Annotated in this window: 101 protein-coding genes (1 of these 101 running past the window's edge); 20 read left to right on the top strand and 81 right to left on the bottom strand. The window is 29.2% G+C overall.

What is annotated here, in order from left to right:
* Positions 1-703 carry the 3' portion of a DMT family transporter gene (locus MC378_RS05635; RefSeq protein ID WP_242177766.1) on the top strand. The gene continues 155 nt to the left of window position 1, outside the view, so 703 of the gene's 858 nt are visible here — the last part of the coding sequence; its start codon lies off the left edge, out of view; the stop codon is at positions 701-703.
* 37 nt (positions 704-740) lie between these two features.
* Here MC378_RS05635 and MC378_RS05630 read toward each other — a convergent pair whose 3' ends face one another.
* Both MC378_RS05630 and dprA read right to left on the bottom strand, forming a co-directional pair.
* The gene (locus tag MC378_RS05630; protein ID WP_242177765.1) at positions 741-1799 is read right to left on the bottom strand and encodes a hypothetical protein; all 1059 of its coding nucleotides are present in this window, start codon (positions 1797-1799) and stop codon (positions 741-743) included.
* 20 nt (positions 1800-1819) lie between these two features.
* Positions 1820-2920: a DNA-processing protein DprA gene (gene dprA, locus MC378_RS05625; RefSeq protein WP_242177764.1), complete on the bottom strand. Its 1101-nt coding sequence runs from the start codon at positions 2918-2920 to the stop codon at positions 1820-1822.
* Between the two features lie 95 nt (positions 2921-3015).
* Between dprA and MC378_RS05620 the strand changes: the two genes are divergently transcribed.
* The 3 genes from MC378_RS05620 to MC378_RS05610 all read left to right on the top strand — a co-directional run bounded on the left by MC378_RS05620 (position 3016) and on the right by MC378_RS05610 (position 5025).
* Entirely contained in the window at positions 3016-3921 is a 906-nt protein-coding gene (locus MC378_RS05620) for an HU domain-containing protein (RefSeq protein WP_242177763.1), read from the top strand.
* Between the two features lie 74 nt (positions 3922-3995).
* The gene (locus MC378_RS05615; protein WP_242177761.1) at positions 3996-4505 is read left to right on the top strand and encodes an acyl-CoA thioesterase; all 510 of its coding nucleotides are present in this window, start codon (positions 3996-3998) and stop codon (positions 4503-4505) included.
* Between the two features lie 10 nt (positions 4506-4515).
* The gene (locus MC378_RS05610; RefSeq protein WP_242177759.1) at positions 4516-5025 is read left to right on the top strand and encodes a mechanosensitive ion channel family protein; all 510 of its coding nucleotides are present in this window, start codon (positions 4516-4518) and stop codon (positions 5023-5025) included.
* Positions 5026-5031: 6 nt separating this feature from the next.
* Here MC378_RS05610 and MC378_RS05605 read toward each other — a convergent pair whose 3' ends face one another.
* Genes MC378_RS05605 through MC378_RS05590 form a run of 4 tightly spaced genes read right to left on the bottom strand, consistent with a single transcriptional unit; the run spans position 5032 to position 9028 of the window.
* Positions 5032-6255, bottom strand: a complete 1224-nt coding sequence (locus MC378_RS05605) for a murein hydrolase activator EnvC family protein (RefSeq protein WP_242177758.1) — start codon at positions 6253-6255, stop codon at positions 5032-5034.
* On the bottom strand, positions 6255-7025 hold the full coding sequence (gene lolB1, locus MC378_RS05600; protein WP_242177757.1) for a lipoprotein insertase outer membrane protein LolB1: 771 nt from the start codon (positions 7023-7025) through the stop codon (positions 6255-6257). The genes MC378_RS05605 and lolB1 overlap by 1 nt, the downstream gene beginning before the upstream one ends.
* A gap of 2 nt (positions 7026-7027) precedes the next feature.
* Positions 7028-8011, bottom strand: coding sequence for a tetratricopeptide repeat protein (locus MC378_RS05595; protein WP_242177756.1), 984 nt, complete (start codon positions 8009-8011; stop codon positions 7028-7030).
* Positions 8012-9028: a sugar phosphate nucleotidyltransferase gene (locus MC378_RS05590; RefSeq protein ID WP_242177755.1), complete on the bottom strand. Its 1017-nt coding sequence runs from the start codon at positions 9026-9028 to the stop codon at positions 8012-8014.
* Between the two features lie 307 nt (positions 9029-9335).
* Here MC378_RS05590 and MC378_RS05585 point away from each other — a divergent pair, with 307 nt between their 5' ends.
* Complete coding sequence (locus MC378_RS05585; protein ID WP_242177754.1) at positions 9336-11195, top strand: ABC-F family ATP-binding cassette domain-containing protein; 1860 nt, start codon at positions 9336-9338, stop codon at positions 11193-11195.
* Here the strand turns inward: MC378_RS05585 and MC378_RS05580 are convergent.
* Together MC378_RS05580 and MC378_RS05575 are read right to left on the bottom strand one after the other, a co-directional pair.
* Entirely contained in the window at positions 11192-11911 is a 720-nt protein-coding gene (locus tag MC378_RS05580; RefSeq protein ID WP_242177753.1) for a 3'-5' exonuclease, read from the bottom strand. The genes MC378_RS05585 and MC378_RS05580 overlap by 4 nt on opposite strands.
* 108 nt (positions 11912-12019) lie before the next feature.
* Positions 12020-13966 (bottom strand): T9SS type A sorting domain-containing protein, encoded by a 1947-nt coding sequence (locus tag MC378_RS05575; RefSeq protein ID WP_242177751.1) that lies wholly within the window; start codon positions 13964-13966, stop codon positions 12020-12022.
* 231 nt (positions 13967-14197) lie between these two features.
* On the opposite strand from MC378_RS05575, the gene MC378_RS05570 reads away from it, so the two are divergent.
* Both MC378_RS05570 and MC378_RS05565 read left to right on the top strand, forming a co-directional pair.
* Positions 14198-14893, top strand: a complete 696-nt coding sequence (locus tag MC378_RS05570; RefSeq protein ID WP_242177750.1) for a response regulator transcription factor — start codon at positions 14198-14200, stop codon at positions 14891-14893.
* Positions 14894-14960: 67 nt separating this feature from the next.
* Complete coding sequence (locus MC378_RS05565; RefSeq protein ID WP_242177749.1) at positions 14961-16001, top strand: sensor histidine kinase; 1041 nt, start codon at positions 14961-14963, stop codon at positions 15999-16001.
* Here MC378_RS05565 and MC378_RS05560 read toward each other — a convergent pair.
* The 19 genes from MC378_RS05560 to rnpA form a co-directional block, all read right to left on the bottom strand.
* Positions 15966-17015 (bottom strand): glycosyltransferase, encoded by a 1050-nt coding sequence (locus MC378_RS05560; protein WP_242177747.1) that lies wholly within the window; start codon positions 17013-17015, stop codon positions 15966-15968. The two genes, MC378_RS05565 and MC378_RS05560, sit on opposite strands and share 36 nt — an antisense overlap.
* A gap of 1 nt (position 17016) precedes the next feature.
* Entirely contained in the window at positions 17017-18291 is a 1275-nt protein-coding gene (gene purD, locus MC378_RS05555) for a phosphoribosylamine--glycine ligase (RefSeq protein WP_242177746.1), read from the bottom strand.
* A gap of 90 nt (positions 18292-18381) precedes the next feature.
* On the bottom strand, positions 18382-19152 hold the full coding sequence (locus MC378_RS05550) for a glycosyltransferase (protein WP_242177745.1): 771 nt from the start codon (positions 19150-19152) through the stop codon (positions 18382-18384).
* Positions 19153-20505 carry an exopolysaccharide biosynthesis polyprenyl glycosylphosphotransferase gene (locus MC378_RS05545; RefSeq protein WP_242177744.1) on the bottom strand — a complete coding sequence of 451 codons (1353 nt, stop codon included), beginning with the start codon at positions 20503-20505 and terminating at the stop codon, positions 19153-19155. It abuts the gene before it with no gap.
* Positions 20502-21746, bottom strand: a complete 1245-nt coding sequence (locus MC378_RS05540) for an O-antigen ligase family protein (RefSeq protein WP_242177743.1) — start codon at positions 21744-21746, stop codon at positions 20502-20504. The genes MC378_RS05545 and MC378_RS05540 overlap by 4 nt, the downstream gene beginning before the upstream one ends.
* The gene (locus tag MC378_RS05535) at positions 21700-22797 is read right to left on the bottom strand and encodes a DUF1972 domain-containing protein (RefSeq protein ID WP_242177742.1); all 1098 of its coding nucleotides are present in this window, start codon (positions 22795-22797) and stop codon (positions 21700-21702) included. Before MC378_RS05535 ends, MC378_RS05540 begins: the two co-directional genes overlap by 47 nt.
* Positions 22797-24038 (bottom strand): hypothetical protein, encoded by a 1242-nt coding sequence (locus tag MC378_RS05530; RefSeq protein WP_242177741.1) that lies wholly within the window; start codon positions 24036-24038, stop codon positions 22797-22799. Before MC378_RS05530 ends, MC378_RS05535 begins: the two co-directional genes overlap by 1 nt.
* Positions 24039-24106: 68 nt before the next feature.
* Positions 24107-25237, bottom strand: a complete 1131-nt coding sequence (locus MC378_RS05525) for a glycosyltransferase (RefSeq protein ID WP_242177739.1) — start codon at positions 25235-25237, stop codon at positions 24107-24109.
* Positions 25203-26009, bottom strand: coding sequence for a glycosyltransferase family 2 protein (locus MC378_RS05520; protein ID WP_242177738.1), 807 nt, complete (start codon positions 26007-26009; stop codon positions 25203-25205). The genes MC378_RS05525 and MC378_RS05520 overlap by 35 nt, the downstream gene beginning before the upstream one ends.
* Before the next feature lie 78 nt (positions 26010-26087).
* Positions 26088-26948, bottom strand: coding sequence for a DUF4422 domain-containing protein (locus MC378_RS05515; RefSeq protein WP_242177736.1), 861 nt, complete (start codon positions 26946-26948; stop codon positions 26088-26090).
* On the bottom strand, positions 26949-28043 hold the full coding sequence (gene glf, locus MC378_RS05510) for a UDP-galactopyranose mutase (RefSeq protein ID WP_242177735.1): 1095 nt from the start codon (positions 28041-28043) through the stop codon (positions 26949-26951).
* A complete protein-coding gene (locus MC378_RS05505; protein ID WP_242177733.1) occupies positions 28040-29473 on the bottom strand; it encodes an oligosaccharide flippase family protein in 1434 nt (477 codons plus the stop codon). Before MC378_RS05505 ends, glf begins: the two co-directional genes overlap by 4 nt.
* Entirely contained in the window at positions 29474-30022 is a 549-nt protein-coding gene (rfbC, locus tag MC378_RS05500) for a dTDP-4-dehydrorhamnose 3,5-epimerase (RefSeq protein WP_242177732.1), read from the bottom strand.
* Positions 30022-30876 carry a glucose-1-phosphate thymidylyltransferase RfbA gene (gene rfbA, locus MC378_RS05495; RefSeq protein ID WP_242177731.1) on the bottom strand — a complete coding sequence of 285 codons (855 nt, stop codon included), beginning with the start codon at positions 30874-30876 and terminating at the stop codon, positions 30022-30024. Before rfbA ends, rfbC begins: the two co-directional genes overlap by 1 nt.
* Positions 30873-31886: a dTDP-glucose 4,6-dehydratase gene (gene rfbB, locus MC378_RS05490; RefSeq protein WP_242177730.1), complete on the bottom strand. Its 1014-nt coding sequence runs from the start codon at positions 31884-31886 to the stop codon at positions 30873-30875. The genes rfbA and rfbB overlap by 4 nt, the downstream gene beginning before the upstream one ends.
* A gap of 3 nt (positions 31887-31889) precedes the next feature.
* On the bottom strand, positions 31890-32927 hold the full coding sequence (locus MC378_RS05485; protein WP_242177729.1) for a hypothetical protein: 1038 nt from the start codon (positions 32925-32927) through the stop codon (positions 31890-31892).
* Between the two features lie 33 nt (positions 32928-32960).
* A complete protein-coding gene (locus MC378_RS05480; protein WP_242177728.1) occupies positions 32961-34640 on the bottom strand; it encodes a DUF6909 family protein in 1680 nt (559 codons plus the stop codon).
* 42 nt (positions 34641-34682) lie between these two features.
* Complete coding sequence (locus MC378_RS05475; RefSeq protein ID WP_242177727.1) at positions 34683-36311, bottom strand: S41 family peptidase; 1629 nt, start codon at positions 36309-36311, stop codon at positions 34683-34685.
* On the bottom strand, positions 36298-36693 hold the full coding sequence (rnpA, locus tag MC378_RS05470) for a ribonuclease P protein component (RefSeq protein ID WP_242177726.1): 396 nt from the start codon (positions 36691-36693) through the stop codon (positions 36298-36300). Before rnpA ends, MC378_RS05475 begins: the two co-directional genes overlap by 14 nt.
* Before the next feature lie 163 nt (positions 36694-36856).
* Between rnpA and MC378_RS05465 the strand changes: the two genes are divergently transcribed.
* Together MC378_RS05465 and MC378_RS05460 are read left to right on the top strand one after the other, a co-directional pair.
* Entirely contained in the window at positions 36857-38035 is a 1179-nt protein-coding gene (locus MC378_RS05465) for an acyl-CoA dehydrogenase family protein (protein WP_242177725.1), read from the top strand.
* Positions 38036-38385: 350 nt separating this feature from the next.
* Positions 38386-40923 carry an outer membrane beta-barrel protein gene (locus MC378_RS05460; protein ID WP_242177724.1) on the top strand — a complete coding sequence of 846 codons (2538 nt, stop codon included), beginning with the start codon at positions 38386-38388 and terminating at the stop codon, positions 40921-40923.
* Positions 40924-41197: 274 nt separating this feature from the next.
* Here the strand turns inward: MC378_RS05460 and MC378_RS05455 are convergent, their stop codons facing one another.
* The 9 genes from MC378_RS05455 to MC378_RS05415 all read right to left on the bottom strand — a co-directional run bounded on the left by MC378_RS05455 (position 41198) and on the right by MC378_RS05415 (position 54706).
* Positions 41198-41746 carry a hypothetical protein gene (locus MC378_RS05455; protein ID WP_242177723.1) on the bottom strand — a complete coding sequence of 183 codons (549 nt, stop codon included), beginning with the start codon at positions 41744-41746 and terminating at the stop codon, positions 41198-41200.
* A gap of 78 nt (positions 41747-41824) precedes the next feature.
* Positions 41825-44362 carry a T9SS type A sorting domain-containing protein gene (locus MC378_RS05450; RefSeq protein WP_242177722.1) on the bottom strand — a complete coding sequence of 846 codons (2538 nt, stop codon included), beginning with the start codon at positions 44360-44362 and terminating at the stop codon, positions 41825-41827.
* A 104-nt stretch (positions 44363-44466) separates the two neighbouring features.
* The gene (locus MC378_RS05445; RefSeq protein ID WP_242177721.1) at positions 44467-45219 is read right to left on the bottom strand and encodes a LytR/AlgR family response regulator transcription factor; all 753 of its coding nucleotides are present in this window, start codon (positions 45217-45219) and stop codon (positions 44467-44469) included.
* 7 nt (positions 45220-45226) lie between these two features.
* Positions 45227-48043: a sensor histidine kinase gene (locus tag MC378_RS05440; protein WP_242177720.1), complete on the bottom strand. Its 2817-nt coding sequence runs from the start codon at positions 48041-48043 to the stop codon at positions 45227-45229.
* Between the two features lie 177 nt (positions 48044-48220).
* Positions 48221-48406: a YgaP family membrane protein gene (locus MC378_RS05435; protein WP_242177719.1), complete on the bottom strand. Its 186-nt coding sequence runs from the start codon at positions 48404-48406 to the stop codon at positions 48221-48223.
* Between the two features lie 18 nt (positions 48407-48424).
* A complete protein-coding gene (locus tag MC378_RS05430; protein ID WP_242177718.1) occupies positions 48425-48730 on the bottom strand; it encodes a hypothetical protein in 306 nt (101 codons plus the stop codon).
* Between the two features lie 93 nt (positions 48731-48823).
* A complete protein-coding gene (locus MC378_RS05425; RefSeq protein WP_242177717.1) occupies positions 48824-52018 on the bottom strand; it encodes an efflux RND transporter permease subunit in 3195 nt (1064 codons plus the stop codon).
* A 245-nt stretch (positions 52019-52263) separates the two neighbouring features.
* Positions 52264-53346: an efflux RND transporter periplasmic adaptor subunit gene (locus tag MC378_RS05420; RefSeq protein WP_242177716.1), complete on the bottom strand. Its 1083-nt coding sequence runs from the start codon at positions 53344-53346 to the stop codon at positions 52264-52266.
* A 55-nt stretch (positions 53347-53401) separates the two neighbouring features.
* Entirely contained in the window at positions 53402-54706 is a 1305-nt protein-coding gene (locus MC378_RS05415; protein ID WP_242177960.1) for a TolC family protein, read from the bottom strand.
* Between the two features lie 134 nt (positions 54707-54840).
* Between MC378_RS05415 and MC378_RS05410 the strand changes: the two genes are divergently transcribed.
* Together MC378_RS05410 and MC378_RS05405 are read left to right on the top strand one after the other, a co-directional pair.
* Positions 54841-55215 (top strand): hypothetical protein, encoded by a 375-nt coding sequence (locus tag MC378_RS05410; RefSeq protein ID WP_242177714.1) that lies wholly within the window; start codon positions 54841-54843, stop codon positions 55213-55215.
* Positions 55216-55287: 72 nt separating this feature from the next.
* Positions 55288-57372 (top strand): TonB-dependent receptor domain-containing protein, encoded by a 2085-nt coding sequence (locus MC378_RS05405; protein WP_242177713.1) that lies wholly within the window; start codon positions 55288-55290, stop codon positions 57370-57372.
* 72 nt (positions 57373-57444) lie between these two features.
* Here the strand turns inward: MC378_RS05405 and MC378_RS05400 are convergent, their stop codons facing one another.
* From MC378_RS05400 to MC378_RS05320, 17 genes are all read right to left on the bottom strand, one after another.
* The gene (locus tag MC378_RS05400; RefSeq protein ID WP_242177712.1) at positions 57445-57582 is read right to left on the bottom strand and encodes a hypothetical protein; all 138 of its coding nucleotides are present in this window, start codon (positions 57580-57582) and stop codon (positions 57445-57447) included.
* A gap of 138 nt (positions 57583-57720) precedes the next feature.
* Entirely contained in the window at positions 57721-59178 is a 1458-nt protein-coding gene (locus MC378_RS05395) for an NAD(P)/FAD-dependent oxidoreductase (protein ID WP_242177711.1), read from the bottom strand.
* Between the two features lie 152 nt (positions 59179-59330).
* Positions 59331-60452 carry an ABC transporter permease gene (locus tag MC378_RS05390; RefSeq protein WP_242177710.1) on the bottom strand — a complete coding sequence of 374 codons (1122 nt, stop codon included), beginning with the start codon at positions 60450-60452 and terminating at the stop codon, positions 59331-59333.
* A 147-nt stretch (positions 60453-60599) separates the two neighbouring features.
* Complete coding sequence (locus tag MC378_RS05385) at positions 60600-61706, bottom strand: ABC transporter permease (protein ID WP_242177709.1); 1107 nt, start codon at positions 61704-61706, stop codon at positions 60600-60602.
* Between the two features lie 89 nt (positions 61707-61795).
* On the bottom strand, positions 61796-62524 hold the full coding sequence (locus tag MC378_RS05380) for an ABC transporter ATP-binding protein (RefSeq protein WP_242177708.1): 729 nt from the start codon (positions 62522-62524) through the stop codon (positions 61796-61798).
* Between the two features lie 71 nt (positions 62525-62595).
* On the bottom strand, positions 62596-63498 hold the full coding sequence (locus tag MC378_RS05375) for an ABC transporter ATP-binding protein (protein ID WP_242177707.1): 903 nt from the start codon (positions 63496-63498) through the stop codon (positions 62596-62598).
* Positions 63499-64392: an HlyD family secretion protein gene (locus tag MC378_RS05370; protein WP_242177706.1), complete on the bottom strand. Its 894-nt coding sequence runs from the start codon at positions 64390-64392 to the stop codon at positions 63499-63501.
* 11 nt (positions 64393-64403) lie between these two features.
* On the bottom strand, positions 64404-65657 hold the full coding sequence (locus tag MC378_RS05365) for a TolC family protein (RefSeq protein WP_242177705.1): 1254 nt from the start codon (positions 65655-65657) through the stop codon (positions 64404-64406).
* Position 65658: 1 nt separating this feature from the next.
* A complete protein-coding gene (locus MC378_RS05360; RefSeq protein ID WP_242177704.1) occupies positions 65659-66270 on the bottom strand; it encodes a TetR/AcrR family transcriptional regulator in 612 nt (203 codons plus the stop codon).
* A gap of 82 nt (positions 66271-66352) precedes the next feature.
* Complete coding sequence (locus tag MC378_RS05355) at positions 66353-66649, bottom strand: hypothetical protein (protein WP_242177703.1); 297 nt, start codon at positions 66647-66649, stop codon at positions 66353-66355.
* A 20-nt stretch (positions 66650-66669) separates the two neighbouring features.
* The gene (cydB, locus tag MC378_RS05350; RefSeq protein WP_242177702.1) at positions 66670-67746 is read right to left on the bottom strand and encodes a cytochrome d ubiquinol oxidase subunit II; all 1077 of its coding nucleotides are present in this window, start codon (positions 67744-67746) and stop codon (positions 66670-66672) included.
* 3 nt (positions 67747-67749) lie between these two features.
* Positions 67750-69084, bottom strand: a complete 1335-nt coding sequence (locus MC378_RS05345; protein ID WP_242177701.1) for a cytochrome ubiquinol oxidase subunit I — start codon at positions 69082-69084, stop codon at positions 67750-67752.
* A 108-nt stretch (positions 69085-69192) separates the two neighbouring features.
* Complete coding sequence (locus tag MC378_RS05340) at positions 69193-69912, bottom strand: peroxiredoxin (RefSeq protein WP_242177700.1); 720 nt, start codon at positions 69910-69912, stop codon at positions 69193-69195.
* Positions 69913-70048: 136 nt separating this feature from the next.
* Complete coding sequence (locus MC378_RS05335; protein WP_242177699.1) at positions 70049-70633, bottom strand: TPMT family class I SAM-dependent methyltransferase; 585 nt, start codon at positions 70631-70633, stop codon at positions 70049-70051.
* Positions 70634-70709: 76 nt separating this feature from the next.
* The gene (gene trxA / locus MC378_RS05330) at positions 70710-71003 is read right to left on the bottom strand and encodes a thioredoxin (protein WP_242177698.1); all 294 of its coding nucleotides are present in this window, start codon (positions 71001-71003) and stop codon (positions 70710-70712) included.
* A gap of 13 nt (positions 71004-71016) precedes the next feature.
* Positions 71017-71973: a Tll0287-like domain-containing protein gene (locus tag MC378_RS05325; RefSeq protein WP_242177697.1), complete on the bottom strand. Its 957-nt coding sequence runs from the start codon at positions 71971-71973 to the stop codon at positions 71017-71019.
* Positions 71974-72026: 53 nt separating this feature from the next.
* Positions 72027-72659 (bottom strand): Crp/Fnr family transcriptional regulator, encoded by a 633-nt coding sequence (locus tag MC378_RS05320; RefSeq protein WP_242177696.1) that lies wholly within the window; start codon positions 72657-72659, stop codon positions 72027-72029.
* 187 nt (positions 72660-72846) lie between these two features.
* On the opposite strand from MC378_RS05320, the gene MC378_RS05315 reads away from it, so the two are divergent.
* The gene (locus MC378_RS05315) at positions 72847-75588 is read left to right on the top strand and encodes an outer membrane beta-barrel protein (RefSeq protein WP_242177695.1); all 2742 of its coding nucleotides are present in this window, start codon (positions 72847-72849) and stop codon (positions 75586-75588) included.
* 59 nt (positions 75589-75647) lie between these two features.
* On the opposite strand, the gene MC378_RS15380 is transcribed toward MC378_RS05315, so the two are convergent.
* The 4 genes from MC378_RS15380 to MC378_RS05300 form a co-directional block, all read right to left on the bottom strand.
* On the bottom strand, positions 75648-75782 hold the full coding sequence (locus MC378_RS15380) for a hypothetical protein (protein WP_274704105.1): 135 nt from the start codon (positions 75780-75782) through the stop codon (positions 75648-75650).
* Between the two features lie 66 nt (positions 75783-75848).
* Entirely contained in the window at positions 75849-77168 is a 1320-nt protein-coding gene (locus MC378_RS05310) for a TolC family protein (RefSeq protein WP_242177694.1), read from the bottom strand.
* Positions 77155-80355 (bottom strand): efflux RND transporter permease subunit, encoded by a 3201-nt coding sequence (locus tag MC378_RS05305; RefSeq protein WP_242177693.1) that lies wholly within the window; start codon positions 80353-80355, stop codon positions 77155-77157. The genes MC378_RS05310 and MC378_RS05305 overlap by 14 nt, the downstream gene beginning before the upstream one ends.
* On the bottom strand, positions 80356-81462 hold the full coding sequence (locus MC378_RS05300) for an efflux RND transporter periplasmic adaptor subunit (RefSeq protein WP_242177692.1): 1107 nt from the start codon (positions 81460-81462) through the stop codon (positions 80356-80358). It abuts the gene before it with no gap.
* Between the two features lie 365 nt (positions 81463-81827).
* Here MC378_RS05300 and MC378_RS05295 point away from each other — a divergent pair, with 365 nt between their 5' ends.
* From MC378_RS05295 to MC378_RS05285, 3 genes are read left to right on the top strand one after another with little or no spacing between them, the layout of a single operon-like run.
* Positions 81828-83018, top strand: coding sequence for a peptidogalycan biosysnthesis protein (locus tag MC378_RS05295; RefSeq protein WP_242177691.1), 1191 nt, complete (start codon positions 81828-81830; stop codon positions 83016-83018).
* Entirely contained in the window at positions 83005-83871 is an 867-nt protein-coding gene (locus MC378_RS05290) for an acyl-CoA thioesterase (protein WP_242177690.1), read from the top strand. Before MC378_RS05295 ends, MC378_RS05290 begins: the two co-directional genes overlap by 14 nt.
* A 4-nt stretch (positions 83872-83875) precedes the next feature.
* Complete coding sequence (locus MC378_RS05285; protein ID WP_242177689.1) at positions 83876-84220, top strand: SdpI family protein; 345 nt, start codon at positions 83876-83878, stop codon at positions 84218-84220.
* A gap of 2 nt (positions 84221-84222) precedes the next feature.
* Here the strand turns inward: MC378_RS05285 and recO are convergent, their stop codons facing one another.
* Positions 84223-84945, bottom strand: a complete 723-nt coding sequence (recO, locus tag MC378_RS05280; protein WP_242177688.1) for a DNA repair protein RecO — start codon at positions 84943-84945, stop codon at positions 84223-84225.
* The gene (gene porZ, locus MC378_RS05275; RefSeq protein ID WP_242177687.1) at positions 84945-87269 is read right to left on the bottom strand and encodes a type IX secretion system anionic LPS delivery protein PorZ; all 2325 of its coding nucleotides are present in this window, start codon (positions 87267-87269) and stop codon (positions 84945-84947) included. Before porZ ends, recO begins: the two co-directional genes overlap by 1 nt.
* 86 nt (positions 87270-87355) lie before the next feature.
* Between porZ and MC378_RS05270 the strand changes: the two genes are divergently transcribed.
* Positions 87356-87829 (top strand): CYTH domain-containing protein, encoded by a 474-nt coding sequence (locus tag MC378_RS05270; RefSeq protein WP_242177686.1) that lies wholly within the window; start codon positions 87356-87358, stop codon positions 87827-87829.
* Between the two features lie 10 nt (positions 87830-87839).
* Here the strand turns inward: MC378_RS05270 and trhA are convergent, their stop codons facing one another.
* Together trhA and MC378_RS05260 are read right to left on the bottom strand one after the other, a co-directional pair.
* Complete coding sequence (trhA, locus tag MC378_RS05265; protein ID WP_242177685.1) at positions 87840-88478, bottom strand: PAQR family membrane homeostasis protein TrhA; 639 nt, start codon at positions 88476-88478, stop codon at positions 87840-87842.
* Entirely contained in the window at positions 88471-89241 is a 771-nt protein-coding gene (locus tag MC378_RS05260; protein ID WP_242177684.1) for a lysophospholipid acyltransferase family protein, read from the bottom strand. The genes trhA and MC378_RS05260 overlap by 8 nt, the downstream gene beginning before the upstream one ends.
* A 197-nt stretch (positions 89242-89438) precedes the next feature.
* On the opposite strand from MC378_RS05260, the gene trpS reads away from it, so the two are divergent.
* Positions 89439-90407 carry a tryptophan--tRNA ligase gene (gene trpS / locus MC378_RS05255; RefSeq protein ID WP_242177683.1) on the top strand — a complete coding sequence of 323 codons (969 nt, stop codon included), beginning with the start codon at positions 89439-89441 and terminating at the stop codon, positions 90405-90407.
* Positions 90408-90468: 61 nt separating this feature from the next.
* On the opposite strand, the gene MC378_RS05250 is transcribed toward trpS, so the two are convergent.
* The 15 genes from MC378_RS05250 to trhO form a co-directional block, all read right to left on the bottom strand.
* Positions 90469-90969 (bottom strand): DUF1761 domain-containing protein, encoded by a 501-nt coding sequence (locus MC378_RS05250; protein ID WP_242177682.1) that lies wholly within the window; start codon positions 90967-90969, stop codon positions 90469-90471.
* Positions 90970-91082: 113 nt separating this feature from the next.
* A complete protein-coding gene (locus MC378_RS05245; RefSeq protein WP_242177681.1) occupies positions 91083-92066 on the bottom strand; it encodes a DUF4837 family protein in 984 nt (327 codons plus the stop codon).
* Between the two features lie 156 nt (positions 92067-92222).
* Positions 92223-93530, bottom strand: a complete 1308-nt coding sequence (locus tag MC378_RS05240) for a lytic transglycosylase domain-containing protein (RefSeq protein WP_242177680.1) — start codon at positions 93528-93530, stop codon at positions 92223-92225.
* 6 nt (positions 93531-93536) lie between these two features.
* Positions 93537-94298, bottom strand: a complete 762-nt coding sequence (locus MC378_RS05235) for an exodeoxyribonuclease III (protein ID WP_242177679.1) — start codon at positions 94296-94298, stop codon at positions 93537-93539.
* A gap of 45 nt (positions 94299-94343) precedes the next feature.
* Complete coding sequence (locus tag MC378_RS05230) at positions 94344-94574, bottom strand: hypothetical protein (protein WP_242177678.1); 231 nt, start codon at positions 94572-94574, stop codon at positions 94344-94346.
* Between the two features lies 1 nt (position 94575).
* A complete protein-coding gene (locus MC378_RS05225; protein ID WP_242177677.1) occupies positions 94576-95229 on the bottom strand; it encodes a 3-oxoacid CoA-transferase subunit B in 654 nt (217 codons plus the stop codon).
* 2 nt (positions 95230-95231) lie between these two features.
* Positions 95232-95933 (bottom strand): CoA transferase subunit A, encoded by a 702-nt coding sequence (locus tag MC378_RS05220; protein WP_242177676.1) that lies wholly within the window; start codon positions 95931-95933, stop codon positions 95232-95234.
* Between the two features lie 60 nt (positions 95934-95993).
* A complete protein-coding gene (locus tag MC378_RS05215; protein ID WP_242177675.1) occupies positions 95994-98273 on the bottom strand; it encodes a transglycosylase domain-containing protein in 2280 nt (759 codons plus the stop codon).
* On the bottom strand, positions 98273-98776 hold the full coding sequence (locus MC378_RS05210; protein WP_242177674.1) for a gliding motility lipoprotein GldH: 504 nt from the start codon (positions 98774-98776) through the stop codon (positions 98273-98275). Before MC378_RS05210 ends, MC378_RS05215 begins: the two co-directional genes overlap by 1 nt.
* The gene (locus tag MC378_RS05205) at positions 98754-100229 is read right to left on the bottom strand and encodes a PSP1 domain-containing protein (RefSeq protein ID WP_242177673.1); all 1476 of its coding nucleotides are present in this window, start codon (positions 100227-100229) and stop codon (positions 98754-98756) included. Before MC378_RS05205 ends, MC378_RS05210 begins: the two co-directional genes overlap by 23 nt.
* 382 nt (positions 100230-100611) lie before the next feature.
* Positions 100612-101040 carry a LytR/AlgR family response regulator transcription factor gene (locus MC378_RS15410; protein ID WP_242177672.1) on the bottom strand — a complete coding sequence of 143 codons (429 nt, stop codon included), beginning with the start codon at positions 101038-101040 and terminating at the stop codon, positions 100612-100614.
* A gap of 4 nt (positions 101041-101044) precedes the next feature.
* Entirely contained in the window at positions 101045-102040 is a 996-nt protein-coding gene (locus MC378_RS05195; RefSeq protein WP_242177671.1) for a hypothetical protein, read from the bottom strand.
* 295 nt (positions 102041-102335) lie between these two features.
* A complete protein-coding gene (locus MC378_RS05190) occupies positions 102336-102566 on the bottom strand; it encodes a ferredoxin (RefSeq protein WP_242177670.1) in 231 nt (76 codons plus the stop codon).
* Positions 102566-103813 (bottom strand): peptidase U32 family protein, encoded by a 1248-nt coding sequence (locus tag MC378_RS05185; protein WP_242177669.1) that lies wholly within the window; start codon positions 103811-103813, stop codon positions 102566-102568. Before MC378_RS05185 ends, MC378_RS05190 begins: the two co-directional genes overlap by 1 nt.
* 4 nt (positions 103814-103817) lie before the next feature.
* Complete coding sequence (gene trhO / locus MC378_RS05180) at positions 103818-104849, bottom strand: oxygen-dependent tRNA uridine(34) hydroxylase TrhO (RefSeq protein ID WP_242177668.1); 1032 nt, start codon at positions 104847-104849, stop codon at positions 103818-103820.
* 206 nt (positions 104850-105055) lie between these two features.
* Here trhO and MC378_RS05175 point away from each other — a divergent pair, with 206 nt between their 5' ends.
* The 3 genes from MC378_RS05175 to MC378_RS05165 are packed head-to-tail and all read left to right on the top strand — an operon-like array spanning position 105056 to position 107788.
* Entirely contained in the window at positions 105056-106045 is a 990-nt protein-coding gene (locus MC378_RS05175; RefSeq protein WP_242177667.1) for an aspartate-semialdehyde dehydrogenase, read from the top strand.
* Between the two features lie 10 nt (positions 106046-106055).
* A complete protein-coding gene (locus MC378_RS05170; protein ID WP_242177666.1) occupies positions 106056-107102 on the top strand; it encodes a ferredoxin--NADP reductase in 1047 nt (348 codons plus the stop codon).
* Between the two features lie 20 nt (positions 107103-107122).
* On the top strand, positions 107123-107788 hold the full coding sequence (locus MC378_RS05165) for a LysE family translocator (protein ID WP_242177665.1): 666 nt from the start codon (positions 107123-107125) through the stop codon (positions 107786-107788).
* A 68-nt stretch (positions 107789-107856) separates the two neighbouring features.
* Here MC378_RS05165 and MC378_RS05160 read toward each other — a convergent pair whose 3' ends face one another.
* The 5 genes from MC378_RS05160 to pbpC form a co-directional block, all read right to left on the bottom strand.
* A complete protein-coding gene (locus tag MC378_RS05160) occupies positions 107857-109698 on the bottom strand; it encodes a M1 family metallopeptidase (RefSeq protein WP_242177664.1) in 1842 nt (613 codons plus the stop codon).
* 26 nt (positions 109699-109724) lie between these two features.
* Positions 109725-111440: a S8 family serine peptidase gene (locus tag MC378_RS05155; RefSeq protein WP_242177663.1), complete on the bottom strand. Its 1716-nt coding sequence runs from the start codon at positions 111438-111440 to the stop codon at positions 109725-109727.
* A 1-nt stretch (position 111441) separates the two neighbouring features.
* Positions 111442-112287 carry an MBL fold metallo-hydrolase gene (locus tag MC378_RS05150; protein ID WP_242177662.1) on the bottom strand — a complete coding sequence of 282 codons (846 nt, stop codon included), beginning with the start codon at positions 112285-112287 and terminating at the stop codon, positions 111442-111444.
* Positions 112288-112428: 141 nt separating this feature from the next.
* Positions 112429-112608 carry a hypothetical protein gene (locus tag MC378_RS05145; protein ID WP_242177661.1) on the bottom strand — a complete coding sequence of 60 codons (180 nt, stop codon included), beginning with the start codon at positions 112606-112608 and terminating at the stop codon, positions 112429-112431.
* Between the two features lie 119 nt (positions 112609-112727).
* Positions 112728-115076 carry a penicillin-binding protein 1C gene (gene pbpC, locus MC378_RS05140; RefSeq protein ID WP_242177660.1) on the bottom strand — a complete coding sequence of 783 codons (2349 nt, stop codon included), beginning with the start codon at positions 115074-115076 and terminating at the stop codon, positions 112728-112730.
* Positions 115077-115343: the final 267 nt, after the last annotated feature.

Below are 115343 nucleotides of genomic sequence, written 5' to 3'. Positions count from 1 at the left end.
TAAATACAAAAAAATAAGTTTAACAATAAAATCGTCTAAAGATTACAAACCTTTTCTAATTAGTGGTGTTTTAATGGCTGCACATTGGATTACTTATTTTTATGCTTTAAAGCTTTCTAATGTGGCTTTAGGTATTTTGTCTTTATATACATTCCCTATCATTATTGCCTTGTTAGAGCCTTTATTTTTAAAAGTAAAATTCAATCCTATTTACATCCTTTTAGGATTAATGGTTTTGACAGGATTATACATTTTAACACCAGAGTTTAACATTGAAAGTTCACAAGTAAAAGGAATTCTTTTTGGTGTTTTTTCTGCATTTTGTTATGCCGTAAGAATCTTAATCTTAAAACAACATGTTACCAATTACAATGGCACAATGCTTATGTTTTATCAAACTGCAATTGTTACAATTTTGTTGTTACCAACATTGTTTTTTATGGATTTGTCTGGTTTAAAAAATCAGTTTCCATATTTAGTTTTATTAGCTTTTTTAACAACTGCTGTGGGACATAGTTTAATGCTACATTCTTTAAAATTCTTCTCTGCATCAACAGCTAGCATTATTAGTAGTTTACAACCTGTTTTTGGAATTATTTTAGCATTTTTTTTCTTAAAAGAAATCCCTACAATAAACACATTTCTTGGAGGAAGTTTGATTTTGTTAACTGTTGTTGTAGAAAGTATTAGAAGTAGAAAATAGTTTTATTTCATTTAAAAGAAGGCATCAACTATTATAACTATTTTGTACTCACATCTAAATAATTACGTTTTACAAACTCTAAGATTGTTTCTAAGATTTCTCCCATATTTTTACATTCTTTAAATTTAACATCTCCAACATATTTTATCAAATGCTTTTTTAACAAGGTTACATTTTCTGGATAAGAAATGGTATCATTTTTCATACATTTTATTAAATGAGAAGTTCTTCTAGGTGCAGTAATCATACGTTTTGCCATAAAAGAACGCTCTTCTATTTTGTATTGTTCTATAGAGCTGTTTTGTAATTTTTTACTTACCATTTCTACCATTTTAAAGTTTTCCTTCATAAATTGTAGGTTGTAAACTTTTAAATTTCCTTCAAAGGATTGTTGGTCAAAATCTATGGCTCTAATTTTATAAATAATATGAAAAAAATCATGTGTTGGTGTTACTACATAATTATATGAACGCATATCCCCTAACAGACGAACTAAACAACGTTCTTTAAACTTTACAAATTCTTTAGCTATTTGAGATTTTTCTGATTCAGAACATTTTGGTAAAAAATTTTTTATAAAATCGTCTCCCGGAATTCCTACAATATGTTCTTCTATTAAAGTGTCTTTATAAACTAAAAAATTGATATTATGAGGAGATAATATTTGTTCCAATTCTAAACCATAAACACGAGAAGCATCTGCTTTTTTTACATAAAAATAAGTAAAGTTATCATTTAAAATATTTCTAACTTTAACTCGAAATGGTTTTGAATTACCAAACGTACAATAATCTATTGCATCAACATTTAAAAACGGAATGGTTTCTTCGCTACCATCCGAAAGCAGCATTGTGTATATTTTTTTTAAACTATTATCTATTTCTATTCTATCAAATTCAGAATAATAAGTACGTATCCAAAGTGTATCTTCATCATTTTTATCATAAACAGTGATTGATCCTTGAAAACGCAATAGATCATCATAAAAAATAGGTATTTTTATATTTCTGCTATACTTTTTTAAATACTCATTTAACATACCATTAATAGGGAATAATGGTTTCTTCTTAGACATTAATTTTCTTTCTAACTTCATACTCTCAAAAATAAGTATAATTAAACAAGCGCAAACATCTTTCCTGGTAAAGGTTTTAAAACTCCCTTTAATTCCATTTGCAATAATATAGATGATAATTGAAAAATAGGAATATTACATTCTAAAGAAATTACATCTACTAAAAGCTGCCCTTTTTCACGCAACAAATCATACACTTTTTGTTCATTTTCATTCAAATCATGAAACAATTGTTTTTGCACAGGTATTGCTTTTTTTTGCAAGTCCCAATTTAACATTCTTATAATATCTTTAGGAGACGATAATAAGTAAGCTTTATTATTTTTAATTAAGTTGTTACATCCTTTACTATATACATCTGTTATTCTTCCTGGAACTGCAAATACATCTCTATCATAAGAATTCGCAATATCCGCAGTTACTAGTGAACCACCTTTTTCTGCAGATTCTATGATAATTGTTGCATTAGAAATACCTGCAACAATTCTATTTCTTTTTAAGAAATTTTCTCTTAAAGGAGCTTCATCATGCCAAAACTCGGTTAAAAACCCACCGTTTTCATTTAGTTGATGAATATATTTTTTGTGAACTTTTGGATAAATTTGATCAAATCCATGAGCCAACACAGCAATTGTTTGTAGTTTGTTTTTTACAGCAGCTTTGTGCGCGCAAATATCAACACCATAAGCAAAACCACTTACAATTAGCGGGTTGTATACTGCTAACTCATCAATTAAGCTCTTACAAAAATCTCGCCCGTAAGAACTCATATTTCTGGTTCCTACAATTGAAATTATTTTTTTGTTTGAAAAATTAATATTTCCATCTTTAAAAAATAAAATAGGTGCATCTATACAGTGCTGTAAATTAATAGGGTAGTCGTCGTCTAAAAAATAAGAATACGCAATATTATTTTCTTTAATATAAGATAGTTCTTGAGTAGCCAATTCTATGTTTTTAACATCAAAAAGATGACTTAAAGCATGACTTCCGATACCATTTATTTTTTGTAAAATCGCAGGTTTCTCTTTAAAAACCTGTTCTACATCGCCTACATTAACAATAAGTTTTTTTGCTAAAATATCACCAATTGCTTTACATCTCTGCAATCTTAAAACGGCAAGTAATTTTTCTTCTTTCAAAAGTTAAGGATTTGAACACCAATATATAAAATATTTGTTGATAAATTTTACAAGCAATATGCTAATTAATACTCAAATTTTCTATATTTGTTATAATGATTTTAGCTAACTACATAAACGATTTATTATACAGATACGATTGCGTAATTGTACCAGATTTTGGAGGATTTGTAACCAATAAAATTGGTTCTCAATTAGATAAAAATACACATGTTTTTTATCCACCAACAAAACAAATTACATTTAACAATCACTTAAAGCACAATGATGGTTTGTTAGCCAATTATATTGCTTCATCAGAAAATATTTCTTTTGAAAAAGCTTCTACAGCTATTTCTTTGTCAGTTATTAAATGGCAAAATGAGTTACAATCTAAATCTGTAGAAATAAAAAACTTGGGTGTTTTATCTTTAAATGAAGAAAAACAAATTGTTTTTGAACCTAATAATGTAGCTAATTATTTAACAGAATCTTTTGGGTTTTCGAGTCTAGAATCTTCTATAATTAAAAGACATAAAGAACAAGTAAAACCTTTGATTCCTGTTGTAAAAGATGAACAGAAAAAAGGGATTCCTGCATTTATAAAATACGCGGCAACTGCAGCAATTTTATTAACATTAGGTTTTGCAGGATATAATGGTTATCAACAAAATCATCAAAAAGAGGTTCTTGCTAATCAAGAAAAAGCATTAGAAAAAAAGATTCAATCTGCAACTTTTGTAATTTCAAACCCTTTACCAACAATCAACTTAAAAGTTGTTAAAGAAGTACAAAAACCATATCATATTATTGCTGGTGCATTTCAATTTCCTGAAAATGCAGAAAAAAAAGTAAAAGAATTAAAAAGAAAAGGTTTTAATGCTCAAATTATAGGAGTAAATAAGTGGGGATTGACACAGGTTTCTTATAATAGTTTTACAAACAAAAACAAAGCAATTAACAATCTTTACAAAATTCAAGACACTGTTTCTAAAGATGCTTGGTTACTAATTTTAAAATAAACAGAACTCATTATTCTTTCTAATATTTCTGATCATTTTTAAATAAGTGATGATTATCTTTGCAAAAAAAATCAATGGAAGCAAAGACCCCTAAAGATTCTTTAACAATACTTACCGATTTAGTTTTACCTGGTGAAACTAATTATTTAGACAACCTTTTTGGAGGAGAACTGTTAGCAAGAATGGACAGAGCTTGTAGTATTGCTGCAAGAAGACACTCTAGAAGAATTGTAGTTACAGCCTCTGTAAATCATGTTGCTTTTAACAAATCTGTTCCTGTTGGAAGTGTTCTTACGGTAGAAGCAAAAGTTTCTAGAGCTTTTAAATCTTCTATGGAGATTTATGTAGATGTTTGGATTGAAGATCGTCAATCTGGACAAAGAACTAAAGTAAACGAAGGTATTTACACCTTTGTTGCGGTAGATGAAACAGGAAAACCAGTTCAAATTCCTCAAATAATTCCAGAAACCGATTTAGAAAAAGAACGTTTTGACGGCGCTTTAAGGCGTAAGCAATTAAGTTTGGTTTTGGCTGGGAAATTAAAAGCAAATGAAGCTACTGCATTAAAAGCTTTATTTAATTAAATATAAAAAAATGGAAATCTTAAATCATTTTAAAATAATAGAATCTGCTATTGTTATTATTTTGGCTTTTTTTATTCGTCTATTAACTACAAAATCATTACGCAAAATTCAGTTAAAATTTGGCTTTCATAAAACTAGAATTTTAGTAACTAATAAAATAATTACAGTACTTATTTATATAACCGTAATTGTAGTTATCTCATTTATTTGGGGGGTAGATGAAAAACAATTATTAATTTATGTTTCTTCTTTTTTAACCATTTTAGGAATTGCTTTTTTTGCACAATGGTCTCTTCTTTCTAACATTACAGCTGGTATTATTTTATATATAAATTACCCTGTAAAAATTGGAGATTCAATTACTGTTTTAGAAAAAGATAATAATATTACAGGAGAAATCAAGGACATTGGTGCTTTTTTTATTACCTTAAAAACACCAGAAAAAGAATTGATTACACTACCTAATTCTATTATTCTTCAAAAGAATATAAAGTATTATCCACAACCACCAACCAAATAAAATAAATTATCTTTTTAAAATCCAAGAAGAAGGATTTAAACGTTTTGTATTTTTAAACAAAACAAAAATTAAGGTGGTTTTACCTGAAACTTTATCTGTAAATATCTTACCAATTTTTTGACCTACAATAACTGTATCCCCTACTTTAACTAAAGTATTTTCTAGATTATTGTATGCCGTAATATAATTACCATGTTGCACCAATACATTTTTTCGTCCCTCGGAAGTTAACTGAATTGCTAAGACTTTACCATCAAAAACACTTTCGGCATAACTTCCTTTATTTGTTGCAAAATGTAATCCAGTACTGTTAATTGTAATTCCGCCAATGGTTGGATGTGGTTGCACACCAAACCTCCTCGTTATGATACTTTCTTTCACTGGCCATGGTAATCGGCCTTTATTTAATTCGAACTTAGCTGCAAGAGCTTTTGCAGCAGGACTTAAAATAAATTCATTTTTCTTAGTAGATTTTGGTTTATTTTTTACCTTTTTATTTGCTTTAACAATGGCATCTCTAATTAACTTATCGATTTTTGCAGCAACTTTTTTCTCTTGCTTAATTTTATTTAGCAAGTCTCTTTTGTATTTACTTTCTTTCTTTTTGATAGTAGAAATTAGCCTCTCTTGACTCTTCTTATCTATTTCAATTTTTGATTTTTCGTCCTTCTCAGATAAAATTAAGGTATCTTTTATTCGTTTTTGAAACAATAAAGAATCATTTAATTTTTGAACAACTTTGGTTTGAATAACAATTTCTTCTCCTTGTTTCTTTCTAAAAGAAGTATATTGTTTCATATACTCTAATCGTTTGTAGGCTTGATAAAAGTTTTGAGAAGACAATAAAAACATTGTTCTACTTTGTTGAGATTTGCTCTTATACGATTTAAAAATCATCTCTGCATAATCTGTTTTTAAAGCAAGTAATTTTTTATTTAATTCTTTTAACTGCTTTTCATTATTTTGGATCTCTTTGGTTAAAATTGCAGCTTCTTTATTTATTGTAGAAATTAATTTATTTCTGATTTTAATTTTCTGGTCAATGTCATTTAAATCTTCTAGCGCATTTTTCTCTTTTTTCTTAACATCCAGAATTAATCTATTAAATTTTACAATTTCTGATTTTAATTTTTTACGTTCATTTTCTAGTTGTTTTCTAGTTTGTGATACACCAGAAAAACAACTAATAAAAAATAAAAATAGCGTTATGTAAAAAGTAGCTTTTGCCATTAAAATTCTAATTTTTTATAATTATTTGGTATTGAAAAAGACATTTTTACATCAGAATTAAACTCTACTGATTTAAAAGTCAAATCAATGTCAGTAAATTTTAGGGCTTCTTTTGCCTTAATATTTATTTTAGACGGAAAAACAACGTCATCTACTAAATTATAAGATGGATACAAAATATCTAATCGTTGGTTTTTTAATGGATTTACAATTGATTGCCTGTCTAATTTGAAATGAGACGGATTGATAGCAAAGAAAATATCGTATAGATTTGATTGCTTTTCTGGAGATAAAACATAAGAATTATCTTGAATAATAACCTCTTGTTTTTCTTCTTTTACATTCTGTAAAGATTGCCCTAAAAATAGATTTTGTAATTGTTCAAAATTAATATCTACCCCTAATAATTTTTTAATCATAGAAAAATCTCCTTCAAAATAATTTCTTGCAAAAGGCGAATAATAACTCACTTTTGTTGGTGTAATTTTTGCTTTAAAAACAGTAATAAATTTTGTTCCTTTTATATAAATTACTTCATCTTTTTTAATCTTCAAACTTACAGATAAGCTTTGTTTTGTTTTTCCATTATTAAAATTTACTTTTAATTTTGCGTCTATCGTTTTTTTATCGAAGCTTGCTGCCATGTGTTTTCTTGCCACTTTTTTGGCCGACATTTCTTTAGCAACAACATTAGCATCAATCATGTTTTTTTTTGTTTTACAAGAAGCGAAAAACAATGCAAAAATTAATAGATATTTTAAAAACTTCATTCTTAATTTTTTAATTTATTTGCTTTTTGAATGTATTTTTTTTCTTCATTTAAGTTCCCTAAACCTTTATAAGCTTTTGCCATTTCTAAATAGAAATTAGCTTCCATACGATCTTCTATAACAAAATCAATACCATTTTGTAAAGTACTTAACGCCTTTTTATAACTTTTCTGATAATTTAATGCTTTTCCTTTCATTAAATACACATAAGATTGTGCTGGAAAAAGAGTAATTCCTTCTTCGCTATACTTTAATAAAACCTCAAAATCATTATTTGATTTTTGTAAAATCTGCTTAAGAATCTTGTACGATTTATCGGTTTTAAATTGATTGATTAATGAAGTAATATCATTTGATTTTTCTTCTTCTACAACCATTTTATCTTCACTTTTTTCTAACCCTCCTTTTAAGCGCTTTAAATTAGCAGGCAACGCATTGTCTGTCTCCAAGTCGTTCATTAAAGAAACCGCTTTCTGATACTCTTTATTGTACACATAAAGCTTTACCAATAAAACTCTTTCTTTTGGATTAAGAGCAACCACTCTTTTTTGCATATTAATAGCTTCTGTAAAATTTTTATCTTTTACATATATTTTTACCAAATGCTCTAACATCCATATATTATTAGGCTCTTTTGTTAAAGCTCTATTGATATATTCTTTTGCCAATAAAGAGTTGTTTAAATAGAAATAGTTCTTAGAAAATTCAAAAAAAACAGCCACATCATTTGATAGAATTTGATTACAACTTTCTAAATTTTCTATTGCTTTTTGATAGTTACCAATAGACTTTTCTGACAAAGATTTAAAAAAGAACTGCTGAAATTTCAATTCTTTTTCTTCCGATAAATCTACAGCAGCAGGGATACTATCCTGAGAAAAACTTTTGAAAGACAAAAGACAAAAGACAAAAGACAAAAGAGACAACTTTAAATAATGTAATTGTCTCTCTTTTCTTTTGTCTTGTATCTTATATATAGACTTCATCTAAATCAATTCGGTATAATCTCCTATACTTACAGAAGTGTATTTTCCATTATATTTAGCATGATTTCCAATCATTGCATTATCTAAATCGGCATTTTTAATTTCTACATTAGATTGAATTAAAGAATTTACAATAGTTGAATTTTCTACCATACTATTGGCTCCAATAGAAACATAAGGTCCTATTTTAGTGTTTTTTAACACCACATTTTCACCAACAAAACAAGGTTGAATAATTTCTGAATTTTCTAAAACAACATCTTTAGAAACTAAGTTGTTTCCTGCTTCTTTTTCAAAACCAAGCACTTGTTTATTTGTATCAACTGTTGGATCTTTTTTACCACAATCCATCCAAGCATCTACCGTTCCTGGAATAAATTTAGCACCTTGTTGTTTTAATGATTCTAAAACATTTGTTAATTGATATTCATTATTCTCTCTTAAATCATTATCAATTAAATATTGTATTTCTTCTTTTACTTTGTCTCCATCTTTAAAATAATAGATTCCAATAATTGCTAAATCAGAAACAAAATCTTTTGGTTTTTCTACAAAATCTGTTATAAAACCATCTTTTAATTTTACAACCCCAAAAGCACTTGGGTCTGCAACTTTTTTTACCCAAATAGCACCATCTGCGTTAGCATCTAAAGTAAAATCTGCCTTAAACAATGTATCTGCGAAAGCAATAACACAAGGCCCACTTAAAGATTCTTTAGCACAATAAATTGCATGTGCCGTTCCAAGTGCTTCTTCTTGCACATACACAGATCCTTTTGCACCAAGCTCTTTTGCTATTTTTAATAATTCTTTTTTTGTGTTTGCCGGAAATCCTTTTGCCGCAGGACCAATAATAAAAGCTATTTCTTCTATTTTCTGATTAACAACCGAAGTAATATCTTCTACTAGGCGTTGTACAATTGGTTTTCCTGCTATAACAGTTAAAGGTTTAGGAATTGTTAAAGTGTGAGGTCTTAAACGAGACCCAATTCCTGCCATTGGTACTATAATTTTCATATTTTTTCTTTTCTCAAAATTGTTCTGCAATATAAGGTTAATATAAGAAATACTAAAAATTGTTTAAGGATAGAAAGAAAAATCATTTATCTGCATTATCACCATTTATGGTGATAATCTCACCAAAAATGGTGATGCAAAAATTTCACCATTTTTGGTGATTAACAACTAAGTTTATTTAAACTAATTTTACATTGTTATAAATTATTTAATTTTTACTCCCCCAAAATCCCCTAAAAAAATTAAATGATTACAAAAACCCAAGTTAACCCTTGGGTTTTTTGTTTCTTTGCAAAAAACAAAACTTGTGAATTATTTATCTGTAGAAAACATCTCTAAAGCTTACGGAGAACGCATCTTATTTGAAGACATTTCTTTTGGTATTAGCAAAGACCAAAAAGTAGCTTTTATAGCTAAAAATGGAAGTGGAAAAACTTCTATCTTAAATATTATTGCGGGTTTAGATGTCCCAGACACAGGACAAGTTGTAAGTAGAAAAGGAATTTCTATAGCCTATTTAGCACAAAAAGATGACATCAATCCAAATTTAACGATTGAAGAAACCATTTTTGCTACAGATAACAAAATACTTTCTATTGTAAATCAATATGAAAAAGCTTTAAAAAACCTTGATGATACAGATGCTTATCAAGTTGCTTTTGAACAAATGGAACAATACAATGCATGGGATTTTGAAACACAATACAGACAAATCTTATCGAAATTAAAATTAGACGATTTAACGCTTAAAGTTGGTGCTCTTTCTGGTGGACAAAGAAAACGTCTTTCTTTAGCTATTGTCTTAATTAACAAACCCGATTTATTAATTCTAGACGAACCTACAAATCACTTAGATTTAGAAATGATAGAGTGGCTAGAAGCTTTCTTTGCCAAAGAAAAAATCACTTTGTTTATGGTTACTCACGATCGTTATTTTTTAGAACGTGTTTGTAATGAAATTTTAGAGTTAGACGAAGGTAAAATTTATAAATATAAAGGAAACTACTCTTACTATTTGCAAAATAAAGAAGAGCGTTTGGCTTTAGAGGCAACAAATTTAGGAAAAGCAAAAAGTCTCTTTAAAAAAGAATTAGAATGGATGCGAAAGCAACCCAAAGCAAGAACTACAAAATCGAAATCTAGAACCGATGATTTTTATCAAATAAAAGAAAAAGCACATCAACGTAGAAAAGATCATCAAGTTCAGCTTGAGATAAATATGGAACGTTTGGGTAGTAAAATTCTTGAGCTACATAAAGTATATAAATCTTTTGGTGATAAAAAGATTTTAGATGGTTTTGATTATATTTTTAAACGAGGAGAACGTATTGGAATTATTGGTAAAAATGGAACCGGAAAGTCTTCTTTTTTAAATATTATTACCGAAAAATCTGCTCTTGATGGAGGTAAAGTTGTTTTAGGAGAAACCGTAAAATATGGTTATTACACCCAAGCGGGAATTAACATAAAAGAAGGTCAAAAAGTAATTGACGTTGTAAAAGAATTCGGAGAGTTTATTCCTTTATCTAAAGGAAGAAAAATTTCTGCATCACAACTTTTAGAACGCTTTTTATTTGACAAAAAGAAACAATATGACTTTGTAGAAAAACTTTCTGGTGGAGAACAAAAACGTTTGTACTTATGTGCTGTTTTAATTCAAAATCCTAATTTTTTAATACTTGATGAACCAACAAACGACCTAGATGTTGTAACACTTAATGTATTAGAAAACTTTTTATTAGATTATCCAGGAAACTTAATTGTGGTTTCTCACGATCGATATTTTATGGATAAAATTGTAGATGCCCTTTTTGTTTTTAGAGGTAATGGTGTTGTAGAAAATTTTCCTGGAAATTATTCAGATTTTAGAACTTATGATAGTTCTTCTACCAAAGAAGTAAAAGAAGAAAAACTTCCTGAAAAAAAAGCAAAAAAGAAAGAAACTAAAACCGCTTTAAGTTTTAATGAAAAACGCGAATTTGGTAGTTTAGAAGCTGAAATTGAAAGGCTTCAAAAAAAGAAAGCAGTTATAGAAAATCAATTTTTAAATGTAGAAATTGAACCCGATGATATTGCCAAAAAATCTGAAGAATTACAAGAATTTATTACAGCCTTAGAACAAAAAGAAGAACGCTGGTTAGAACTTTCTATGAAGTTAGAAGATTAATTTACACTTACAATATCTTCTTTTTCTAATAGTTTTTGATTGTTAAATCGCAATAAAATTTGTGCTACTGCAATAGTATCTTTTTCGCAATAGCTTACAATTCTTTGTATGTTTTTCTCTTTGTAATACACAGCAGCCACTTCGCTACCATCTATGTCGTCTTTTGGAGATGGCACTCCTAAAATAGAAGTTAATAGTTTTAGCGAAGTATAGTGTTTGTAATCTCCAAACTTCCATAATTCTAAAGTATCTAAATGTGGAACTTCCCATGGTTTTTTACCAAATAAATTTAATTTTTTAGGTAATGCTATTTGATGAATAATCATTCTTCTAGCTATAAAAGGAAAATCGAATTCTTTGCCATTATGCGCGCACAACACATTATTTTTCTTTACAAAATGCTTATCTAATAACACTTTAAAGTCTGATAACAGTTTGTGCTCGTCATCCCCAAAGAAAGAAGTTAAACGCAACTGCTTTTTATTTTCAACATCTACAAAATAACCTACAGAAATACAAATGATTTTTCCAAACTCAGCCCAAACTCCTGCCCTATCATAAAACTCTTCTGATGTAAATTCATCTTTACGTTGGTACTGTGTTTTCTTACTAAAAAGCTCTTGTGTTTCTTTAGAAAGTAACTTCCAACTCTCTTCTTGAGGAACCGTTTCTATATCTAGAAACAAAATATCGTTTAATTTAACTGTAAGATTCATAACCTTTTGTTTTCTTTTTCAGTACTAAAATAAAAAAAATAAAAAAAGCTCCAAAAATTAATTTTTGGAGCTTTTAAAATAAGAAAACCTTAATAAACGAAAGTATTTTTATCTTATTACTAATTTTTTAGTAGCTGTTTTACCATTTTCTGTAACTTTTAAAATATAAATTCCAGAATTAATAGTAGAAACATCTAAATCTTTCTTTAAACCTGTAAAGGTTGCAGAAAATACTTTTTTACCTAATACATTAAATATTACAACTTCTTTTTTATCTGAAGTACTTGTAGCTACTGTAAATGTATGATTTGTAATTGGATTTGGGTAGGTTGTAAAACCTTCAATATCATTTCTACCTATAGAAAGTGTAAAACTATTAGCAGCTCCAGGAGTTCCTAAATCTCCTCCAGAAGTAATTTCTGCCGTAGCTTCTCCCCAATTAGACCCAAAGTCATTATCAGTAGCATTGTATTTACTAGCTGCTAATTCCATACTTTTCCCTTTAGGATCTGGAAAAGTTGCTCCGTTATCATAAGTAACTTCATCTATTACACTAGCACCACAAGATAAAGTTATAGTAGCAGTACCATTTCCTAAAAACAAACTACTGTTATATTGATAATCTACATTTACACTTCCGTTAGTACTAAAATCTGCATTCTCTCCAAAAACAACATAACCATTTGCAGGAACCACAACAGAGCTTGCAATAACATCAGTTGCAGGCGCTCCAGTTGAAGCTGTTCCAATAACCCAACCTTGCATATCAATTGGTGCACCTGTAGTGTTATAAACTTCAAAATACTCTCCGTTATCATCAGTTACAGAAAATGGGTTTTGCATTATTTCCGTAATTATAATTGCTCCTTCACCAGGGCAAGCTGCCGTTGGCACACATGTTGGACTATATAAAGTTCTTAAAAGATTACAAGAACTTGTAGCATCACCAACTATGGTGATATCTGTATCAACACCTTCTGTCATACCTGTAAAAGTTATTGTACCAGAAGCAACACTACTTGGGTCATCACCACCAACGGTAACTCCTCCAGGAGCTGTAACTGTATATGTATAACCATTAGCACCACCTGTAAACGCAATAGAACCACTATAAGTATCTACACCTGATGTTGTTGCATCACATGTTGTATCAATAGCTCCTAATTGTAAATCACATGGTAAGTCTACAGAAAAAGAAATAGTAGTTTCTACTTTTGGAGATAAAGAAGTTCCTGCATTATCTACCAATTCTACTGTAAGGTTGTATGATTTTCCTGGATCTACATTTATTGCTTCTGGAGTTGTTGTAAATATATTTTTAGAGCCTGGAGCTTCACCAACTTCTTCTAATGTACCTAAAATGTACCCATCACCAGTACTATCAGACATTTCTGAACCATTATCTCCAGAAAGCGTAAAGTTTGCAATAGATAATTGCACTTGCACTTCTGTAGTTGTTGAAGGGAAAACAGTATTATCTGAAGGTGATAAAATAGAAATGACTGGATCTGTACCAACTACATTGTGCATAAATGATAAATCATCCCAATAAACTACAGCAGAACCATAAACTCTTAGTTCAAAATAAAACTGTGTTGCTCCCGCTGGAGCTGTTATAGTGGTTTCATATTTTGTCCAAATATTTCCATTATTATCTAAATAATCATTATTTGGTCCTCTTATGGCATCTTCTGAATCATTATCATTATTATCAATATTACTATTTGAAGCATCTCTCCAATAAGACCATATTCGTGCATCAGTATCATCACCGCTTTCTACTTTATACCAAAGAGTAATTGTATAAGAATCTCCTGCAACTATTCCTGAAATTGTTTGAGCTAAGTCACTTGTACCACCAACTATTTTAGCAGAAAAATCTCCTGTTCTTTTTTCTGTAGATTCCTTAGTTGTATTTTCTACTTTACTCCAATCTGTAGGAGTTGTATTATTATCCCAATTTTCAAACCCTCCGTTTAATAACATTTCTTGCCCTAAAGAAATTGTACTAAAACAAAGTGTTAATAATAAAGTAAATAAGTAATTTTTTTTCATGTGTATTAGTTTAATAAATTTGAAGTGTAAATATAAGATTTTTTAGGAATATTTATATAAAATAATTGTTAACATTCATGTTATCAATACGCATATTATATAATGACATGACTTTTTACCTTTAAGTTAACTCTATGTTATGTAACCTTATTTAAAATTAAATGATTGTTAAGGAAGTCTATTGCTTAAAGAATTATAGTTATTTTTGATAACTTATATAATTTATCAATTATGAATAAAAGTGATGTTAAGATTTTGTTGGTTGATGATGAACCAGATATTATAGAAATTGTAGGTTACAATTTAAAAAATGAAGGTTATCAAGTTTTTACAGCCACTAATGGACAAGAAGCTATAAAAGTAGCAAAGAAAAACACGCCACATTTAATTTTATTAGATATTATGATGCCAGAAATGGATGGCATTGAGGCTTGTGAAAAAATTAGAAAAATAAAATCTTTAGAAAATGTAATTATTGCCTTTTTAACTGCTAGAGGCGAAGATTACTCTCAAGTAGCTGGTTTTGATGCTGGTGCAGATGATTATATTACCAAACCTATAAAACCAAAGGTTTTAGTTAGTAAAATAAGATCTCTTTTAAGAAGACTTAAAACCGAAAAAGAAAGTGAAAAAACTTTTAAAATTGGAGATATCGTTATAGATAGAGATGAATATGTGGTTTTTAAAGCAGGTAAAAAAATTACGCTTCCAAGAAAAGAATTTGAATTGTTTTCTTTACTAACCTCTAAACCTAGTAAAGTATTTAAACGAGAAGTTATTTTAGATACTGTTTGGGGTAATGAAGTTGTTGTTGGCGGTAGAACTATAGATGTACATATTAGAAAGCTTCGTGAGAAAATTGGAGATCATCATTTTAAAACCGTTAAAGGGGTGGGATATAAATTTGTTTTAGAAGATACCGATTAAAGCATCACTTACATAAACCAATTATCATATAAATAATTAATGTATACTTATTTATAATTCTACCATTTTGAAATTTAAAAAAACCTACTCTTACGCTCTTTGGTCTTCAATTTACCTAACACTTTTATCAGTAATTATTGCTGCTATTGCTTATTTTTTTATCAGTAAGCATTTAGGAGTCAATACGGTTATCATTTCTATTATAGCACTTTTTGTAATTTCTTTTTTTATTATTCAATATAGAACAGAACACTTTATTTATAGAAGATTGATAAAAATTTACGAAGAAGTTTCTATTTTAGACATCAAAGATTTAAGTAGAGATTCTGCTACTACAGATATTGATAAACTTTCTAAAAGAATGGAAAAGTTTGTTGAAGGAAAACGTTTAGAAATTAAAAATCTAACCGAAAGAGATTCTTTTAGAAGAGATTTTTTAGGAAATGTGGCTCACGAACTTAAAACCCCTCTTTTTACCGTACAAGGATATATCTTAACTTTAATTGAAGGAGCTGTAAACGACAAGCAAATACGCACAAAATACCTAGAAAGAGCTAACAAAGGTGTAGAGAGGCTTGTTGCTGTGATTAAAGATTTAGATATGATTGCCAAATTAGAAACCGATGGCATGAAACTAAATATTAAAACTTTTAATATTTTAGAATTGGTTCAAAATGTTTTCGATTTATTTGAAATGAAAGCAAAAAAAAGAAATATTATTTTAAAGTTTGACAAGGTTTACGAATTTCCTGTTTACGTAAGAGGAGATATCGAAAAAGTAGAACAAGTACTTATAAATTTAATTGTAAATTCTATTAAATACGGAAAACCAAACGGTACCACAATTGTTGCTGTAGATTCATACAACGACAATAAATTTATTGTTAAAATAATAGATAATGGAGAAGGAATTAAGCAACAACATCTCTCTCGTTTGTTTGAACGCTTTTATAGAGTTGACCAAAGTAGATCTAGAGAACAGGGTGGTTCTGGCTTAGGCCTCTCTATTGTAAAACATATTATAGAAGCTCATAACGAAACCATTTTACTAAAAAGTACTTTTGGAGAAGGTTCAGAGTTTTCGTTTACACTTGAAAAGGCCAAGTAAACTTGTGTTCAGTTGGGTTTCTTCCGAACTTAAACCTTTGTACTTTTCTATTTCTAATAGTTTTTTTAATGTAAAATCTTCTTCAGCACAAAAAGGAGCTACTTTTTTTTGCTGAAAATAAGTAGCCAAATATTCTTGTTCAGATTGATTTTTAGTAGGTATAAAAAACACTTTTTTATGTAAAACAGCTAAATCTATAATTGATGAGTATCCACTTCTACAAACAACCATTTTAGATTGATGAATTCGTTTTTGTAATTCGTTAGAAAGTAAAAAATTATAAATTGTAATCTTGTTTTCTTTTGTTTTCCTTTGTTTTTCTTCAACTTTTCCTTGAACTAAAACAATTTTATTGTCAGAATTTAAAAACTCTTTTTTAAGCTTTGACTCCAACAACGTTCTATTGGGTTCGGGGCCAGAAAGTAATATTAAAACATCAATAGTCTCTTCTAAATTTTCTTTTTTAAATCGACTTAAAACACCTATAAATTTCAGATTCAAGCTATTTTTAGTTGATGATAACTTTCCTGAAAATTCAGATTTATCATTATCAGGAATCCAACACTCATCAAATTTTATAATGATTTTTTGATGAATCTTGCTTGTTAATAAAGAAGTAAAACCAGAGAAAACATTTACTTGATGAGTGATATAAACCGATGGAACTTTACCACTTCTAACACCAAACCGATTATCAGAAATTACCCCAACAACGTTGCTGTTTTCATCAATAAACTCTTCAATAATTTTCTGTTCTTTTCTAATTGCTTTCCAAATTTTTGGAGATTGTAAAAACAAACTAAATTTTAAATTACTTCCGTATTTTATGTGGTAACTAGGAAGCAGCAGATGTTTTAAATTTGGAAATTCTTTTTGTAAAAAAACAAGAGCATTACCATCTGAAGCAATTACTGGAGTATAATTATTTTCTATAAGGAAATGAATAATTGGCACACATCTGGCGGTATGACCCAAACCCCAGTTTAAAGGTGCAACAATTATTTTTTTATCCATTTTAAATTAAATCAAAACCAATATCTTTTCTATAATTCATTTTTTCAAAAGAAATATTATTTATAGACTTATACGATTTTTCTAAAGCCTCTTCAATGGAGTTTCCAAGGGAAGTGATGGCCATAACCCTACCTCCATTTGTTAAAACTTTATCGTTTTCTATTTTAGTTCCTGCATGAAAAACCAAAGAATCTTTTACAGCATCGAAACCTGTAATTACTTTGTTCTTTTCGTACGCTTCTGGATATCCACCAGAAACCAACATTACCGTTGTTGCCGTTTTATCTGTTACAGAAAAAGATTTTTCATGTAACGTTTGATTTGCAACACCTTCAAACAAATCAAATAAATCAGATTCTATTCTTGGTAATACAACTTCAGTCTCAGGATCACCCATTCTTACGTTGTACTCAACTACAGAAGGATTTCCATTATCATTCATCAATCCAATAAAAATAAAACCTCTGTAATCGATTCCGTCTTTTTGCAAACCAGTAATTGTAGGTTTTACCACCAACTCTTCAACTTTATCTAAGAAAGATTTATCTGCAAATGGCACAGGAGAAATTGCTCCCATTCCACCCGTATTTAAACCTACATCACCCTCACCAATTCTTTTATAATCTTTGGCAGATGGTAAAATTTTATAATTTTTTCCGTCTGTTAAAACAAAAACGGATAATTCTATACCTTGTAAAAACTCTTCAATAACAACTGTTGATGAGGCATCTCCAAACTTTTGATTAGAAACCATTTCCTTTAATTCCTCTTTAGCTTCTTTTAAAGAATTTAAAATTAAAACCCCTTTTCCTGCGGCCAAACCATCTGCTTTTAAAACAAAAGGCGGTTCTAAAGTTTCTAAAAAAGCAAAACCTTCTTCTAAATTATCTTTTGTAAAAGATTGATAACGGGCTGTAGGAACTCCATGTTTTTGCATAAATTGTTTCGAAAAATCTTTAGACCCTTCCAATAATGCTCCGTCTTTTTTGGGCCCAATTACAGGAATGTTTTTCAGTTCGTCATCCGCTAAAAAGAAATCATGAACTCCATCAACTAAAGGAGCTTCTGGACCAACCACCACCATTTTAATCTGATTTTCTAAAACAATATTTTTTACCGCAAGAAAATCAGTAGGATTTATATGAATGTTTATTGCTATTTTATCCGTTCCTGCATTTCCAGGAGCTACAAAAAGTTGATTGATTTTTTTACTTTCTAATAATTTTATAGCAAAAGCATGTTCTCTACCTCCAGAACCTAAAATAAGTACATTCATTATTGTTGTGTTGTTGTTACTGCAAATATATTTTAAAAATATTGGATTCTCCTTCTTGTTAGAAAGACATTTTTAACAAGCTTTGTAATACTATAAACCCCACTTTAAAAAATATTTAAATGCAGAAGAAGTATGTCTGAAAAACAATTTTATGTCTTTAGATGAACCTTGTTTTAACACATGAACAATTTCTTCTTTAGGGTAATATAATTTCTTTTTTCCTATCTCATCAATTTTTTTACAAATGTCAACATCTTCCATATATAAAAAGTAGCGCTCATCAAAACCTTTCAATTGTAAAAGGTTTTCTGTTTTATATAATTGAAAACATCCTGTAATATATTCTGCAAAAAAAGGTGAATTTAGGTCTCGTTCTCTATATTCTCCTTTTAAAATAATAGATTTAAACATTGGTTTTAAAAAAGTAAATCTTCTTGCCAAAAGTTCTGAAACAGATGGATACCTTCTACAAGAATATTGATGTCTACCATCTGGAAACAGCACTTTAGGTGCAACCATTGCTATGTTACGGTCCTTTTCTAATTCTTTAATTAGAGGAGAAATAATACTGGGTTTAAATGATACGTCTGGATTTAAAACTAAATGAAAATTCGAGGTATTTTTTAGTTTATTAAGTATTTTATTATGAGCTGACCCAAAACCAATATTTTCTTCAATAGCAATATATTCAATCTGTTTATCAACAAAAACATACTCGAAAAACCTTGATGGTGTATTATCTATTAAATAAAGTTTCTTTTTAAAAGGAATATTTAAAAAGCACTCTATAGCTTTATGTAAATCAGTTAAATTTTCATCAAATAAAACTATGGAACCTGTTATTGTGATCTCTTCATTCATTTAATATGCTTTTTCTTCTTTAATGAAAAAATTAAAACAAGTTTGTGATATTATTTTTATGTCTAAAAAAAACGACCAATTTTCTATATAAAAAATGTCTAATCTTACTCGATTTTCTATATCCGATTTTTTAATAATTTCACCTCTATACCCACTAATTTGTGCCAAACCAGTTATACCAGGCTTTACAGAGTTTCTAACTAAATAGTTATCAACTTCATTTATATATTTTTTTGTTTGAACATTAATATGAGGCCTTGGTCCAACAATACTCATATCTCCAAATAAAACATTAAAAAACTGAGGCAATTCATCCAAACTTGTTTTTCTTAAAAAGGCTCCAATTTTTGTAATCCTTTTGTCATCTTTTGTAGCAGAAATGATATCTGCATCCTTATTAATTTCCATAGACCTTATTTTATAACAAACAAATTGGTTTCCATTAATTCCATCTCTTTGTTGTTTAAAGAAAAAAGGGCCTTTAGAGGTTAATTTTACAGAAAACCAAAGAATAGGTAATAACCATGAGAGTAAAAAAACAATTACAATTAATGAAAAAAAGATATCGAAAGTTCTTTTAATAACATGTGTTTCTATTCTTTCAAAAGGGAGTTTTTTGGGTTTTAAAATAGGAATTGTTCCATAATATTCTAAGATAAAATCTTTACTATATATTGCTTTATTTTCTGGCAATAATCTTAATTCAAGGTTATTTTGATTCACAAATTTTCTGATCTTAATTAAGAGGCTTTGACTTATTTCTGTAGGATCACAATAAACCTCATCAATATTATTTTCTTCAATGTATTTAAAACCATTTTTTGTAGGCCCTAAAAAAAATTTTGACTTATAAGTTTTATCAGAAAAAAAACCATAAAAACGATATCCTAAATCGCTTTTATTTTGAAATAGTTTTTCAAGTTTCTTGGCTGAATTCATCCCTCCAAAAAAAACAATATTCCGATAGTTCATTCCTCCTGACCGGTATTTTTTAAGAAGAAAAAAAACGAAAAATTTAATAAAAGAAATAGAACAAAAAATTAAAGCAAAAACAAAAAATTGATTATTAATAATTTGTCCCTCTTTAAAAAGACTGAAATAACTTAAATACGCAAGTGAAAAAACAAAAAATTGCGACAATAAAAGTGTGATTAATCTACTAACATGAGTGTACCTATATACATTATAAAATTTAGTGTAATAAGAAATAAATAACCAAAATATAGATACATAAAACAGAAAAGGAAAATTTAAATATTCCTTATCAGAAATAAAATAGACAATAGCATTTATTAATACTAAATCAATTACAATTACTAAAGGTCTTATGAATATGGATTTTTTCTGTTTCAAATACTAAACTTTTTTCTTTGACTAAATAATAATGAAATTGTAATAAAAAACACCATTCCTCTTTGTCTCCATAGAAATGATTCTGTAATACAAACTACTAATATTAGAATTATAAAGGATAATAAAAAATAATCTTTATAAATAATTGCATCTTTTATTATTAAAAAGAAAATTAATAATAAAACACCCAAACCAATGACACCTAATTCTGAGAAAACCTGTAAATACTGATTGTGATAATTATAATTTAAAAAACCAGGATACAAATTATACTCTTTGTATTTAGTGTTTAACGTTTTTTGAGAATTGTTAAGGCCAAAACCTAAAAATATATTTTTTTCTTCCTTTAAAATTTCAAAGAAAGCTTTTATCTGAAAAACACGCAATCCTGCACCCGTCCATAAATATACATGTCCAAATTCTTTTTTATTTAAAACTTCTGTGATTTTAGTTTTTTCAAATTCTACTTTTACTCTTTTAAATAAGTTTGTTGATGCAACAAGAAAAAAGAGAGAAATTACAGGGATTATAAGTAGATATTTAACCTTTATTTTTGTGTATTTCCTTTTCTTAAAAAGCAAAAAAATAAAAGTTAAAAACGTTATTAAAATTATAATTTTAGATGAAAGTAAAATTAGGAACAGACTCAAAAAAGCCAAACAAAACATTTCAAATTTTGATTTCTCTTTTTTATTTAAAAAAAAACTAATTCCGAAACTCACAAATACTGATAAATAAATTGCATTTAAATTGCTTAGATTATTACTTAATTTATGATAAAATAAATAACTTATATCTGAATTTACAATTGAATTTATACTGCCCAAAAAAATGCAATATCCAGCATAAAACACAAGTGATTTTGAAAAAAGTTCTATTATTTTTTCTTTATGAAACTTTTTATTAGAGAAAAAAACAAAACTCAAAGGCAACACTAAATAAGATAAAAAACGACTTAAACCAGCCTTGGTAATATTAATATCATCTGTCCATAACAATGAGGCAAAACATACTATATAGAAAATGATGAATAGAAGCGCAATTTTATGAAATCTAATTTTTTCCTTATTTACAAAGTAATTAAATATAGCCGATAATAAGAATAAGACTATTGCAATACTGTTAATTGCGTAACCACCTAGAGGAAGTGAAACTAAAATTAATATAAGTAACGCTTCTGAAAGATTCGTTTCTTTAATTTTTTGAAAGACATTCATGAAAATAGGAAAGATAACTGCCATTTATTTTATTAATATCATACTCGTTTTTAATTTTTTCTATATTGTTCTGTATTTTGTCGCTTTCGCTTTTTTTGCTTTTCGTTTTTATGTAAAAACTTACATCTTCAGCATTATAAAAGTAATATGCATTTTCTTTAAGAACTGCTTTATTAAAGATATTATTGTGTGCAATTATTAAGTTACTAGAGCCCATAGCTTCTAATAGTGATGGATTTGTACCCCCCACTGAATGTCCATGAAAATAAAGATCGCAAAAATATCGCAAAGAATTTAACTCACTATTATTATAAATACTTCCAATAAAAATAATTTGTTTATTATCTTTAAATTTATCTTTTATTCTTTTTCCAAAACTATTATTATTATAATCTCCAATAACTAAAAAAGGTGTTTTACTTTCACTTAAAACAACACCATCTAAAATAGTTTCAACATTATTTTCTGGTTCTATTCTAGCAATTAGCATATGGTATTTTAGCTTTTCTACATGAAATTTATTTAAAACCTCTTCATCAACAGAAGAAACTATTTTACTACCATAAGCTATGAATTTAGAATCTTTTTGATACTTATCATCAATATATTTTTTAATTCCTTCAGAATCAGAAACAAGAAAATCACTATGTTTAACACCTAATCTTTCTGCAAATTTCAAAAACTGCCTCACAAAAAAAGTATACTTACTTCTTTTCCATTCTAAACCATCCATATTTGTAATGATTAATGGTTTTTTGGGAAAAAGAAATGACCAAATAGAACTGCTTGTATATCCTAATTGTAAAATCACATCTAAGTTTTTTTTTCTAGTATCTAAAATGCAGTTTAAATCATATATAAATTGCCCTATCGTTCCCATTTTATTTTCCGGATCACTACAATGTACTATATGTACCCCTTTAAACAAAGGCTCTTTATAAGGGTGATTAGATGAGTTATAAACATATACTTCGCAATTTTTTTCAACCAAAAAAACAGCTAAATGTTCTGCAAACTGCTCAAAACCACCATAATGATTTGGAATGCCTCTGGTTCCTATAATTCCTATTCTCATTAATTCAATATTTTTTTTTCTTTTCCACTACTAAAATATAAAAGAATCCCTAACACAAAAACGTAAGGTTCCATTTTATTATACATTCCTGTTACTATTAAAGTTGTAAAGAGATAATGCAATGATAATCCTGCTATTAAATTTATTGCCATTTTTTTATGAGAATTTTCTTCTTTTTTATAACAATACAGGTATAAAGTTAAAAGCAATAATAGGTATAGAAGTAATCCTAAAACTCCCGATTTAAATATTAAATTAACATAGCCATTGTGCAACATTGGTATATACCTCATATAGGTGTCTCCTAGGGGAGCTTTAAATTTTAAATCTACTAAAGAGCCAAAACCCTTGCCTATAAAAAAGCTTAAATTTGTGTCCATTTGATTTAACGCCATCATTGCTTCATATGCTCGCCAATGATCCCATAAATAAGCATGGTTTTTTGTGTTTATATTTTCTGAAGCGATAAATATTTCAGCAGGAGCTATTTTCATTTTATATAAAAACGATTCAATTCCTGGTTTTCCTCTTTCAAACTCTCTACTATATAAATAAGCATAAAACAAACCAAAAATAGTGATAACAAGTACCCCATATTTTATTGATTTTTTTGTTATTTTCAAATATCCAAAAGAAGCTAAATATAGTATTGTAAATGTAGCAATCATTGTTCTTGATAAATAAAGAAAAAAAGAGATTGCAAAAATTAATAAAACTATTTTTTTATACAGTTTATTAGGTACAATTTCTATACCCATAAGTTTTTTTGAGGTTAATAATATCACAATTGCAAGAACCTCTATTTCATTAGATATACCTCCAACATACCTAATGTCACTAACAGAAGCCGTACTAAAATCGACTAAAAATAAAATTTTTAGGATATGAGTTACTGCAAAAAATAAAGAAACAAATACAATAAATTTTATAACTGCACCAAAATCATTAATTTTTTTAGAAATTAAATACCCTGCAAGAATAGCTAAAATAGGTCTTGAAAAATAACTAATATCTTTTATCCAACTATACAGCAAATGTTCATTAAAAAAGGAGGAAATGACAGCAATAAAAATGATGACAACAAAAAAAGAAATAATGTTTAGTAACTCTTTTGAGATCTTAGAATAGAAAAATAATATTGTAATTAAATATAAAACATAGTGTACTTCAAAAGCATTAATAAATATTAATAAAAATAAAATTAAAGCAAAATAAGTTTTATTGATATTTATTGGTAACAAGCTTGTGAAAGTTTTATTTTGATTCGAATAACTAAGCTATTAGATAGCTAATATACATTTCTATTCTTTTATAATGTATTATTTTTTATGATATCTGTAATAATATCAGATGATTTTTTCCAATTATAGTGTAACTGAATATAATTCTGAACCTGATCTAAATGATGAGCATCCTTTTTTTCTAAAATTATATTTAACCTATTTTTAAAAACATCAAAATTATGAATATCAATTAAATTTGGCGCTAGAAATTGAAAATCTTTCATAGCTGTTTTATTTGAGGAGAGAACAGGTATTTTTAATGCTGCAGCTTCTAATGGCGGAATTCCAAAGCCTTCTGCTAAAGTTGGGTACACAAACGCTTTTGCCCCTTTGTAGAAAAACAATAAATCTTCATCCGAAATATCTTGTAAAATATGTATTTTAGAGCTTTGTTCTGCTGTTAATTCTTTTAATTGTTCATCAAATTGTTTATTGTCTAATGATTTTACTCCAATAAAAACCAATTGAATTTCTTTATTCTCTAGCTCTAAAAAAACTTTTAGTAATGCTTGTTGGTTTTTTCTTGGCTCAATTCTACTTACATAGAGTAAGTAATTTTTAATGGAAAATTTTTTAGAGATATAATCAATCGCTTCTTGCTTATTATACTCTTTAAAATATTCACTATTAACACCGTTTGGGGTAATAAAAATATCTTTGAACTGTAATTTATAGTATTCTTTAATCCTATCTTTAGAATACTTAGAAACCGTTAATAAAAAATCTGCTTTTTTAGCACTATATTTAAATAAGAGGTTTCTTTTTAACCTATAAGAAGAAGAAAAATATTGCTTAAAATCATTAAATAAAATATCGTGAATTGTAACAATATATTTACAAGATTTAGATTTAACAAAAGGGATTACATATTGGAAATGAGCATATTGAAACTGATAAGTAGAAATAATTTTTGGGATTTCAAAAAACATCCTTAAAATTCTACTAGACTGCTTAAAATAGATAAATTGTATGTTTTTAAAATCAGAGAATTCTTTTTCTACTTCTAAATCTTTAAAACAACCGATAAAAATTAATACATCTGAGTTTTCTTTTGCAAACTCTTTATACAATTCTCTTATATACGTTTTTGTACCTTGGTGTTCTTTATTTAGCAAATAGCCATCAACAAATATTTTTAACTCGTTTTTTGTAGACATAATTGATTTTCAAACAAATTTTGGCTAAAATACTATTTACAAAATTAAAATGTTTTGAACTGTATAAATTATACCCTTTAATTAATTTTATTTCTCTTGTTTTATTAAAACCAACAAAATGTATATATGATAATGTTGGTAAAAAAACCACAGAATAATTTAGTTTAGATACTTTTTTACAAAAGTCTACATCTTCTACATACATAAAATAGTCCTCATCTAAACCCTTTACTTGATTCCATATTTTTTTGGTTGTAAGTAAAAATGCGCCCGTAACCCAATCTACTAAATATCTTTCTTTTGAAAAATCTCCTATTAAAAACTCTTGTCTTTTATCTTCTAGCCAAGAAAATTTTAAAAGGCTTAATGCATTAGGAAACTTCCCAACTGATGTTAAATACTCTTTTTTTGCATTTAACATTTTTATACCAACAATACCTGTTTTTTTCTTTTTCAACTCTTTTACAGCTGGAGAAATATCCTGCAACAAAATAGTGTCATTATTTAATAATAAAATATTTTCTCCTAAAGATTTCTTGACTGCTAAATTGTTTCCTCCAGCAAAACCTAAATTATCTTTACTTTCTATTAAATTAATTTCTGGATATTGATTTTTTAAAAGTGCAACACTATTATCTGTTGATTTATTATCTACAATAACAATTTCAAAATCTATAGAACTACAATATTTATATATTGAATTTATACAATCTTCTAAATAGCTTTCTCCATTATAATTTACAATAACAATAGATAGTTCTTTTTGCTTCATAAATACTAAGTAAACAATTATTAATTAATTTTAGTTGATTAAAAAAATTCACACACCATCTTTTCCTTTTTTATTTTTTTAATTTCTTGACAAAAGATTCTTCATTTTATACTTTAATGTATTTGACAAAAAGAACAACAATGATTTATACTTATCTTCAACAAACTTAAAAAATTTTGAAGGTGTTTTATATTTAAAATCTTTATCTTTTATATATAAAATCGGCAAGTATTTTACATTAAATTTATGATGTACAAAATAAAGGTGCATCAATCTTTCTGACATAAAACCAAATACTCTTTTTTCATAATTATAGGGTGATATTTTTACTCTTTTTTCAACCTCAAAGAGCAAAGTGAATAACCATTCACAATAGTCGTTAATAATCTCTTTTGGGGCTATAAACATATTATAATGCACCAATTTATTATTTTGATAAGCAACTTTTTGCCAAGATTTAGAATATTCTGGATACAATTCGTGTAATGTTTCAGTTAATATATCGAAATCTATTATTGAATGACAATATCCGTAAATTTGCTCTATACTTAACTCATAAACCTTTGGTTTAGCCAATATAATATCATGTTTAGAAAGATATTTTGCTATTTTTTGTTTTGGAAATTTTTCTTTATCAAATTCTGATTGTGTGATAAATCTTATATCATTTATACGATCTGTTTTATTATCAATATCAAAATATCTTCTATAGTGACAAAGTCCAATAAAGTTTGAGTCATCATTTTTCCAAGCCCAATATAATGCTGTTAGCTCACAATAAAATGGATTCTTTTCAGAAATAGAATCGCCTGTATCATCTCCTAAAAAACCTAGATCTTCATGTAATGATTTACCAACATGAATTGGTTGAAAATACTCTTCTTTTGGTTCCTTAAATTGCTTATGAGTTGCTATGTAAATTTTTAAATCAAATTCCACTTATTCTTCTTTTACTTTTTTTAATGCAGAAGCAATTACTTGATGCATGTCATAATATTTATATTCTGCCAATCTACCACCAAAGATAACCTTATCTGTTTTTTCTGCAATTTGTTTATACTTTAAATAGATATTAGAGTTTTTTTCATCATTAACTGGATAATAAGGTTCATCACCTTTTTTCCATTCTTTAGGGTACTCTTTGGTTATCACTGTTTTCTTTTGCTTGCCATACTCAAAATGTTTGTGCTCTATAATTCTAGTATATGGAATATCTGCTTCCGTATAATTAACAACAGCATTTCCTTGATAATTTTCTGTGTTTAAAACTTCATGTTCAAATTGTAAACTTCGGTATTCTAATCTGCCAAATTTATAATCAAAATACTCATCAATCTTACCTGTAAATACAATTTTATCGGCTAGATTTTCTAAGGCTTCTTTCTCTTTAAAAAAATCTACACCTGTCTTTGTCTCAATTCCTTTTAATAAGCCTTCAATTAATTTATTATAACCTCCTATTGGAATTCCTTGATATTTATCATTAAAATAATTATTATCAAAATTAAAACGTACAGGTAATCTTTTTATAATAAAAGCTGGCAACTCTGTTGCTTTTCTACCCCATTGTTTTTCTGTATATCCTTTTATGAGTTTTTCATAAATGTCTATACCTACTAGAGACAATGCTTGTTCTTCTAGATTTTTAGGTTTTTTAACATAAACTTCACTAATCTGTTCTGCTATTTTAGCTTTTGCTTCTTTAGGTGTTTTTACTTTCCATAATTGATAAAAAGTATTCATATTAAAAGGAAGATTAAATAAGTCTCCTTTATAATTTGCTATTGGAGAGTTTGTATACCTATTAAATTCTACAAAAGAATTAACATAATCCCATATTTTTTTATCATTTGTATGAAAAATATGTGCTCCATATTTATGAATATTTATATCTTCCTTTTTCTCACAATATACATTACCTCCTAGGTGCTTTCTTTTATCTATAACGATACATTTTTTACCATTCTTGGTCATTTCATGAGCAAAAACAGCTCCAAATAAACCGGCACCAACTATTAAATAATCGTATTTCATTTTTTAAAGTTTAAAATGGGTTTCCATATATTTTCTATAAAGAATTTGTCTTTAATAATTAACAGGCCAGAAACATACATCAAAGCGCTAAATACAGAAGCAATAAGAAGATATGTAATTCCTGTTAAAAAAGTATGCAACAAATAACAAATTGGGATTATTAAGGTTGCCAACAAAGAATAATGAATGATACTTTTAAAAGGCAAATTAAATTTCATTTCTTGTCTAGCAAAATAAAAAGTAAGTATTGTTATAATAAGTTCTGTAATTATAATGGTGTACGCTGCACCTTTTGATTTTAATTCTGGAATTAAAACATAATTTAAAACCACACTAACAATAGCTCCTAGAGTTACTGCTAACATTAATTTTTTTTCTTTATTAGCAGGAACTAATATCTGCAAACCAAAAATATTGCTTAAACCAATTAAAAAAATGATAGGGGTTAATAAAGCAAGTAATGTAGCTGAATATGAAAACTCTTCACCAGCAAAAACAAAAATGATTTCATTTGACAAGCATATTAACAAAAAACTTATTGGTAATGTAATTATAAAAATAAAACGTAAAGATTTTGTAATTATTTTTTTAGATTCTTCTATTTTTCCTTCTTTAATATAACGCGATAATTTAGGTATTAAGACTGTACCCAAAGAGGTTACCACTATTAATATAATTTTAACTAGTTTGCTTGCAGGCGCATACAATCCAACTTCATATTCATTAGAAAAATAGTTCAAGAAAATAATATCTAAATTTACATAAATACCAATAGCTAACTGAGTACTAAACAGAATTAAAATTGGCTTTAAATGCCTTCTAAAATTAAGATTTGTAAATCTAACTTTAACAAAAGTAAACGCATAAAACAAGCTTATTATAGATCCTATAAGGGTGGTTGCTACAATAACGGAATAATAAACCCAATATTGATCTTGATTTTTCACCAGTATAAAAAGTAAAACAATCATTAAAAATTTAATCAAAAAATTTATAACTGTAATAAATTTATAGTTTTCTATACCTTGAAAAAACCAAGTAAACATACCAATGAGCCCAAATATATGCAGATAAGAAACATACTTAATTATTTGTTCATCATTAAATGTATCTGTAAAAAAGATCCAAAAAGAATATAAAATTAAAGTAAAAAACATCCAAAACACCTGAATGATAAGTAATTCTGAAAAAATTTTAGAAAGTTTTTCTTTATTATTTTTAACTTTAGCTATTTCTCTTATTCCATAAATAGGTATTCCTAATGAGCCTATTAAAGCAAAAACAGCAGTAAGTGATACTGCAAAACTAACAACACCAATTCCACTAGGTCCTAAAACTCTTGAAACGTAGGGAAATATCAGTATAGGAATTAATAAATTTGTAATGCCTAATACATTATTATAAATAAAATTTTTATGTATTAAGTTCACTTAGTTGTTTATAGCAATATTTACGTTTTGAAGTAATTTATCTTTTTCAGAAAGAATTATTTCACTCTCCTCTAATTTCCAATCTATTTTTAAAGTAGGGTCATTGTAAATAATCCCATATTCTGAATCTTTATGATAATAATTATCACATTTATAAGCAAAAATAGTATTGTCTTCTAAAGTAGCAAAACCATGTAAAAACCCTCTTGGAACTAATAATTGTTTATTATTATCACCAGAAAGTTCAATAGAAAAATGTTTACCAAACGTAGGTGAGTCTTTTCTTACATCTACCGCTACATCTAGTACTTTTCCTTGTATAACACGTACTAATTTTGCTTGAGCATATTCACCTTTTTGTAAATGAAGACCTCTTAAAACTCCTTTTTGAGAAGTAGATTGATTGTCTTGTACAAAATTAATTTTTAAACCTATTTTTTCTTCAAATACCTTTTGATTGAATACCTCAAAAAAACTCCCTCTTTTATCTCCAAAAACAGTAGGTTCTATGACAAAACAACCTTTTAAAAATGTTTCAGTAACTTTCATTAAATTTTTAATAAATTATGTGAGTAACCACTTTTTAATAAAGGCTTTGTTATTTCTATCATTTCTTTTTTTGTGATAAAACCAGATCTGTAAGCAGCTTCTTCTATTGATCCTACTTTTAAACCTTGTCTTTCTTCTATCACCTGAACAAATTGTCCCGCTTGCATTAAAGAATCGAAAGTACCCGTATCTAACCAAGCCGTTCCTCTATCTAAAATTTCTACAGCAAGCTTACCCTTTTTTAAATAAACGTTATTCACTTCTGTTATCTCTAACTCGCCTCTTTCACTAGGTTTGATATTTTTAGCTATTTCAACAACATCATTATCATAAAAGTAGATTCCTGGAACCGCATAATTGGATTTTGGTTTTAAAGGTTTTTCTTCAATAGATAAAACATTGTTTTTATCATCAAAATCTACCACGCCATATCTTTCTGGATCATTTACATGATATGCATATACAATGCCTCCAATGGGATTATTATTAGCTTTTAACAGATTTGACAATCCAGACCCATAAAAAATATTATCTCCTAATATTAAAGCTACTTTTTCTTTCCCAATAAACTTTTCTCCAATAATAAAAGCTTCTGCCAAACCATTAGGATTCTCTTGAACAGCATATTCAAAACTACATCCAATTTGATTTCCATTTCCTAACAACACTTGAAATAACGGTAAGTCTTTTGGTGTAGAAATAATTAATATTTCTCTTATCCCTGCCGAAATTAAAGTAGAAAGAGGATAGTAAATCATTGGTTTATCATACACTGGCATTAATTGTTTACTAACAGCTAATGTTAGTGGATGCAACCTTGTTCCAGACCCCCCAGCCAAAACTATTCCTTTCATCTTTTATTGTATTTTTCTATATACCATTGAATGGTCTTCTTAATTCCTGTCTCAAAATTTTCAATAGCTTTCCATCCTAATTCTTTTTCTATTTTGGATGCATCAATTGCATACCTAAAATCATGTCCTGCTCTATCTTCTACGAAACTAATTTGCTCTCTATATAATTTTTCTTTTGGTGAAATTTCATCTAAAATTGTACAAATTGTATTTGCGATGTATAGATTATTGCGCTCGTTCTTCCCTCCAATATTATACGTTTCTCCTAATTTTCCGTTTTTGTAAACCATCTCAATTCCAGAACAATGATCTTTTACAAACAACCAATCTCTTATATTTTGTCCATCACCATAAATTGGAATATTCTCTCCTAATAATGCTTTTCTTATGATTGTTGGTATTAACTTTTCATCATGCTGCTTTGGTCCATAATTATTAGAACAATTTGTAGTTACAACATTAAATCCGTAGGTATGAAAATAACTTCTTACCATAAAATCTGATGATGCTTTAGAAGCGCTATAAGGACTATTTGGTGCATAGGCTGTATTTTCTGTAAACAAACCCGTTGCTCCTAAAGTTCCAAAGACTTCATCTGTAGAAATATGATGAAATCTACAGTTTTCAAATCCTTCTTTATAGACGTTTGGAGATTTCATCCAATAATTTTTTGCAACATCTAATAGATTAAAAGTGCCAAAAACATTTGTTCTTACAAATGCATCAGGGTTTTTAATCGAATTATCTACATGAGATTCCGCAGCAAAATGAATTACACCCGTAAAATGATGTTCTTTAAAAAGTTTTTCTACTAAATCTCTATCACAGATATCTCCTTTTACAAAAGTATATCTTGGATTATTGATAACTTCTTTTAAATTAGATTCATCTCCTGCATAGGTTAATAAATCTAGATTTACTATGCTTATGTTAGCATTTTTTTCTAAAAAATAAGGAATAAAATTAGCTCCAATAAACCCAGAACCTCCGGTAACAAGAATTTTTTGCATTTATTAATTTTTATAATTCCCTAAAAACTTATTCAATTTTAATAAAAGCAAAAGTAGAATCATCAAACCAGCACCAGCAACACCTAATAAAAATACATAATTCTTTGTAATTCCTTTTAGTTTTGTTCCTATTGGTTGAAAGTTAGAAATAACATTAATTACTTCATATTTTGTTGCCTTTTCAGTAACAATATATTTTAAATCATTATTGATTTTTCTATTCGTATCAAACAATTCTAATTCTTTTGTACTTCTTTTTTCGCCACCTAAATCTATACTTGTTCCACTTGTTTGCTTTTTTGCCTCTTCAACCATAACCTCCATATAAACCTTTCTTAAAGAATCTATCTGTGTTAAATTTTGGCGATATAGAGAGTCTGTTCTGTTTAAATTTTTATTCGTTAATTCTTTTAATCGATTAAAATATTTATTTTGAACTACTGATGAAATTATTACATCTCCTAATTTATCAAAAACATCATTTTTTGTTGACGTAACAGTTACTTTATGAAACTTATAGTCATACATTGTAAAAGATTTTTTAAACTTTTCAAAAGTATAACTCTTTACTGTAGTGGTATCTACAGACAAAACAAAGCTATTGTAAGAACTAATAATATCATTTTCTGTTACAACAGGATCAATTTCAAATCCTAAAAGACTTACAGCTTCTTCTTTATCTAGTTTAAAAGTTTCTACCAAACTAGCTGTATCTTGTTGCTTTACAAGATTATTGTAATAATTTATATTATCATATAACTGTCTAGTACTTTTAAAATTAGGTTCTAGCAATAATTCAGACACAAAAGTATCTGTTTTTTTTATTTCAGGATAAATACCTAAAAGCCCTCCTAAAACAGCCGCAATTCCTATTTTTAAAAAATTCTTTTTTAAAAATATTAAACCTGAAATTATTAAATGAAAAAATCCTTTAAAGAAGTTTCTAATAAAATTAAAGAAATTAGAAAATCCTTTCCCTATAATTACAAATAAAGAACCTAAATCTACTTCTTCTTCGTTTTTATTTTGGTTTGTTGGCATAGTTGGTTTGGTTAAATCGTCAGTTTAAAACTGTTAAAAAATTTGTTCTAATATTCTTTGTGTTATAGCGTATGTTGGCGTTACACCTGTCATTCCTAAACCTCCAGAAGCCAATGTAGCTCCTGTTTCTAAAGGGTTATCTGACGCATAATAAGCATATCTCACTTGTACGTCTTTAGAAATATTTCCTCTAATCTTAGAGGCAGATTGTATTGCTTTTTGATAATGAGCTCCTTCCATTTCTAAACCAATTACATTCCAGGTAGAATCATGGAAAAATTTCAATAAATCTTTATTCTGTAATGATGTTCCTAAAACAGAAACCATAGTACCATCAAAAACTCTAACACCAAATCCTTCTAAATCTTCTTTAGAAAGTTGGTTTTTAAAAGGGTAATTATCTGCTGTACCTTCAAAAATATGGGCATTCGGAATCATGATATCTCCTTTACCACCTTCTAAAATTCCTGCTTTCCCCATAATTGAAACAGATTTCACATTTAAATGAGTGATTTCTTCAGGTGTTTTATAAGGTTTTAATAATTCGTCCATTGTTTCATAAGCTTGCTCTCCAAAAGCATAATCCATAACAATAATTACGGGGCTTTGATTTAAAGAGTTTTCTTTTTGAAACGGTGAAACATCAAAGTTTATTTTATCTGTATCTATTATTTGTACATTAATATTGGTTCCTGAAGTATCTTTGATATAAATCAACCCATTTTTAGATGCATAATCCTTTACCTTTTTCTGTAAAGGCTTGCTATCTGAATTACTTAATAACTGATACAATTCAAAACCATCATGTTCTTTTGCTTCTTTTGGCAAAGCTCCTTTAGCATAAATAGAATTTAAAACACTATGCATATTAGCACTAATAATGTGAATTGGTCTTTGCAAAAGACTGTGCTTTTTAAGAGTGCTTTTTATATCATTTGCCCAAACTTCTCCATAAATATGGTGCCCAATTTCTTCTATAAGTACAGAGCTAAAGTTTACAGAGCGTTTTTTTCCATGATCCACTTCGTTTATAGCCAATTTGCCTAACCAATAAATTAACTGTAAAAATCTATCAGGATTTTCTTCAGTTGCAAATATTTTGTGAGTTGATAATACTTCGTCAAAAGTTCGTCCAAGAATATTTCCTAAATGAACCATAATAACTTCTCTTTCTTTTTCTGTAATTTCTCTATTGTGAAGAACAACATCTTCTAAATGTTTCCATTCTCTAACAAAATCTTCTCCTTCATTTAAAGACACTTTTGCTTGGATTTTATGAGACTCTATAAACAAAAATGTTAAATGCGTTAAAATATCATAGATTTCAGATCTCCCTCTGGTTATCTCAATATTCATTTGATCTTTGTCTATTCTATAGCAATTTCTTCTTCTTTTTGGAGGAATAATTGTTTTAAAATGAGAGTTTCGATAACCTTCATCTGCCGTTAAATTGATAAACTGACATTCTTCTATTCCTTCTGGCAATCTTTCAATTATATAAACCAATCCATTTAATTCTACACGTTCTTCCGCAATAGAACCATAAATTTCTGGGCGTAATAACAACAAAGATTTTCTTAATGTTTCTCCAGAAATTCCCATTGGTTTATAAAAACCTCTACTAAATAAATGACGCATAGAAATGTATAATTTTTCTATCGCATTTGTTGACTCTTGAGCTCTAGTTCGCTCTATATTTTTTTTGTGTGACATTTTCTTTTTTAAGGCGCAAAGATAAGGATTTGCCTTTAGTTTTTAGTTAGACAAAATTTGTTTGTATTTATTTTCGTTCTTCATTAACTTAACAGCTTCTGCTATTACTTTATCGTTTTTTATATTATGATTATAAACACCCTCTTTATAATAATATCTTTGTAAAATTTCTGCTTTTAAAGCATCTGTTAAAATATCTTTGTTTTTAGAAATTTGTTCAACTTTATCTTTAAATAATTTTTCTTTTATTTTTTTATATTCTGCATTAATTCCACTATTCTTTGATGCTGAATATGCTTTTTTAAATAAAGCTTCTTGCTCTGTAACAAAAGTTGTGTCTGTTTTTAAGAAATCAATAAATTGTTTAAAATCTGTATTTTTAAGTTGAAACTTTTCTGCAGAACTAATGGTAGGGTTTTTATAAAAATAATCTGTCGCAAAATTAAAAATGGCACTAGATGACAACAGTTTTTTTGTTTCTTCTGTTTTTTTTGAGGTTGCTATTTTTACGTCTGGCAAAACACCTCCACCATCATAAACTATTCTTCCGTTGGCCGTTTTAAATTGATTTACACCATTATCAGAAAACTTAGGAACTTTTCCATTTTTATCTCTATTGGCATAATCTAGTTCTTGAATACATCTTCCACTTGGTGTGTAGTATTTAGAAATTGTTACTTTTAATTGTGTACCATAAGTAAGCTCTCTATAACGCTGAACTAAACCTTTTCCAAATGAACGTTCTCCCATAATTACAGCTCTATCATAATCTTGTAAAGAACCACTTACAATTTCTGATGCGGATGCTGAGCGTCCGTTTACTAAAACGACAAGCGGAATTTCTAAATCTAAAGGTTCGTTTGTACTTTTGTATGTGTTACTCCACTTTTTTATTTTTGCTTTTGTAGAAACAATGGTTTTCCCTTTTGGTAAGAAGAAATTAGAAATGTTGATAGATTCTAACAAAGAACCTCCTGGATTTGATCGTAAATCAAAAACCAATTTTTTCATTCCTCTTTCCTTTAATTTTCTAAAAGCTTTTTTCACTTCAGAAGAAGCTTTATTATTAAAACGAGTTAAAATGATATAACCTGTTTCTTCATCGATCATATCAAAAAAAGGAACCGGATTTACAACAACTTTATCTCTTGTCAATTCTTTTGTAATCAACTTTCCTTGTCTTTCAATTTCTATCGAAAAAGTGCTATTTGGTGTCCCTTTTAAAAACATAGAAAGTTCATCTCTTTCCATATTTTTTAAAGATTGTCCTTCTATAGAAACAATAATATCTCCTGCTTTTAGTGCTGCTTTATCCGCAGAGTTCCCTTTGTAAACCTCTCTAAGTTCAATTCCTTTTTGGGTGTAAAAAACAGAAACTCCAATACCTCCATACTCTCCTTCCCTTCTAATTCTAGCGTTTTCTACATCTTGCTCATTATAGAAATTCGTATACGGATCTAAATCTTGCAAAGTATTTTTAATTGCTTTGTTTGTTAATTCTGCAGGATTTATTTCATCTACATAATACATATTTAACTCTTTAAACAAAGTATTATAAATTTCTATTTGCTTAGCTACTTCAAAGAATTTTGATTTAAAAGAATATGTTAAAAATAGGCTTGTTATTAATAAAACAACAACTATTTTTTTCTTAAAATTAACTCGTTTCATTTTCTTTATTTTTTACTTCGTTGATAAACAACCTTAATAATTTTTCCATTTTCGAGTAGACTTCTTCGTATTTTATTTCCTCCTTACCAATATACGAAATCATAAAAACATATGGTTTTTCTAAATTATCGTACACAATTTCTTTCTGTAAACGATACGTTTCACGCATTAATCTCTTAATTCGATTTCTTTTAACAGCTAGTTTAAAGTTTCTTTTTCCAACAGAAACTCCCACTTGGGCAGGAAAACTTGATGTATGCTCCGTTTGCAAAAACATCATTCTTAACGGAAAAGCTTTTACAGAATTTCCATCCTTGTAAAGTTTTTCTATTAGTTTTTTACTTTTTAATCGTTCTTCTTTTCCTAAAGTGTGCTTCATCATTACAAACTTAATAGAAAACTATAACTTTTTAACATTTTCTAATCGTTAACTTTAAAAAGTTGTATATTTTTAACGTACAACATCAAACAATTTTTACAGAAGAATTGTTAAAAATTAAACATTAATTAATAGATTTGTTAAAATTTACTACAAATATAGACATATGAAACCAGACTTATTTCAAGCTCCTGATTATTATAATTTAGATGATTTATTAACTGAAGAACACAAATTAATTAGAGAAGCAGCTCGTGATTGGGTAAAACGTGATGTTTCTCCAATCATTGAAGAATATGCTCAAAAAGCAGAATTTCCAACTCAAATTATTTCTGGACTTGCAGAAATTGGTGCTTTTGGACCTTATATTCCAGAAGAATATGGTGGCGCTGGTTTAGATCAAATTTCTTACGGATTAATAATGCAAGAAATAGAGCGTGGAGATTCTGGAGTACGTTCTACGGCTTCGGTACAATCTTCGTTAGTGATGTATCCTATTTATAAATACGGAAATGAAGCACAACGTAAAAAATATTTACCCAAATTAGCTTCTGGTGAATGGATGGGATGTTTTGGATTAACAGAACCCAATCATGGATCAAATCCTAGTGGAATGGAAACCAAATTTAAAGATATGGGAGATCATTATCTTTTAAATGGTGCAAAAATGTGGATTTCAAATGCGCCTTTTGCACAAGTGGCTGTAGTTTGGGCAAAAAATGAAGAAGGTAGAATTCACGGTTTAATTGTAGAACGTGGAATGGAGGGTTTCTCTACACCTACTACTCATAATAAATGGTCTTTAAGAGCTTCTGCTACCGGTGAATTAATTTTTGATAATGTAAAGGTTCCAAAAGAAAACTTATTACCCAATAAATCTGGACTAGGAGCGCCTTTAGGATGCTTAGATTCTGCAAGATTTGGAATTGCTTGGGGGGCTATTGGCGCGGCTATGGATTGTTACGATACTGCTTTACGTTATTGTAAAGAACGTCAACAGTTTGGTAAACCTATCGGCCAGTTTCAATTACAACAAAAAAAATTAGCAGAAATGATTACAGAAATCACAAAAGCTCAATTATTGGCTTGGAGATTAGGTAACTTAAGAAATGAAGGCAAAGCTACTTCTGCTCAAATCTCTATGGCGAAACGAAATAATGTAGACATGGCAATTACAATTGCAAGGGAAGCAAGACAAATGTTAGGCGGAATGGGTATTACAGGAGAATACTCTATAATGCGACACATGATGAATTTAGAAAGTGTAATTACTTACGAAGGCACACATGATATACATTTATTAATAACAGGTTTAGATGTTACTGGCTTAAATGCTTTTAAATAAGGTAAAACTTAAGAAGCATTTTGCAACAATACATTAGGGCATCGTTTACAATTGATGCCTTTTTTTTTGTACTTATTACAACACTTTGTTTTCGGTTTTATACAATTAGCAGAACAGGTATTACTGCAAACACTTGCATTTAACATGGATACTACAGGTTTATCTTTAGTATAAAAAACAATCATATTTTTTCTTAAATATCATGCAAATATAAATTTTTATTTAGAATAAATAAAAATAATATTTTAAAAAGCAATATAAAAATCTTAAAGTTCTGTTAAAGAGACCTCAGTATTTGATTAATAGTTAAATCTTTGTATGAAAAATTCATTCTTAAAATCAACCTTTAAATGAAGAAATTTATTTTTCTAATTTGCTTATTTTTAAGCTATATCACTTACTCTCAAACAAAAAAGTTTGAAATTACTGGAACTATAAAATCGTCTGAAGATAATGAGTTGCTAGAATCTGCAACAGTACATGCAGAAAGGTTAAAAGACAGTAGTATAATTGCCTATACAATTACAAATTCTAAAGGCTATTTTAATGTAAGTGGTAAAACTGCAGATACTAAAGTAAAATTAGTGGTTTCTTATCTTGGCTTTAAACCATATACTAAAATACTAGATGTAAAAAACCAAAATACTGGAGCCTTATCACTAAAACCTGCAAACATGTTAGAAGCAGTTGTAATAACATCTAGTGCACCCATCACCATAAAAAAAGATACTGTAGAATTCAATGTGAAATCTTTTAAAACTAAAAAAGATGCCAATGTAGAAGATCTTCTAAAAAAACTCCCGGGAGTAGAAGTAGATGATGAAGGTAATATTACCGTAAATGGTAAATCGGTAAATAAAATATTAGTGAATGGAAAACCTTTTTTTGGTAACGACCCAACCATTACAACAAGAAACCTTACAAAAGACATCATAGAAAAAATACAAATTACAGATACAAAAACAAATGCACAAGCTTTTGCTGGTGAAGATTCTGATGGAGAAAACAAAACCATAAACCTAACTATTAAAAACGAAAATAATAAAGGGTATTTTGGTAAAACTGCTGCAGGAATTGGTACAGACGGAAGATACGAATATGCAGGAATGGCAACTCGTTTTAAACAAAGCGAAAGAATTGGTCTTTTAGCAGGTGGTAACAATATAAATTCTCCAGGTTTTAGTTTTGGAAATCAAAGGTTACAATTTGGTGGAAATGATAGAAATTTTAGTGGAGGACAGGGAATTGTAACTTCCAATAATTATGGTGTAAATTATATAAATTCTTTTGGTAAAATATTTGAATTAGCTAGCGATTATTTTTACAAAAAAAGTGAATCTGACAATAAAACAAATACAAACAGAGAAACCTTTTTAGCAGATGGTAGCAGTTTTATTACCAACTCTAATAATACTACTTTTAATGAAAGTGATACTCATGATGCAAGTATTGATTTTGAAATTGAGGTAGACAGCACTTTTAGAGTTGATATTGAATCTGATTTTAATGCCGATATCAATAAAAACACATACACAAGTATTTCAGAAAGTTTTAATGATACAAATACCCTTACTAACGACTCAAACTCAAACTCTATTGCAGATTCTAACATTAAAAGTTTTGACAATGAAATAAACTTAACCAAAAGATTTGGTGCAAAAGGGGCTTTTTTACGAGTAGAAGTAACTGCAAATATTAGAAAATCAGAAACTGAAGATCTGGTTTCCTCAGAAACAAACGTGTATGGAACAAATCCTGAACAAATAATCAGAAACCAATTTTCTGATGGAAATTCTGATAAAACAGAAATTGGTAGCGAAGTAACGTATCGTTTTCCATTAATACCAAAACTTTTATCTTTTGATGTTGCTTATCAATATTCTAATACAAATACAAAAAGTGAAAGAAGTACTTTTAATTTTGATGAAAACACCAACGATTATACTGATTTTAGTTCTTTATTAAGTACCGATTTCGAGTATTTAGACAAGGTTAAAAGACCAAGAGCAAAGTTAGAATTTAGAAACGATAAATTGTCTACTTCTGCACAAATTGCATATGTAAATAGAACTTTAGAAAACAAAGATTATTTAAGACCAGAAACAAACTTAATAAGGGAATTTAATAATTTAGAATATGGCTTAAATTTTAGATATCGAAAAGACAGAACAACAAGTTACCGCTTTAGATATAACTTTAGAAACGACACTCCGTCATTATTTCAATTACAGCCTTTTAGAGACGAATCTAATCCTTTAAACATTGTAACCGGTAACCCAGGATTAGAACCAACAAAAACACATAGCTTACGTTTCGGAATCTCAAATTTTAATTGGAAAGACAGAACAGGTTTTTGGGCTTTTGGTAATATTTCTATTGCTAATGACAGAGTTGTTGCAAACACAATTATTGACCCAAACACACTTATTAGAGAAACATCTTACGCAAATGTTAATGGTTATTTTAGCTTTCAAGGAGGTGGAAGTTATAGTGTCACAAAAAAATGGGAAGATTTTGGAAGTTTAAAATCAGAATTTAGACTTTTTGGTAATCATAATAAAAACGTTAATTTTAATAACGGTGTACAATACTCTAGTAATTCAACTTCAATATCTCCAAGAATTGGTTTTGATTTTATGTGGGATGATATCTTACAAATAAGACCTTCTTATTCAATTTCTTTAAGTAAAAACACTTATGATATTGAACAATTTAGTGATAAAGACTTTACAAGTCATGATGTGTTATTAAGTACTGCAACTTTTTTACCTAAAAAATTTGAATGGAGAAATGATCTAAAATACAATTACAACCCTAATATTGCTGATGGTTTTCAAAAAAGTGCTTGGTTTTGGAATACAACTTTAGGTTATTCAATCTTAAATTGATCAAGGAGCTATTAGTGTAAAAGTATATGATATTTTAAATCAAAATACCAATGCAAGAAGAGTAGCCACAGAAGATTATATTCAAGATTCTTCTAGTACTGTTTTACAACAATATGCAATGTTATCTTTTACTTGGAAGTTTAACAGCTTAGGAAATGCTGGTAAAAAATTTGAGCCTAAAGAAAAAAGAAGATATAGAGGATAAACTCAAAACAATATAATTTAAAGAAAAGCTGATCAAATAGCGACCAGCCTTTTTTGTTATTGATTAGGCTTATCTCTCTAAACTATTACTTATATCAATAAAACTTCCTTCATAAGTTCCTGAAATTTCTGTACCATCGTTTCTAGTAAAATTAAGTGTTAAGGTTAAGTTATCTGTAGAATAATTAGTTACTGTAATACTACCTTGTGTTACTTCTAAATCTGGATCACTACCACTTTTGTAAAATTGACTAAAACCATTTTCGTATTCAGCATCAATAACATCACCATTTACAATAAATTCTAAATTAGATAAATCAGATAAATCATAAGTTACATTAGATGTTAAATCTGGGTAACTTATTCTAGCCGTAAAGTAATCTACATTATTAAGTGTAGTACCTTCAAAAGATGCTTCTATTTGTGCTTCAGTGCTATTGGTTAAACTTAAAAATACCGAGTTATTTAATGTAGGTTCAACAATAGCAGTATTCATTTCATACACCGATGTCCCTAACGTAATATTATTTTCATTATTTGAAGAACTGTCATCATCAGAAGAACAAGAAATAGTTAAAATAGTTAGAAACACGAATGTTAATAGTTTTATTCTTTTCATTTTTAAGAAATTTTTGAGGTTAGAAAAAGGCCCACTTACTAAAATGGGCCATTTATTGTAAGTCAGCGTTCTTTTGACTTATTTTTTAATAAATTTATGATTGATTATATTTGTGTAGGTTTGTATTTGAATCATATACATTCCAACTGGTAGTTGAGACACATCTACCCCATCTGCTATTGAATTAACCTGCTTCATCAATTGACCATTTAGATTGTAAATAGCAAGACTTTTAACGTGCTCTGTTGCGCTAATAAATATTTTGTTGCTCACAGGGTTTGGATATAATTTGAAAGTTTTAGAATTTAAAGCTATATCATTTATATCTAATGTAGAACTATCATATTCATAAGCACCTAAATCAATAGTGGTATTGAAAACTCTATCATTACCTGATAAATCTAAATCACCAAATAAAGCCACATCGTAGTATGCGTTATCTCCTTGATCAACAATATAATTTGAAGCTGATGTTGGTTTGTATTCAGTATCTAAATTTAAATCATCAGTTGCAGGATCTAAAGAGGTTACGTTTGTCGCGCTAAACGTTCCGTAAGTTCCAGCGTTTGATGATACATTTGCAATAGAATTTCTAATGAACACATCGTAAGTCTGATCATCTCCCTCGGAAATATCTCTGGTTGCTGCCGCACCATTAACTGTATTCTGCCAAAAGATAGAATTATTAACATTTAGGTTGACACTTCCATTACCTGATGCTCTAATAGAATTACCATAAGTACCATTATAATCATTATTAACAAACGTACTATTATTAATTACAACGTCTAAAGTACTTCCGTTACTCCAATCTGATCTATAAATATCTAAGGCCGCAAAATTAATATCATTATCTGCTACCAATACATTTGCCCAACGTGTAAAAATATAACCGTTTGTACTATCAGACTGTATATAAACCAATCCCATGTTTACAATGGTATTATTAATAAATTTGGTGTTTTCAATAAGTAATCCTTGATTAAATTTTCTAATTTTTAGTAAATACCCATTAGAATAGTTATTTCTAAATACCGAATTTTTAATTTTTAAGTTATTAGCATTTAAATTATTTGGTATAAATATGACACCGTTTTCTTCTACGCCTCCAGATTGCGAGGTGTCGTAAATGTTTTCGAAAATTATACCATCAAAAGTGACGTTACTTGTTCTTAATTCAAATAAACGCTCTGCATTATCTGTTTTGTTCGATGAAAAATCTCCATCAATATCATCACCATTAATATCACCAGTAAAAATGGTTGCATTTGTAGTATGAATAGCTGTTAAGTCTCTATCAGCTAAAGTAGTTTCGGTTCCTGCAAAACCTCCAATAATATCCACTTCATCTGTATTAACAGCTATTGGTGTGTTTTTATCTGCTAATGTATAGGTTCCTTTTGCTACCCAAACAGCATCATTTAAATTGGTAAGTGCTAAAGCGTCTGTTACGTTTGTAAAAGCATCTGTCCATGAGCTACCGTCGTTTGCGCCTGTTGCATTAGCATATACATAATACACTGAAGGAATACAATTTTCGCTATAACTTGTTTGATTATCTTTAGTCCAACCTACATTATACTGACCGCTATTTGCTGGTGGCGAAAAGCCTGCATCAACTTGAATACAAGTTAAACTTGGATTATTATACGCTTTCATGTAGATGAAATTGCTATTATTTCCGTTGGCTACGTTTAACTCTACCAATTGATTGTTTTGGCAATGAACTTGCTCTAATGTTGAAATGTCACTAACATCTAATATAGTTAATTGATTACTTCCACAATGTAATCTTGTTAGATTAGTGTTGTTACTAACATCAATAGTAGTTAAGTTATTATTAGGAACATCTAAAAGTGTTAAATTTATAAATGCTTCAATACCTGTTAAATCTGCAATACCAATACCATTCATAATTAACTCTGTAGTCGCTTGCGCTTCTGCCATCGTTATTTCAGAATCTCCATTTAAATTGATATTGTTATCGCTTACTAAAAAGTTTTTAAAATTGGCATCAGGAATGTTTACTACTTGATTAAGAGCAACACAATCGTCGCCATAAACTGCTGAGTTACCTTTAGTCCAACCTTGGCTGTATATTCCGGCATCTGCTGGTGGTGTAAAACCAGCATCTATTTGAATGCATGATAAGCTATTACCATAGGCTTTCATCCAGTTAATATTACTGTTATTACCATTGGCAATGTTTAATTCATATAAAACACCATTATTATGGCATTGTATATCTGTAATTGATGTATTTGCACTAATATCCAACGTTTCAATTTGATTAGAACCACAATGTAAACGTGTTAATGCTAAATTATTACTAACATCTAAAGACGTTAAATTATTATTGTAACAATCTAATCGTGTAATATTAACAAAAGCTTCAATACCTGTTAAATCTGAAATTGATAACCCATTAACGAGCATTTCACCTGAAAATGCTTGAGCTTCAGTAACAGAAATTTCGCTATCACCATTAGTGTTAATTGAAGTATTAGACACTAAATATGATTTAAAATTGGCGTCAGGAATATTTACACTTTGTGCATTTAAACTGCACCATGCTGTACCTAATAAAAAGAAAAATAAGAGTAAAGTTTTTTTCATTGTCGTTGATATTAATTTTAATTTTCAACTACAAAACAACTACAACATTAATGCTTTTTAATTCGCTTTTTTCTGAATAGCGTTAATTTCTTTCTAAATGAAAATTACATAAACGTTTCTTTGATTACCTCTAAAAACTGATCACGTTTAGATTTTGAAATAGGAATGCGTTTTTTATTATTCATCAACAAATAGTCTCCATCGTCTTTTACCAATTCGTCTACATATTTCAGGTTGATTAAATAGGATCGGTGACATTTAAAAAACATCATATTACGTTCTAATTGCTCAACAAAATGTTTTAAGGGTTTACAAATGGTTTTTTGTTTGCCATCAATCAGTTGTACGTTAGTGTACATGCCTTCGGCTTCAAAATAAACGATATCGTTATGAGAAGCAAACATGATGCCTTTCGGAATTTCTAAAGCAATTTTGTCTATTGATAGTTGCTTTAAGGAGTCGCGCAACTTGTTTAATTGATCGTTTAAATTATTGGCTTTTATGGCTTCTTCGGCTTTTACAACTGCTTCTTTTAATTCGGCAATGTCTACAGGTTTTAACAAGTAATCGACTGCAGATAATTTGAAAGCTTCAATGGCATACTGATTATAAGCAGTAACAAAAATGATTTTAAAATCGATGTGATTTGGGAAGTATTCTAATATATCTAAACCTGACTGATTTGGCATTTCAATATCTAAAAACACGATATCTGGTTTTGTGATTTTTATTAAATCTACACCAGATGCTAAATCTTGCGCTTCCACAATACTTGTAATACTTGCGCAATGATCGGTTAACAAGTTTGATAGTAAATGTCTGGCGCGTTTTTCGTCGTCTATAATTATGGATTTCATCGTCGTATTATGTAGGCATTATTATAACCACTCTTGTTCCTGAAGCTATTTGATTTTCATCATATAAATCTTCAACTTCAATGGTTATATTTCGTTTTAATTTATTTTTATAAAGGTGTACACGTTCTTTGTTTGCTTTAGTAGCAAAGGGTTTGTGTTGTTGGTTTGATCGTTTTAATTTTTCGGATTGTACTCGACCAATACCATTATCTTCAACTGTAATTTGTAATTTGTTTTGTTGAATTATTTTGGCTTCAATAAGTAGTTTTCTATCGTTTAATTTATGTAACAAACCATGTTTTAAGGCATTTTCTACATACGGTTGAATGAACAATGACGGTACTTTTATTTGTCTTGTTTTCAATTGATTATCTACAGCAATATTGTATTCTAATTCTTCTTCAAAACGTACTTTTTCTAATTCTAAATACAGTTTTAAGGCATTCAACTCTTCTTCTAAAGTAATTTCATTTTGCTGACTATAATCTAAATACATGCGTATCAATCGGCTAAACTTGACTAAATACGAACTAGCCAGTTCTTTTTCGTTTGAAATAATATAATCTTGTATAGAGTTTAAGGCGTTAAATATAAAATGAGGATTCATTTGAGAACGTAAATTCTCTAACCTTAAATTGGCAATTTTTTTGTCTTTTAAAATTTTATCAATTTCTATTTTTCTTTGAGTTTCTTTTTGTTTTAATTTCCATTTAAAAAACAACCAGATTACCCCAAATAACAATAAAAAAATTATAAAGTAAAACCAATATGTTTGCCAAAATGGTTTTTCTATTAAAAATGTAATTGGTGTTGTTGAAATAGCATTTTTTGCACTTAAATTTTTACCTTGTAACTCAAAAGTAAACTTACCATTTGGTAAATTATTAAACATTACAAAATGTGTATTTAAAGGTATTTGTTGCCAAATGGTATCTATTTCTTTAATTTTAAATTGATAACTAACATTTTTGTTAGACTCAAACCCATTTGAATTAAAATAAATTTTAATTTTATTTTTATAATAAGGCAACTCATAATTTAAACCAACCAGGGTATCTTTATCGTTAATTAAAATAGAATCAATTTTAATTTTTGATGTTTTAAATTGTTTAAAAAGTTGTTTTGTTTTAGGTAAAATAAAAAACGAATTTGGTAAAATTACTACCAAATTATCTTCTAAAATTATAAATTGATTTACAGAAATATTTAAACCATCTTGGGCATTAAGATGTTTAATTTCATTGGTTATTGTATTGTATTTATACAAACCTTCTTCTGCAGAAATCCAAAGAAAATTATCTTCAGATTTTATATAATTAATTTGCAATTTATTAGCAATAGAAACAGGTTTTAGTGTATCGTTTTCTAACTGCAACAAACCATTATGCTGGGTTGCTAACCAAATATTATGGGTTGTTTTGGCAATAGAATTTACCAAAATACTTTTGTTTTTAAACTTTAATTCTTTTTGTTTTAATGTAATTGGGTTTATTGTATACAAACCATCTATAAAAGAAACAAGCAACTGATTGTTTGTAAACAAAGATGTTTTTACGCGGTTTTTTCTAATAACATTTAAAGAGTCTGATGTTAGTGGTTTATGATAAATTATAGCTTCTTTATAATTACCATAAAACAAGTTATTATTTTCTAATTCCGAAAATGTTTTTGCTACAGAAAACTTATTTTTTTTATCTATTATTTTATCATTTTTTAAATTAACAATAAAAGATTCTGAGGCATTTATACTAACAATTACTTGATCTTCTTTTTCTAAATAAAACAAGTTTCCAATAATTTTAGACCCCGGAAAAGTAAGTGTTTTAATTAATTTAGCTTCCTTATAAAACAATAATTTACCTGTATTTGTACCTAATAAAAATTCATTATTATTTAGAGTACAAGCTGCAGTAATTTTATCTTTTAAATTATTTAAAAATGTATGTCTTATACTTAAATTTGGCGATACAAAAACACCATTATCTAAAGTTGTAAACCAATAATTACTATTAAAATCTACCTCTAAATCTGTAATAGATTCAGTTTCGAAAAGTTGTTCTATAAATTTTAATTTGTTGTTTTCTAATTTAAAAACAAACACACCTGCAGTTGTTAAAAACCAATAATTATCTTCTAAATTAACAATGTTATAAATAGTTAAATACTTAATTAAACTTGGTGTATTTAATTGTTGAGATTTGTTTGTTTTTACATTAATACTATAAAGTTTATTAAGCCCTTTTTCTTTAAAATTTATTAGTGCTTCTTTTTTAAAAGTAAAAATTTTGGGTGATTGAGCTCCTGTTTTACTTTTAATTTTTAATACTACTTTAATAGTGTCTTGTTTAATTTTATAAACATAATGTAAGTCTTTATCTTTAGTTTCATTTATTACAAATGCATAAGAAACATCTTCAAAATCATCAAAACCAATAGAATTTCCTTCAAAAAATTGAGTTACTTTTTTATCTTTTTTAGAAATATCAAAAACACCATTTATTGTAAAAATTCTAATTTTATCTTCTAATATAGAATATGGAGAAAGCTGGCCTTTTACAAGTAAATTGGCATCAAAAAAAAGTTTTAACTCGTTGTTTTCTACATAAAAAATTTGTCCATTAATGTTATTACACCACAATTTACCGTGTTGATCTAACTTTAACTGAAATATTGAATTTCCTTTTTGTTGCGGATTCTTAAATAATTGATAAGATTTACCATTATACCTATAAAGCCCTTTATCTGCAGCCAACCAAATATAGTTTTCTTTGTCTTCTATAATATCGTAGAACTCAATATCTGGTAAATTTGTAACATTAGCCATGTACTCAATTACTGGGTTTTGAGCTATAATTACCTTCGTATTAATTAAAAGTGCTATTAATATTATAAATCTAAAAACAATTGACATAAGTGTGTAAAAAACAAACTTAAGATATAATTGCAAAAACTTATTTCTATTTTTCTATAAATGGCTATTTTTTTTCTAAAAAAACACTTATTAGCTTTTAACACCCAATTTCGTTAAAATAACTTCTAACAAACACCATTTTGTAAAGGCAGATTGTATCATATTTACGCCAATAAATACACCAAACCACAACCAATTAACACTTACATAGTAAGTTAAAAAAACAGTTAACAACACCATAAACCCTACTATTACTCTAAAATATGTATTTAACATTTTATTCTATTTTTAAGTTTATATAAATCTTTCTATGGGTAAAACAATCGCTTTTAAAGGATTGTTTGTTTTTAAATGTTGATTAAATTCGTCAATTAACACAAACAACCCATCTATTTTTTCTTTTTCTGTAAAAGAAAAAAATAGTGTAGATTCATTTCCATTTTTCTCTCCAGAAAACCAACTAGAAGCCATTAATAATGAAGGCACATTTTTATACCCATCAATATCTGAACTACTAAAGTTTTCTATATTTGCTTTTTTGAAAATTTTTAAAACCTCTTTTTGAAATTCTTCTACGGCTGTAACTAATACTAATTTCATAATTTTTTATTTTTATGTCCGTTCGAGCGCAGTCGAGAACTAATTAAATTTTTAGGTTTCTCTTTGATTTCGACTGCGCTCGACCTAACAATTTTATTTATAATTTTTCTTTTCAATCATATAATACACCAAAGGCACCACCAACAATGTAAATACTGTAGACACAATAGTTCCGCCCATTAACGAGATTGCCAGTCCTTGAAAAATAGGATCGAATAAGATTACAAATGCACCAATAACAACAGTTCCTGCAGTTAATAAAATTGGTGTTGTTCTTACTGCTCCTGCTTCTATAGCCGCTTGTTTAATAGGAATTCCTTCTGCTATTCTTAGGTTGATAAAATCAATCAATAAAACTGAGTTTCTAACCATAATTCCTGCTAATGCAATCATTCCAATAAAAGATGTTGCTGTAAAGAAAGCGCCCATCATCCAGTGTCCAAGAATAATTCCAATTAACGATAATGGTATTGCAACCATCATTACAATGGGTGCTTTAAAGTTTTGAAACCATCCAACAATTAAGATATAAATTAAGATAATGGCTCCTAAAAATGCGATACCTAAATCTCTAAACACTTCTAAAGTGATTTGCCATTCTCCATCCCATTTTACCGTATAATTATCTTCAAAATCAGGCTGACCTAAATACATTTCGTTTAATTTATAGCCTTCTGGAAGTTTAATTTCTTTCAACTTCTCTTCCATTCCTAAAATAGCATAAGCAGGACTTTCTAATTCTCCAGCCATATCTGCTGTTACAAAAACTACACGTTTTTGGTTTTTTCTATAAATACTCTTTTCTGCAATCGTTTCTTTAATCTCTACCAAATCTGCAATTGGCACCATATTTCCTTGTTTTGATTTTACTTTTAATTGAGAAATATCAGAAATGGTAGATTTCTCTTTTTCATCTAAACTTAATACCAAACCTACTTGATTTGCCGCATTCTCATCATACAAAGTAGTAATTGCTCTATTAGACAGCGCCATATTCATGGTGTATGCAATTTGTTGTGGAGCAACTCCATACAACATGGCTTTTTCTTTATTGATTTCAAATTGATACTCTTTTTGATCTGCTTCTACCATCCAATCAATATCTACCACATCATCTGTGTTTTTTAAGATATTCTGAACATCATTAGCAATTCTCATTTGCTCTTTATAATCGGGTCCATACACCTCAGCAACAATGGTAGATAAAACTGGTGGTCCTGGCGGAACTTCTACTAGTTTTACATTTGCATTATATTTTGCTGCAATTCGTTGTATTTCTGTTCTTAATAACTTTGCAATTCCATGACTTTGAATATCTCGTTCTTCTTTATCTATCAAATTTACTTGTATGTCTGCCATATTAGATCCACCACGTAAATCGTAATGACGTACCAAGCCGTTAAAAGTAATTGGAGCAGAAGTACCTATATAATTTTGATAATTTACTACTTCTGGTCTTGTGGCTAAATACTGTGCAATTTCTTGGGTAACAACTCCTGTTCTTTCTAAAGTAGTTCCTTCTGGCATATCAATCACTACTTGAAACTCATTTTTATTATCAAACGGCAACATTTTTACAGCCACAGAATTGGTGAAAAATAATAGCATGGTTGCCATTAAAATCACAAATGTTCCTCCTAAAAACAACCATCTTTTAGTTCCGCTTTCTAATAGAGGTCTTTCTAGTTTGTTGTATATTTTATATATAAAAGTTTCTTCTAAAGGTTTTTCAACTTTCTCTACGCCTCCTTTTTTGTCTTTTTCTCTTAAGAAAATGTATCCTAAATAAGGTGTAATGGTCAAGGCTACAAATAATGATAAGATCATAGCAATAGATGCTCCAATTGGCATTGGCGCCATATAAGGCCCCATTAAACCTGATACAAAAGCCATTGGTAAAACAGAAGCAATTACGGTAAATGTTGCTAAAATTGTAGGGTTCCCAACTTCATTAATAGCATACAAAGCTGCTTGTTTAAAGGGCAGTCGTTTCATCCTAAAATGTCGGTGCATGTTTTCGGCAATAATGATGGAATCATCTACTACAATACCCGTTACAAATACCAAAGCAAACAAAGTAATTCTGTTTAGTGTATAATCCATCATATAATAACTCAACAACGTTAAAGCAAACGTAATTGGCACAGACAAAAACACCACCAAACCACCTCGCCACCCCATGGCTAACATTACAACAATAGTAACTGCAAAGATAGATCCAATAAGATGCCATAACAATTCTGACACTTTATGAGAAGCTGTTTCTCCGTAATTTCTAGTCACTTCTACATGTACATCATCTGGAATTAAAGTGGTACGTAAATGCTCTACTTTTGTTAAAATAACCTCGGCAATTTTCATGGCATCTGCTCCTTTTCTTTTGGCAACAGAAATAGTAACCGCAGGATATTCAGATTTGTATTCAGAAGATTTATCACTTGCTTTTCCAAAACCTAAAGACACATAATTTTGTGGAATTTCGGGTCCATCAACTATATTGGCAATTTGTTTTAAATAAATAGGTCTGTTCTGTTGTACTCCAACCACCAAATTCTCTACATCTGTTACAGAAGCCAAAAAATTACCAGTATTTACTAAAAACTCTGTATCATTTTTATCAAAACTACCAGAACTAAGTTGCGTATTATTGGCTTTTATCATTTCAGAAACTGATAAAAAATCCAATCCGCTTGCAGCCAATTTATCTTTGTCTAAAACCACACGTAGTTGACGGTTTCTTCCTCCTATTTTATGTGTAATCGAAACATCATTAACCTTCTTAATCTCCGTTTCTAATTCTTGTGCCATTTGGCTTAATTGGTAATCATTGTAGTTTTCGCTCCACAATGTTAAACCCAACATTGGTACATCATCAATAGCACGCGTTTTAACCAACGGAAATGTAACGCCTGCTGGCATTTGATCCATGTGTTTGTTAATCTCATTGTATAATTTCACAAAAGAGCGCTCAATATCTTCTCCCACATAAAACTGTACAATTACCATTGCTTTCTCGTTCATAGAAGTAGAATACACATACTCCACACCTTTAATGTTTGAGATTAATTTCTCTAAAGGTTTTACAACTCTACTCTCTACTTCTGTAGGGCTTGCACCCGGATAACCCACAAAAATATCTGCCATTGGCACATCAATTTGCGGCTCTTCTTCTCTCGGAATTAAAAATGAAGCATACACACCAACCACCATAAATACGATCATTAGCAATACTGTCAGTTTCGATCCAATAAAGACTTTTGCAATTTTTCCAGCTAAACCTTCTTTCATTTCTTTTTATTTTTTTGGCGTTTTAACAGGCTATTCATTGCAATCTTTTTTCTTGTGCTGAATTAATTTCAGCATCTTTCAATTTAAGCTAAATGCTTTTTTAAAAGAGATACTGAAACAAGTTCAGTATAAAAAAAGGATTTCCATTGCTATCCTTAACGCGATAATTCTTATTCTTAACTAAATTTGTTATCTCAAATACAACTATTTACTGCCAACTGAGACTGTAATCTGAATACTATTTTTTACTGAACACTAACTTTAGCTCCATTAAACAACTTCCCTTCTGCCGAAACAATGTAAGATTCATCTACATTTAAACCCGATAAAACCTCTACCTTATTTCCATAAGTCCTTCCTAAACGCAACCAACGTAATAATGCTGTATTACTCTGACTTACTGTATAAACACCCGATAATTGACCATTTTTTACAATTGCTTCTGTAGGAATCAAAACCATCTCCGATTTTACTTCTCTTTTTACAGGGAACTGAACCGTAGAAAACATCCCCGATAAAATAGGCGCCTCTGTTTTATCTAGATTGATTTTTACTAAATATTGTCCACCAGTATTTTTAGCAGAAGTACTTACCTCAGCAACTTTTCCTTTAATTGTTTTGTTAATTGCTTTTACCAAGACATTTACAATTGTTCCTTTTTTAATTTGCGAAATTTCAGTTTCAGGTACCATTGCTATAACTTCAAAATCTTTAGGAGTTTCTAAACTAATTAATGGCATTCCTGGGTTTGCCATATCACCTTCTTCTATATTTTTGCTAGTAATTACACCACTAAAAGGAGCTGTAATATTAGAATATGCAAACTGAGCATTAATCTCATTTTTCATTTGTTTTGCAGATTCTAAACCCGCTTTTGTCATTTCGTAATTCGCAGTCATATCATCCATTTCTTTTTGAGTAACACTGTTACTTGCAAATAAATTTTTAAAGCGATTGTAATTTTTTTCGGCGTTATTAAAAGTAGTTTGTGCTTGTGTAATTCCTGCATTTACTTGTGCTTTTTTCGCTTGTAAATCGGTATTATTTATAGCAACTAACAACTGACCTTTTCTAACTTTATCTCCAACATTTACATGTACTTTTTTTACATATCCCATCATTCTTGTGCTTAAATCTGCACTATTAGACGCTTGAATTTTTCCGCTTACAGACAAAAATGGGCTGTTACTATTTACAGCAACTTTGCTAACTGAAATTTTAATTGCAGGTGTAGTATCTACTGCTACCTTTTTTTCTTCACTTCCACAACTCGTCATTAAGAATAAAGAAGTTGTAAAGAATGCTATTATGTGTATGTATTTTTTCATTGAATTTGGTTTTATTTTTTTACTGAAAACTGCGACTGCTTACTGCTATCTATTTTCATTCTTTGGTTAAAAATTCTAAATATGTTTGTGTAAAATTATATTCGAAAATTGTTTGATAATATTCTAATTGTTTTTGTGCAAACTGCGTTTCGGCTAATAATAAATCAGACGTTTTTTCTAAACCTTCTTTAAATCTGTTTTTTCGAATTCTTAAAGATTCTTTAGATTGTTGCACAGCTAAATCGGTTAATTCTAATCTATTTTTTGCATCTACCAATTGGCGTTTTACTTTGTTCAATTCTAAATTACTTTTAGACACATATTGATTGTATTCTAACTTCGATTTTTCAAATTCGGCTTTACTTTTTTGTGCTTTTCCAAAACGCTTAGAACCTTGAAAAAGATCCCAACTTAATTGTGCGCCAATTAAATATCCATTTGCATCACCTTGAAAAACTTTGTTGTCATACATTTCATAACTACCAAAAGCATTTAAACGTGGTAAAAACGCCATTTTATCAGCTTTGTTCATGGCTTCATAACCTTTTAAAGCAAGCTCCATTGCTTTTATATCTGCTCTATTATCTGATATTTTCTTATCATCAATATTAAAACTAGCAACCTTTAAATTTTCTGTTGGTTTGTAGATAACATCGCTTTTCTCATTCATTAAAAAAGACAAATAATTAGATGCATTTTCTACATTACTTTTTGCCGTTTGTAATTGACTTTTAACTTCCGTAACTCTTATTTCAATATTTAAAACATCTGCACGCTGTAAAAAACCTTGTTTAAAACTATTGTCTGCCATTTTTTTATTAGCATTAGCTGTTGCTAAAGCACTCTCTAAAACAGCAAGTCCTTTGTAAGCTAACTGTAATTGCATATATGCTTTTGTTACCTCTAAAGACAAATAATCAATGGTTCTTTCTGTTTTTAAAGACATCGCATCCATTTTAGCTTTGGCTGCTTTTCTTTGATAAAAACCATCTAAATTAATTAAGGGTTGTTGAATTTCTATCTTCGTTGCAAAACTTCTTGTAGTGGTAGGATCGTTTAATAATACAGGATTAAAATCTGCAGATGTCAATATTTCTTGATTTAATTTAGACCCAAAAGCCATTAAAGGGTTTGTTGTAGAAATACCTGTATGACTTGCGGTAATATTAGGCAAAAACACTGCATTTGTTTGTCTATAATCTCCTTTTGCAACCAAAACATCTTGCTGAGACATTTTTATAGTGTTGTTATTTTCTTTTACTTTAGAAAGTACATCACTTTTAGTAATCAAGATAACTTCTTGAGCACTTAAAAAGGAAGTAAGTAATAGTAATGATAGTATTAATAATTTGTTTTTCATCATTAGTTCAATTAATTTAATGCAAAATTAAGGCCTGACAGGACCTCTGTCTGTAACATTTGTTACTCTCTAATATAAAATATTAAATGACCTTTATCAAGAATTAAACATTAAATATTTTTAATTGTGAAATTGTGAAAAACTGGAAAATTATTTTTGCTATTACTTTAAGCGCTCTAGTTTTATACAATACTTTAAGGGTGTCTATTGTATATGCTTATTTTAATTTAGATACAAAAGGTTTTATAGAAGCTTTTTGCGAAAACAAAGACAAGCCAGAATTAGCTTGTAATGGTAAATGTCATTTAAAAAAAATAACAAACTCTAGTAACAACAATGAAAACCCACCAATACAACTTATAGATCTTAAAGACATACTATTATACAACAATGTGCCTTTATCTTATACATTTAACAAAATTAAAGATTTTAAAAAACCATATTCTTCTTATTTAAATCTATATACTTATCATATAACAAACAACTGTTTTCATCCACCTAAAGGATAATTTTAAATTTCGTTTTATAGCATTTTGTTTGCTATAAATAATATTTTATTACAAAATTTAAACTTAATAGAAATGAAAACATTTTTCAGTATGCTACTATGCATACTAATTTCTAGTGTCTCTTTTTCTCAAAAAAAAGTAGAAAAGAAAAAAGATACTATAAAAAGAATAAAACTTGATGAAGTTATTGTAACAGGAAATGTAAAAACAGATCCAATACACACTATTGTATCTAATAAATATGATAAAAATATTGTGCAACCCAAAAATGTTGCAGATTTATTTAATTATATAAACGGATTTTCTGTAATTAAAAGAGGAAACTATGCTATAGATCCTTCTTTTAGAGCTAGTCAATACGAACAATTAAACATTCAATATGATGGTGGAACAAAAGCGATGCACGCTTGTCCAAACAGAATGGACCCAATTACTACACATGTAATTCCGGAAGAAATATCTAAAATTGAAGTTATAAAAGGTCCTTATACCGTTCGTTATGGAGCTACTTTTGGTGGTATTATTAATTTGGTAAGCAAAAATCCAAATTATCTAGAACATGGTTTTCACGGTAAAGCTTCAGCTGGTTATGAAACCAATGGAAATTCATTTGTAAACATGTTACAACTTCAATACATCCAAAACAAATATGATATTGTTGGAAACTTTGGATACAGAGATTTTGGAAATTATGAAGATGGAAATAATGATGAAATTCCTTCTTCTTTTAGAAGTACCGATTATGGAATAAAGTTAGGATATAACTTTAAAGAAAATGAACGCTTACAGTTAAATTGGAAACAATCTTTTGGGCGCGATGTTTTACACGCTGGTTTACCTATGGACACCGATTATGATAATAGTTCTATTATTTCTTTAGATTATAAGATTTCTGATTTAGGCGAAACTTTAAAAAGCATTTCTGCAAAAACGTATTATAGTTATGTAGATCATTTGATGACCAATACCAACAGGCCTACTTTTAATATGACAGAAGCTGCATCTGCAGTAGAAGCAACAACTATGGGAGGTAAAGTTGAGTTAAATTGGAAACCATCTAAAACCGTGAATGTTTTTAGTGGCTTAGATGCAATGCTTGTAAGTAGAGACGGACAAAGAACAAGGTTGGTAAAAAAAATGAATGGTAATACTTTGGCAACTCCAATGGAATTTACTGATAAAGTTTGGCAAGATGCTTATGTAAATGATTTTGGCTTTTTTACTGAAACAAAATGGGAAGCAAATAACAGTACAATTGTAACTGCAGGTTTACGTTATGATATGGTTGTATCAGACATTAATGATCCTGAAGATGATTTTGCTCTTATGTACAACTTAAAAAAACGCACAGAAAACAACATAAGTGGTACCCTTTCTGTTAAGAGAATAATTTCAAAAAACCTTGTTTTAGAAGCTGCTTATGGAAGAGGTGTTCGCTCTGCAAACATGATTGAACGTTTTATCAATCATTTTACAATTGGGCAAGATCCTTATGAATATATTGGAAACCCTAATTTAAAAGCCGAAGTAAACAATCAATTTGAAATTGGTTTTAAAGGTATAAACGATAATAAAAAAGTAACATATGCTGCATCCGTTTATTATGCTTTATATCAAAATTATATTGTTGGTATTGTTGATGAAAGTCAGAATAGAAAGTATATGCCAACGGCAGAACCAATTCATCCAAAAGTATTTCAAAATATAGATAATGCTTATAAAACTGGTTTTGAAGCCATGGTGCAAATAGACTTTTTAACCAATTATTTTTTCAAAGCAGAAATGGCTTATGTATATGCAAGAAATCAAGATTTAGATGAATCTTTACCTTTAACACCTCCTTTTAATTCAAAATTATCTGTAGGGTATAAAAAATCAGATTTTTGGGCAAATATTCAATACAACTTAACCAGTAAACAAAATGAAATTGCAGAAAGTTATGGAGAAACAAAAACAGATGGATATCAAACTTTAGACATCCGTTTTGGTACTGAAGTATTTAAAAAATTTACTTTAGGAGTTGCCGCTCTAAATGTGTTTGATAAAACATATAACAATCATTTAAACTTTAGTTTTAACAATCAAGCAAATTTCGGGAAAGTTCCTATTAATGAACCCGGAAGAAACATCACTGCATTTCTTCAATATAAATTTTAATAAGAAAAAGGGCATTAAAAAAATTAATGCCCTTTTTCTATTAAAAAAACCAACTAAAAACTGACAACCACATCAGTTTACTTTTCTAGTCCCTCCATGTCCTCCAGCAACAACAAGCATTATTTTTATACTTAAATAAATAAACTTAAAAAACTGAATGATGGGATTCGACATTTTAAACCTTTGATATTTTGAAATTCTTTGTGTCATGATATTATATTTTTAAATAAGAAATCTATCTTTTTATCTGATAATTATTTAGGAATCTGTTTCGTTTGATTCCTACTCTGGAATCTACTTAGTTTAGTTTGATTCCTATTCTGGAATCTACTTAGTTTAGTTTGATTCCTATTCTGGAATCAACCACCAAAATGGTTTCATTTTTGCCTTATAAATAAAAGCATAGTGTAATGCTAATTTTAACCAATGTCCTGCTAAACCAATATCTCCAAAGGTTTTCCCTAACTGTCTTCCTTGTGTTTTTGGATATTTTTCATAATCAGGAACAATAGGATACGTTGTAATACTTACACCACTACCTGTTGTCATTCCAAAACCAGCAGAAGCAATACAAGCAGCTCCCATATTTCCTAAACTTCCTTTATGATTTAAAGTTTCTTTTCCGTTTTTTATAGAGTCTATAATATTATCTGCAACAATTTTTGCCGTAATACCCGATGGCATTCCTGTACGTGGAGGAGCAGGACAAATATCGGTTCCGTTTTTACTTTTTCTAGGTTTAGAAATAGCGTGTGGAGGTGCAAATGCAATTCCTGGTGCAAAAATATTTTTATAATTTGGATTCTGATACGTCTCTGGCCAATCTTTAACAGACCATTCTTCGTATGGTTTTGATGTATAATCTGCATCTACAATCATAAAACCTTTAAAGAGTTTTCCTGTGATATCATTTTCATTTTTATCATAAGCCTTAAACCCATGACCAGAAAATGATGGAATTAACATAGCAAAATCATAGGTTTCTGACTTTTGTTCTCCTTCTAAATTTTCATAATGCGCAACACCATCTTCTATCTTATTAACTCCAGCTCCAAGTATCCACTTAATATCTCTATCTTCAAAAATCATTTCAATCATTTCATGAGATTTCATCGTCAAGCTTCCATAACTCAACAACATTCCATCCATTCCAAAATCGCCTAATTGATATTCATTAGAAATCCAAGTAACCTCAGCCATATCTCGTACATTATGTCTGCGTAATTCTTTCTCTACATTTAAAATATACTCAAAAGCAGCGCCTTGACAAGTTGACTTTGCATGCCCGGTACCGATTAAAATTTTCGCTTTCTTACCAGCTTTCATTTCTTCAATAACTTTACGCAAACCTTCCCAGGCATGATCTGCATGCGTATAAGTACATACAGAATAAGCTTTATTTTTACCAGGAATTAAACCTTCTGTTGCCTCAAAATTTAACTTCGGACCCGTTGCATTAATCAGATAATCGTAAGTTACTTTTTCTTGACTCCCTTTATTTTCTCCAACAACATATTCTGATAAAACGTAAGGTTTCTCTTCCGTTTTATCTCCTTCAGGAAAAAATGAAATTGCTTTTGCTTGCTTAAATTGAATTCCTTTTCTTTTATATAAAGGAGCTAATGGAAACAATATTTTTTCGGATTTCATTCTTCCTATTCCAACCCAAATATTAGATGGAATCCACTGATAATTACTGTTAGGTGAAACAACAACAACTTCGTGTTTTTTTGACAATTTTCTACGTAAATGTGTGGCTGCTACATGGCCAGAAATTCCAGCCCCTAAAATGACAATTTTAGACATTTTTTTGTGGTTTTATGTTTTTAAATCAGTTCAATAACTAAGGGTAAAAAATTACCTATCAATTTGACTATAGGCAAGATAAACATCTTAATTACACTGTAAAGGTTGTTATTTTGTAAGAGCTATACAGTAACTTTTGTTACACAAATTTTTTAATTTGTTTTCTTGTAACTCCACACGGCTAAACCGTTCATTATAAAAGCATAAAATGCTGTTTTTAACAACTGTGGAAGAATGTCATTAATGTCAGAACCTTTTAACATCACCATACGCATTACTTGCACAAAATATTTTATTGGATTAAATTCTGTAATGGTTTGCGCCCATTTTGGCATACTTTCAATGGGCGTAAATAAACCACTCATTAAAATAAAAATAACAGTAAAAAACCAAGCGATAAACATGGCTTGTTGCTGGGTATCTGTAAAATTAGAAATAAATAAACCAATGCCTAAGATCACCAAAATATAAATGGAAGTATAGAAATACATTAATGGTAAACTACCAATCATAGGAACATTAAATATGAGTTTTGCTAAGAGTAAACCAACAGTTAATAAACCCATACCTATTAGCCAAAAGGGAAAGAGTTTTCCGATAATAAACTGACTCTTTTTAATTGGTGTTACGTTAATTTGCTCTAAGGTTCCGATTTCTTTTTCTCTAACGATATTCATTCCCGACAGAAACAAAGTAATCATTGTAACCAACAAAACCAATATCCCTGGAACCATAAATGTTTTATAATTTAAGGTTTTGTTATACCAAAACAAAGGAATCGTTTCTATACGAATAGCTTGCATTTGTTTATCAGAAACTTGTAAAACATCTACTTTTATATTTTGATTAAAACCTTGTACAATTTGTGTAACATATACATTTTCTACACCTGCTGCTGCGCCATCTATAGCATTAATACTAACTCCTAAACTATTGTGCTTTTCTTTTTGTAAATCTCTTTCAAAATACTGCGGAATTTGCAAAACAACATCTACTTCTCCATTTAACATTGCAGCACTTGCCAATGCTTCTGAAGAAAAATTGGTTAAAACATTAAAATAAGTAGATGCATTAAATTTTTCGACCAAGTCACGAGATGTTGATGTATGATCGTTATCAATATAACCAAATTTGATATTTTTTACTTCAAAAGTAGCCGCATTTGATAAAATTACTAGCTGTAATAATGGCAACACAAAAATGATAGGAAGCATGCCTTTATTTCTAAAGATTTGCTTAAATTCTTTTTGTATGATGTATAGTATTGTTTTCATATATTTAAAAGAATAAAGAGAATAGAGCAAAGAATAAAGACATTCTAGTATCGTCTAATATTTTCTCTAACCACTATGATTTATTATCTAAATTTTATTTTTGTATTTAACTGAATACTGCTACTCTTTACTGAGCCTGCAAACTGTTTACTCTAATCTAATTTTATATTTCTTTACACTTAATGCAATAAAAAAGATAGTCATTCCTAATAAAATAAAAGTTTCTTTCCAGATATATTGCAGCCCTACACCTTTTAGCATAATCCCTTTTATAATGATGATAAACCATTTTGCTGGTATAATATTACTAATCACTTGCAATGGTAGTGGCATGCTTGATATTGGAAAAATAAAACCCGATAATAGAATTACAGGAAGCATAAGTCCCATTAATGAAATCATCATGGCTGTTTGTTGTGTTGCTGAAATGGTAGAAATTAAAATACCTAAAGCCAAAGCACTAATTATAAAAAGAATGCTTTCTAAACCTAATAAAAACAAACTTCCTTGAACGGGCATCTTAAAAATAAAGATACTTAGCAAAACAATAACAACAGCATTAATTACAGATAAAAATATGTATGGAAATACTTTACCCACAATTACCTGAATGGGTTTTATTGGAGATACTAAAAGAATTTCCATGGTTCCTAATTCTTTTTCTTTTGTAATAGAAATAGAAGTCATCATTGCAGAAACTAACATTAAAATAATAGTCATTACACCTGGAACAAACATGTATACACTTTTTAATTCGGGGTTATAAACCATTCTTGTTTGCGGTACAATTTGATAAGGAATACTAATGTTTTTGTTCAATTCTTTTTGATATTGTATTAAAATCGCATTGACATAATTACTTATCGTATTTGCTGTATTTGGATCTGTAGCATCTGTGATAATTTGCAGGTTTGCTTTGTGATTTTTAATTAAGTTTTTACTAAAATCTTTCTCAAAATTTAAAACAGCTTTTACCTTTCCTTTCTTAAAAACAGATTCAATATCAGACTCTTTGTTAATAAATTGATTGATGCTGAAGTATTTTGAAGCTGAAATTTTATGGATAATTTCTTCTGTTGTTGCATCTTTGGAATGATCTAAAACAGCAATATCTATATTATTAATTTCATTGGTAATAGCAAACCCAAATAGCATAATTTGAGCAATTGGCATCCCAAATAAGATAAACAACGAGCGTCTATCTCTAAAAATATGATAGAATTCTTTTTTTATAAAGCCTATAAATCTTTTCATTTCCTTTAAATTATTACACTGAGATTCAAAGAGAACTCACTGAAATTCGTTGAGTTTTTTTTCTAATTACTGAGATTGAATACTATTTCTCATCCTCTAGCTAATTTTAAAAACACATCATTCATATTTGTAACATTAAATTGTTGCTTAAGCTTTTTTGGAGTATCTAAAGCTTCAATTTTTCCGTTTACCATAATAGAAACACGATCACAATATTCTGCTTCATCCATATAATGCGTAGTTACAAAAACAGTTGTTCCTTGATGCGCTGCTTTATAAATTAACTCCCAAAACTGACGTCGAGTAATTGGATCTACGCCTCCCGTAGGTTCATCTAAAAACACAATTTTAGGATCATGAAGTAAAGACACCGAAAAAGATAATTTTTGTTTCCATCCCAATGGTAATGAACCTACCAATTTCTTAGCAACACTTTCTAAACCTAATTCTTCTATTAAAGTTGCCGATTTTTCTTTTATTCGTTTTCTAGATAAACCATAAATTCCACCAAAGAATGTAATGTTTTCTTTCACCGTTAAATCGTCATACAAAGCAAATTTCTGACTCATATAACCAATGTTTTTTTTAATATCTTCGGCTTGCTTATATACATCTAATCCTGCAACGTTCGCTTTTCCTGAAGTTGGATTAGAAATCCCAATTAGCATTTTCATTGCTGTTGTTTTTCCTGCACCATTGGCTCCTAGAAAACCAAATATTTCTCCTTTTTCAACTTCAAAAGAAATGGCATTTACTGCTGTAAAATCGCCAAACATTTTGGTTAAGTTTTGAACTTCGATGACATTGTTATTATTCATTTAGTTTGTTTTTATCTCATTAAGTGCAGTAGAGATTACTTATTTGTGTTTCACCACACTCTAACAGACATTTATTTTGCTAATTCCATAAAGGTATCTTCAATGGTTGGTTTCGTTTCTTCAATTTCTATAGATGATAAATTTTTAGATTCTAAATAGACTTCTAAATCTTTCGAATTAAAATCCATTCTACTGTCTGTATAATGTACAAACTCTCCAAAAGGATACACACTATGATTGTACTTATAATCATTTAAAGCATTTATGAGTTGATACATTTTATTTGCTTTTACGTTATAAATCTGTTTAGGATAATGCTTTACAATAGCTTGAGGTGTATCAATCTCTAAGATTTCTCCATCTTGAATTAAGGCAATTCTATCGCACAAAGCAGCTTCATCCATATACGGTGTAGAAACCAAAATAGTAATGCCTTTTTGCTGCAATCTTTTTAGCATTTCCCAAAATTCTTTTCGAGAAACAGGATCAACTCCAGTAGTTGGCTCGTCTAAAAACAATACTTTGGGTTTGTGTATTAATGCACAACATAGCGCAAGCTTTTGTTTCATTCCTCCAGACAATTTCCCTGCTCTTCTGTTTTTAAATGGCTCTATTTGAACATAAATATCTTTAATTAAATCGTAATTTTCATCTATAGTCGTTCCAAAAATAGTGGCGAAAAACTCTAAATTTTCTTCAACCGTTAAATCTTGATATAAAGAAAATTTTCCAGGCATATAGCCTACACTTTTTCGAATACTTTTATACTCTGAAACGACATCAAAATCGGCAACCTTTGCTGAGCCTTCATTGGCAATTAAAAGGGTAGTTAAAATTCTAAAAAGGGTGGTTTTTCCTGCTCCATCAGGACCTATTAAACCAAAAAGCTCTCCCGATTTTACATCAAAAGAAATGTTTTTTAATGCATTTACTTTTTTGTACGATTTTGATATATTAGAAATTATAATGCTCATTTATTTTTGAGTTAACCACATTTCTGCTGGCATGCCAATTTTTAAACTTCCATCATTTTTTACATTCACTTTTACTGCGTATACTAAAGCCACACGTTCTTCTTTTGTTTGAATAATTTTAGGTGTAAATTCTGCTTCTGAAGCAATCCAACTTACAATTCCTTCAAAAGATTTCATCTCTTCTGAAGCATCAATTTTAACGGTTACTTTTTCACCAATTTTAATTTTTGACAATTGCGTTTCACTAATATAAACACGCAATTGTAGGGTACTTAAATCGGCAATTTTATAAAGTGGTTTTCCAAAAGCAGTAATTTCATTTGGCTCTGCATATTTAGTTAAAACGGTTCCATTTACAGGATTGATAATTTTACTTTTTTGAATTTGATCATCAATTTGTTTTAATTGAACATCTATCGCTTTTAATTCGTTAACCACAGGTGCATTTTGTATTTCTACACTTCTAATCTGACTTTTAATTATATCTATTTCACCAGAAATGTCATCTAATTGTTTTTGAGTACCTGCCTTATCTTTAATTAAACTTACAATTCTATTTTTATTGATTGTAGCCGTTTTCAATTTTGACTTTAATACTGAAATCTGAGATAAAACACCTTTAGATTTTGAGCTAATAATTTCTTTAGAAACCAACAATTGTTCTTTCTTTAAAGCTAATTGCAAAGTATCTATAAAACCCACAAATTGATTTTTTTTAAGCACATCTCCTTCTTCCACATTAAACTGAATTAGTTTTCCATTATTTTCTGCTGAAATAGTGATTTCTGTTGCTTCAAAATTCCCATAACCATCTGCTCTTCCATTATCTTTTCCACAGGAAAACAAACTAAAAATCATGATGCTTATTCCTAATATGTATTGGTGATTTTTCATTTTTAAAATATTTATTGTCCTTTTATTATATTATAATTTTCCTTTGCTAATTGTGCTTGAATTTTATGCTGTAACAAGATGTTTTCTGCTTCAAATAAATTGGTGAATTCAGTAATATAAACTGACGATGTTATTACTCCGTTTTTAAGTTGTGCGTCTAAGGTTTTTAATACCTTTTTACGAAGACGTATAATCTCTTGATCGGAATTGATAAAAGCCGAAACCTTCTCTATTTCCTTTTGTTGCTTATTTAAAGCGATGGTGGTGTTTAACTTAAAAACTTCGGTTTCATTTTCTATGACATCTTTATGAATTGCTAATGACTGTTGTTGTTTTTTGTTGGTGTTCCAATCAAATACATTCCAATGTAATTTAACCCCAACAGTATAAAATGAATGAAATGAATTATCGAGCATATTTAACCCAGGATTTCCATATCCGCCCGTAAAAAAACCATTTAGTTTTACAGAATTTTGTTTAGAAACGAAAGCTTCTTGTGCTGTAATTTCTTCTTTTTTAAGTTGAAACAAATCTAATTCTGGTCTTGTAATCTCTGTGTCTAACCGCGTTGTAATTAAGGGGATTTCTAATTTTACATCAGAATCAAAAGGTTGACCAATGAAACTAAAAAGAGTTTCTATTAAAGATAATTTCCTATTCTCAACCTCTATAAATTGTTGGTTAATTTTCAACAATTCTGCTTCTAAAACACTGTCTGAAGCAGGTAGTAAAACTCCATGTTTTATACCCGATTTTACTTCTTTTAATTTTGTCTTTAATTGATTTTTTTTAACTTCTAATAATTTAAACGTTTCTTGCGTTAATAAAATTGAAAAATACAATTGATTAATTTGCATTTTTAATTGATAAATATTGGTTTCAATACTTTTCTTTTTTGTTTTTAATTCGGCTGTTTTTACTTTTAAATTCGCAGTAGTTGCACCTCCGTTAAAAATTAATTGATTTATAGAAACAGTTGCACGATATTGATCTTTGTTTAAAGGCGTTATACTAGACATTGCCACAGGAAATTCCATTACTTCAGACTGGTATGTTGCTTGTGCATCTAAACTAATTTGTGGTAATTTTGAATTTGTAATGATGCTGTTATCTATTTGGTTTTGATTTTCTAACAACTGATGTTGTTTTACCAAAGGATAATTAGTTTCTAACAAATTATAACACTCTTTTAATGTTAAAACTTCTTGGGCAAATACACCAAGACTCACAAATGTTAGTATTAAAATGAATCCTATTTTTTTCATCTTATATTTTTATTGAATTGATTATAAAATTGGCTACTTCTGTTTTACGTTCTTCTACTATCTTTTGATATTCCTCATCGCTTACTTTAATTAAATTTTGTAATAAGGGTTTAGCAACAAAAGGAAATACATTTAACGACATGATGTTGATAAATAATTGTGGCGCGCTTATCTTTTTTATAAAACCTTTATCTACTTCATCATCTACTTGCTTTTTAAACTTTTCAAGATTTGGAAAACTTTTATTTTCTTCCATTTTAAATATAAAACCTGGGTTTCTATTCAATTCTTGAATAATAAAATTTGGCAAATAAGGATGCTTCTCAATAAACGAAATATAGTTTGATGAAAATTTTCTTATCTTTTCTTCTATCGATGAATCATCGTTTAAAATTGTATTTAACTGAGGAGCCAATAATGAAAACGCATTTTTAAAAACTGCCTCAAAAAGCAATTGTTTACTTCTATAATAATAATGAAGCATCGCTTTGTTAATCCCGGCTTCATTTGCAATTTCTTGCATGCGCGCACCATCCATACCTTTGGTTTGAAAAATGCGTTTTGCAGCTTCTAATATTTGAACTTCTGTATTTTCGTCTTTCTTTTTTTTCATCACCAACTAAATAGTTTAACCAAATGGTTAACAAATATACAAAAAATAATCAAACACTATAAATGCTTGATTATTTTTCTACTTATTTATTCATTTTTGTAATCAGCCATTTTGCAAAAATTAATCCCAATACACCACCTAAAAAAGAAACAAGCATATTAATAGAAAACAAAACGACATTTAAGCTTCCTGTTTTCATGATTGTCATCGGATCAAAACCCAATCTACTAAACATTTTTATAAAAAAAATACTTCCAAAAATACCTGTAATGGTATTTCCTATAAATTGTAATGAGAATTTCTTTTTAAAAACACCTAAAAAATTTGCTCCCATCATTCCAACAAAAATACTAATGATTGCAATAAGTGTATCTGTCATAATATAAAATATTACATAAACTAATGCTCTCCGTAGCCAACATCATCCATTTTTCCTTTAAACACCCTATATTGAATTACCATATAAACAGCAACTAAAACTACTGCAATTGCAAACCAATAAACACCAATTGAAAGTCCATATTCATCTGCAGCAACATTATATAAAGTCAAATCTGGATTGATATTATTGGTTGAGGGCAATACTTTTGGAAAAATTGAGGCCACTGTAGATGTCAATCCACCTAACAAAAACAAAGAACTAAACAAAAATCCTTTACCATGTTGTTGAAACGACCTTACTTTGAATAACCCAAATAACCCCGTAAAAGTGATGATTGGAAAAATAAACAGCCAAGGTTTATCTAAAAAGTTATGAAATGGTTTTGGTTCTATGATATGCCAAACTAAAAGAGAAATAATTACCAAACCTAACAGCACAAAATTGAGATTAAAAACAACCTTTTTTAATTTTTCATTAATGTCTGAATTTGTTTTAAAAATAATCCAATTGGCACCATGAATCGTTAAAGCTACAACTCCAATTATACCTAATAAAACGGTAAACCAATCTAAAATACCCAATTGTTCCGCTTGTGGACTAAACGTTGGATTCCAAAGTGGCAAAAAGAAATAATGTGCTTCATGCGTAGATACGCCTTCAACCACATTCCCTAGGTTTACACCTCTAACAACGTTTCCTAAAGCAACTCCGAAGAAGAGAGCAAGTAAAAAACTAGAAATCCCAAATGCTTTATCCCAAATGCTTTCCCACATTTTATTCTGAATTTGCCCACGGAGTTCCAACCCAATAGCTCTAAAAATTAGCAACCATAAAATCATTATTAAGGGCAAATAAAACCCACTAAAAGAGGATGCGTATAAGGTTGGAAATGCAAAAAACAATACACCTCCAGCAGCAATTAACCAAACTTCATTGGCATCCCAAAAAGGGCCAATAGCATTGGTAATTGCCTTTTTATCTTTTTCAGTTTTCGCAAAAAATAAATGAATAATTCCTGCACCAAAATCATAACCATCTAAAATTACATAAATAGCTAACATGGTCATTAAAACGATATACCAAAATAATTCCATAATTTATTCGTGTTTTTCTAGTTCTGGACCTTTGTTAATAATTTTTCCTGCTAACATTAAAAATAACATTCCTAAAAGCAGATATAAACCAATAAAGCCTAATAATGTAAATAATGTATTTCCTGATGAAACCGTTGGTGATGCTCCTTCTGAAGTTCTTAATAAATTATAAACCAACCAAGGTTGTCTTCCTAATTCTGCAGTATACCAACCTGTAGTATTGGCAATGTAAGGAAATGGCAACATAAACATCAATACCCATAAAATCCATTTTGTTTTGTATAATTTTCTTCGAAATAATTGCACAGCAGCCAAAAGCATTAAACCAATAAAAATAGTTCCTAACCCTACCATAATATGATAAGCATAATACAAACCAGGAACATTGGTTGGATGTACACTTTCGTCAAATTCATTTAGACCTTTAATTTCTGCATTCCAATCTTGATAGGTTAAAAAGCTTAAAATATTGGGAACTGCAATTTTATTATCTAATTTTTTCTCTAACATGTTTGGTTGCCCAATCAATACGATTTCAGAACCTCCGGTTTCAGTTTCAAAAATTCCTTCCATCGCTGCAAAAGTTGCTGGTTGATGTTTTACTACGTTTTTAGCAGCTAAATCTCCTGTTGGAAAAGCCACTAATAAACTAGAAATTAAGCCAAATATAACTCCTGTTTTTATAAATAATTTTCCGAATTCGTGATGCTTATTATTTAACAGATAAAAAGCTCCAATACCTGCAACTACAAAAGAAGATGTAACTAAAGAAGCTGCTTGATTATGGAGATAAGAAGGCAATAACCAAGGGTTAGAAAATAATGCTCCAAAATTATTTAGAACAAATTTTCCATTTTCTAAAATTTCGTACCCTACAGGATATTGCATCCAAGAATGAGTTGCAATAATTAAATATCCACTTGCCCAAGAACCTAAAAAGACGAGAAAACCTGTTAAAAAATGGAGTTTATGACCTAAGAGTTTTTCTCCAAACAAAAAGAGTCCTAAAAAGGACGATTCTAAAAAGAAGGAAAACATACCTTCCATGGCTAAAGTTTGCCCAATAATACCTCCTGTAAGCTCAGAAAACTTCGCCCAATTGGTACCAAACTGAAACTCCATGGGAATACCTGTTACCACTCCCATAGCAAAATTAAGTGCAAAAATCTTCATCCAGAATTTTGCAGCATTGTTATATTTTTCAATTTTTGTTCTGAGAAACTTCCATTTAAAGTAAACGATCAATAAGGATAACCCCATCGTTAATTGTGGAAATAAATAATGAAAAGTGATTGTAAATGCAAACTGCATTCTATCATAAAATAGCATATCTTCCATATCCTGATATTTTAGAGCATAAAAATACTAAAATCTATATAATTCAAATGTAACATTTATTACAAAAAAAAACCTCTAATTGAGGTTTTTATCATTTTTAGACACTTTTTATTTTTTAAGTATTTCTTTAAAAACTAAATCTTTATCTAATTTTTTAGTGCAAAAAAACCAATCTTTACAATCTAAATTATCTGTAGCAGTCATTCTTTCTTCCGCTACTCCACAAGACCCTGCTGGAGACACAATAACATCATCACCAGGATTCCAATCTGCTGGAGTTGCTACATTAAATTTATCTGAAGTTTGCATCGCTATTAAAGCTCTATATAACTCATCAAAATTACGTCCTAAACTTAAAGGGTAATAAATTATAGCACGAACTGTTTCTTCTGGATCTACAAAGAAAACAGCTCTAACTGCTTGTGTTTTGCTTTCTCCTGGTTGAATCATCCCATACTTTTTGGCAACATTCATAGAAATATCTTCGATTAAAGGAAACTTAACTTCTATGTTTTTCATTCCATTAAACTCAATTTTATCTTTAATGGTTCTTAACCATGCAATATGGCTATACAAACCATCTATTGACAAACCAATTAAATTACAATTTGCTTTTTTAAATTTTTCTTCTAAATGAGCAAAAGTCATAAATTCTGATGTACAAACAGGAGTAAAATCTGCAGGATGACTAAATAAAATAGACCATTCTCCTTTATAATCCGAAGGAAAATTAATTTCACCTTGTGTTGTTGTTGCTGTAAATTCTGGTGCTTTATCACCAATTCTTGGCATTGTAAAAACTTCTTGTTGTTGTTGTGTTGTTTCCATAATTACTTATTTTAAACTATTGCATTAATCTATACCATAAAGATAAAGCTATAAAATAAATCTATTTGAAACTTTTGTTACACAACACCTTTTTTAAAGTCTACTAAGAATTGCAATAAATAAGGAACAATTTATTTCATTCTTTTTTCTGAACCTGAAAAAACAACTCTAAACCTTGTCTAGATTTAATTGAATTGTATGCTTCTTCCATTAGTTTAATATCGAAATAAGGTTTAAAAATTTCTAAATATTCTTTTTTATGTCCTCCAAAAGGAGGGTGATCTTCATTTAGTTTTGCGTTAAAAAGCAATCCAACTAACTTTCCTTTTTCTATTAATAAATCTTTTATTTTTGAAGCATAATTTTTTCTTAAATCAGGATCAATTGCACAAAAAAATGTTTGTTCTATCACCAAGTCAAAAGTAATATTCAAATCAAAAAAATTAGCATGAATAAGTTGTGATGATGGAAAACTTGGGACTCTTTTTTTAATATTATTTAATGCCGTTATTGACAGGTCTACAACAAAAACATTTGTAAATCCTTTATTAAAAAGATATTCTGCTTCGTAAGAATTACCTCCACCAGGGATCAAAATTTTTATTTGTTTGTTCTTTAATTGGTTAAAATACGTTTTTAAAGGTGGAGAAATTTCACCTAAATCCCAACCAATTTTATTGTTTTTATATTTATTATCCCAAAAACCTTCTGTTAAATTCATCCTTAAACTTTTCCTTATTAAATAAAAAATCACCTGTAAAAAACAAGTGATTTTCTAACTACTATTAAAAAACTAACTAAAAACTATTAATGATTGAAACTAAATCTTTTTTTTGAACAACTCCAGATTGTCTCCAAACTTGTTTGCCATTCTTAAAAAGCAGTAGAGTTGGAACCCCTTTTACTTGATATTTTGCTGCTAAAGGTTGATTTTTATCAACATCTATTTTAATAATAGACACCTTTTCTCCTAAAGTATCTTTTACTTCTTTTAAAACTGGGCTCATCATTTTACAGGGTCCGCACCATTCTGCAAAAAAGTCTACTAATACGGGTTTTTCTTGATTAATAATCTCTAAAAACTTACTCATGCCAAAATTATTTTTATTTGTTAAATGTAATACTCCAAATTCCTCTAACTTGATTCTCTTTGTAACCTGTAGCTAAATCCTTAGGATACATTTTTTTTATTTCTGCAAATGTTTCTGCTTTTATGTCTGATGTTGGTTTACCATGACACTGTAAACACATACTATTTGTTTTAATTGGATAATAAAATTTTACATTCTCTGCAGATGTTACAACAATGGGTTCTGATTCTTTTTTTGATTTAACATCTTCTTTAAAAATAGCAATGTATTCTTGTTCTTTAGCATTTGCCAAATTTTTAATATTTCTAGGTTTGTCTGAAACTCTTTTAATGTTTGCATTATGTACAACCGACATACTATCTGTTAAGGGATATGCTTTTACATTGCAAAACTTTAACGCAGCCAAAGTGCCTTCTTTTTGGATCTTACCCATTAAGTTTTTTCCTAAAACCGTTTTTGTTGTTAATGCATAATTTAAACCTCTTTCAGAATATGATTCCTTATTATTAGCTTCTTGAGGGTTTTGATTGTTTTTATTAAAATGATCTTCAACTCCTTTTGGAGTTTCAATTTTATTATCAAACATATATTCTGAAATTTCTTTGATCACTTTTTCTGGAAAAACTTGTTTTGGCATCACACCAAAACGTTTTACAGCTCCAAACATTTTTGCCTTTTCTTTTGCTGGGTTCTTTATCCAATCTTGAATTGATTTTACAAACTGTTCTTTGGTTGTGTTTTCTGAGATATAATGATTTTTAACAGCAATCATCGGAGGAGCAATTCTATTCCCTGTTGTTGTAGATGGGCTATGACAAACATAACAATTTGTTTTCATTAGTTTTTTACCAGGGTGTTCTTGTTCTTTAATTGTGCTAGAAACTTTCTTCTTTTTAGAATAAGAAGGTTTTTGAGAGTCTTTACAACTAAACATAAAAACAAATACAATTAACAACGTAAAGGGTTTCATCTTTTTTTTATTACAAAAATAAGGGCTGTATTATTATTAAACAGTAACTAATGTTACAGTTCTAAAACTTTTATACTATTTCTAAAAAGTTTGATTTTACTTTCATTTTCTAATTTCTTTAACAACCTAGAAATCACAACTCTAGAAGTATGTAGGTCTTCAGAAATTTCTTTATGAGTAACATGTAAAAGATCATCATGAGTAACCATAGCTTTGTCTTTAAGATATTTAAAAAGACGCTCATCCATTTTTAAAAAAGCAATTGTATCTAAAGCTTCTAAAAGTTCATCTAATCTATAATGATAAGTTTGTAAAATATAAGCTTGCCAAGTTTTGTATTTCCCTAACCATTCTGCCATTTTTTCTTTGGGCAACATAATCAACTCTACATTGGTTTCTGCAACAGCTCTAATCTTACTTTTGGTTTGTCCCATGCAACAAGAAAGAGTCATTGCACATGTGTCTCCTTTTTCTAAATAATATAAAACTAACTCTTCTCCATTTTCATCTTCTCTAAGAATCTTAATTGCCCCAGAAATTAATAAAGGCATAGACTTTATATAATCTCCAACTTCTATAATTGTAGAGTCTGCTTTAAATTGTTTTAGCACCCCAATTTCGTTAATTTCATTTATCAGTTCTTCTTCAAAAAGATAAGCAAAATTTAAATCGAATTTATTATTCATACTCTTAAAGCTTTCTATTAAAATATAAATATAAATCATTTAAATCTGATACCGATAACTCTTTTAGCAGTTAGACCTTTAATTTCTTAAAGTTGTGTTAAAAAGAGTGTGAATTCACATTTTTAATTAAACCTTTGCTCAAAAAATTAGTTACACTTACTCAAGTTAAATTTAATCAACCATAATAATGAAGAAAATACTTTTTCTTACTAGCATCCTTTTTAGCTGCATAACTTATTCACAAACGAAAAATTTTGAGATTACAGGAACTATAAAATCTACAGAAGATAATGAGTTCCTAGAATCTGCAACAGTACATACTGAACGATTAAAAGATAGTAGTGTTGTGGCATATACCATTACAAACTCTAAAGGTTATTTTAATGTTTCTGGTAAAACAGCTGATGCTAAAATAAAGTTAGTTGTTTCTTATCTTGGTTTTGAGCCTTACAGCAAAATAATTGATGCAAAAAGTCAAAACATTGGTATTATCAATCTGAAGCCCGCAAATGTATTAGATGCAGTTGTAATTAGATCTACGGCTCCAATAACTATTAAAAAAGATACAGTAGAATTTAATGTAAAATCTTTTAAAACAAAAGCAGATGCTAATGTAGAAGATTTACTAAAAAAACTTCCAGGTGTAGAGGTAGATGCCGAAGGTAATATTACTGTTAATGGAAAATCTGTTAATAAAATATTAGTAAACGGAAAACCTTTTTTTGGTAATGACCCAACAATTACCACTAGAAACCTAACAAAAGATATTATTGAAAAAATCCAAATTACAGATACAAAAACAAATGCACAAGCTTTTTCTGGTGAGGATTCTGATGGAGAAAATAAAACAATAAATCTAACAATTAAAAAAGAAAATAACAAAGGTTACTTTGGTAAAGCTGCAGCAGGAATAGGTACAGATGATCGATATGAATATGCAGGTATGGCAACTCGTTTTCAACAAAGCGAAAGAATTGGGCTTTTAGCAGGTGGAAATAACATAAACTCACCAGGTTTTAGTTTTGGTAATCAGAGATCACAATTTGGTGGAAACAATAGAAGTTTTGGTGGTGGACAAGGTATTGTAACTTCAAACAATTATGGTTTAAACTACATAAACGCATTTGGTAAAGTTTTTGAACTTTCTAGTGACTATTTCTATAAAAACAGTGATTCTGATAATAAAACAACTACAAACAAAGAAACCTTTTTATCTGATGGAACTAGCTTTTTTACAAATTCTAACAACACTTCTTTTAATGAAAGTGATAGTCATGATGCAAGTATCGACTTTGAGATAGAGGTTGACAGTACTTTTAGAATTGATATTGAATCTGATTTTAATGCAGATTTAAATAAAAACACATATACAAGTAATTCTGAAAGTTTTAATAACAGCAACACACTTACCAACGACTCAAATTCTAATTCTATTGCGGATTCTAATATTAAGAAATTTGATAACGAGATAAGTTTAACCAAAAGATTTGGTAGTAAAGGTGCTTTTTTAAGAGTAGAATTAACCGCTAATTTTAGAAAATCTGAAACTGAAGATTTAGTAAAATCTGAGACCAATGTATACGGAACAAATCCAGATCAAATAATCAGAGATCAATATTCTGATGGAAATTCTGATATAAAAGAAATTGGAAGTGAATTTACTTATCGCTTTCCGTTGTTACCTAAACTCTTTTATTTAGATATTGCATATCAATATTCTAACACAAACACACAAAGTAGAAGAAGTACTTTTAATTTTGATCAAATCACTAATGATTACACAGATTTCAGTGACTTATTAAGTACCGATTTCGAATACTTAGATAAAGTTAAAAGGCCTAGCGCAAAATTAGAATTTAGAAATAAAAAATGGTCTACATCTGCTCAAGTAGCCTACGTAAACAGAACTCTTCAAAATAAAGATTATCTAAGGCCACAAACAAATTTAGAAAGAGAGTTTAACAATTTAGAATATGGTATAAATCTAAGATTTAGAAAAGATAGAACAAGTAGCTATCGATTTAGATATAATTTTAGAAATGGTACTCCTTCATTATCTCAATTACAACCATTTAGAGACGAATCTAACCCACTAAATATTGTTACTGGTAACCCAGAATTAAAGCCTACAAAAACACATAGTATTCGTTTTGGAGCCTCTAATTTTAATTGGAAAGAAAGAACTGGTTTTTGGGCTTTTGCAAATGTTACAATAACAAACGATAGAGTTGTTGGAAATACAATTATAGACCCTAATACCCTTATTAGAGAAACTTCTTATGCCAATGTAGATGGTTTTTATAGCATTCAAGGAGGAGGTAGCTATAGTAAAACAAAAAAATGGGAAGATTTTGGTAGTTTAAAATCAGAATTTAGAGTTTTTGGAAACTATAATAAAAACATCAACTTTAACAATGGAGTACAATATTCTAGTAAAACAGCTACTGTTTCTCCAAGGTTTGGTTTTGACTTTATGTGGGACAAAGTATTACAAATTAGACCTTCATATTCAATCTCTTTTAATAAAAACACTTACGATATAGAAAGTTTTAGTGATAAAAACTTTACAAGTCACGATGTTACTATAGAAACTGCTACTTTTTTACCAAAAAAATTAGAATGGCGAAATGACATAAGATATAATTTCAATCCAAATATTGCAGATGGGTTTCAAAAAAGTGCTTGGTTTTGGAATACAACTTTACGTTATTCTATCTTAAAAGATCAAGGAGCTATTGGTATAAAAATTTATGATATATTAAATCAAAATACAAATGCTAGAAGAGTTGCTACAGAAGATTATATTCAAGATTCTTCTAGTACTGTTCTAAAACAATACGCAATGTTAACTTTTACATGGAAATTTAATAGTTTAGGAAAAGCAGGAAAGAAGTTTGAGCCTAAATCTAGAATGAGATACAGAGGTTAATAAACCACTGTACTTAAAACAATAAAAAACCAAGCTTATCATTATAAGCTTGGTTTTTTTTATTCCTTTTTAGCCTTATCGTTACTCATTAATAAATAAACTGCTACAACCAAACCAACAACAACTAAAGCAAAAATACCTATCATAATTGTGCCATTTACCCAAGAAACTAGTGGTGTATTTAAAAAGTTCATAGTATTCTAATTTTAAATTCAAAGCTACAATATAGTTTAAATAAAAATTATGATAAAAATCAGTTTCTAAAAATTTACATTTAAAATATCGCCACTTAATTGTAGCAATTGTAATTCGATTAGTTTTGCGTCAAACTTAGCATTGTTTAAAGCTGTTTTAGAGTTAATTAAGTTAATCTGAGCCTGTCTAAACTCTATAGAGGTAATTTGTCCTAATTTGTAACGTTCTGTACTTCTATCAAAATTATTCTGTGTAGTTAAAACATTTTTTTCTTGAGCTTTTAAAATAAACAATTGATTTTGATAGTTTTCCCAAGTATTTTTAAGATTATTCTCTATAGTTACTTTTTGTTCTTCTAATAAAATTTGCTGATTTTCTAATGCAATTTTTGCATTAGAAATGTTGGTTTTAGTACTTCCTCCATCAAATAAATTCCAAGACAAACTTAAACCAGCATTCAATCCATTAGAAGTAGAAGCTGCTAAAAAAGATGTTGCAGGGTTTTCACTTTTATTCCAATTATAAGAAGTATTTAAACCCAAAGAAGGTAAATAATTTGCTTTATTTATTTTGATATTAAACTCGCTAATAGCAATGTTTTTTTCATTTTGTTTTAATACTGTATTATTTGCAATTGTTTTTTGATGTAAATCTTCAAAATTTATCATTTTATTAAAATCAACTTGAGTTTCAACCTTATAATTCACATCCTTTTTTACTCCTAAAATAACATTTAGCCCTCGTTTTGCATTGCTTAATTGTTGGTTTGCATTTATTAATGTAATACTATCATTGTTTACATCAACCTCTGCATTTAACAACTCTAACTTTGTAGACTGTCCATATTCATATTGATATTGTGCACGTTGTAATCTTTGTTTAGAAATGGATAATGCTTCCTTTAAATTTGCCTTATTTTCTGACAATCTAGCAATTTGAAAGTACACTGTAAACAACTGTAAGTAAGTATTTTCAATTGTTTCCTTTGCCTCTAATTCCGTTAAATTATATGTTTCTTTTAATTGCTGATAATTGTACTTTCTGCCCAAACCATCAAAAATCGTATAGTTTAGATTTAAAGATGCATTATAAGACTTTGTTACCGCTCCATTTATACTTGTAGAGGTACCATCTTGTCTATTAATTGTTTGATTATCTCTTCTATAATTAGCGCCAGAACTAACAGAAGCTGTTGGCAAAAAACCGGTATTATAAATACTTGTATTGTTTTTGGCTATCTCTACATTATTATTAGCAACTTTAACCCCAAAGTTGTTTTCTAATGTAATTTTTAAAGCTTCTTTCTTTGTTAAAATTTCTTGTGAAATTCCTTGTAATGTTGATAAAAAAACAACAAACAACATACTTTTTTTAATGACCTTCATTTTCATCAAATTTAGATTCTATAATAGCACTTTCTACCTCTTCTTTTGTTACTTTCTCTCCTGTTTTTAGCCATTTTATGCCCACTTTTATAGAGTTAGAAACAGATAATAACAATGGCAACATTACCAATGTTAAAATAGTTGCAATAGCAATTCCGTAAGAAATAGAAATTGCCATAGGAATTAAAAATTGTGCTTGTCTACTTTTTTCTAACATTAAGGGAGCTAAACCAGCAATTGTGGTTAAAGATGTTAAGAAAATTGCTCTAAAACGAGATTGTCCTGCAGCAATTAATGCATCATCAAATTTTCTTCCTTCTTTTAAATAACTATTAAATTTCCCTATTAAAACCAACCCATCATTTACCATAATACCTACCAAAGCGATAATACCTAACCATGATAAAATATTTATAGAAAAACCATGAATAAAATGTCCCCAAACAACACCAATCATACTAAAAGGAATCATTAAAAGTAATAAAATTGGCTGACTATAAGAACGGAATGTAAACGCAATTACAATATATATCAAGGCTAAAATAATCCACTTTAACCACTCTAAAGAGTCGATGGTTTTTTTAGCTTCTCTATTTTGACCTTCGTAAAGTGGTGTTACAGAATGATATTTAGAAATTATTTGCGGCATAACGCGCGTTTTAATATCATCTAAAATTTCTGTAGCACTTTCTTTAGCATCTTTTAAATCTGCAGTAACTTGTATCTCCCTTTTTCCGTTTAGGTGATTAATAGCAATATCGCCTCTTTTAATTTGATAATTTCCAATTTCGGAAAATGGAATTCTTGTTCCGTTTGGAGCAACAATACGCATGTCATCTAAATCTTTTATCGAAGACCTGTCTTTTTTATTATAACGCACCCAAACTTTAATTTCGTCTTGTCCACGCTGAAAACGTTGCGCTTGTAATCCAAAAAAACCATAACGGATTTGTGCCATCACAGACTGTAAATTCAATCCTAATAAATACGCATTATCTTTTAACGTTATACTTACTTCTTTAATTCCTGCAGGATCATTATCTGCAATATCTTTTAATAAGGCATTGTTTTCTAATTCTAGCTTTAACTCTTCTTTGGCTGCTTTTAGCTCATCAATATTATTTCCTAATAATGAAACAGCTACTGGATTTCCTCCAAAATTCCCTCCAGAACCAAATATTAAACTTTCTACACCATACACTTTTCCTACTTTATCTCTAATAGAACTCGTTATTTCTGGTGATGAAAATTCTCTTTTTTCTCCTGGTAATAAATTAATATTTAAAGTTGCATTTGCGCTTCCTGGTCCAACTCTTTTAATTACGTTTTGTACCACATCATCGTTACCCGATTGTTTTTTAGTATACTCTTTATTAACAAGCCACACTTTTTCTTCTATAGAAGATATAATAGAATCTGTTATATGTTCATTTGTACCTTGAGGCATATTTAAAGTAACCTGAATTCTATCACTTGCTACAGAAGGAAAAAATGAAGTTCTTACAACTCCTCCTCCAATAGATGACAAACTAAAGATTAATAAAGCAATTGGGATTGAAAAAGAAAATATTTTATTTTTTAAAGAAAACTTTAAAAAAGGAACATAGAATTTTTCGTTTATTTTAGTCAAGCCTCCATCTGCAAATTTATTTACCTTATTAAAAAAAGCATCAATCACATTCTTTTTAGCTTCATTACCGTTTTCTAAACGTTTTCTATCTAAAGCTTTAGAATGTGCAATATGCGCCGGTAAAATAATTAAAGCTTCAATTAAAGAAACTGTTAAGGTTAAAAGTACAATTGTAGAAACTTCACTAAAGAAATTCCCAATTCTTCCATCTACAAAAAACAAGGTTGAAAAGGCAATAATGGTTGTTAGAATTGCAGAAACGATTGGTGGAATTACCTCCATTGTTCCATCTATTGCAGCTTGAATTTTAGATTTTCCTAAATCGTAATAATGATGATAAATATTTTCTCCAATTACAATACCATCATCTACCAAAATACCAATTACAATAATCATCCCAAAAAGAGATAAAATATTGATGGTAACATCAAATTGAGCTGCTAAAACAAACATTCCTAAAAAGGCTACAGGCAAACCAAAAGCCACCCAAATTGCCAAACGTAGATTTAAAAATAATGCCAAAAAGAACAAAACAAGTAAAATACCTATAACTCCATTTTCTACTAAAAGTTTAGTTCTACCCTGTAAAGTAACACTTCTATCATTTGTTATGTTTAAATAAACATTTTGATTTTCTTGATTAAATTTATGGATGTACTCCTTAATTCTATCAGCAGAAGAAAGTAAGTCTTCATTATTTGTATTGCTAATTGAAATATCAATAGCTAAATTACCATTATAATACAATCTATCTGGTGTTTCCGACCAAGTGTCTTTAACTTCTGCGATGTCTTTTAAACGAATGATATTTCCGTTTGGTTCTGTTCTAACAATCAGGTTTTGTAATTCGATACCATAATAAGAACGGTTACTTGCCCTAATTAAATAATCTTCTTGTGGTGTTTTTATATTACCTCCAGTAATTAAAATATTGGCTCTTTGAATAGCGGTGGCAACATCCGTAAATGACAAATTATAGGCACGTAAATCATTTTCTTTAACAGCAATTTCTATTTCTTCATCTGGAAAACCAGAAATAGCAACTTGTGATATACCTTCAATTCCTCTAATATCATTTTCTATGTTCCTAGCATATTGTTTAAGAGATTTTAGCGGAATATTTTCGCCACTAACCGTAAAACTTATCGTAGGTCTTATACTTTCTACTTTTGCAATAACAGCAGGTTCCATGCCAGAAGGAAAAGAAGGTACTCTATCTACCGCATTCTTTACATCTGTTAAAACAACATCTATATCTTTACCTTTTTCTACCTCTATATTTACAGTTGCAGAATTTTCTCTAGAAACAGATGTTACACGTTCTACACCAACAATACCTTTTAAATTGTCTTCAATTTTTAACACAACACCCTCTTCCATTTCTTGAGGAGAAGCCCCTGGATATGCTAAGGAAATATTTATTAATTCTGAATCGGTTAAAGGGAAAAAAGACGACTTCATGCTGAACGCACCTACCAACCCAAAAGCCACAAATGCAATAATAAACACATTAACCGCAACCGGATACTTAATAAAATAAGTAATTAATTTTTTCATCTAATTAATTTTTACAATCATCCCCTCAAAAGCTCCTGGTAAAACTTGTGTTAATATTTTTTGATTATCCTCTAACCCTTTAACAACAACATTTTCATCTCCAAAATACACAGGATGAATTGTTACCAAGCTTAAAATACTATCATTTTTAACCGTATAAACAGCAATATTATCTACCAATAATTTTCTAGGAATTTCAATAGCATTAGCTTCTGATTTTGCTACCAAATTAGCTTCTAAAAACATACCTTCTTTTAAGTCGGGATGTTTTACATCTACATAAGCTTTTATGGTTTGAGAAACTTGGTCTACTTTACCATTTACCCGAACCACTTTTCCTAAATATTTTTTTGTTTTTTCTAAATTAGAAAGCGCTACAGAATTACCAACTTTTAATAAATCTGCAAATTCAGAATTGATAGAGACTTCCATTTCATAAACTCTTGGGTCTATATATTCCCCCAGTTTTTGACCTACCCTCACTAAAGAACCAGGACTTACCAAAGCCTCTGTAAGAATTCCAGAAAAAGGAGCTCTAATTTGATATTTAGACAAACGAACCTCTAAGTTTTTAACATTGTAATATGCCGTTAAAATCCCTCTACCCGAAATAAAATATTTCTCTTTATCTGATGAAAAATTAGGCAACTTAGGAGTAGACTTGTTCATATCAAATCCTTTCAAATAGCTTTCCCACTTACTAAATTCTACAGGATAATCTAATCTTAAATCTGGTAAAACAGCCGTTATTAAATTGTATAAATTACTTTTTTGAGATTGTAAACTTGCATAAAACTCATCATTATTTAAACTTAACAAAGTTTCTCCTTTATAATAATTTGTTCCTGCTTTAAAAAGTTTGTTAGATTGTTTTAACACTCCTTGTACTTCAGAAAATATTTCTATTTTATTCTTTGCTGTCAAATTTCCGCTAGCGGATAAAACAATAGGAATATCCTTATTTTCTACATTCTTTACAAAAACAGTTTTTATCTGCCTTTCAAATTTTGGTTTGGGTTTTTGGTTTTTATCAATAAGATATTTTCCTAAAAAAACAGCACCAATAACAGTTACAATTCCTAGAATAGCTAGAATATTTTTCCTCATAATCAATAAAGTTTACCTTCAATTATAAGAAAAAGAAGGTTTTAATAGTTTGTACAAATATAGTTTTTAGACTAAAAGTAATCTATAAGGTTTAAAAGTAATATGTTAAAGAAACGTTATAATTAGTAAATAAAAACCAAAAAAAAGTAAAACAACACTACAACTTGTAAGAATTTGCAACATAAACACGACTGAATTATAGGCCTAAAAAGAATTGTTAATCAACAAAAATGAATTTAATAAAATTATTGCAATTAGCTGTTTTTTATTATTTAGCAAACAAACAAATAGCTTAATGATGTACCTTGCGTTTAATTTTTTAGAAAAAATGAATTTAAAAATTAATACAAACAGAGAGAAATAATTTGATTTATTGCACAAATACAAATACCGCATTATTTTTCTCTTCTATAGATGAAATTCCATCCCAAATTTGGGAAGATTTAGGTTGTAAACAAAACATTTATTTTCATCCAAATTTTTTAAAATCATTAGAAAAGAATCATCCAAAAATCATATTTTCATATATCGTTTTGGTAGATAAAAACAAAAATCCAACAGCTTTTGCAAATATTCAAATTGTAGATTTTTATTTTAAATCTGTAAATAATGATTTAGGTTTTTTAAAAACTATTGGAAGGAAACTCCATATTTTTCCTGATAAAAAACCTTTAAAATTATTGATTTGTGGAAACACTTTTGTGAGTGGAGAACATGGCGTTTTTATTAAAAAAAACAAAGACAAAAAAGAAATTATAAAAGAATTAGCTAAAACCATCTTACATTTCTCAAATTCTACAAAAAGCTTAAAAAAGAATGTTGATGCTTTTTTATTAAAAGATTTTGCAAATGAATCGTTATTTATTACAGATGAATTAAAAGGTAGCAATTACAATCCGTTTTCTGTAGAACCCAACATGGTTTTAAACATCCACAAAAATTGGCAAAATTTTGATGATTATTTAACTGCTATGAAAACCAAATTTAGAATAAAAGCAAAAAAAGCAATTAAACAAAGTGCAGCTCTAAGAACAGAAAACGTTACGCAAGAAAACATCTCTACTCAATTACCAGAAATGACAGCTTTATATAAAAAAGTTGTAGCAAACGCCAACTTTAATTTGGCAGAATTTAACTTAGACACATACAAGGATTTAAAAGAAAACTTAGGTGAAAATTATGTTTTAAAAACATATTGGTTAAAAGATAAAATTGTTGGGTTTATTTCTGGTGTTATCAATAAAAAATCTTTGGATGCACACTATGTAGGTATTGACTATCAACTAAATAGAGAACATGCCATTTATCAAAAAATGTTATACGATTATATAGAAATTGCCATCACCAAAAACTTAGAAACCTTAAATTTTGGCAGAACCGCTAGTGAAATCAAAAGTTCCGTTGGTGCAATTCCTCAAGATTTAACCATGTATCTTCGTCATAAAAAAAGTATTGCAAACAGAATTTTAAAGCTATTTTTGCAACGGATTGAACCAACGCCATTTCAACAAAAATTTCCGTTTAAAAAAGCAACAAGCACTCATGAAAAACATTAAAGAACTTATAAACCTTTTAAATTTAACAGAAATTGAAAATAATATTTTTTCTGGTGAAAGCGTAACGATTGGAAGTCCAAATGTTTTTGGAGGACAAGTTCTTGCCCAATCATTAAATGCTGCTTACAGAACCGTTTCTGAATTGCGTTTTGTAAACTCTTTACACGCTTACTTTTTAGAAGCTGGAAATTTATCAATCCCAATAAATTATCATGTAGAAGAAGTAAGAACTGGTGGCAGTTTTTCGACAAGAAGAGTTACGGCTAAACAAAATGATAGAAGTATTTTTATTTTAGCAGCCTCTTTTCATAAAAAAGAAGAAGGTTTTGAGCATCAAACTAAAATGAATAGCAATATTAAACAACCCGAAGATTTATTAAGTTGGGATGATATGGTTGTTAAATTTGGCGCTTTTCTACCAAAACTTATAAAACATTTCTTAAGCATAGAACGTCCTATAGAATTTAAACCTGTTCGTGTTCCAAATCCATTAGACCCAGAAAATTTGCCGCCTACAGAAGAAATTTGGTTTAAATTAAAAGGTGATATTCCTGAGATGGATATACCTATGAAACAACAAATTCTAACTTACATATCAGATTATAATGTATTAAACGCAGCATTTAACCCAAATGCAAAAGAGTACAATTTTGGCAACACTCAAACAGCTAGCCTGGATCATTCTATGTGGTTTTTTAGAGATTTTGATTTTAACGATTGGATGTTGTTTTCTGCTGAATCTCCAAATGCTTTTGGAGCAAGAGGTTTAGGTAAAGGAAATATTTTTACAAGAGAAGGAAAACTTGTTGCTTCCTTTGCACAAGAAGGTTTAATGCGTCCAATAAAAAAATAAAATTATGAATCCATTTATATACGTTTTAACCACCAATGGTTTGCTTTTTTTGTTAAGTATTATTTTTTGGAAATTTCCTCCAAAAAAGATCAATAACATTTACGGATATAGAACTAACAGGTCTATGCAAAATCAAACTATTTGGGATTTTGCAAACACAACATTTAACCAAAGTTTTTTAATTTATAGTGGTATTTCTTTTTTAGGTAGTTTGCTTTTAGCTAATTTTTCTTCTAAAGAATTAACTTGGCAACCTATGGTCTTAGTACTTTTATCTATTGTTGTTTGTATTGTTAAAACAGAGAAATCTTTATCAGAAAAATTTACTGATGAAGGAGAAGAAAAATAGTTTTAACTAAAAACTGTTTCTAAAATTTGCAATGATTTGGGTTTTCTAAATCCACTTAAATGCAACTCAAAATAACCGATAATAACCTGTAAAACTAATTGTCTTTCTGTTTTGCTATAAGATATTACATCTAAAGAATCAAAGTTTGTGTTTAGTAGCTTTTTAAATTGATGCAATGTGTTTCCAGAAATCATATGGCGGTCGTTTACAGCATCAGAAAACCCACCATCAAACAAGCTAAAACCTTGTTTCTTATCGTCTGATAAATCTGGATAAAACCCTAAAAAACGAGTGAAATTTAATAAAAACAATAGATGAAAATTGGCCACTCTATCATTCAGGTCTAGCCAAATCAGTGCTGTTTCTATATACTCGAAAAGATCGCTATTCTCTTCTTCTTCTTGAATTGCATTTGATAAAACTTCTGATAAAAATAGTACTACAGATTGCTTAACAATATCATTATAAATGGTTTTATAAGGAAACGACACTTGCACTTCTTTTATCGAATTAAGATTTCCTTTTGCATTATGATTTACAACCATGTTTAACTGTGTTAACGGTTGGAAGTAAGCAATTTTTAAACCTCCTTTTTTAGCTTTTAAAATCCCTCTAATTAAGTATGATTTTAAACCTTCATCTTGAGTATAACACTTCACAATTAAACTAGAGTCATTATATTTTAACGAACTTAAAACGATCGCCTTTGTAGTTATAACCGACATTAATTTACAATTGCAATTTTAGTAACTGCTGTTTCCGAAGCATCATCATTAGAAAGTAAAACGATGTAAACTCCAGATGCAACTTTATTACCTGCAAGATTTTTTTTGTCCCAAATTACCTTTCCTCCTTGTAACTCTTGTCCTTCAATTACATTGGTTTCGTATACAAGGTTTCCAGCAACATCTAAAATTTTCACATTTGTTCCTTTTGGTAAATGTGTTCCGTTTCTTCCATCAATAGTAATCGTTTCATGATTCTTTAAAGCAGGATTAGGATAGGCATAAACATCGCCTAAAACATCGCCAAAAGGAGCAACTTTACTATTGTATGCAACAATACCTTTATCTGTAGCAAAATAAACTTTTCCAGAAGAATTGTCTACTGCAATTTTTAAAATTCTGTTTGATGGTAAAGGCGAATTCTGTTTGCTAAAATTTGCCAATGTAATTTGTCCGTTTGGATTTGTGTATAAAACACCCCCACTATCGGTTCCAAACCATTTATTTTCTGCACCATCAATAGCAATAGAATTTACGGTTTGATCTCCTAATAGTTTTTCTGGAATACCATCATCTAAAATAATTACAGGATTTGCATTTAAAACTGTTTCATCAAAAACACCAGAGGCATTGCTATATACTACCAGTCCAGAACTTGTACCTAACCAAACTCTATTATTAGCATCTATTGCTACAGTTCTAACATTTAAATCTGGTAAATTCCCTAAATTTGGAGTTGCAATTAAAGCTTTTTTTCGATCTCCATTTTCGTTATAAACATAAACACCGTTTCTTCGAGAACCAAACCAAACACTATTACTTCCGTCTACAGCAATTTCACTTAAACCAAAAGAAGTACTTGTTTCTACAGGGCTTAAATCAAAGCTAGACCATTGTCCATTTGATGAAAGTTTTTTTAACTCATCTGTAAAGTTAATATTGGTAACCCATAAGTTTCCTTGCCTGTCAAATACAGTTCCACTAACCCTAATAGTAACTCTACTTGCGGTTTCTACAATACCATTTAACAAACTATTTTTATGATTGTAAAAAGTTTTAATCTCATCATTTTCTACAACTAACAGACCTCCTGTAGAAACGCTATTAACATCATTTGTATCTCCAAACGAACTGATATAAACTCTATTTTCTGCATTAGGGTCTATAGAAATATGATTCAAATCCATTACCGGATAATTAGTATCAAACTTTGTATTGATCCACTCTTCTCCATTAAAATGACTAAATCCTTGTTGTTTTCCAGCAGGAGTATAAGTACCAGTATATCCTCCATAAACAATCCAAAAATTATTGTTTTGTGAAGCAATTGAAAAAACTTCATTAGACAAAGGACCATCGGGATGTATTTCTACATAATCTGTTGTAGACCTTATAGATGAAATTAAAATGCCAAATTCTTTTGTAGCTAAAAAAGCAATATTATTTTCAAAAAAAGAATTGCTTAATGTGAAATCAAAATCGGAAGTGGTATTGAACTGAAAAGCAGTATTAAAAGTAAAATCTAAAACTTTTACGCTGTTATGTAATGTTACACACAAAAATGAATCAGCACTTTTAATAGAAATAATTGTTTCAAAAAAATCTTTTACTTCATTTAAATTACCTCCATTTATTTCATATAATTTTGTGTCGGATACTGTAAATAGTTTGTTATTAAATTCGGCTAACTTATTAAAATTTCTACCAGAAAATTGTTGTTGCCAATTATGAAAATCTATTAAAGAGGTATTATTTATATCTGCAGAAAAAACACCATCTTCTGTTGCGGCATAAATTGCATCATTAAAAACTATTGTTTGATTGATTTTAACAGAACTCGAATTATTTCCGATAAAATAAGTATCTCCAAACTCCAATTTATCGATATCATAAGCCACTATTGCAAATGGTGTAGATAGGTATAATTTGTTATTAAACTCAGAAATATGATTTATACTTTTTTCTCCTGATTGATTAAAATTTACAACATCAGAAGATATTGTTATTGTTCCGTCATCATCAACAACTTCAATTAGGCCGTTTTTATAGCCAATAATAAGTCTTTGAAACGTTTTGTTGTAATGAATTGATGAAGTAGTTTCCCCTGATAAACCTTGTACAGAAGAAAGTTTTTTTATTTCATCTGTATTTAGATCATATGTAAAAACAGCATTGTCTGCCAATGCATAGATTACATCATCTACTTTTACAAAATCTTTTACATTATTGTAAGAAAAAAAATCTTCCCAACTATTACTAAAATCTGTTTGTGCAGAAAAAGTTATTGAGAAAAAGAAAATAAAAATTAAAAGAAGTCTTTTCATTTTAGAAATTATAATATCAAAGATATTTATTTATTGTTATAATAACGATAAAACATCTTACATTAGTACAAATTTGAACATATTTTATGAGTGTAGAAATTGAGCGAAAATTTTTGGTTAAAAATGATGGTTTTAAACAAGATTGTTATCAACAAAAACAGTTAAAACAAGGATATTTAAATTCTGATAAAAATAGAACTGTAAGAGTTAGAATTGCCGATGAAAAGGCGTTTATTACGATCAAAGGAAAATCTAACGAATCTGGTACAACAAGGTTTGAATGGGAGAAAGAAATTGATAAAACCGAAGCCGAACAATTACTTTCTTTATGTGAACCCGATATTATTGATAAAACAAGGTATTTAGTGAAAAAAGGAAAACATGTTTTTGAAGTGGATGTATTCTATGGAGAAAATCAAGGTTTAATTCTCGCAGAAGTAGAGTTATCATCCGAAAATGAAGAATTTAAAAAACCCGAATGGCTTGGTAAAGAGATTACTGGTGACTTAAAATATTATAATTCCTCTTTAAGCAAAAACTCATTTAAAAACTGGAATTAAAATTTGTCTTTTACAATAAATAAATCCCTATAAAATGGCTGATACTACCTAGTAAAACAAACAAATGAAAAATTGCATGGTTGTACGGCATTTTTTTTATAGAATACAAAATTGCTCCAATTGTATAAAAAACTCCTCCTGCAATTAATAAATTTAATTCGTCTTCAGATAGTTTTTTTATCAAAGGTTTTATAAAAAACATTACTTGCCACCCCATTAACAGGTACATTGCTGTTGAAATTTTATCGAATTTTCCTGTAAAAAATAGTTTTAAAACGATTCCTACCAAGGCAAAAATCCATACACAAAGAAACATGTACCATCCCAGTTTAGAATCTAAACCAACCAAACAAAAAGGGGTGTAACTCCCTGCAATTAAAACATAAATAGCTGCGTGATCTAAAATATTAAGTTTTCTTCTTTTCTTTGGGTTTATTGCTGCATGATAAAATGTAGAGGCTGCATATAAAATAATTAAACTAAAGCCATAAACTATAAAACTGGTTGGTTTCCAAAAGCCAGTAAAACTTATCGCCTTAAAAACTAAAAAAGGAAATGCAATAATACTTGCAAGCAAACCCAAACCATGTGAAAGCACATTTAACTTTTCTTCTTTATCACTATATCTGTGATTTAATTTTTCACTCATTACTTAATCTATTTGTATCTTTCATATACTTTTCGTCATTTAATAAAGAATTGTACATAATTTCAAACGTTTTATCTTTTAAGCCCTCTATATCATTCTGTGTTAAGTCTTTTGTAGAAATAAAACGATGTTGATGTACTCTAAATACACCGGGTCTTCCTTTTAGAAAATCCCAAGAAAAAAACCGTTTACAATCATAATAAACTTGTGGAACGATAGGAATATCAAATTCTATAGCCAAACTAAATGCTCCTTTTTTAAACGGAGCCAATACTACATCTTCAGTAGGTACCAAGCCTTCTGGAAAAATAGCCATACTTACACCATTTTGCAACCTTTTTTTTGCCATTTTAAAAACTCTCTTCCTACTTTTTAAGCTATTTCTATCTACCATAATAACTACACGCTTATAGAAAAACCCAAAAACAGGTATTTTTACTAGCTCTTTTTTACCCACAAAAACTATAGGGTTTTTACTCAAAGCAATCAAGACAAAAGGATCCATTAAAGATGCGTGATTGGGACAAAACATATAACTTTTACTCGGATCTATTTCCTCATCTAATTGAACATTTAATCGAAATCCCATTCCGTAAATTAAAACTTTGGCTAAAATTCTAGCCACTTTCCAAAACAGATGATAATGATCTTCCTTAAAAGTAAAAATCAATAAAATAGGAGATAATAATAAAATGCTTACAAGCATTAAAATGTAAAACCAGAATCGCCAAACTAATAAAAAAGGAATTTTTATATACTTCACAGGATTAATAAACGTAAAATCACCAATTTAATTATCTACTATTTAAAAAATATAGCTAAAATAGCTAATCTAAAAAAGTAAACAAAAGTAGTAATATTCTTTTGTTTGATTGGTTTTCTTAAACAAAACCTTATTTTTGTCCTCATTAAAGAATTAAGAGCTCTCATTTGAGTTATTTATTTTAATTAAATTAATCAATGTCTAGAATTTTAACAGGAGTACAAAGCACAGGAACCCCACATTTAGGGAATTTATTAGGAGCAATTTTGCCTGCAATAGAAATGGCAAATAGCCCAGAAAATGAATCTTTTATATTTATTGCAGATATGCATTCTTTAACACAAATTAAAGATGGTGATTTGTTAAGAGAAAACACATATAGTGTTGCTGCTACCTGGCTTGCTTGTGGCTTAGACATTAAAAGAACGCTATTTTATAGACAGAGTGACATTCCAGAAACCACAGAATTAACTTGGTATTTAAGTTGTTTTTTTCCATACCAAAGACTAACCTTAGCTCATGGTTTTAAAGATAAAGCAGATCGATTAGGAGATGTAAATACTGGTTTATTTACCTACCCAATGTTAATGGCGGCCGATATTTTACTATATGATGCAGAATTAGTACCTGTTGGAAAAGACCAACTACAACATTTAGAAATGACTCGAGATGTTGCTAGTAGGTTTAATAATATTGTTGGAGAAACATTAGTTATTCCAAAAGCAGGAATACAAGAAGTAACTAAACTAGTTCCTGGGACTGATGGTGAAAAAATGAGTAAATCTAGAAATAACATTATCAATATTTTCTTATCAGATAAAAAGTTAAGAAAACAAATAATGTCTATTAAAACTGATAGCAAAGGATTAGAAGAACCAAAAGACCCAGATACTGATAATGTTTTTGGCTTGTATAAATTATTAGCTTCAGAACAAGAAATAGCAGAAATGAGAGCAAACTACGAAGCAGGAAACTATGGTTACGGACATGCAAAACAAGCTTTGTATGAATTGATTATTGAGAAGTTTTTAACAGTTAGAGAACGATACAATCATTTTATGGAAAACAAACATGAGATAGATGAAGCTTTAGAAATTGGAGCTAAAAAAGCAAAAATTGTAGCAAAAGATGTTTTACTTAGAGTAAGAAAAAAAATAGGTTACTAAACCATTTTTCATAAAAAACCTCGCTATTAGCGAGGTTTTTTTTATATGTATTATATTGAAACTACATTCCATATTGACAAATTAAACCTCCCATAATAGCTAAAACTACAACCCAATAGCCAGTATTAATTGCAACATATTTCACGCTTTTTCTTTCAAACATTGCAATAATAGATAGGACAGGTAATACTAAAAAGATTCCTGATAAAACACCATGAAAAGCACCGTGTTTAAATGTTCTAAACCTATCTCCATAATTTGCTAAAAAATCTTGAAAATAAGTAAAAGCACCTCCTGTTTGTTCTGCAAAACCAGTTTCATTTGATAATACAGAAAACACACCCATTTGATGTATTGTTTCTGGTAATAAAAAGAGAGCTATAAACAAACTAAAAATGTAACATAGAATAAATGTTACTAACATGTTTTGCCCTGATAAAGATTCTTTGGTGAAACCCATTTCTTTCATCCATGCTTTTCCAAATAAAGGGCCATACCAGAAAAAACCTATAACTAAAGGCACTAAAGCAGATAAAAAGAAAACTAAAAAATTTATTTCCATACTAAAAAGTTTTTGGTTAGATATCAAATATAAGAATTTGATTTTTAATTATTTACACAATAAAAAAGCCTAAAACAATTGTTTTAGGCTCTCCTTATTTATATAAATGTAATTTATTTAACTTTCATAGATTTTGCTATAGCCTCTAATTCAAATACAAAAGCTCTTTTATTTACAGAAGGTGCGTAGGTAAACCCTTCTACAACAATTAATCTATTGTTCTTTTTATCTATAACAGAATAGTTTAAAAATGGGCCTGCCATAAAATCATTTTTAACCTCCCATTTTCCACGGGTTTCATAAGCTTTTTTTCCATCTATAACTGCATCAAAAGTAAAAGGAGTATAAGCTTCTTCTGTAATCATATGCATTGTTTCCGCATCAGTTCCTGGTATATGCTTTTTACCTATACTATCTCTAACTGCAACAATGTTCTCTTGAATTTTACTTTCATCATTTAAAGGGATCGAATAGACTAAAATATTACAACTTCCTGTTTTTGCAATTCCACTTAATAAATGTTTACGTAGCCATAAAAAATCACCTGTATCGTCTACAAGGTTATAGCTATCTGGTATTATAAATGAAACACCTAAATTGTTTAATGTTTTAAACTTAGTAACATCTAATGCTGTTTTTTTAAAAATATTTTGAGTAAATTTTATATCAGAAGCAATAAAAATATCAATAATTTCTTTTTCCTTTTCTTTAAGTAATTTAACTAAACTGGCATCGTCTTTTGCTTGCACATATACAATTGTTTGTGGTTGTGCATAAACATTATATTTTACAGAAAAATTTTCTGTTTCACCTTCTGTAACAATCATAATATTTCTTGCTGCTTTCATCATAGAACTAAATCCATTAGGAGCAACTTGTGATACCGACAAAACAGGTTCTGGTTGTGGTAAACCCACCATTAATTCTCCAAAAGAATTACGGATTTCTGTACCAATATCTCCTGTCCAGTTACTGGCTTTAGTAACAACCATTACTTTATTTATTTTACCTATAGATGATTTTAAAACAAATTTATCATTACCTACACAAGAAATTAAGATAATAGATAAAAGTAAAAGAGAGAATATTTTTTTCATGATGATTTGCTTTTGAAAATTTTAAGTTTGGTTTTTGGTTTTAAATTATTAACTCAACAAATATTGTTCCAATTTTTAATATTACGGTTAGAAACATTTTATTTATTTAGGAGTGTGTAAAAACAAATGTTTTATTTTAACTTAAACCTAAAAGAACTATAATCTTTTTGGGAAAATATATAACTTTTGCCCTATTTTTAAACGACTGTTTTTCAATCTGTTCCAACGTTTAATTTCACTAATTCTTATACCAAATTTTTTTGCGATTTTGCCTAAGTAATCTCCACTTTTTACTTTATAACGAATACGTTTATCCATTTCAAAATACTTAGGTAGAGGCTTCTCTCTTTTTGCATCATCTTCATCGGCCAAAGTATAAATTTCTTTTTCTTTATCTAAAAACTCTACTACTTTACTACTTGGCAATCTTATTGCGTAATTTTTGTCTTTTAGATATGGAATGATATCTAACTTATATGAAGGATTTAAATTGACCAATACTTCTTCATCGAGATTTATTTTCTCTGCAATTTGATCGAAACTAACCGTTCTTTTTACATGAACTGTATCTGTTTGAAAGTTAAAAAACTTTGGGAGTTCTGAGTAAATTTTATGTTCTTCTGCGTATTCGAAAATATACATTGTTGCATAAAACGCAGGAACATAACCAGCTGTTTCTCTTGGTAAATAGGGTCTAATATTCCAGTAATTTTTATATCCACCAGAACGTTTTATTGCTTTTCTAACATTTCCTGGTCCAGAGTTATAAGCTGCTAAAGCTAAATCCCAATCTCCAAAAATAGTAAATAATTGGCTTAAGTATTTACACGCGGCAATGGTAGATTTTACTGGGTCTTGACGTTCATCTACATATGAACTTACTTTTAAATCAAACTGCTTTCCTGTTCCGTACATAAACTGCCATAAACCTGTTGCACCAACTCTAGACTTTATTTTAGGCCTAAGCGCAGATTCTACAATAGCTAAATATTTCATTTCTAATGGAATATCGTATTGATCTAAATATTGTTCAAACATTGGAAAATAATATTTAGCCTTAGCCATTAATGCTGGGTAATACTTTTTCCTATACAGTAAATAACTATTAATTACTTTTTCTAATGCTGGGTTATAAGCTAAATTAAAAGGCGTTTTTTTATTTAAATTAGAAAGCCTAGTTTTTAATAAATCTGTTGTTAAAATACTTGTTGTATTACCAATGATATCTTTATCATTAATAACATAAATAAGTGTATCTACTAATGATGAATTAAACTTTTCATCAACCAATAAACTATCAATCGTTTTTAAATCTTTATCAGAAAACAAAGCCGGTTTAACCAAATTTTTTATGGTGTCTTTAACCACAGATAGGCTGTCTGTTTTAAAGTTGACAATACTATCTTTTTTCTCTTGCGAAAAAACCGAAAAACTAATAAAAAAAAAGAACAATAATTTATTCATAAAACACTAGATATCTAATTCTAAAGCTATTGGACAATGGTCTGAATGTTTGGCTTCTGACAAAATATATGCTCTAGAAATCTTTTCTTTTAACGGTTCTGAAACCATTGCATAGTCCAATCGCCAACCTTTATTATTCGCTCTAGAATTTGCTCTATAACTCCACCAAGAATATTCTTGCTTTTCTGGATTTAAAAAACGAAAACTATCTATGAAACCGTTATTTATAAACTCTCCAATCCAAGTTCTTTCTTCAGGTAAAAAGCCTGAAACTCCTTTCATTTTTGGATTGTGGATGTCAATTTCTTCATGACAAATATTATAATCTCCACAGATTACTAAATTTGGAATTTCTTGTTTTAGATTATTGATGTATTCTTGAAATTGATCCATATAAGTAAACTTAAAATCTAATCTTTCTGAATTTGTTCCCGAAGGCAAATACAAACTCATTATAGAAACATTATCATAATCTACACGTAGGTTTCTCCCTTCAAAATCCATTGATTCTATGCCTGTTCCATATTCTATATGATTGGGTTTTTCTTTACAAAGTATTGCCACAGAAGAATACCCTTTTTTTTGTGCAGAAAACCAATAATGATATGGATAACCTGCATTTTCAAAATCAATAAGATCTAATTGTTCTTTGTGTGCCTTTGTTTCTTGTATACAAATCACATCTGGTTTTGCAACTTGTAACCAATCTAAAAAACCTTTTTTTAAAGCAGCCCTAATTCCGTTTACGTTATATGATATTATTTTCATTTCATTTTTTTAACTTTCCTTAAAAAAGGAAAAAACACTCTTTTATCACATTTCTTTATCAATCACTTTTTTAAAAAAAAGCCATTTAATTTGCTCTTCTTCTCCATTTTGTTTGCCTACTACTTTTACTTTGGGAGATAAAATATAAGCTAAAGAAATTCCTACTAAAGTCTGTATCCAACTATGTTCAATTTTAAAAATTTTATCTAAAATTAAAATAAAAACAACACATAAAACAGGAAAAATTATCCAATATATTTTTTTAAAGAGATTCATTTTATAAAATCATTTCTGGAATTTCTCCATCAACAATCAAAGTTCCTTCTGTTGCATTTTGAATTTCTTCAACAGAAACTCCTGGAGCTCTTTCTAATAAATAAAACTGATTATTTTTTACTTCTAAAACCGCTAAGTTGGTAACCACTTTTGTAACACAACCAACACCTGTTAAAGGTAAAGAGCATTTTTTTAATATTTTAGATTCACCTCGTTTGTTGGTGTGCATCATTGCTACAATAATGTTTTCTGCAGAAGCCACCAAATCCATTGCTCCACCCATTCCTTTCACCATTTTTCCTGGAATTTTCCAATTGGCAATATCTCCATTTTCTGCCACTTCCATGGCTCCTAAAATCGTTAAATGGACATGTTTACCGCGAATCATAGCAAAACTCATTGAAGAATCAAAAAAACTTGCTCCTGGCATTGTGGTAATAGTTTGTTTTCCTGCATTGATAATATCTGCATCTTCTTCTCCTTCAAAAGGAAAAGGTCCCATTCCTAAAACTCCATTTTCAGATTGAAACTCAACTTCAATATCATCTCTAACATAATTAGCAACCAAAGTTGGAATTCCAATTCCTAAGTTTACGTAGAAGCCATCCTGAACTTCTTGTGCGATTCTTTTCGCTATTCCGTTTTTATCTAACATAATTAGCTTCTTTGTCTTACTGTTCGTTGTTCAATTCTTTTCTCGTAATTTTTTCCTTGAAAAATACGTTGTACAAATATTCCTGGGATATGAACATTGTTTGGGTCTAACTGACCAACAGGAACCAATTCTTCTACCTCTGCAACTGTAATTGTTGCAGCTCCACACATATTTGGATTAAAATTTCTTGCTGTTCCTTTAAAAATTAAGTTTCCTGCTGCATCTCCTTTCCATGCCTTTACAAAAGCAAAATCTGCTTTAAAAGCCGGTTCTAAAACATACATTTTTCCATCAAATTCTCTTGTTTCTTTTCCTTCTGCAACTTCGGTTCCATAACCTGCTGGTGTATAAAAAGCAGGGAAACCTGCCTGTGCTGCTCTACATTTTTCTGCTAATGTTCCTTGTGGAGTGAGTTCTACTTCTAGCTCTCCCGATAACATTTGCCGTTCAAACTCATCATTTTCGCCAACATAAGAAGAAATCATTTTTTTTATTTGTTTGTTCTGAAGTAATAACCCTAAACCAAAATCATCAACACCTGCATTATTAGAAATACAAGTTAGCTCTCTAACATTTAGTTTTACTAATTCTGCAATTGCGTTTTCTGGAATCCCGCATAAACCAAAGCCACCAAGCATAAAAGTCATTCCGCTTTTAATACCTTGTAAAGCTTCTTCTACATTATTTACTTTTTTATTGATCATTTTGTATTGTTAATTTATTGCTTTTAAAATTTACTAAAAAAACATATTCTACTTCAAAACTTAAAAGTCTGTATCATCTACAGGAATTACATCTTTTTTATCATCTGTATCCGATTTCTCATCACACTTTATATTTATGGATAAGTTTTCTGGCTCTTCAAAATCTTCACTGCTAATATTTAATGTTTTATCTGCATAACATTTTTTCATAAATAAAGCCCATGAAGGTAATGACATTGTTGCTCCTTGTCCGTAACTAATTCCAGAAAAATGTGTTGCTCTATCTTCTCCTCCCGTCCAAACTCCTGTTGCTAAATTTGGAACAATCCCCATAAACCAACCATCAGATTGATTTTGAGTAGTTCCTGTTTTACCTGCAATAGGATTGGTGAATTTATAAGGAAATCCTGTAACGGCTTTTCCTCCAGAAGACCAAGTTGAACGCAGTCTTACTCCAGAACCAGATTCTGTAACTCCTTTTAATAAATCTAAAATAACATAAGCAGATTCTTCGCTTAAAACCTCTTTTGTTTCTGGTGTAAATTCTTGTAAAACGGTTCCGTTTTTATCTTCTATTCTTGTTAAAATCATTGGATTTACACGCAAACCTTTATTTGCAAACGTAGAGTATGCACTAACCATTTCTAATAAAGATAATTCTACGGCACCTAGGGCAATTGATGGATTTGCTTGCATATCACTTTCTATTCCTGCAGATTTTGCTAAACGAACAACATTTTCTGGCGTTACTTTATCTATTAACCTAGCCGACATTGTGTTTACAGAGCCTGCTAAACCATCTTTTAAAGTTAACATACCTCCGTATTTAAGGTTTGCATTTTCTGGTGTCCAAGCTTCTGGAATTCCATATTTTCCTTTAGGAATGGTATATAGTGTATTCGGAAATTCATCACAAGGAGACATTTTTAATTGATTTATTGCGGTAGCATAAACAAAAGGCTTAAAGGTAGAACCTACTTGTCTTTTTTGTTGTGCAACAGCATCATATTTAAAATGTTTATTATTTATTCCTCCAACCCAAGCTTTTATATGACCTGTTTGTGGTTCTATAGAGACCAAACCAGATCGTAAAAAATATTTATAATATCTAATAGAATCACTTGGTGACATAATTGTATCTACATCACCTTTCCAAGAAAACACTTTCATCTTGGTTTTAGTATTAAAAATTTTATCAATTTCTTTAGATGATTTTCCTGAGATTTTTAAACGTTTGTACCTTTCTGAATTCTTTTTTGCGCGTTCTAAGATTCCTTTAATTTGATCTTTTTCAAGATCATAAAAAGGAGCTGTTTTGTTTCTTTTTTGTTCTTTGAAAAAGTAAGATTGTAAATTTGCTATATGTTCTTTTATCGCTTCTTCTGCATATTGCTGCATTCTAGAATCTATGGTTACATAAATTTTTAACCCATCTCTAAAAATATCATATTCTTCTCCGTTTGGTTTTGGGTTTTCTTGCACCCATTTTCTTAAATATTTTTGTAAATAAGTTCTAAAATAAGTTGCATAACCATCACTATGGCTTTCTTTATGAACATCTAAACCTAAATCTAATTGTTGTAAAGAATCCTTTTCTTTTAAAGAAATAAATTGACTACGATTCATTTGTTTTAAGACAACATTTCTTCGTTGTTTTACTAATTCAGCTCTTCTTAATGGATTAAAATAAGATGAATTTTTTAGCATACCTACCAACATTGCAGATTCTTCAACCTTTAATTCTTTGGGTTCTTTTCCAAAATAAATACGGGCTGCAGAACGAATACCAACAGCTTGATTTAAGAAATCGTATTTATTTAAATACATGGTTAAAATTTCCTGTTTGGTATATTGTCTTTCTAATTTTGTAGCAACAACCCACTCTTTAACTTTCTGAAGAACTCTTTTTACTTTATTTCTAGATTTTTTACCCGTAAACAACATTCTTGCCAATTGCTGTGTAATGGTACTTGCACCACCACTTCCTGGTTTTAACACCGCTCTTGCAGTTCCTCTAAAATCAATTCCAGAATGTTCGTAAAAACGTTCGTCTTCTGTTGCCACTAAAGCCTCTACAATATTCTGCGGCAAGTCTTTGTAATTAATTGGTGTTCTATTTTCTGTAGCATATTTCCCTATTGTTTTTCCATCAATAGAAATAACTTCCGTTGCTAAATTAGTTTCAGGGTTTTCTAATTCTTCAAAAGTTGGCAAAGCTCCTAAAAAACCCCAAGAAGCAAACAAAAACAGTAATATTAGTAAGGAAAATCCTCCTAAAACGATTCCCCAAAACCATTTGATATATTTTTTAAAACCCGTTGTTTTTTTCTTTGTTGCCATTATTCTTCAATTTTTTCTATACTAAAACCAACATCACTAATTCCTGCTAAAAATGGAATTGGATTGATTTCTCCATTTTTTCTCATTGCTTGTCTTACACTTAAAGTATATATCCCAGAAACTGGAAATTTCTTTCTTTCTTTGTAAAACAGCTTATTGTCTTTAACTTCGGTAAAGCCACTTCCTAAAAAAAAACCTTGTTTATCCGTCATTTCATACTGTAATGTATCTACAACAACTGTTCCGTTAGGAAAATTTAATTCAGAAATTAGGTACAAATTACTAAATTGATAATCGTTGTTGTTTCTAATATTGATAAATAAGTTTTTTAGAGAAACTGTGTCTTTTACTTCAAACTCAAAAATTATTTTTTTATTGGCTTTCCAAGAAGATTTTTGGATTGTTTTATATTCATTAAACTCTGATGTTTTATCGCATGAAACAAACAAACAAAACATCAAAATAATTATTGAAAAAATACTATTTTTCTGAATCGTTTCCATTTTTTGGAGTGTTATTATTACGACTTCTATTATTTGGTCTTCTTGATTTATTTGGCTTTTTTACTTGGTCTTTTGAGCTGTTTTCATTTGCTTTCGCATTTGTATTAGGCTTTTTATTTGGTTTTGCATTTGCTGCTGGTTTAGGCCTTGGTTTTGGTTTTTGCTTATTTTGCTGTGGAGCTTGTGCTTTATTTTGTTGCTGTGGCTTACCATTTACCTGCGCTTTATTTGGTCGCTTTGCTTGTGGTTTTTTTCTTGCTACGGATTTTTGCTGTGCGTTATTTGTCGTTGCAGCTACGGGTTTCTTTTTGTTTTTATTTCTGTTATTCCTTCTTCGTTTACTTGTTTTTGGAACATCAAAACGCGTAAGACTATCTTGCCCAACTGCATCTTCAAAATCTACTTTAACAGGGATTTCCACATCCGATTCATACTCTTCTAATGAAGCAGATTTTTCATTATTTTTATTTAAATCAATAATTTCTAAAACTTGATCTAATGTCAATCGAAACCATTTAAATCGTTCTTCTTTGTACGTATACCACAGATGATTTTTAAAAATATCCATCTTCACAAAAATGGCATCTCCTTTCTCTGTTTTTAAGACTACATCTTGTTTTGGAAATGTTTTTAACGCATCTAAATAGGTATCTAACTCAAAATTTAAACAGCATTTTAGTTTTCCGCATTGCCCCGCTAACTTTAATGGATTTAAAGATAATTGTTGATAACGAGCTGCTGATGTAGTTACTTTTCTAAAGTCTGTTAACCAAGTAGAACAACACAATTCTCTACCACAAGAACCCACCCCTCCTAGTCTTGCAGCTTCTTGTCTTGCTCCAACTTGTTTCATTTCTACACGAATAGAAAATGCGCTAGCTAAATCTCTAATTAATTGTCTAAAATCTACTCTAGCTTCTGCTGTATAATAAAAAGTTGCTTTATTTCCATCACCTTGATATTCTACATCAGATAGTTTCATTTGCAAACCTAAACGTCCTAAAATTTCTCTTCCTTTTCGTTGAGTTTCTTCTTCTTTTGCTCTAGCTTGTTGCCAAATATCTATATCTCTCTGACTGGCTTTTCTATAAATTTTCTTTACATCTTCATGATCTTCAGTAATTTTGCGTTTTTTCATTTGCACCTTCACCAATTCTCCTGCCAAAGAAACAGTACCAATATCATGCCCTGGAGATCCTTCTACCGCAACAATATCTCCCATCGTGATTGGTAAGTTATCCGGATTTTTAAAAAAATGTTTTCTCCCATTTTTAAAACGGACTTCAAAAATATTAAACCGTTCTTGTCCACTTGGCAACGTCATGTTAGACAACCAATCAAAAACGGCTAGTTTATTACTACCACTTCCGCAGGTACCTGACCCACAATTACCATTACTTTTGCAACCTTTTGGTACTCCATTTTCTGTAGTACCACAACTTCCACATGCCATGTAAAATATATATTTTTATAGTTGTTGGTTGTTGGTTGTTGGTTGTTAGCAAACTGACACTAAAAACTAACTACTAAAAACTAACTACTAATTTTGGTTCATAATTTGATTATCAAGTTGATAGAAACACACAACTTAACAAAGACTAATCCGTAAATATACGCATTCTTAAAGAATGAAAAAATAGGTTTATAAAAGTTATTGTTTCTGTTTTTTCATTTAATTATACACCAAATGTAGTTTGAACTTTTTTAAATTTCTGTGCTATTTAGAATTTATAAGGATTGAATTAGAATCCGTATAAAAATCTATTCTTTTAACAAAAAAAAACTCCTCTTGAAAACAAGTGTTCATAACTATTTTCTTAAATAAGAATAAATACTTATGAATTATAAAATGCTGAAAAATTCTTTTTATAGTGTGCTGATAATTTTATTATTTCACTATTTATTGTAATCTCTTTTACACCAACTTGCTCAATAAGATTCTTATTTACAGCTTTACTTCTGTTAACCTGTATAAATACATTCTTTGGTAATAATTCTAAAAAATTACTTAGTGAACTTCTTATTAAAGTATTTCTTTCTTTATAATGTAACCTAATATACACATGTTCTGCAGCGATATATAAGAGTTCTGATAAGTTAACATTATAGGTAGATGTACCTATATTAACATTTATAAACTCTTGGATTTTATCTTTTAGGTTGTCAAAAATAATGTCTATAGTAGTTAGTATTGTAGCTTCATTTATTGGTTTATTAATATAAGCTTTCGGAGAAAGTTTTCTTATGTTTGTGAGTGTTTCCACATCATTATAAGAAGTAATAAATAAAAACGGAAAAGTTATCCTTTTTTAAATCTAAAAGTTCTGACTTAGATTTATTTACTATTAACTTTTGGTTCTCAATTTGATTTTTTAAATTAATTTCTGCTACTTCTAATTTTTGTTTTTCAACATTAATCCCTATTTCTGCTTTATGGAATTTCTTAAAATAGTACAAAGCAGAATCTTTCTGCCCTATACTTTCTAAAAAAATAGATCTTTTCTCAAAAGTATAGGATTTTAAAAATAAATCGCCTGTTATCTTGGCTTCATTTAGCGCTGAATCTAAATATATTTGAGCTTTTTCTATTTCATTTTCTTTTTGAGAAATACGTGATAATTCTGTGTACATTAAACTTACAGAAAGTGGGTTTTCTAAAAGTTTAAAATCTTTTAAAGCGGCTTGTAAAAATCTTCTCTTGTTTTTATAATCTTTTTTATCACGAAAAAAACTTTGTAACATTTTAGCAATAGCACTAACATCATAATATTTATGAAGATCACCAAAAGCTGCTGCTTTTTGAGCATAAAGCAATCCTATACTATCACTTTTTTCAACTGGTTTTAAAACTCTATAATAAGAAGATTTCCTAAATAAGTACTGCCCATAATACCTGTCTTTTGGTTTTGTGGTATAAATTTCTTCTAACCTATTAAGTTCAAAAAGTGTTTCCCTAGAATTTTCAAAAACCTCAAAAATTAGAGCTCTTTGTACACGAATTCTTACCTCTGCTCTTTCACTTAAAATATCTTTTGATGCTAAAATCTCATTAGTAAGCTCTAATGCTTTTGTATAAAAACTATACTCAGCCAGCGCTTCTACTTTTAAAGATTTTAAATCATTTACAATAAAACCAGATACCTCTTGTCTATATAACAAACTATCTACTTGTACAATAACATTAGAACTTTTAAATTTTAGTAAATCTTTATCTAATTTATTATATATACTTTCAAAATCTTGAGCACTAAAATACTGACACACAAAGAAAAGCGATAAGAAAAAAGCTATATATTTTTTGGCGTCAAATTTTTAAAATAAACAATTACTAGACAAGTTTAAATAAAAAAAAGCTACCTCAAATTATTTGTTCCTAAAAAGGCCTTTTTGTTCTTAAGTAATTTTAAAATTGCTACATTTCATTCTCTTTTCACTAAAAAAGTACTAAATTATATTTTCAGCACCTCAACTTACTAAAATTATACTTTCTCAAGAATCTGAAATAAATTCAGATTGACAAAAACTACTTTTTTGGACAACCTAATAATTTAGGCGATTTTTAAACCTGTTTTACTTCAATAATTTTAACAGGACAGGCTTTTTTTGCTTCCAAAGAAGGTTCAAAAATAGATTCATCAAAAGATTTTATAGTGTAAAACCCTTTTTTTTCTATAGCATGTAACAAGACTGTTTTTCCGTCTTTTTTAGACATTTGAAATTGACTTGGCGCTAATTCTACACAATAATTACAGCCAATGCATTTGTTTCTTTGTAAGGTAATTACTACCATTAATTTTTTGCGAATTCCGTTTTTACAATCTTATACAGCTTGTCAGATCTTCTTATTTTAAAATCTAATTTCATGGTAACTTCGTCTCCTTTTGTTGCTTTTTCTGCCGGAGCATCGTTTACAAACATTTGCTTTATTTCCATTTCCCTGGCTCCTGTTGTTGGTCCAGTTATCAGAATTGTATCACCTAAAGCAACATCGTAAGCATCAATTTTAAATTGACCAATTTTTGCCTTGTCAAAATAATGTTCTCCTTTACCTAAATAAACCTTTTTTTGCGTTGCATTAGAACCCGATTCTTTACTCCATTCTCCTAATTTCTGACCTAAATAATAGCCATTCCAAAAACCACGATTGTACACTTTTTCTAATTCTTGCATCCAAGAAATTACTTTTTCTTTATCGTAGGTTCCGTTTGCCAAACTATCAATAGCATCTCGGTAACATTTAATTACTTTGGCAACATATTCAGGCGCTCTTCCTCTTCCTTCAATCTTTAAAACTTTAATACCGGCATCTGCTACTTGGTCTAAAAAATCGATGGTACATAAGTCTTTCGGAGACATTATATACTCATTATCTAGTTCCATTTCAAAACCAGTTTCTTGATCGATAACCGTATATTTTTTTCTGCAATTTTGTTTACAAGCACCTCTGTTTGCAGATGAATTATGAGAATGCAAACTCATATAACATTTCCCTGAAACTGCCATACACAAAGCACCGTGACCAAAAATCTCTATTTCAATTAACCTGCCCGAAGGACCTTTTATTTGCTCTTTTTCTATAGTTTCTGTAATCTTTTTTACTTGACGTAAGCTCAACTCTCTACTCAACACAATAGTATCAGCAAATAGCGCATAAAACTTAACCGTTTCTATATTTGTAATGTTAATTTGTGTAGAAATATGAACTTCCATTTGCTGTTCTCTCGCCATAGCAATTACAGCTTGATCCATGGCGATTACCGCAGTAATATTTGCTTCTTTTGCCCGTTTTATCAATGTTTTTACAATTGATAAATCATGATCGTAAATAATAGTATTTAACGTAAGGTAGGTTCTTACATTTTTTTCTGAGCATCTTTTAGAAATCTCTTCTAAGTCATCTAACGTAAAATTGATAGAAGCTCTCGCTCGCATATTTAGTTGCTCAACTCCAAAATAAATAGAATCGCAACCATTGTCTAAAGCGGCTTGCATAGATTCAAAATTACCGGCTGGCGCCATTAATTCGATTTTCTGCATGATTTTACTTCTTAAACTTTAAAACTTCAGACCTTCCTTTTTTAAAGATCTTGTTGCTATTTCCTTTCCCTTTTCTAAGTTCTTTTTGTTCTTCGTAAGACAAATGAATTATTTCTTGACAACCCGTAGAACAAGTGTTTTCTGTAGCTTCTGCACATTCATCACATTGAATAAACAATAAATGACATGCTTCATTAGCACAATTTGTATGTGTGTCGCAAGGTTTCCCGCATTGATGACAGTTAGAAACTACATCATCTGTAATACGTTCTGCTCTTCTATGATCGAACACAAAGTTTTTACCAATAAATTTATTCTCGATACCTTCTTCTTTTACTTGACGAGTGTATTCTATAATACCACCTTCTAATTGAAAAACATTTTTAAACCCTTTGTGTTTATAATAAGCAGAGGCTTTTTCACAACGGATTCCGCCAGTACAATACATCAACAAATTTTTATCTTCTTTGTTGTCTTTTAAATCTTCTTCAATAATATCTAAAGAGTCTCTAAAGGTATCTACATCCGGAGTTACAGCGCCATCAAAATGACCAATTTCACTTTCGTAATGATTACGCATATCTACACAAATTGTATCAGGATTTGCCAACATTTCGTTGAATTCCTTTGCGTTTAAATGCACTCCTTTAGCAGTAACATCAAAAGTTGCATCATTTAAGCCATCGGCAACAATTTTATCTCTCACTTTTACTTTTAACTTCAAAAATGATTTATTGTCTTGTTCAACAGCAACATTTAAACGAATATCTTTTAAAAAAGAAATACTGTCTAATTGGTCTTTTAAAGCGTAAAAATTTTCTGATGGAACAGATAATTGAGCATTTATTCCTTCATAAGAAACATAAATTCGCCCTAAAACATCTAAATTATTCCATTCCAGAAATAACTTATCTCTAAATAATTGTGGGTTTTCTATCTTATAATATTTATAAAAAGAAATTGTAAGGCGGTCTTTTCCCGCTTCATCTATTAAAGCAGCGCGTTCCTTTGCGCTTAACTTGTTGTACAGTTGCATGCTATACTATTTAAGTTATACAAAAATTATGGTTTTTCTAAAAACCAATGCAAATGTACAAGTTTTTTGAATTTTGTTGTTTAAAATCATACTTTTTACATGAATTTGATATTTTTTAAACTTCCTCTTAAAATTTCAAGAAAAAGACATGCTTTAAAATCATTTTTTTTAAATCTTTGTCTTAATTAATTTTTAAGTAAAAACAGATGAAAATAGCTGTAGTAGGTGCAACAGGAATGGTTGGCACAGTAATGTTAAAAGTTTTAGAAGAACGTAATTTACCTGTAACAGAATTAATTCCTGTTGCATCAGAAAAATCTGCTGGTAAAAAATTATTATATAAAGGAAAGGAATATACCATTGTTACCTTAGAAGATGCTGTAAAAATGAAACCAGATGTTGCTTTATTTTCTGCTGGTGGTGATACTTCTTTAGAATGGGCCCCTAAATTTGCTGAAGTTGGCACAACGGTTATTGATAATTCTTCTGCTTGGAGAATGGATCCTACTAAGAAATTGGTGGTACCAGAAATTAATGGTGATGTTTTAACAAAAGACGATAAAATTATTGCAAATCCAAACTGTTCTACAATTCAGTTAGTGGCCGTCTTATCTCCGTTACATTTAAAATACAAAATGAAACGTGTGGTTATTTCTACCTATCAATCTGTTTCTGGTTCTGGTGTAAAAGCAGTTCAGCAATTAGATAATGAAGAGGCTGGTATTGAAGGAGAAATGGCATATCCTCATAAAATTGGTAGAAATGCATTACCTCATTGTGATGTTTTCTTAGAAAATGGATACACAAAAGAAGAAATGAAGTTGGTTAAAGAACCAAAGAAAATTTTACGTGATGATTCTTTTTCTGTAACTGCAACTGCGGTTAGAATACCAACTGCTGGCGGGCATTCTGAAGCTGTAAATGTTCAGTTTGAAAATAATTTTGATTTAGACGAAGTACGTACCATTTTAAGCAAAACTCCTGGTGTTATTGTAGAAGATGATTTAGAGAACAACTTGTATCCAATGGCAATAAATGCACATAATAAAGACGAAGTTTTTGTTGGTCGTATTAGAAGAGATGAATCTCAAGAAAATACCTTAAATTTGTGGATTGTTGCAGACAACTTAAGAAAAGGTGCAGCTACTAACACAGTTCAAATTGCCGAATATTTAATTGCGAATAATTTGGTGTAAAATATATGTAATGTCAACATTTTACAAAGTAACCATACAAGAAGTACAACAAGAAACCGCAAATGCGGTTTCTGTTTTGTTAAAAATACCTCAGAATCTAAAACCTGAATTCAATTTTACCTCAGGCCAATACATTACTTTACAAAAAGTAATTAAAGGAGAAGAAATTAGAAGAGCATATTCTATTTGTTCTTCACCAAAAAGTGATAAAATTAGAGTTGCCATAAAAGCAGTAGAGAACGGAACATTTTCTATTTACGCTACATCAAAATTAAAAGCAGGTGATGAAATTGAAATTTCTAAACCAGAGGGGCGTTTTCTATTAAAACCAGAAGCAAACAAAAACTATATTGCTTTTGCTGCAGGATCTGGAATTACCCCAATTTTATCGATGATAAAAACGGTTTTAGAAACTGAACCTACCTCTAAATTTACGTTAGTTTATGGAAACAAAACTATTAATGACACCATCTTTTATAAAGATTTAAATAGTTTAAAGGCAACCTATACTAATCAATTAAACTTACATTATATTTTTAGTAGAGAAGAAGTAAAAAATTGTTTACGCGGTAGAATTGACCAAAACGTAACCAATTATTTTGTTAAAAACATGTATAAAGAAACTTCTTTTGACGCCGCTTTTTTATGTGGACCCGAAGAAATGATACAAGAAGTCTCTAAAACTCTAGAAAACAATAAAATAGCAAAAGAAAACATTCATTTTGAATTATTTACTGTTTCAATTGATGAAAAAGCTGCTTCAGAGATTAAAGAAGGAACAACAGAAATAACCGTTTTATTAGATGATGAAAAAACAACTTTTAACATGCAGCAAACAGACAACCTTCTATCTGCTAGCTTACGTAATGATTTAGATGCTCCTTATTCTTGTCAAGGTGGCGTTTGTAGTTCTTGCCTTTGTAAAGTTACAGAAGGAAAAGCAGTAATGGTTAAAAACTCTATTTTAACGGATAGCGAAATCGAAGATGGATTCGTTTTAGCATGTCAAGCATATCCAACAACATCAAAAATAACAATTGACTTTGATGACGTTTAAAATCCGTATTTTTGTATAATATGGATTTTTACGATTTTAAAAACGCTTTTTTTATTGGTTTTTTCATGGCTTTTATGATTGGACCAGTATTTTTTATGCTGATACAAACCAGTGTTTTAAAAGGTGCACGGGCAGCAATAGCCTTTGATTTAGGTGTCATTCTTGGCGACTTATGCTTTATTTTAATAGCTTATTACGGTAGTAGACCTTTATTAGAAAAAATTAAAGATGATCCAAGATTATTTTTTATTGGAGGATTGGTTCTAATTATTTATGGATTAATTACTTACCTTGATAAAGAAAACAAAAAACAAGCCATCAAATCTGCAAAAATTGTAGAAGTTCCTATTAAAAACAATTACTTAAAACTATTTTTTAAAGGATTCTTTTTAAATTTTATAAATGTTGGTGTTTTAGCTTTTTGGTTAGGGACTGTTTTAGTTATTGGACCTTCTTTAAAAATGAATCAAAATGCTATTTTCTGGTATTTTGGAACCGTTTTAGTAGGATATTTTGTGACTGATTTGGGAAAAATATTTCTCGCAAAACAACTTAAAAATAAAATGACTCCTCAAGTAATCTACAGAGTTAAAAGAATTATGGGGATCATTTTAATTATCTGTGGAGTTTTCTTAATGCTAAAGGGGTTTATTCCTAATGAAAAGATTGACGAATTAATAAATTAAAATATTATTGCGTAATAAAAAAAGCGAGGCTTTCACCTCGCTTTTTTTATTAAGTTAACAATATAACCTTATTTTACTTCAAAAACATTGTTTTCTAAGTTCACATCAGCCATTAATTTACTTTTATCTATCTCTACAGATTTTATCGTTTTAGACGTTGTAAAAGTATACGTTGGCATTGCCCAACCCCAATCTTCTATAACTTTTGCCGCTGTTGGTTTGTTTCCTCTCATCATTCTTAAAGGGATATTAAAACTTTGCGTAGTCCCATCTGTGTATATAACTTCTAAATCTATTGGCATAGGCATTTGTCCAATTCTTTCTAACGTTATTGTTTTTCCTTCAACAGATTTTATACCGTAATCTATGGTATGTAAGGTTTCTATCCATTCATTTAAATACCATCCTAATTGAATTCCAGAAACTTTTTCCATAGTTCTTTTTATATCATTAGGTGTTGGGTGTTTAAAACTAAAATCTTTAAAATATTTTTTAATTCCTTTGGCTGTATTTTCTGCTCCAATAATATATTCTAATTGTGCTAAAAACATACTTCCCTTACCGTAACTAGCAAAACTATAACCTCTATTTGTTTGATATCTGTCTGCATGAGTTGTAAGAACTTCTTCTGAACCAGATTTTACCATAAAATTGTAACCTCTATAAGGACCTGCATTTGGATTCTTATTTTCTCTTTTCATTATTCTAGCAGATGCTTTTGCAGAAATATAACTTGTAAAACCTTCATCCATCCATGGATGTAAACTTTCATTTGAAGCTAATAAAAACTGAAACCAAGTATGCGCCATTTCATGAGCCGTTACTCCAAAAAGACTTCCAAACTTACGTTTTCCTGTAATTAAAGTAGACATTGCATACTCCATCCCTCCATCTCCTCCTTGAATAACAGAGTATTGCTTATAAGGATATTGGCCAATATTTTCAGAATAATACGACATTAACTCTGCTGTTTTTGGTTGTAAATCTTTCCAGTTTTTAAGATACTCTGCGTCTAAGTCTTTCTTATATAAAAAATGTAATTGAAGCCCATTTTTCATTTCTAAAATATCATGATTATAATTTGGATCTGCTGCCCACATAAAATCGTGAACATTTGGTGCTTTAAAATGCCATGTTAATTTTTCTCCTAAAGGAATATTTAATGCTCTGGTCTTATCTTCATAACCATGTCCAATTTCTTGCGGATTTTGTAAGTTTCCTGTTCCTCCTACAACATAATTTTTATCTATATGTAGTGTCACATCAAAATCTCCCCAAACCCCATGAAATTCACGAGCAATATATGGAGGCGTATGCCAACCTTCAAAATCATATTCTGCCATTTTAGGATACCATTGTGCCATAGACAAAGCAACTCCTTCTTTGTTATTTCTTCCAGAACGACGAATTTGCACAGGGACTTGCGCATCAAAAAGCATATCAAAAGTTACGCTTTCTCCTGCTTTTATAGGCTTATCTAAAGTTACCTCTAAAATAGTTCCTACCGTCTCAAAATTAACTGCAGCACCGTCTTGTTTTAAAGAGTTTACTTTAATATAACCTATTTCATTGGGTTTTAATTTGCTAATTCTATCTCTAACCCTTCCATCTGGATCTTTAATATTTAAAGAGCGAACATCCATTTGTGAACCTGGTTGAAACGCATTAAAATACAAATGATAAAATACTTTATCTAGATCGTCTGGAGAGTTGTTTGTATAAACCAACTTTTGTTTTCCTTTATATTGATAGTTGTTTACATCCATATCAATATCCATCGTATAATCTACATGTTGTTGCCAATAACCATTGTTTACAGATGATTTACTAGATGCTGTATAAGTAACATCTTTTGTTTGTGCACAAGAAACCATTATAATTGCTGATGCTAGAAAAAGTATTTTTTTCATTTTATTAAAGATTAAATTAGTTGATTTTATTTTTTCCCATTAACAATTCTATCTGCCATTTTTAAAGCATTGTAAGCATTTACAATTCTTCCAGAAACAGATAATTCTGAAAAAGGAACTTTTTCTCCTTTTGGATTTTCTCTTGATTTAGACCCTGGTTTGATTACATCAAAATTAATTTTAACACCCGAATTCATTAAGATATGCTTTACCTGACTAGCAGATAATTGTGGGTAATAAGAACGAATTAATGCTGCTACACCTGCTGTTGATGGAGCTGCCATAGAAGTTCCACTTAAAGATTGATATTTATCTTGTGGAACAGTTGCATAAATATCTACTCCTGGAGCAAAAACATCTACATTTTTCTTACCATAGTTAGAGAAAGTAGCTGGTAAGTTTTCATCATAATGCAAACTCATTGCTCCAATAGTTATAACATTATCAGAAATTTCTGAAATTAAATCCTCAGAATCATTAGGAAATGTTTTTACAACATCAATATTATCTCCATCATTTCCTGCTGCATTTACAATTAACACATCTTTCTTTGCGGCATATTTTATCGCATCAAAAACCCATTGTTTGTTTGGCGAATATGCTTTTCCAAAACTTGTATTAATAACTTTTGCACCATTATCTACGGCATATCTTATTCCTAAAGCTACATCTTTATCATGCTCATCTCCATCAGGAACTACACGAGCTGTTAAAATTTGCACATTATTTGCTACTCCATTTACACCTTTTCCATTATTTCTAGAAGCTGCAACAATACCTGCAACATGAGTTCCGTGCATTTCTAAAACTTTAGAACCAATTACATTATTATTACCGTAAAATTTATCGTTTATATCATACAAATCATCTCCTAAAGTTTGACGTACATTAAAGTCTAAATCATAGCTTTTAGAAGCTTCCTTCCCTTTTTTATAATCTGAAAGCTGTTTTTTATAATCTAACAATCCTTTTTCTGTCATTCCTCTACTCATAATTGCAGCAACATCTGCAATTTTTGCTTCTAACTTTGGATTATTAGGTTTCGCGTTTTTTAAATCTTCTAAAGAAAAATCTTCTTTTCCTATGAATTTTTTAACCTCATTAAAATTTTGTTGAAGTTGGTTAATTCTTTCTTCTGTACTATTAAGGTTTTCTAATTCTTTCTTAAGAGCTTCTGCAGATTTTGTATACTTTTCTTTTAATTTAAGATATTCTTCAAATTCAGCTTTATCAGTATCTGCAATTTCTGAAGCTTTTTTATCTCCAAACTTATCCATCCCTTTTTTTACAATTCTGGTAAGCTCTAATTGATCTGCGTTTACAATTTTTCCTTCTTTATTTCCTAAGAAATTCCATCCATGAATATCATCTATATATCCGTTTTTATCATCATCTATACCATTACCTGCAATCTCTTTTGTATTAACCCAAGCAACATCTTTTAAATCTTCATGCTCTACATCTACACCAGAATCAGCTATTGCTACAATAATCTTAACTCCTTTTTTTCCTTGTAAAAATTGATATGCTTTTTCTATACTCATACCAGGAATAGAATCTGTTTGTAAGTCTAAATGACTCCAAGTATTCTTTTGGTTTTCCGATAATCCCCCTTTTTTTGCAGTAACATTAATAACATTATCAACCCCAACAGGAACAGGAATTGTACTTATTGACGATTTACAACTTGCAAATAAAACTCCAGCAACAGCTGTATAAAAAATTGGTTTTAATACTCTCATCTTAATTAAATATGTTTGTAAATTTATGTGTTTCTTTTAATCTAACTCCTTTTTCAGTGTGCTGCAAGGTACATAGTTCATTGTGTGCATCATGCTCTAAAAATAGGTAGTAATTATTGTCTGCAGCTTCTTTTAAAAAGGCCGCTTTTTCTTTAATAGTAAGTAATGGTCTTGTATCATATCCCATAACATAAGGCAAAGGGATATGTCCTACTGTAGGTAATAAATCCGCCATAAAAACAATTGTTTTGTCTTGATATGTTATTTTAGGTAACATTTGTTTTTCTGTATGACCATCTACAAATAATACATCAAAACCTATTTGATCTTTTGCATTTCTATGGATAAAATTTAATTGTCCACTTTCTTTAATCGGATTGATATTTTCTTTTAAAAAGGAAGCTTTTTCTCTTGGGTTAGGTTCTGTTGCCCATTTCCAATGATTGTCGTTAGACCAAAATTTTGCGTTTTTAAAAGCAGGTTGTAGTAACGTTTTTTCTGAATTCCACTCTATACTTCCTCCACAATGATCAAAATGAAGATGAGTTAAAAAAACATCAGTAATATCATCTTTATGAAAACCAATTTTTGCTAAAGAACTATCTAAAGAAAAGTCTCCAAAAAGATAATAATAACTAAAGAATTTGTCGGATTGCTTGGTTCCTAAACCGGTGTCTACTAAAATTAATCGGTCTCCATCTTCAATAAGCATACAGCGCATGCTCATATCTATCAAGTTATTTGAGTCTGCAGGATTGGTCTTTTGCCAGATAGACTTAGGAACTACACCAAACATAGCTCCACCATCTAATTTAAAATTTCCTGTTTCTATGGGATATATTTTCATTCTAAAAAATTAAAATCATTAAAAATTATTTATAAAAATAATCATTTAATGATTTAATATTGTAAAAAACCATTTTTTTGGTTCTAAGAATGCAAATATTGTAAAAAAAATGTTTTTTTTCTGTTAAGAAAAGTCTAATTCTTAAGAAGTATAAAGTGTTTTTTTATGATTTTTCAATAATTTTACTTTACTTAAAAATTTTACAATTTTTAACAATACAAAAACACCTATAGCTAAGCCAAAAATTACAAATCCTAATTGATTTTCAAAAATTGACGAAGTAGCAATTATATTGTCTGGAGGTAAAATTTGTAAAAACATAATTTTGTAGTTTTAAATTTGGTTGTTCAAATATACAATCATCTTCAATCCTATTTTTCTACTTTTCGATAAGTAGTTGTTTTTTTTCGACAAAAGGTAATGCGCTAACTATAAGCAACTTACTCTTTTATAATTATTTCTTGTTTTATTTGATTTCCAAAATTATCTGTAACAACAATAACATAGTTTCCTGATTTTAAATTTATTGCATAATTATGAGTTTCTTTTGTTGTAGCTACAAACTCATTATTTATATACCAATACAATATCGACTCGGTATTTGAATGTGCTACTTTTAAAACAATTTCGTTCTTTTTACCATCAAAATTTTTGGGCAAAAAAATGATGCTTTTTTCTGTAGGATAAATAAATTTCATAGCATTTTTTACTTCACCTAAACAATCATTTCTAAACTTTGGTAAGGATTTGTAAAACGGATTTTTATCCTTATAGTAATATTCCATTAAAGGAGGCAATACAAACCAAGATTTTTGCTTTATTTTATCAAAATTTTCACAAGATGTATTTACCTGATAATTTTCTGATGCATCTACATTTACCAAAAAATGATACGGACAAGGTTTTGTTTTTAAACCGGCATTTTGTACAAATTGTAATGTTTTTTCTTCACAATTATCTGTAGCTCTATAACCACTTTTTGTACAAATTTCTATTTCTGTCATTTCATCAAAAGGTTTTTCAAACCATTCTGAATTTGGTAATTTATCAAAAACATCAAATAAAATTGGTGCGGCTGCTTGCACACCAACCAAACCTGGTCTTCCTTCTCCATCTGCATTTCCAACCCAAACGCCAACTATATAATCTTTAGTTGCTCCAATTGCCCATGCATCTCTAAATCCAAAACTTGTCCCTGTTTTCCATGCAATCTGTTTAGATGAATCAAAAAACTTCCAATTTTGGTCTGCATTAGGTCTGTTAACATTCTTTAAACTCTCAAAAGTTAAATAAATAGAAGCCGCATCAAAAATAATTTTTTCAGATGATTTTTCACCAAAATCTATTTTTTTATCCGCATAAAAAGTAGGTTCACAAAATTCATTTTTAAAATACCTGCTAGAGTTTTCTGTAAAATGATTTATGGTAGATGCCATAGAAGCGTAACTTTTACATAAATCCCATAAATTACTTTCTGCGCCACCTAAAGCCAATGTTAGTCCGTAATAATTCGGATCTTTTTTTAAATCTCTCAATTTTAATTTTTGTAAATAATGATGAAACTTCTCCAAACCAAAACTTTGCAACATTCTTACTGTTGGCACATTTAAAGATTTAGACAAAGCTAGTTTTGCTGAAACTGCTCCTGCATATTTTTTATCAAAATTTTCTGGTTGATAACTTCCAAAATGGGTTGGTACATCTGCAACTAACATATTTGGTAACAGATCTCCACTGTCTAACATTGCAGCGTACAAAAAAGGCTTTAATATACTTCCAGTACTTCTTGGTTTGTCAATTACATCTACATCTTTTTGATTTATTTTTGATGTTTTAGAATTACCAACATATGTTAAAACTTGACGCTTTTCTACATCCAACACCAAAACAGAAATATTACTTATTTCATTGTTTTTCAATGTGTTATAATGATTGTCAACAATTGAATTTACTTGAGTTTGCAACTTTTTATTAATAGTGGTTTTTACAAATTCTCCTTTCTTTTTACGATTTATTTTTTGCAATAAATGTGGTGTAATTTGTGGAAGGGCATAGGGTTTCTGTGGTAATTCTTCTAAAACAGACAACTCATACGTTAATGAATCAATTATTTTTTTAGTGAGTAACTTTTTTAACAATCGATTTCTTTTTACTAATAATCTCTTTTGATTTTTACCAGGATAAATCAAATTAGGTGCATTTGGTAAAACAGCTAAAGTTGCAGATTCTGCCCAAGATAAATCGGATGATTTTCTATTAAAATAACGCCAAGAAGCTGCGTCTAAGCCCACTACATTTCCGCCAAATGGTGCATTCGAACTCCACAAAGAAATAATTTTTTCTTTAGAAAAACGAAATTCTAAACGTGTGGCTAAAATTAATTCTTTTACCTTCTCAAAATAGGTTCTAGATTTATTGTCTCTGCTTAAACGAATTACTTGTTGTGTAATGGTACTTCCTCCTCTTTTTACACTTCCTGCTTGTAAATTTTGTTTTAAGGCTTTAAAAATTGAAATCGGATTAAACCCAGGGTGTTTATAAAAATACTCATCTTCAAACTGAATTAAACAGGTTTTAAACTTCTGTGGAATGGAATCGTTATGCGGAAAACGCCATTGACCATCTGTTGCTATTAAGGCCCCCAACAACTCATTATTTTTACTTGTAATGACTGTTGATGTTGGTTTGGTAAATAACTTATTTGGTAAACAAAATACATAGAAAATCAGTAGAAAAACAACCAATATTGTTTTCTTTTTATGCCTTTTTATGTAGTTTGTTATTTTCAATTTTGATGTATTAAAAGTTATAATGTCAGTTCGAGTACTGTCGAGAACTCATTAAAACCTCTCGACTGCGCTCGAGGAGAAACTCAACAGTTTATTTAAATCTAATTGTCAGTTCGAAATGAGCCTTTTGAGGCGATTGAGAAATCTCACAAGTTCGGTATTGATTATGAGATTCCTCTACTTTTGTTATTCGGAATGATCTGTGTTAAAAACCTATTGTTTTTTGTTAAATTTTCATCTAATTACAGCAATATAAATTTTGATGAT

Origin of the sequence: Polaribacter marinus (genome assembly GCF_022662535.1) — a bacterium.
GTDB classification, from domain to species: domain Bacteria; phylum Bacteroidota; class Bacteroidia; order Flavobacteriales; family Flavobacteriaceae; genus Polaribacter; species Polaribacter marinus.
The sequence above is the reverse complement of the archived record's forward strand: the minus strand, read 5'-3'. Positions and strand labels throughout refer to the sequence as shown.

What these genes read in the sequence shown, in the direction of transcription:
- rnpA (WP_242177726.1), bottom strand. Translation starts at nt 36,693, where the DNA reads ATGATGAAGCACACTTTAGGAAAAGAAGAACGATTAAAAAGTAAAAAA.
- MC378_RS05250 (WP_242177682.1), bottom strand. Translation starts at nt 90,969, where the DNA reads ATGGAAATAAATTTTTTAGTTTTCTTTTTATCTGCTTTAGTGCCTTTA.
- MC378_RS05560 (WP_242177747.1), bottom strand. Translation starts at nt 17,015, where the DNA reads ATGGATAAAAAAATAATTGTTGCACCTTTAAACTGGGGTTTGGGTCAT.
- MC378_RS05610 (WP_242177759.1), top strand. Translation starts at nt 4,516, where the DNA reads ATGGAAATCTTAAATCATTTTAAAATAATAGAATCTGCTATTGTTATT.
- MC378_RS05220 (WP_242177676.1), bottom strand. Translation starts at nt 95,933, where the DNA reads ATGATCAATAAAAAAGTAAATAATGTAGAAGAAGCTTTACAAGGTATT.
- MC378_RS05335 (WP_242177699.1), bottom strand. Translation starts at nt 70,633, where the DNA reads ATGAATTTAACAGAAGGTTTTTGGGATAATAAATATAAAAACAATAAA.
- MC378_RS05435 (WP_242177719.1), bottom strand. Translation starts at nt 48,406, where the DNA reads ATGTTAAATACATATTTTAGAGTAATAGTAGGGTTTATGGTGTTGTTA.
- MC378_RS05165 (WP_242177665.1), top strand. Translation starts at nt 107,123, where the DNA reads ATGGATTTTTACGATTTTAAAAACGCTTTTTTTATTGGTTTTTTCATG.
- MC378_RS05620 (WP_242177763.1), top strand. Translation starts at nt 3,016, where the DNA reads ATGATTTTAGCTAACTACATAAACGATTTATTATACAGATACGATTGC.
- rfbA (WP_242177731.1), bottom strand. Translation starts at nt 30,876, where the DNA reads ATGAAAGGAATAGTTTTGGCTGGGGGGTCTGGAACAAGGTTGCATCCA.
- MC378_RS05230 (WP_242177678.1), bottom strand. Translation starts at nt 94,574, where the DNA reads ATGAATCTCTTTAAAAAAATATATTGGATAATTTTTCCTGTTTTATGT.
- MC378_RS05170 (WP_242177666.1), top strand. Translation starts at nt 106,056, where the DNA reads ATGTCAACATTTTACAAAGTAACCATACAAGAAGTACAACAAGAAACC.
- MC378_RS05575 (WP_242177751.1), bottom strand. Translation starts at nt 13,966, where the DNA reads ATGAAAAAAAATTACTTATTTACTTTATTATTAACACTTTGTTTTAGT.
- glf (WP_242177735.1), bottom strand. Translation starts at nt 28,043, where the DNA reads ATGAAATACGATTATTTAATAGTTGGTGCCGGTTTATTTGGAGCTGTT.
- purD (WP_242177746.1), bottom strand. Translation starts at nt 18,291, where the DNA reads ATGAATGTACTTATTTTAGGTTCTGGAGGTAGAGAACATGCTTTTGCT.
- MC378_RS05485 (WP_242177729.1), bottom strand. Translation starts at nt 32,927, where the DNA reads ATGCCAACAAACCAAAATAAAAACGAAGAAGAAGTAGATTTAGGTTCT.
- MC378_RS05440 (WP_242177720.1), bottom strand. Translation starts at nt 48,043, where the DNA reads ATGGCTAATGTTACAAATTTACCAGATATTGAGTTCTACGATATTATA.
- MC378_RS05460 (WP_242177724.1), top strand. Translation starts at nt 38,386, where the DNA reads ATGAAGAAATTTATTTTTCTAATTTGCTTATTTTTAAGCTATATCACT.
- MC378_RS05235 (WP_242177679.1), bottom strand. Translation starts at nt 94,298, where the DNA reads ATGAAAATAATATCATATAACGTAAACGGAATTAGGGCTGCTTTAAAA.
- MC378_RS05380 (WP_242177708.1), bottom strand. Translation starts at nt 62,524, where the DNA reads ATGAATAATAACAATGTCATCGAAGTTCAAAACTTAACCAAAATGTTT.
- MC378_RS05290 (WP_242177690.1), top strand. Translation starts at nt 83,005, where the DNA reads ATGAAAAACATTAAAGAACTTATAAACCTTTTAAATTTAACAGAAATT.
- MC378_RS05480 (WP_242177728.1), bottom strand. Translation starts at nt 34,640, where the DNA reads ATGTCACACAAAAAAAATATAGAGCGAACTAGAGCTCAAGAGTCAACA.
- MC378_RS05390 (WP_242177710.1), bottom strand. Translation starts at nt 60,452, where the DNA reads ATGAAAACAATACTATACATCATACAAAAAGAATTTAAGCAAATCTTT.
- MC378_RS05305 (WP_242177693.1), bottom strand. Translation starts at nt 80,355, where the DNA reads ATGAAAAAATTAATTACTTATTTTATTAAGTATCCGGTTGCGGTTAAT.
- MC378_RS05205 (WP_242177673.1), bottom strand. Translation starts at nt 100,229, where the DNA reads ATGGCATGTGGAAGTTGTGGTACTACAGAAAATGGAGTACCAAAAGGT.
- MC378_RS05595 (WP_242177756.1), bottom strand. Translation starts at nt 8,011, where the DNA reads ATGAAGTCTATATATAAGATACAAGACAAAAGAAAAGAGAGACAATTA.
- MC378_RS05630 (WP_242177765.1), bottom strand. Translation starts at nt 1,799, where the DNA reads ATGAAGTTAGAAAGAAAATTAATGTCTAAGAAGAAACCATTATTCCCT.
- MC378_RS05475 (WP_242177727.1), bottom strand. Translation starts at nt 36,311, where the DNA reads ATGAAACGAGTTAATTTTAAGAAAAAAATAGTTGTTGTTTTATTAATA.
- MC378_RS05430 (WP_242177718.1), bottom strand. Translation starts at nt 48,730, where the DNA reads ATGAAATTAGTATTAGTTACAGCCGTAGAAGAATTTCAAAAAGAGGTT.
- MC378_RS05215 (WP_242177675.1), bottom strand. Translation starts at nt 98,273, where the DNA reads ATGGCAACAAAGAAAAAAACAACGGGTTTTAAAAAATATATCAAATGG.
- MC378_RS05405 (WP_242177713.1), top strand. Translation starts at nt 55,288, where the DNA reads ATGAAAACATTTTTCAGTATGCTACTATGCATACTAATTTCTAGTGTC.
- MC378_RS05395 (WP_242177711.1), bottom strand. Translation starts at nt 59,178, where the DNA reads ATGTCTAAAATTGTCATTTTAGGGGCTGGAATTTCTGGCCATGTAGCA.
- MC378_RS05465 (WP_242177725.1), top strand. Translation starts at nt 36,857, where the DNA reads ATGAAACCAGACTTATTTCAAGCTCCTGATTATTATAATTTAGATGAT.
- MC378_RS05225 (WP_242177677.1), bottom strand. Translation starts at nt 95,229, where the DNA reads ATGTTAGATAAAAACGGAATAGCGAAAAGAATCGCACAAGAAGTTCAG.
- MC378_RS05415 (WP_242177960.1), bottom strand. Translation starts at nt 54,706, where the DNA reads ATGAAAAACAAATTATTAATACTATCATTACTATTACTTACTTCCTTT.
- MC378_RS05520 (WP_242177738.1), bottom strand. Translation starts at nt 26,009, where the DNA reads ATGAAGCAAAAAGAACTATCTATTGTTATTGTAAATTATAATGGAGAA.
- MC378_RS05605 (WP_242177758.1), bottom strand. Translation starts at nt 6,255, where the DNA reads ATGGCAAAAGCTACTTTTTACATAACGCTATTTTTATTTTTTATTAGT.
- rfbC (WP_242177732.1), bottom strand. Translation starts at nt 30,022, where the DNA reads ATGAAAGTTACTGAAACATTTTTAAAAGGTTGTTTTGTCATAGAACCT.
- MC378_RS05525 (WP_242177739.1), bottom strand. Translation starts at nt 25,237, where the DNA reads ATGTCTACAAAAAACGAGTTAAAAATATTTGTTGATGGCTATTTGCTA.
- MC378_RS05310 (WP_242177694.1), bottom strand. Translation starts at nt 77,168, where the DNA reads ATGAAGGTCATTAAAAAAAGTATGTTGTTTGTTGTTTTTTTATCAACA.
- trxA (WP_242177698.1), bottom strand. Translation starts at nt 71,003, where the DNA reads ATGAGTAAGTTTTTAGAGATTATTAATCAAGAAAAACCCGTATTAGTA.
- MC378_RS05145 (WP_242177661.1), bottom strand. Translation starts at nt 112,608, where the DNA reads ATGTTTTTACAAATTTTACCTCCAGACAATATAATTGCTACTTCGTCA.
- MC378_RS05315 (WP_242177695.1), top strand. Translation starts at nt 72,847, where the DNA reads ATGAAGAAAATACTTTTTCTTACTAGCATCCTTTTTAGCTGCATAACT.
- MC378_RS05345 (WP_242177701.1), bottom strand. Translation starts at nt 69,084, where the DNA reads ATGGAAGATATGCTATTTTATGATAGAATGCAGTTTGCATTTACAATC.
- MC378_RS05535 (WP_242177742.1), bottom strand. Translation starts at nt 22,797, where the DNA reads ATGAGAATAGGAATTATAGGAACCAGAGGCATTCCAAATCATTATGGT.
- MC378_RS05320 (WP_242177696.1), bottom strand. Translation starts at nt 72,659, where the DNA reads ATGAATAATAAATTCGATTTAAATTTTGCTTATCTTTTTGAAGAAGAA.
- MC378_RS05570 (WP_242177750.1), top strand. Translation starts at nt 14,198, where the DNA reads ATGAATAAAAGTGATGTTAAGATTTTGTTGGTTGATGATGAACCAGAT.
- MC378_RS05360 (WP_242177704.1), bottom strand. Translation starts at nt 66,270, where the DNA reads ATGAAAAAAAAGAAAGACGAAAATACAGAAGTTCAAATATTAGAAGCT.
- MC378_RS05615 (WP_242177761.1), top strand. Translation starts at nt 3,996, where the DNA reads ATGGAAGCAAAGACCCCTAAAGATTCTTTAACAATACTTACCGATTTA.
- MC378_RS05385 (WP_242177709.1), bottom strand. Translation starts at nt 61,706, where the DNA reads ATGAAAAGATTTATAGGCTTTATAAAAAAAGAATTCTATCATATTTTT.
- MC378_RS05300 (WP_242177692.1), bottom strand. Translation starts at nt 81,462, where the DNA reads ATGAGGAAAAATATTCTAGCTATTCTAGGAATTGTAACTGTTATTGGT.
- lolB1 (WP_242177757.1), bottom strand. Translation starts at nt 7,025, where the DNA reads ATGAAGTTTTTAAAATATCTATTAATTTTTGCATTGTTTTTCGCTTCT.
- MC378_RS05155 (WP_242177663.1), bottom strand. Translation starts at nt 111,440, where the DNA reads ATGAGAGTATTAAAACCAATTTTTTATACAGCTGTTGCTGGAGTTTTA.
- MC378_RS05425 (WP_242177717.1), bottom strand. Translation starts at nt 52,018, where the DNA reads ATGAAAGAAGGTTTAGCTGGAAAAATTGCAAAAGTCTTTATTGGATCG.
- MC378_RS05590 (WP_242177755.1), bottom strand. Translation starts at nt 9,028, where the DNA reads ATGAAAATTATAGTACCAATGGCAGGAATTGGGTCTCGTTTAAGACCT.
- MC378_RS05370 (WP_242177706.1), bottom strand. Translation starts at nt 64,392, where the DNA reads ATGAAAAATCACCAATACATATTAGGAATAAGCATCATGATTTTTAGT.
- trhA (WP_242177685.1), bottom strand. Translation starts at nt 88,478, where the DNA reads ATGAGTGAAAAATTAAATCACAGATATAGTGATAAAGAAGAAAAGTTA.
- MC378_RS05540 (WP_242177743.1), bottom strand. Translation starts at nt 21,746, where the DNA reads ATGGCAGTTATCTTTCCTATTTTCATGAATGTCTTTCAAAAAATTAAA.
- MC378_RS05445 (WP_242177721.1), bottom strand. Translation starts at nt 45,219, where the DNA reads ATGAAATCCATAATTATAGACGACGAAAAACGCGCCAGACATTTACTA.
- MC378_RS05240 (WP_242177680.1), bottom strand. Translation starts at nt 93,530, where the DNA reads ATGAATAAATTATTGTTCTTTTTTTTTATTAGTTTTTCGGTTTTTTCG.
- MC378_RS05375 (WP_242177707.1), bottom strand. Translation starts at nt 63,498, where the DNA reads ATGAGCATTATAATTTCTAATATATCAAAATCGTACAAAAAAGTAAAT.
- MC378_RS05185 (WP_242177669.1), bottom strand. Translation starts at nt 103,813, where the DNA reads ATGCAGAAAATCGAATTAATGGCGCCAGCCGGTAATTTTGAATCTATG.
- MC378_RS05150 (WP_242177662.1), bottom strand. Translation starts at nt 112,287, where the DNA reads ATGAAAATATATCCCATAGAAACAGGAAATTTTAAATTAGATGGTGGA.
- MC378_RS05270 (WP_242177686.1), top strand. Translation starts at nt 87,356, where the DNA reads ATGAGTGTAGAAATTGAGCGAAAATTTTTGGTTAAAAATGATGGTTTT.
- MC378_RS05455 (WP_242177723.1), bottom strand. Translation starts at nt 41,746, where the DNA reads ATGAAAAGAATAAAACTATTAACATTCGTGTTTCTAACTATTTTAACT.
- MC378_RS05550 (WP_242177745.1), bottom strand. Translation starts at nt 19,152, where the DNA reads ATGAATGAAGAGATCACAATAACAGGTTCCATAGTTTTATTTGATGAA.
- MC378_RS05450 (WP_242177722.1), bottom strand. Translation starts at nt 44,362, where the DNA reads ATGAAAAAAACTTTACTCTTATTTTTCTTTTTATTAGGTACAGCATGG.
- MC378_RS05175 (WP_242177667.1), top strand. Translation starts at nt 105,056, where the DNA reads ATGAAAATAGCTGTAGTAGGTGCAACAGGAATGGTTGGCACAGTAATG.
- trhO (WP_242177668.1), bottom strand. Translation starts at nt 104,849, where the DNA reads ATGCAACTGTACAACAAGTTAAGCGCAAAGGAACGCGCTGCTTTAATA.
- MC378_RS05400 (WP_242177712.1), bottom strand. Translation starts at nt 57,582, where the DNA reads ATGACACAAAGAATTTCAAAATATCAAAGGTTTAAAATGTCGAATCCC.
- MC378_RS05325 (WP_242177697.1), bottom strand. Translation starts at nt 71,973, where the DNA reads ATGAAACCCTTTACGTTGTTAATTGTATTTGTTTTTATGTTTAGTTGT.
- MC378_RS05355 (WP_242177703.1), bottom strand. Translation starts at nt 66,649, where the DNA reads ATGACAGATACACTTATTGCAATCATTAGTATTTTTGTTGGAATGATG.
- MC378_RS05420 (WP_242177716.1), bottom strand. Translation starts at nt 53,346, where the DNA reads ATGAAAAAATACATACACATAATAGCATTCTTTACAACTTCTTTATTC.
- cydB (WP_242177702.1), bottom strand. Translation starts at nt 67,746, where the DNA reads ATGGAATTATTTTGGTATATCGTTTTAATGACCATGTTAGCTATTTAT.
- recO (WP_242177688.1), bottom strand. Translation starts at nt 84,945, where the DNA reads ATGTCGGTTATAACTACAAAGGCGATCGTTTTAAGTTCGTTAAAATAT.
- MC378_RS05365 (WP_242177705.1), bottom strand. Translation starts at nt 65,657, where the DNA reads ATGAAAAAAATAGGATTCATTTTAATACTAACATTTGTGAGTCTTGGT.
- rfbB (WP_242177730.1), bottom strand. Translation starts at nt 31,886, where the DNA reads ATGCAAAAAATTCTTGTTACCGGAGGTTCTGGGTTTATTGGAGCTAAT.
- trpS (WP_242177683.1), top strand. Translation starts at nt 89,439, where the DNA reads ATGTCTAGAATTTTAACAGGAGTACAAAGCACAGGAACCCCACATTTA.
- MC378_RS05285 (WP_242177689.1), top strand. Translation starts at nt 83,876, where the DNA reads ATGAATCCATTTATATACGTTTTAACCACCAATGGTTTGCTTTTTTTG.
- porZ (WP_242177687.1), bottom strand. Translation starts at nt 87,269, where the DNA reads ATGAAAAGACTTCTTTTAATTTTTATTTTCTTTTTCTCAATAACTTTT.
- MC378_RS05245 (WP_242177681.1), bottom strand. Translation starts at nt 92,066, where the DNA reads ATGAAAAAAATATTCTCTCTTTTACTTTTATCTATTATCTTAATTTCT.
- MC378_RS15380 (WP_274704105.1), bottom strand. Translation starts at nt 75,782, where the DNA reads ATGAACTTTTTAAATACACCACTAGTTTCTTGGGTAAATGGCACAATT.
- MC378_RS05190 (WP_242177670.1), bottom strand. Translation starts at nt 102,566, where the DNA reads ATGGTAGTAATTACCTTACAAAGAAACAAATGCATTGGCTGTAATTAT.
- MC378_RS05160 (WP_242177664.1), bottom strand. Translation starts at nt 109,698, where the DNA reads ATGAAAAAAATACTTTTTCTAGCATCAGCAATTATAATGGTTTCTTGT.
- MC378_RS05580 (WP_242177753.1), bottom strand. Translation starts at nt 11,911, where the DNA reads ATGAATCTTACAGTTAAATTAAACGATATTTTGTTTCTAGATATAGAA.
- MC378_RS05340 (WP_242177700.1), bottom strand. Translation starts at nt 69,912, where the DNA reads ATGGAAACAACACAACAACAACAAGAAGTTTTTACAATGCCAAGAATT.
- MC378_RS05210 (WP_242177674.1), bottom strand. Translation starts at nt 98,776, where the DNA reads ATGGAAACGATTCAGAAAAATAGTATTTTTTCAATAATTATTTTGATG.